The sequence below is a fragment of the Rhodanobacter sp. UC4437_H4 genome (assembly GCF_052978425.1).
Genome location: NZ_CM129673.1, coordinates 895533 through 1009137, shown reverse-complemented (window position 1 = coordinate 1009137; position 113605 = coordinate 895533). Strand labels below are relative to the sequence as shown.

The following is a 113605-nucleotide window of genomic DNA, read 5'->3' as shown; positions in this document are numbered from 1 at the left end:
TAGCCGAAGCCCTTGGGCAGGTCGTTGCGGATGATCCGTTCCATCTCGCTCATTGCCTCGCCCGAGGCGTGCCCGGGCGCCGGCGAGCCGACGACCTCGACCGCCGAGTAGCCGTTGTAGCGGGTCAGCGAGGGCGATGACACGTCCCACGTCGAGTGCACCACGTTGGCCAGCGGGATCATCTGCGCGGTGCCGTCGCCGGCCAGCTTGGAGCTGGGCGTGAAGATGTGCTGCAGCGCATCCGGGCCCATGCGGTAGGGCGCGTCGGCCTGCATGATCACGCGCTTGATGCGCCCGCCATAGGTAAAGTCGTTGACGTACACCGGCGCCAGCATCAGCCCGATCGCGTTGTAGATGTCGCCGATCGACAGGCCCATCGACTGCGCCTGCACGCGATCCACCTGCAGGTGCAGCTGCGGTGCTTCCTCCAGCTCGTTCGGACGCACGCCGGCCAGCTTGCTGTCCTGGTTGGCCTTGCCGATCAGGGTGTTGCGTGCCGCGGTCAGGGCGTCGCGACCGGCGCCGCTGCGGTCCTGCAGGTACATGTCGAAGCCGCCGAACTGGCCCAGCCCCTGCACGGTGGGGATGTTGATCACGAAGATGCGCGCATCGCGGATCTGGTGCAGCTTGCGGTTGGCGCGCTGGATGAACTCGCTGGCGCCGACATCGCGGTCGGCCCAGTCCTTGAGCTTGATGAAGGCCATGCCGGCGTTCTCGCCGGAGCCGATGAAGCTGAAGCCGGTGACCTGCATCACCCCGTCCACCGCGGGGTCCTTGCGCAGGATGTCGCGCATCTGCGTCATGACCTCGGTGGTGCGCTGCTTGGTTGCGCCCGGCGGCAGCTGGATCACCGACATCGCGTAGCCCTGGTCTTCCTCCGGCAGGAAACTGCCGGGCAGGCGCGTGTAGAGGAAGCCGCCGAGCAGCGCGACCACCACGAACGCCAGCATCCACCGCGGCGCGTGGCCGATCGCGACGCCCACGTGGCGGGTATAGGTGTGCGTGGTCCAGTCGAACAGCCGGTTGAACTTGCGATAGACGACGTTCTTCTTCTTCTCGTGCTCCGGCTGCAGGAAGCTGGCGCACAGCGCCGGCGTGAAGCTCAGCGCGAGGAAGGCGGAAAAGCCCATCGACAGCGCGATGGTCAGCGCGAACTGCTTGTAGATGATGCCGGAGGCGCCGGGCTGCAGCGACGAGGGCACGAACACCGCCGCCAGCACCACGGTGATCGCCACCACCGCGCCGGTGATCTGGCCCATCGCCTTGCGCGTGGCATCCTTCGGCGAGAGACCCTCCTCGGTCATGATGCGTTCGACGTTCTCGATCACCACGATCGCGTCGTCGACCACGATGCCGATCGCCAGCACCATGCCGAACAGGGTCAGCTGGTTGATGGTGAAGCCGAGCACCAGCATGCCGAGGAAGGTGCCGAGCAAGGCCACCGGAATCACCAGGGTGGGGATGATGGTGGCGCGGAAGTTCTGCAGGAACAGCAGCATCACCAGGAACACCAGCACGATCGCCTCGATCAGCGTGTGCACCACCTCGTTGATCGAGATGGTCACGAAGGTAGTGCTGTCGTACGGGCTGAACCAGGTCACGCCCGGCGGGAAGCTGGGCGCCAGCTCATCCATCTTGGCGCGCACCGCGGTGGCCACGTTGAGTGCGTTGGCGCCAGGCAGCAGCTGGATCGCGAAGGCGCCGATCGGCTTGCCGTCGTACTGGGTATCGAAACCGTAGTTGCCGGGCCCGAAGCTGATGCGCGCCACGTCGCCCAGGGTGACGGTGGTGCCGTCGGTGTTGGTGCGCAGGATGATCCCGGCGAACTGCTGCGGCGTGGTGAAACGGCCTTCGGTCGACACCGTGGCGCTGAAACCCTGGCCGGGGATGGCCGGGTCCGCGCCCAGCGCGCCGGCGGCGAACTGCACGTTCTGCGAACGCACGGCGGCGAGCACCTGGCTGGCCGACAGATTGTAGCCGTGCAGCTTGTCCGGGTTGAGCCAGATGCGCATGGCGTACTCGGAGCCGAACTGCCGCGTGCTGCCCACGCCCGGCACGCGCGAAATCTGGTCGAGCACCTGCGAGCCGACGATGTCGTTGAGGCGGTCGCGGTCGATGCCCGGGTTGGTCGATTGCAGCGCCACCACCATCAGGAAGCCGGCGTTGGCCTTGGCCACCACCACGCCCTGCTGGGTCACTTCGGAAGGCAGTCGCGGTGTGGCCAGCGCCACCTTGTTCTGCACCTGCACCTGGGCGATGTCGGGGTCGGTACCGCTCTCGAAGGTCAGCGTGATGCTGGCGCGACCGCTGGCGCTGGACGAGGAGCTGAAATACAGCAGGTGGTCGATGCCGGTCAGCTGCTGCTCGATGACCTGGGTGACCGTTTTCTCGGTGGTGTCGGCGCTGGCGCCGGGGTAGCTGGCGCTGACCGTGACCGACGGCGGCGCGATGTCCGGGTAGGATTCCACGCCCAGGTTGAGGATGGCCAGCACGCCACCGAGCGAAATCAGGATGGCGACCACCCAGGCGAAGACAGGGCGGTCGATGAAGAAGTTGGGCATGTCGGCGCTCCGTTACTGGCCGTTCGCGGAAGCGCCGCCCGCCGGCGCCGTGGACGTCGCGCCGGCCGGCGCATCGCGGTGCCAGGGACTCGGCTTGGCCGGCTCGCCTTCCTTCACGTTCTGGATGCCGGAAACCACCACCTTGTCGCCGGCCTTCAGGCCGCCGCTGATTACCCAGTCGCCGTCGCGCATGTCGGCCGTGGTGACGTCCTTGCGCACGACCTTGTTGTCCGCACCCACGGTCATCACGTAGGCGCCGGTGGTGTCGCGCTGCACCGCCTGCTGCGGCAGCACGAACACCTTGTGGCGCTGGCCCAGGTTGGCCTGCAAGGTCACGTACATGCCCGGCAGCAGCTTGTGCTTCGGGTTGGGGATGGTGGCGCGCAAGTCCACCGAGCCGGTCGCCGGGTTGACCGTGGCGGCGGAGAAATCGACCGTGCCCGGCTCGGCGTAGGTGCTGCCGTCGGGCAGGGTGATGCGCACGCTGGCCTTGTTCTGGCCGGCCAGGGTGACGTTGCCCTCGCTCTGCGCCTGGCGCATGTTCTCCAGCGATTCCACGCTGAGCGTGAAGTTCACGTACAGCGGGTCGATCTGCTCGACCGTGGTGAGCAAGGTGGCCGCGCCGCTGCCCACCAGCGCGCCCTCGGTCACCTGCTGCTGCCCGGCGCGGCCGGCGATCGGCGCGGTGACGTTGGCGTAGCCCAGGTTGATGCGCGCGGTCTCCACGTTGGCGCGCGCGGCCTGCACGGCCGCGGCGCTGCTGCGCTCGGCGGCCAGCGCGTTGTCGAGGTCGGCCTTGGACACGTAGCCTTTGGGCGCCAGTTCGCGCACGCGCTGCGCGGTGACCTTGTTGTTGGTCCAGCTGGCCTGGGCCTGCGCCAGCGAAGCCTTGGCCGCGTTCAACTCGGCCTGCAGCGGCGCCGGGTCGATCTGGAACAGCAACTGGCCGCGCGTGACGTCGGTGCCTTCCTCGTAATCGCGCTTGAGCAGCACGCCGGCCACCCGCGCGCGCACGTCGGCGCTGCGATAGGCGGAAAGGCGCCCGACCAGGTCGCGGGTCAGCGGCGAGTTCTGCGGTTGCACCGTGACCACGCCCACTTCGGGCGGCGGCATTTGCGGCGGACCGTTGCCGGTGCTCTTGCCGCAACCGGCCAATACCAGCAGGCACAGGCCCAGCAGCGGCGAGCGCAGTGACGAAGGCTTCATGGGGACTCCGGTTCTCTTTCTTGTTCGGGGTGTGGGGAGGGGCGTCGCATGCGCCGCGCGGGAATCCGTTTCCGCCGCGCACCAGGTGTCGCCGGTGGCGCCCGGAACGACGCCGTGGCGGCGCTTCGGAGATGTCACAACGTACAAACTGGACTGCGCAGTATACATTTTCCGGCGGCGTCGTTTCCAGCGCGGGTCGCGCGCGCAACCTCGCATGGTCGGAGGCAGCGGTCGGTGAATATCCGCCGCCGCGCCACGCGCCGTTCGACACGCCGTTCGACACATTGTTCGACATCCGCGCGGGCCGCGTTGCGCGGCGGATCATCCGCGCCGCGTGCGGCGCCTCGCAGACGTTCGCCCCGCCCCGCGCGCGGGTGGATTCGGGAGGTGCCGCGGCGTATCCTTCCGAGGATTTATCGCGGCCCTTCCCACCTCCGTCCAACTAACAGCAGATGCCATGAATGCGACCCTTGCGGCAAATGACCCCTCCCTCCCGTCCGTAGTGCTCGCCGAGCTGAAAAAGAGCGGCATGTCGCCCCAGCGCCTGACCCAGGCCGAGGTGTTCTGCACCGCCTTCTTCGCACGGGTCGCCGGCAGCGATGTCCAGCTGCACACGCCGGTGCAGTGGGCGGCGCTGGTGGGCAGCCTGCTGGAGTTCATGCAGCAGCGCCCGGCCGGTCGCGCCGCGGTGCGCGTGCTGAGCCCCGCGGACCTCCACGCCGGGCGCAGCCTGCTGCAGGTGGTCACCGACGACATGCCGTTCCTGATCGACACGGTGAGCATGGTGGTGTCGACCAACCTGCAGATCCACGCGGTGATCCACCCGGTGCTGACCGTCTCGCGCGACGCCGCCGGCGCGCTGCAGGAGTTGGGCGGCAAGCAGGGACACGCCGAGTCGGTGATGCATTTCGAGATCGACCGCGCCGCCGATGCCGCCGAGCAGGAACAGCTGAAGACGCAGGTCGAGGCGGCGCTGGAAGACGTGCGCGCCGCGGTCAACGACTGGAGCGCGATGCGCGAGCAGGCGCTGGCGATCGCCGCCGAGCTGCCGCAGCGCAAGATCCCGCTGGACGAGGCCTCGGCGAAGGAAGCGGCTGCCTTCATGCGCTGGCTGGCGGAGGACAACTTCACCTTCCTCGGCTATCGCGAATACGAGGTGGTCGATGCCGACGGCGACCGCGTGCTGCGTTCGCGCGAAGCCTCGGGCCTGGGCATCCTGCGCAAGACCGACCGCTCGCTGGCCCCGCGCTCGTTGCGCACGCTGGCCGCGAGCGAGTTGCCGCAATCCGGCGCCACCGACGCGATCATCCTGACCAAGACCAACGCGCGCTCGCACGTGCATCGTCCGGGCTACATGGACTACATCGGCGTGCTGCAGTTCGGGCCGGACGGCCGCGCGGTCGCGGAGCAGCGCTTCCTGGGCCTGTTCACCTCCAGCGCCTACATGGCGCGCCCGCAGGAGGTGCCGCTGGTGCGGCACAAGGTCGAGGCGGTGCTGGCCCGCTCGGGCCTCAAGCGCGATTCGTACTCCGGCAAGTCGCTGCGCCACATCCTGGAAACGCTGCCGCGCGAGGAGCTGCTGCAGGGCACCGAGGAGGAGCTGTTCAACACCTCGATGGGCATTCTCGAACTGCGCCAGCGCGCACGCACGCGGCTGTTCGTGCGCCGCGACCGCTACGGGCGGTTCTTCACCTGCATGGTGTTCGTGCCGCGCGACCGCTTCAACACTTCGGTGCGCGAACGCATTGAAGCCACGCTGGGCATGGCGCTGCACGCGGTGCAGAGCGATTCCTCGGTGGAGATGGGCGAGTCGGCGCTGGCGCGGCTGACCATCGTGATGCGGCCGAAGATCGGCGACCAGCCTGCCTGCGACGTCGCCGAACTGGAGCACGCCGTGGCCGCGATCGTGCGCAACTGGCACGACGAGGTGCGCGACGCGCTGGTGCGCCTGCGCGGCGAACACGAGGGCGTGGTGCTGGCCAACCGCTACGCCCGCGCGCTGCCGGCCGGCTACGTCGAGGACGTCAGCCCGGCGGTGGCCGCGGAAGACATCCACGAGTTGTCGCAGCTGAGCGGCGAGCACGGCATCCGCATGTCGTTCTACCACCCGCCGCAGAACCCCGAGTCGCTGCGCTTCAAGGTGTACCGCAACGGCAGCGACATCTCGCTGTCCGAGGTCCTGCCGCAGCTGGAGAACCTCGGCTTGCGCGTACTCACCGAGCATGTCTACGAGATCCCCGGCGACACGCCGTTGTCGATCCAGGATTTCGACGTGCAGCCCACCGGCAAGCTCGCCTTCAGCGTGGAGCAGGTCGGCGCGCTGTTCGAGGATGCGTTCGAGCATGTCTGGCGCGGCGCCGCGGAGAACGACGGCTTCAACCGGCTGGTGCTCGGCGCCAAGCTCGATTGGCGCCAGGTGGCGATGCTGCGCGGCTACAGCAAGTATCTGCTGCAGACCGGCGTGACCTTCTCGCAGGCGTACATGGAGGAGACGCTCAACCGCTATCCGGCGATCGCCGGCTTGCTGGTGGAGCTGTTCCTGGCCAAGTTCGACCCGCGTCGCGAGGCGCTCTCGCCCGACGAGCTGAAGATCGCCGGGGCCACCCTGGCGGTGGAGATGCGCACGCTGATCCCGGCCAACGTGCAGGCCGCGCAGCCCGGCCTGATCGACGAGCTGGGCGCCGCGCTGGCGCGTCCGCGCGCCGAGCAGGTCAAGGTCGTGGAAGCTGCCATCGGCGTGCTGCTGGAGAACGTGGCCAGCCTCGACGAGGACCGCATCCTGCGCAGCTTCGTGGGGCTGATCCGTGCCACCTTGCGCACCAGTTTCTTCCAGCAGTGGGAGGGCGCGTACCGCGACTACATCAGCTACAAGATCGACTCGCACCAGGTCGCCGAGCTGCCCAAGCCGGTGCCGTACCGCGAGATCTGGGTGTGCGCCCCGCGCGTGGAAGGCATCCACCTGCGCTTCGGCGCGGTCGCCCGCGGCGGCCTGCGCTGGTCCGACCGCCGCGAGGATTTCCGCACCGAGGTGCTGGGCCTGGTCAAGGCGCAGATGGTCAAGAACACGGTGATCGTGCCGGTCGGCTCCAAGGGCGGCTTCTTCGTCAAGAAGTCCCCCGACGGCGACCGCGACGCGGTGCTGGCCGAGGGCATCGCCTGCTACAAGCTCTTCATCAACGGCCTGCTCGACATCACCGACAACCTGGTCGAGGGCAAGGTGGTGCATCCGCACGACGTGGTGCGCCACGACGCGGACGACCCCTACCTGGTGGTGGCCGCCGACAAGGGCACCGCGAAGTTCTCCGACATCGCCAACGCCATCTCGATCGAGCACAACTACTGGCTGGGCGACGCGTTCGCCTCCGGCGGGTCGCACGGCTATGACCACAAGGGCATGGGCATCACCGCGCGCGGTGCGTGGGAGTCGGTCAAGCGCCACTTCCGCGCACTCGGCCGCGATTGCCAGAACGAGGATTTCACCTGCGTCGGCATCGGCGACATGTCCGGCGACGTGTTCGGCAACGGCATGCTGCTGTCCGAGCACATCCGGCTGCTGGCCGCGTTCGACCATCGCCACGTGTTCCTCGACCCGAACCCCGACGCGGCCCGTTCGTTCGTCGAGCGCAAGCGCATGTTCGACGTGCCGCGCTCGAGCTGGGACGACTACGACAAGTCGCTGATCTCCGCCGGCGGCGGCGTCTACCCGCGCAGCGCCAAGTCGATCCCGATCTCGCCCGAGGTGCGCGTCGCGCTGGGCCTGAAGCCCGACGTGGAGCACCTGGCGCCGAACGATCTGCTCAGCGCGGTGCTCAAGGCGCCGGTCGACCTGCTCTGGAACGGCGGCATCGGTACCTACATCAAGGCCAGCAGCGAAACCCACGCCGACGTGCGCGACCGTGCCAACAACGGCCTGCGCATCGATGGCGCCGAGGTGCGCGCGAAGATCATCGGCGAGGGCGGCAACCTGGGCATGACCCAGAAAGGCCGCATCGAGGCGGCGCAGAAGGGCGTGCTGCTCAACACCGACTTCATCGACAACTCCGCCGGCGTGGACACCTCCGACCACGAGGTCAACATCAAGATCCTGCTCAACGACGCCGTGCAGCGCGGCGAGCTGAGTTTCGATGCCCGCAACGAGCAACTGGCGTCGATGACCGACGAAGTGGCCGAGCTGGTGCTGTGGGACAACTACCGGCAGAACCAGGCGATCACGTTGATGGAGCACCAGTCGATCGGCCGCATCGGTTCGATGGCGCACTTCATCAAGACGCTGGAAAACGAGGGCACGCTGGACCGCCAGGTGGAGAACCTGCCGTCCGAGGCCGAACTGGCCGAGCGCAAGAGCCGCGGCCTGGGCCTGACCCGGCCGGAGCTTGCCGTGCTGCTGTCCTACGACAAGATGCGGCTGTTCCAGCAACTGCTGGACTCCGACGTGCCGGAAGACCCGTACCTGTCCAAGGAGCTGGTGCGCTACTTCCCCGCGCCGCTGCACGAGAAGTACGCCGAGCACATGCAGCGCCATCGCCTGAAGCGCGAGATCATCGCCACCGCGGTGACCAACTCCACGCTCAACCGCATGGGCGCGACGTTCATGATGCGCATGCAGGAGGACACCGGCAAAGGCCCCGAGGCGATCGCCAAGGCGTACACCGCGGCGCGCGAGATCCTCGACGCGCGCCAGTTGTGGGCGCAGATCGAGGCGCTGGACAGCAAGGTGGCCGAGGACACCCAGGTCGACGCGGTCAAGCAGATCTGGTCGCTGCTGCGCCACATGACGCGCTGGCTGCTCAACCGCCCCGGCGGCTCGCTCGACATTGCCGAAAACGTGGCGCGCTATCAGACGGGCGTTTCCGCCCTGCGCCAGGTACTGCCCGAGGTGCTCACGCCCACCGGCAAGGGCGACTTCGCCTGCACCCAGGAGAAATGGGAAGGCCTGGGCATGCCGGCCGAGCTCGGCCAGCGACTGGCCCGCATGCCGGACCTGCGCGCCGCGCTGGACATGGTCGAAGTCGTGCAGCAGAGCGGGCAGCCGATGGAAAAGGTGGCGCGGGTGTTCTTCGAACTGGGCGAAGTGCTTGATCTCGAGTGGCTGCGCGGCCAGATCGAGGCCTTGCCGGTGGAAGGCCACTGGCATGCGCAGGCACGCGGCTCGCTGCTCGACGAACTGAGCCACCAGCATCGCGCGTTGGCGCTGCAGGTGCTCGGCATGGCCGGCGCGACCGGCGATCTCTCGCCGGTGCAGGCCTGGCTGCAACGCGACGACGCCACCCTGCAGCACACCCGCAACATGCTGGCGGAAATCCTCACCCAGAACGCGGACTACCCGATCGCCTCGGTCGCCGTCCGTCGCCTGGCCCAGCTGGCACAGGTGCCGGTGGGTTGAGGGCAGGGAATAGGGAGTAGGGAGTAGGGAGTAGGGAATGGCAAAGGCGGCGGCGAGCAGGCTTGATCTGATGCGCGCGTTGCAGGGATGATCGGAACGGTCGGCTTGCCGGCTCTTCCGATTCCCTATTCCCTATTCCCGGCCTCCCATGCGCATCGCCTTCGTTGCCAGTGACACCAGTGTCGCCCAGCAGGCGAGGCGCAAGCTGGTCGAGCGCTATGGCGACGTGCCGGCAGTCGAGGCGGAGCTGATCGTGGCGCTGGGTGGCGATGGCTTCATGCTGCGCACCCTGCACCTGCACCACGCGCTGGACGTGCCGGTATACGGCATGAAACTGGGGCGGGTCGGCTTCCTGATGAACAAGCACAAGCTCGACGGCCTGCCCGAGCGGGTGGCGCGCGCGCACGCGGCGGAACTGCATCCGCTGGAGATGCTGGTCACCGACGCGGACGGCACCAGCCACCGGGCGCAGGCGTTCAACGAAGTGTCCCTGCTGCGCCAGAGCAACCAGGCCGCGCACCTGGAAGTGAAGCTCAACGAGACGGTCAAGCTGCCCAACCTGGTCTGCGACGGCATCATGGTTGCCACGCCGGCCGGCTCCACCGCCTACAACCTCTCCGCGCACGGGCCGATCCTGCCGCTGGACGCGAACGTGCTTGCGCTCACCCCGATCAGCCCGTTCCGCCCACGCCGCTGGCGTGGCGCGATCCTGCCGCACCGCACCCAGGTCACGCTGCGCATTCTCGATCCGGGCAAGCGTCCGGTCAGCGCCACCGCCGATTTCCATGAAGTGCGCGACGTGCGCGAGGTGGTCGTGCGCCAGGCCGAAGGACGCGGCGTGCGCCTGCTGTTCGACCCGGAGCACAACCTGGAGCAGCGCATCCTGGACGAGCAGTTCGCCGCGGAATGAGAGGTGAGTGGAGAGGAGTGAGAAGTGAGAGAAGGCCGACTCCGCTGTTGCTCGCTCTCGCTCCTCACTCCTCTGCACTCACTCCTCGCCCTTTGCGGTAGATTCGCGGCATGAGCCAGCCAACCGTCCACGATCCCGTATCCACCACCGACAACCGCCTGGTCGTCGCCATCTCCTCGCGCGCGCTGTTCGACCTCGGCGACAGCCACGCGCTGTTCGAGCGCGACGGCCTCGACGCCTACCGCGCGTTCCAGATCGAGCACGAGGAGGACATCCTGCGACCCGGCGTGGCGTTCCCGCTGGTGCAGAAGCTGCTGGGCCTCAACAAGCTGGCCGGCGACGTGCCGCCGGTCGAGGTGATCCTGCTGTCGCGCAACTCGGGCGACACCGGCCTGCGCATTTTCAACGCGATCCAGCATTACGGCCTGGAAATCAGCCGCGCCGCGTTCACCAGCGGCGCGCCCACCTCCGACTACATCGCGCCGTTCAAGGCCGACCTGTTCCTCTCGGCCAACGCCGAGGACGTCGGCCGCGCGCTGGCCGCCGGCGTGGCTGCGGCGACGATCCTGCCCAGCACCGCGCCGCCGCGCATGAGCGAGCAACTGCGCATCGCGTTCGACGGCGACGCCGTGATCTTCGGTGATGAGGGCGAGCGTGTCTCGCGCGAGGAAGGCCTGGAAGCCTTCCATCGCAGCGAAACCGAACACGCCGCCGAACCGTTGTCGGTGGGCCCGTTCCGCGGCTTCCTCACCGCGCTGCATCACCTGCAGACCGCGTTCCCGGCCGAGGACTCGCCGATCCGCACCGCCTTGGTGACCGCCCGTTCCGCGCCCGCGCACAAACGCGTCATCCTCACCTTGCGCAAGTGGGGCGTGCGCATCGATGAGGCGCTGTTCCTCGGTGGCCGCGACAAGGGGCCGTTCCTCGACGCGTTCGGCGCCGACATCTTCTTCGACGACTCGCCGGCGAACGTGGAGTCCGCGCGCAAGCACGTGGCGACCGGGCACGTGCCGCACGGGGTCAGCAACCGCTGAGCGCGGTGCCGGCAGCGAATGGCGCGCCGGCTTACGCGCCGCGCCATCCCTCGAACCCGGTGAACATGGCCGCGGCGATCAGCAAGGCGCCCACGCAACGGGTCGCCAGCATTCCGGCCTTCGGCTTGCCTTGCAGCCATGCGCGGGCGCGGTCGGCCATCAGCGCCAGTCCGCCGTACACGCACAGCTGGTTGAGCGCGATGATCAGCCACAGCACCAGCGCCTGCATCGCGATCGGGCCATGCTCCGGGCGCAGGAACTGCGGAAAGACCGCCAGCATGAACAGGTAGGCCTTGGGGTTGAGCAGGCAGGTCAGCATGCCCTGGCGGAACGTCGCCGCGTGCGAGCGCCGCGAGGCATCCGGCTGCAGGGCCGGCGCGGCGTCGCTGCGCATCAGCGAAAGGCCGATCCAGGCGATGTACAGCGCGCCGGCCAGCAGCAGCGCGTTGAATGCACCAGGGACCAATTCCAGCAGCACGCTGATGCCCAGCGCGGTCATCACGACATGGCACACGCCGCCGGCGACGATGCCGGCCAGCGCAGCGAAGCCGCGGCGGCGGCCGCCTGCCAGCGTGCTGCCCAGCACGAAGGCCATGTCCAGGCCGGGCAGCACCATGATGCCGAAGACCAGTGCGAAGAACAGCCACAGTTGCTCGACGTGGTTCATGGTGAAACCCCGGCGCCCGCGCCGGCAAGCCAGCGCAGGCGCGAGCGTGGGGTCGGGTCCATCACCACGCGTTCCGGCGCGCCGCGCAGGAGGCCACTGGCGGCGAGCGTGCGTTCGGCCGCGGCCAGCCGTGGCGCGAGTCGCTCATCCAGCGTTGCGTTGTCGCGAACCACGCCGAGCCATACGAGGAACGGACCGTCGGTGCGTATCGGCAACTGCGGGAAGTTGTTCGGCACATCCAGCGACACCAGCACGCCGGCCGGGTGCACGCCCTCGATGCGGTAGCCGGCGAACGCGGCCTCGGCCTGTTTCGCGAAGGCCTCCTCGCTGCCTTTCTTCACCGCGAAGATCTGCGCCACCACGATGCCTTGCGCGCCGCGCTCCTCGGTCACCGGGTCGACCGCCGGCAGCACGCTGATGCCGTGTTCCGGATGCAGCGGGCGCAGCAGCATCACGTTGTCGCTGTCCGGCAGGATCGCGTTGACCTTGATCCGGTGTTCCTTCCACAGCGGCCCGTAGTAGAACGCCGCATTGACGATCGGGCGTGCATTGATGTCGTGGAAGCCGCGCAGCCAGGTGAAGCGGTTCGGTTGCCCGCGCTCGGTGAACTGGCCGAACACCATCGCGCCCAGCTGCTCGAAGGCCTCCGGGAAATACGCGTCGAAGTACTTGACGAAGTGCGCCAGCTCGCCGTCTGCGGTGACGTAGCGGCGGAATTCGACGACCTGGTAGTCCTTGAGGTGCTGCACGCTTTCCATCATGGGGGCCTCGTTCGCGGGTTTGCCGTGTGCCGACATGGCTGCACCGAACGCGATGCCCGCGACGATGCCGGGTAACAGTCGCTTGAAGTGGTTCATGGGTATCCCTGGCCTGGACGCCGGGTGGCGCAGGACACACGCTAAAACCCATACAGGGCAAATTGCGCCCTGATTTGTCGCTACCATGGCCGCCATGGCCAAACCCACCACGCGCGTGCTGGCGGTGCTCGACCTGCTGCAGAGCCACGGCCGCATGAGCGGCCCCGAACTGGCGCGCCGGGTCGGCGTCGACGTGCGCACGCTGCGGCGCTACATCGTGATGCTGGAGGACCTCGGCATCCCGCTCACCACCGAGCGCGGCCGCCACGGTGCCTACATGCTGGTCGCCGGCTTCAGGCTGCCGCCGATGATGTTCACCAACGACGAGGCGGTGGCGCTGTCGGTGGGCATGGTGGCGGCGCGCGGACTGGGCCTGGCCGAGGCGGCGCCGGCGGTGGAAAGCGTGCAGGCGAAACTGGCGCGGGTGATGCCCGATGGCCTGAAGCGCCACGTGCGCGCGATCGCCGATACGGTCAAGGTCGATATGCTGCCGGCCACAATCATGCCGACCAGCAACGCCGCGCTGATCACGCTGACCACCGCGGCGCAGGCACAGCAGCGGGTGCGCATGAGTTACGACTCGGCCCAGGGCAGCCACACCGAACGCGAGTTCGATCCGTACGGCCTGGCCTGGCGCGGCGGTGCCTGGTACGCGCTGGGCATGTGCCAACTGCGCCACGGGCTGCGCTCGTTCCGGCTGGACCGGATGGGCCAGGTGACCTTGCTGGACCACCATTTCGAGCGGCCCGACGATTTCGATGCGCTGGAGCATCTGGTGCAGGGCATCGCCGGCATGCCACGCGGCCGCGACATCGAGGTGTTGCTGCATGCGGACCTGCCGACCGCACGGCGCGCGTTCTCGCTGGGCTTTGGCCTGCTGGAGCCACTGGATCGCGGCGTGTTGTTGCGCAGCAGCGCCGATGACCTGGCCTGGTTTGCCCGCCAGCTCGCCGCGGTGCCGTTCGATTTCGAGATCCGCACGCCATCGGCATTGCGTGCCGAGCTGGCGCGCTGCGCCGTGCGCCTGCAGAAGCTGGCTAGATCATCCGTACGCGCTTCCACCAGCGCGTCACCTGCTCCTCGCGCACGAAGGTGAACAGGCCGGCGCCCAGGATGATCGCGATGCCGGTCGCCATGGGCCAGTCCAGCCGGTCATGGAAGACCACGTAGCCGAGCAGCACGGCCCACAGCATCTGGCTGTACTGGGTTGGTGCGACGTGGTTCGCCGGCGCTATTTGCGTGGCCAGCATCAGCAGCACGGAGCCGAGTGCGGCGAGCAGGCCGTAGCCCAGCAGCAGGCCCCACTGGGCGAGGTCCGGCCAGCGGAAGTTGGCCAGCATCAGCAGGCCGGCCACCAGCATCGAGCCGACCATGCCGGCGCCGTACAAGGTGACGCGTTTCTCGTGCGGCCCGGCCATGCGCAGCGCGATCATCGAGACGGCGCCGGAAAGCCCGCACACGATCGCCGCCAGATGCCCGATGCCCAGCACGCGGAAGCCCGGCCGCAGCACCACCAGCACGCCGACGAAACCGGCCACCACCGCCGACCAGCGGCGCCAGCCCACGGCTTCCTTCAGCACCAGCACCGACAGGATGGTGACGAAGATCGGCAGCAGGAAGATCAGCGCGAACGCCTCGGCCATCGGCAGCGCGGTGAACGCCATCACCGCCGCGATGCTGCCCATCGCGCTGGCGAGCGCACGTACCAGCCACAGGCCGGGGCGCTGCGCCCGCACCACGTCGCGCCAGCGGTCGTCGCTTCCCTTGATGAAGGGCAGGGCCGTCAGCCCCAGCGCGGCGCCGAAAAACACGGCCTCGTAGGCCGGCAGCGAGCCGCGCAGCGACTTCACGAACGCGTCGCTGGCGGCGAAGGCGGCAAAAGCCATGAAGCCGAGCAAGACACCTTTGAACATGGATTTTCGGGGGGGCAGATGTGCGGCGGAGAGAGGGGCCGGGACAGGCGCGCTCCATACGCACCCGTCGGGGCCGCCCGGCCTGTGCGGGCGCATGGGTCGCGCTACAATACCGGCTTTTACGCGCCCCCTCTGGAGCTTCCATGGCTGTCCGTCTGAATCCGCTCGATCTGTACGATGTCCGCGCGCTGCTCAGCGACGAGGAGCGCATGGTGCAGGATTCCGTCGGCCGCTTCGTCGACGAGCGCGTGCTGCCGATCATCGGCGACTGCTTCGACCAGGGCCGCTTCCCGAAGGAGCTGATCCCCGAGATCGCCGGTCTGGGCCTGCTCGGCGCGACGATCCCCGAGCAGTACGGCGGCGGCGGCATGAACGGCGTCAGCTACGGCCTGATCTGCCAGGAGCTGGAGCGCGGCGATTCGGGCCTGCGCAGCTTCGCCTCGGTTCAGAGCTCGCTGTGCATGTACCCGATCTTCGCCTACGGCAGCGAGGAGCAGAAGCAGCAGTACCTGCCGCGGATGTCGGCCGGCGAAGTGATCGGCTGCTTCGGCCTGACCGAACCGCATGGCGGCTCCGATCCGGCCAACATGAAGACCAACGCGAAGAAGGACGGCGGCGATTGGGTCATCAACGGCGCCAAGATGTGGATCACCAACGGCAACCTGGCGCACATCGCGATCGTCTGGGCGCAGACCGACGACGGCATCCAGGGCTTCGTGGTGCCGACCGACACGGCCGGCTTCAAGGCGCAGGAAATCCACAAGAAGATGAGCCTGCGCGCCTCGGTCACCAGCGCGCTGTTCTTCGACAACGTGCGCGTGCCGGACAGCGCGCGGCTGCCGAACGTGAAGGGCCTGAAGGGCCCGCTCGGCTGCCTGACCCAGGCGCGCTACGGCATCACCTGGGGTCCGATCGGTGCGGCGCAGGCCTGCCTGAAGGAAGTGCTCGACTACACCGCCGAGCGCATGCTGTTCGGCAAGCCGCTCGCCTCCAACCAGGCGATCCAGCTGAAGATGGCCGACATGGCCAGGCGCATCACCACCGCGCAGCTGCTGTCGCTGCAACTCGGTCGCCTCAAGGATGCCGGCAAGATGCAGCCGACCCAGGTGTCGCTGGCCAAGTGGAACAACTGCCGCATGGCGATCGACATCGCGCGCCAGTGCCGCGACATCCTCGGCGGTGCCGGCATCACCACCGAGCACTCGGCCATCCGCCATGCGCTGAACCTGGAATCGGTAATCACCTACGAGGGCACCGAGACCGTGCACGAGCTGGTGGTCGGCCGCGAGCTGACGGGGATCAACGCGTTCTGAGGCATGGCGCCAGGTGCCTTCCCGGCTCGTCATCCCGGCGAAAGCCGGGAGCCAGTGCCTTTCCCCATGCCGGAAACACTGGATGACCAGCTTCGCTGTGGTGAAGCTTCTCCGGCGTTCGCCGGAGTGACGGCGCCAGGCATCGCCGCTTAGGCCGGAGTGTTGTATGGGTTGGCAAGACATCCGCATTGAAACCGATCGCCTCATCCTCCGCCCGACCCGGCCGGAGGATTTCGAGGGCTGGGCGACGCTGATGGCCGACGCGGAGAACGCACGCCACATCGGTGGCCCGCAGCCACGGGCAGTGGCGTGGCGCGGCTTCCTGTCCATGGCGGGGGCCTGGGCGATGCAGGGCTTCGGCATGTTTTCGGTGATCGAGAAAAGCAGCGGCCGATGGATCGGACGGCTCGGGCCGTGGTGTCCGGAAGGCTGGCCCGGCACCGAAGTGGGCTGGGGCTTGTTGCGCGATGCCTGGGGCAAGGGTTATGCGACGGAAGGTTCGGTGGCGGCGATCGACTGGGCCTTTGCCCAGTTGGGCTGGACCGAGGTGATCCACACCATTGCGCCGGACAACCTTGCATCGCAAAGCGTCGCGCGCCGACTCGGCTCAAGCCTGATCGGTCCCGGCCGCCTGCCCGAACCGTTCCAGGATCTGCCGGTGGAGATCTGGGGGCAGAGTCGCGAAGCCTGGGAACGCCGCCGCGCATGAGCCATCTCTCGCCCGCGCTGTATGCCACCCTGGCCGACGTGGTGCCCGATCTGCACGTGCACTGCGCCGATCCGTGGTGCCTGATCGGCAGCGTCGCGGCGTTGGTGCTTGGTGCCGAGGTCAGCGTGGCCGACGTGGACGTGCTGACCTCGCGCGCCGATGCGGACACGCTGATGCAGGTGTGGGCGCAGCAGCGCGAACCCGCATTCGCGCCACCGGATGGCGACCGCTTCCGCTCGCATTTCGCCCGCTTCCGTTTTCCCGGCGCGCCGGTCGAGGTGATGGGCGGGCTTGAACTCCACCTCGACGGTCGCTGGCAGCCCGTGGCGCCGGGCAAGCTGGTGCTCGCCGGCGTGAACGGCCTCGCCGTGCCGGTACCGTGCATCGACGACCAGATCCGCCTGCTCGAAAGTTTCGGTCGCGAGAAGGACCTGCGGCGCGCCGCCGTGCTGCGCGCGCTGCGGGTACCGGCTTTTCCCTTGCCTGTTGTTTCATCCCGCTGAGCGACTCCGTTGTCGCCGGCCACCACTGACGAATCCGCCATGACCGCCATTCCGTTTGCCATCAGTTCCCGCCACAAGGGCTTCAACCGCGCCGAAGTGGTCGACCAGAACTTCATCGAGTTCGTGCAGCTGTGGCGCGGCGACGTGCATGCCGCACCGCGTGACGGCGAGGCGGTGCTGCCGGGCAGCGCGCTGGATGCGCGCGGGTTCCGCGAGCTGTTCGAATCGCAGCTGATCTCGCGCCACCTCGACCTGATGGCGCGCGTGCTGCGCGTGCAGAACAAGGTGTTCTACACCATCGGTTCGTCCGGCCACGAAGGCAACGCGATGGTGGCGCGGCTGACCCGCCACACCGATCCGGCCTTCCTGCATTACCGCTCCGGCGGTTTCATGGCCGAGCGCTTCCGCAAGATTCCGGGGATGGACCCGGTGATGGATTCGGCGCTGTCCTTCGCCGCCAGCAAGGACGACCCGGCTTCCGGCGGCCGCCACAAGGTGTGGGGCAGCAAGCCGCTGTGGGTGCTGCCGCAGACCTCGACGATCGCTTCGCACCTGCCCAAGGCGCTGGGCACTGCGGTGGCGATCGAGCAGGCGCGGCGGATCGGCCACCAGCTGCCGATTCCCGACGACAGCATCGCGATCTGCTCGTTCGGCGATGCCTCCAGCAACCATGCCACCGCGCAGACCGCGTTCAATACCGCGGCGTGGACGGCGTACCAGAAGCTGCCCGCGCCCGTGCTGTTCGTGTGCGAGGACAACGGCATCGGCATCTCGGTGAAGACGCCGAGCGGCTGGATTGCGGCCAACTACCAGCATCGTGCCAATCTCGACTATTTCTTCGCGAACGGCCTGGACCTCGCCGAAGGCTACGCCCAGGTGCAGCGTGCGGTGGAGCATTGCCGCGGCACGCGCCGGCCGACCTTCCTGCACCTCAAGACCACCCGCGTGATGGGCCACGCCGGCACCGATTTCGAGATCGAGTGGCGCTCGATCGAGGAGCTGTTCGCGGTGGAGGCGACCGACCCGCTGCTGCGCTCGGCCGGCATCGCGCTGGCGTCCGGCCTGTATTCGAAGGATGAATTGCTGAACCTGTACGAGGCCACCCGCAGGCGCTGCTTCGCCGCTGCCGAGGACGCGGATTCGCGCCATCGGCTGACCTCGCTGGAGGACGTGATGGCCCCGCTGGCGCCGTACACGCCGGCCGCGGTGAAGGCCGAGGCCACGCGTGCCGACTACGCGCAGAAGCGCCTGGCCGTATTCGGCGGCGAGGCGAAGCTGCCGGAGAAACTGCCGCCGCGGCACCTGGCGATCCAGATCGGCCAGGCCCTGCACGACTTGCTGGCGAAGTATCCCGAGGCGCTGCTGTTCGGCGAGGACGTGGCGCAGAAGGGCGGCGTGTACACCGTCACCAAGGGCCTCAACAAGACCTTCAAGGGCAGCCGCGTGTTCAACACGCTGCTCGATGAAACGATGATCCTGGGCCTGGCCCAGGGCTACGCGAACATGGGCATGCTGCCGCTGCCGGAGATCCAGTACCTGGCGTACTTCCACAACGCCTGCGACCAGATCCGCGGCGAGGCGGCGTCGCTGCAGTTCTTCTCCAACGGCCAGTACCGCAACCCGATGGTGATGCGGGTCGCGTCGATGGGCTACCAGAAGGGCTTCGGCGGCCACTTCCACAACGACAATTCGATCACCGCGCTGCGCGACATTCCCGGCCTGGTGGTGGGTTGCCCGAGCCGCGGCGACGACGCGGCAATGATGCTGCGCACGCTGATGGCGCTGGCCAAGGTCGACGGTCGCGTGTGCGCCTTCCTCGAGCCGATCGCGCTGTACATGACCAAGGACCTGTACGAGGCCGGCGACGGCCAGTGGCAGTTCGACTATCCGGCGCCGGACCAGGCGATGACGCTGGGCGAGGGCCGCATCTACAACGACGCGGCGAACGACCTGGTGGTGTTCACCTTCGGCAACGGCGTGCCGATGGCGCTGCGCGCCGCGCGCACGATCGAAGCGGAACTGAAGTGGAAGGTACGCGTGGTCGACCTGCGCTGGCTGGCGCCGCTAAACGACGCCTTCATCGCGGCGCAGGCGAAGACCGCCAAACGCATCCTGGTGCTGGACGAAGGCCGCAAGAGCGCCGGCGTGGGCGAGGGCGTGATCACCGCGATCGTCGAAGGCGGCTGCGGCGCCACTCCGATCAAGCGCGTGGTCGGCGCCGACACCTTCACCCCGCTGGCCGGGGCGGCGCTGCTGGTGCTTCCGGGCGAGGCCGACATGGTGGCGGCAGCGCACGCGCTCGTCGGCTAGGCATGCTCTGACCACGTCTTTGCCCGTCGTTCCCGCGAGGCGCGTTTCAACAGTCGAAGGGCTGGTCGAGCTTGTCGCTGTCCGGCATCGTACCGTCACGCCGCTGGGTCAAGTACGGCAGGATCGGTGGCCGTGACCGGGCATCGAAGCCATCGCCTCCCGCAGGAGCCCACTCGCGGGCGATGCCTTTGGGGTCGGGATCGGGATTTGTAAGAGCCAACGCATCGCCCGCGCGCGGGCTCCCGTGACCATCGGCCGCGAGTGGGTCAGGATCGTGACTGGACAAACGCGCGCCTCCGCCGGGGTGACGACTTGTTCAGACCTTCGCTGGCTGGCGCGCCGCGCTTCAGCGATCCTCGCGCCGCGTCTCCACCACGCGCAGGCGCTTTTCGCCGGCGGCGTGCGCGGAGCGGTTGGTGAATTCGTCCATGCACACGCGATTGCGGCCGCGCAGCTTGGCGCGATACATCGCCTGGTCGGCGCGGTCGATCAGCAATTCGAGCGTGTCGCCGCGCTGGCGCATGGCCACGCCGATGCTGACGCTGAGCAGTTGCTGCTCGTCGCGCACCGGAATCTCCAGCCGGTGCACGCGGCGGCAAAGACGGGTGGCCACCTGCATCGCCTCCTGCGCGTCGATGCCGTCGAGCATTGCCACGAACTCCTCGCCGCCGTAGCGGCCGAACAGATCGCCCGGCCGCAGTTCCGCGCTGAGCGTGGTGGCCACCGCCACCAGCGCGCGGTCGCCGGTGTTGTGGCCGTGGTGGTCGTTGAGCTGCTTGAAGTGATCCAGGTCGAGGAACAGCACGGCGATCGAAGGCGCCTGGCTGCTGGCCAGCAGCGCTTCGGCACGCTCGGTCCAGGCACGGCGGTTGAGCAGGCGGGTGAGCGCGTCGTGGTCGGCCAGCACCTGCACCACGTCGCGATCCTGGCGCAGTTGCAGCGCGCGATCGGCCAGGCCCAGCGACAGCACCATCGCCTCGAAGGCGCCGCCGGCGAGGCTGAGATCGTTGAGCCAGTCGATGCGGGGCAGGGCGCCGTTGACCTGGGCGCTGGTCAGCGCGGTCAGCAGCAGCAACGGCGTCCAGCCGGCGAGGAAAAACCAGGCCTGGCGCGAGCCGCGCAGCGCGGCGATTGCCCCGGCCACCAGCAACAGCAGCGCGCCGATCATCAGCAACGGGTTGAGCAGGGCCTGTGCCATCGAGACCAGCAACGGGATGCCGCTGCAGCGCATCAGCACCAGCTGGATCATGCCCACGGCCACGGCGATCACCGGCACCTGCAGCAGCCGGGCATGGCGGCGCAGGTCGCAGAACCGCATCATGAACAGCGAGGCGAACGTCACCGACAAGGCCACCGCCACTGCGCCGACCATGGTGCTGGAGTCGACCAGCCATTGCCAGCGCAGCGGATGGAACACGAAACCGGTCTGCATGCCCTGGATCAGGGCGTAGCAGACGATGTAGCCGGCATACCAGGCGTAGGTGATGTCGCGCAGCATCAGCGAGAAGAACAACGCCATCATCACCATCGCCAGCATCACCGCGAAGCAGATGCTGGCGAACACCAGCCACTGGGTGTCGCGCTGCAGATACTCGTCCCACGACAGGATGCGAAAGCGGATCGGCGCGCTGACGGTTTGCGTCGGTTCCACGCGCAGCAGGATCGGCGTGGATGCGGACAGGTCCGCCGGCACGCGCCATGCCAGCCGGCCGTGGCCGTGGCCGTGGGCGCTGAAATCGTTCATCGCCAATCGATGCACCCGGTCGCCGTGGAACACGCTGATCGCACCCATCGGCGCCGGGTACACGGTGAGCACGCGATCCTCGTTGTTCCACGGCGGCTGCGCCGCGATCACCACCCAGCTGCCCAGCTCGTTGCGCGGAAAGCGTTGCAGCATGGACGGGTCGAAACTCTTCATGCGGCCGGCGTGGTAGGCGTCCATCACGCCCTGTGGCGTGTCACCGGCGACAACTTCCTGCCAGGCCCCATTCAGCGGCATGCCGTCGGCATGGGCTGCGCCGATCCCGAGCAGCAGCAAGCCGAGCCCCAGCATCCATGCGCGGATGCGTTGGCGGTGGCGTGCTGAAAATGTGACCGGCTTCTCCACTCGGCTTTCCCTGTTCTGCGCGACTTGCGGGGGAGCACGCGCGCAGGGCTTTTCTGTGGCCCGTGAGTCGATTTGTCCGTGGATACTGGCCTGCAGGGGTGCAAAGAAGGCCAACCTCCAACGCTGCACGATGTAAAGCCAGGATGTCAAGCACGGGTCATGCCATGTCGTGGCTTGCCGGGAGAGGCGGCCGGCGGCGGCGGGGAGGGCGGGGCGATGCTCTGATGGTCCAGGAGAACGGCCTGCAGGGACCAAAGCGGACGCTTTGGGTCACTCCCGACACCCGGGTCGGCAAGGTGATTCCGGCAGCCCGGTCGTGGCTTCCCTGCCGACGGAGGAGTCTGAGCTTGCCGCGCTCAGCGCGGGCGACGCGCGCCCAGCAGCGCCAGCACGTCCTGTGCGCTGCGGATGCGTTCGCTGGCGCCGGGCAGGTCCAGGATCACCTTCAGCTTGTCCTGGCCATCCAGTTTGTAGACGCGCGGCTGGGTCTGGATCAGCTTGATGATGGCCAGCGGATCGACCTCCGGCTTCTCGCGGAACACGATGCGGCCGCCGTTGGCGCCGAAGTCGAGTTTGCGAATGCCCAGCGGCGTGGCCATCAGTTTCAGGCTGGCCACGGCGAACAACTGCTTCGTCGGTTCGGGCAGCAGGCCGAAGCGGTCGATCATCTCCACCTGCAAGTCGCGCAGGTCATCCTCGCTGCGGGCGCTGGCGATGCGCTTGTACAGGGTCAGGCGCGTGTGCACGTCGCCGAGGTAATCGTCGGGAATCAGCGCGGGCAGGTGCAGTTCGACCTCGGTTTCGTGCTCGGAGCTCAGGTCGAAATCCGGCACTTTGCCCGACTTCAGCGCGCGCACCGCGCGGTCCAGCAATTCGGTGTACAGGCCGAAGCCGATCTCCTGGATCTGGCCGGATTGTTCGTCGCCGAGCAGCTCGCCGGCGCCGCGGATTTCCAGGTCGTGCGTGGCCAGGGTGAAGCCGGCGCCGAGTTCTTCCAGCGAGGCGAGGGCCTCCAGCCGTTTCTGCGCATCGGCGGTGATCGACTTGCGGTCGGGCACCACCAGATAGGCATAGGCGCGATGGTGCGAGCGACCGACGCGGCCGCGCAGCTGGTGCAGCTGGGCCAGGCCGAAGCGGTCGGCGCGGTCGATGATGATGGTGTTGGCGGTGGGGATGTCGATGCCGGTTTCGATGATGGTGGTGCACACCAGCACGTTGAAGCGCTGGCGGTGGAAATCCGCCATCACGCCTTCCAGCTCGCGCTCGGGCATCTGGCCGTGGGCGATGCGGATGCGCGCCTCGGGTACCAGCTCCTCAAGCTCGCGCACGGTGCGCTCGATGCTCTGCACCTCGTTGTGCAGGAAGTACACCTGGCCGCCGCGCGACAGCTCGCGCTGCAGCGCCTCGCGGATCGTCGCCGGGTCCCACGCAGAGATGAAGGTGCGCACGGCGCTGCGGTGCGCCGGCGGGGTGGCGATCAGCGACAGATCGCGCAAACCGGCCATCGCCATGTTCAGCGTGCGCGGGATCGGCGTGGCGGTCATCGTCAGCAGATCCACCTCGGCACGCAGCTTCTTCAGCTGTTCCTTCTGGCGCACGCCGAAACGTTGCTCCTCGTCGACGATGACCAGGCCAAGGTTCTTGAACTTGATGTCCGACTGCAGCAGCTTGTGCGTGCCCACGATCACGTCGATCTGGCCGTCGGCCAGGCGCTTCAGCGCTTCGTTCACTTCCCTGGTGGACTTGAAGCGCGACAGCACATCCACGCGCACCGGCCAGTCGGCGAAGCGGTCGGCGAAGTTGCGGTAGTGCTGCTGGGCGAGCAGGGTGGTCGGCACCAGCACGGCGACCTGCTTGCCGGCGGTGGCGGTGGCGAAGGCGGCGCGCAGCGCGACCTCGGTCTTGCCGAAGCCGACGTCGCCGCAGATCACCCGGTCCATCGCGCGCGGCGCGGCGAGATCGTCCAGCACCGCCTCGATCGCGCTTTCCTGGTCGGGAGTTTCTTCGAACGGGAAGCTGGAGCCGAATTCCTCCACCAGCTGACGGTCGATCGGCAACGACTCGCCGCCGCGCGCCTGTCGCTGCGCGTAGATCGCCAGCAGCTCGGCGGCGACGTCGCGCACCTTCTCCGCCGCCTTGCGGCGCGCGCGCTCCCACGCGTCGCCGCCCAGCGAGTGCAGCGGCGCCAGCTCCGGCGCGGTGCCGGAGTAGCGGCTGACCAGGCCGAGCTGCGAGACCGGTACGTACAATTTGTCGCCCTTGGCGTATTCGATGGTGAGGAACTCGCCGGCCATGCCGCCGACGTCCATCGACAGCAGCCCCTGGTAGCGGCCCACGCCGTGATCCACGTGCACGATCGGCGCGCCGACGGTGAGTTCGGTGAGATCGCGGATGATCGTGTCGGGATCGCGCGCCGTGCCACGCCGGCGTTTGCGCTCGCGCTCGTTGCGCACGCGCTCGCCGTAAAGCTCGCGCTCGGTGAGCACGGTCAACACCGGTTTGGTCAGTGCAAAGCCCTGCTCAAGCGGTGCGATGGTGATGGCGAAGCGCGGGAGGTTTTGTTCGTCATTCCGGCTTTCACCGGGGTGACGAGCGAGAAAGGCCGACCAGTCATCGACGTGCTCGGGTTTCAGCCCCGCGCTTGCCAGCGTATCGACCAGCGCCTCGCGCCGTCCCGCCGAATCCGCCGCGATCAGCACGCGGCCCGGGTAGCCGGCGAGGAAATGCCGCAGCGAGGTGGCCGGCTCCTCGCCCTTGCGATTCAACGGCAGCTCCGGCGCCGGCTGGGTGCCGGTGTCGATGGCGTGCTCGTGGCCGGGCTCGACCACGTCCACGCGCAGGCGCTTGTTGAGCTGCTCGCGCAACTTGTCCGGCGGCAGGTACAGCTCGGCTGGCGGCAGTACCGGGCGCTCGATGTCATGCGCGCGCTGGTCGTAGCGCTCCAGTGTCTGTGCCCAGAACTGGTCGGCGGCTTCCCCGGCACCTTCGCCGAGCACGAACAGCGCGTCGTCGGCGAGGTAGTCGAACAGCGTGGAGGTCTGCCGGAAGAACAAGGGCAGGTAGTACTCGATGCCCCCGGGCGTGACGCCCTCCTTCATGTCCTGGTACAGCGGGCAGCGGCGCACGTCGATCGGGAAGCGCTCGCGCAGATTGGAGCGGAACTCCTTCGCCGCTTCCTCGGTGAGCGGAAACTCGCGGGCGGGCAACAACTCGACGCGTTCCACCTGCTGCTGCGAGCGCTGCGTCTCGGGATCGAAGCTGCGGATCGAGTCGACCTCGTCGTCGAACAACTCGATGCGGTACGGCTCGGCAGTGCCCATCGGAAAGATGTCCAGCAACGCGCCGCGCACCGCGAAGTCGCCCGGCTCGGCCACCTGCGGCACGTGGCGGTAACCGGACGCTTCCAGTCGGCGCTGCTCGGCGGCCAGGTCGAGCTGCTGACCCTTCGACATCACCAGGCCGGAGCCGGTGATGTGGGTACGCGGCGCGATCCGCTGCATCAGCGTGGCCACCGGCACCACCAGCACGCCGCGCTTGACGCCAGGCAGGCGATACAGCGTGGCGATGCGTTGCGAGACGATCTCCGGATGCGGACTGAACGCGTCGTAGGGCAACGTCTCCCAGTCCGGGAACTGCAGCACCGGCAGATCATCGGCAAAGATGCCCAGCTCCGCTTCCAGCGCCTGTGCGCGCTGGGTGTCGCGCGCCACCACCACCAGCAGGCCTTCATGCGTGCGCGCCGCCTCGGCCAGCAGCAAGGCGCGTGCCGAGCCGTGCGGCGGCAACCAGTAGCGGCGCTGCCTGGGTGTGGTGGGGAGGGGAGGATGCTTGATCGGGCTGGGCATAGCCGACAAGTGTAACGCGGCGCTCCAGTCGGGCCGTGCGGGGCGGGCACCGCCCGCCGCTCCCGATCATGGCGCCGTGACGAGTTGTCCTACAGTTTCAAGGTGATCAGCATGGTGCCCGGTTCGTCGGGAATCGCGCGCTGGGTGAAGCCGAGCTCCTTGCACAGTTGCAGCATCGGCCGGTTTTCCTGCAGCACGTAGCCCCACAGTTCGTACAGGCCACGGCGCCGGCAATCGTCGACCAGCCGCTGCATCAGCAGCGCGCCGAGGCCGATGCGGCTCCAGGCATGCTCCACCAGCACGGAGAACTCGGCCGTGTCGGTGGTATCGTCGACGTAGATGCGCCCCACGCCGCGCATCTCGGCCGGGTGGAGGGATTCGTCCATCAGCACGAAGGCGGTTTCGCGCGTCGGGTCGATCCGGCACAGTTGCTGCGCCATCGGCGTGGGCAGCTCGGACATCGCGTGCAGGAAGCGGCGACGGATCTCCTCCGGCGACAGGCGGGCGAAACAGCGCTGCATCGCCGCCACGTCACCCGGTTCGATCGCCCGCAGGGTGAGCTCCCGTTCGTCCTGCGTACGCACCTTCTCGCCGGCCGCCGGCGCGAGGGCCTTGCGGGCAAAGCGCAGGCTGCTTCGCGGTGGCAGCGAGGCATGCGGCGTGGGGGAGACGAAGTCGATCGCGGGAATCATGGGTGCTCCATACTTTTGCGTATTGTGTGCAATGCAGCATGATTATGCAACGGGCAACCGCCGACAGATCATGATGATGAGGTGAGCTTTGGCGTCACTTCCGGTCATTCATGTTGCGCCACAAGATGCGCCGCAGGACAAAGACAGCGCCTGCGCAACACCCCACAATGGATGCGGATTCCCCCGGCGGAGCAGCCTGCATGACCGACCAGCCACCCCACGGCATCACCGTGGCCCAATTGCAGCGGCTGTGCAGCCGCTGGCCCGGCGTAACGCGCGACATCAAGTGGGGCGACAACCTGGTGTTCAGCGTGGGCGACAAGATGTTCGCCATGACCCATGCCGATGGTCGCGAGGGCGGGCGCCTGGCGTTCAAGGTGGCGGACGAGCGATTCCTCGAACTCACCGACCTGCCCGGCATCATTCCGGCCCCGTACCTGGCGCGGATGCGCTGGGTGTCGGTCACCGAACCACGACGTTTCGCCACGGCGGAGCTGCAGGCGCTCATCCTCGACGCGTATACGCTGATCCGCGCCAGGCTCACGAAGAAACTGCAGTCCGGACTGGGCCCGCTGCCCGTGCTCAAGGCAGGCAAGCCATGAAGCAGCATCTCGGCGCACTTGCGCTGCTGGTCGCCGACTACGACGAGGCGATCGCCTGGTACACCCGCGCGCTCGGTTTCGAGCTGATCGAAGACACCGACATGGGCGGCGGCAAGCGCTGGGTGCTGCTGGCGCCGCCCGGTTCCGGCGAAACCCGCTTGCTGCTGGCCAAGGCGAAGGGTGACGAACAGACTTCCCGCATCGGCAACCAGACCGGCGGCCGCGTGTTCCTGCTGTTGCACACCGACGACTTCCAGCGCGACTGGCAGCGCATGCGCGCCGAAGGCGTGCACTTTCGCGAGGAGCCGCGGCATGAGGCCTACGGCACGGTGGCGGTGTTCGATGATCTGTACGGCAACGGCTGGGATCTGCTGGAACCGCGGCGTAACCCGCCGTAACCGTTCTCCGAGGCCACCCCCGTCCCTGCAGGAGCCCGCTGGCGGGCGATGCCTTGAAAGCCGGGATTCGGGATTCGGGATTCGCAAAAGCAACTGCATCGCCCGCGAGCGGGCTCCTACCAGATCAAATCGTCCGGCACCTGGAACTGCTTGTAATAGTCGTCGTCCGCACCATTGCCGCTACCGGCTTCGCTACGCGCGTGATCAAGCACGATCGCTGTCGCATCACGCTCGTATACCTTGTCGGCCGCAGCACGCGGCAGCAATTCATAACCCTGATCATGCCGCACGATCACCAGCGTGCCGCTGGCCAACTGCGCACGCAGCGCCTCGTTCACCAGCACATCCCTGATCGTGCCGCCATCGGTGAACCGATAGGCAATCTCCCCATCGCGCTTCACCTTGTGCGCCTCGACAATCTGGCGCACCTGCGCGTGCGCTTCGTTCTGCCGCAGCTGCGCATTGCGCTCCGCCGCCAGCGCACGATCGCGCTCGGCCTTCTCCGCCTGCAACCGCTCCACCTCCACCTGCTCGGCACTCGGTGCCGCCGGTCCCTTGCCCTTGTGCTTCTTCGCCTGCTCGCGCACGACCTGCGCCGCCTTGGCCTTGTTGACCAGGCCGGCCTTGAGCAGTTGTTCTTGCAGGGGGTTGCGCATGGGAAACGTGGGAAGGTCAGGCAGTGGTGCGGAACGAGATTGTAGCGTGTGACTCTTGTTCGACTGTTGTTTCGGGATTTGATCGCGTGATGGTTGCCGATCTGGACGCTGCCGAGACCAAGGCAAGTTCCCGATTTTGAATGGATTGCGACATCAGTTTTGTACGGTATACTACCGTACACAAGGAGATGCGCCATGACCGCCGCGGCCCGACTCGACCTGCGCCTGAACCCGACCGACAAGGATCGCATTGCCCGCGCTGCCGACCTGCGCGGCGTGCCGCTGTCTGCTTTCGTGCGCGATGCCGTGTTGCGTGAGGCTGAAAGCGTGATGGCAGCGGAGCTTACCGTGATGCTGTCTCCGGCTGAGTCGCGCCGCTTTCTCGCTGCGTTGGACAAGCCGTTCAAGCCGAATGCAAAACTCAAGAAGGCGATGGCCGACGCAGCCAAGCTGATTCGCTGACGTGGCGCTGCGCTTCATGCGGCTGGATCCGCGGCAACACGACCGCGGCAGCTTTTGCTGCGGCGTCGAGGTGCTCGACACCTATCTGCGACAACAGGCCGGCCAACACCAGCGTGAAGGCATCGCCACCACGCACGTTCTGGTCGATGACATCACGCCAGGCAGCATCCTCGGTTACGTGAGTCTTGCCGCCGCCCAGCTTCATCTGCAGGACTTGCAGCCCCCCGATCGCGAACGCCTGCCCGCGTACCCGGTACCCGCCACCCGCGTTGGAAGGTTGGCCGTCTCCAGCCAGCACCGGGGTGAAGGTTACGGCAGGCTGCTGCTGGGTCACGCTGTGAACAGCGGCCTCAGTCTCCGCGAGAAACTTGGTGTGCGTGTGCTGGTGGTGGACGCCAAAGACGAACGCGCCGCCATGTTTTACAAGGCCTTCGGCTTCCAGCCCACGACCGCGACTGCACTGACCTTGTATCTGCCACTGGGCAACGGTTGAACCGAAAAGGCAGGACACGCACAAATGCCGCAGAAATCGAAGAGGCGGTATCGGAACTGGTGCTGCAGTCTTTTGACCGAGCCGGGTTTGCGTATCTGTTGGTGTTCGGCCACCAAGTATTGACATGCGGGTACCAATGTCCGTTTGCGACCCAAAGCAGCCGTTGGCATCTACACTGGATCCCTGTGAAACCGGCAGTAGGCCAGTCGGCCAATAGCATAGGAGAACCAATCATGCGTCTTGCCGCAATTCTCGCTTCGTCGACAGCTCTGCTCCTATCGCTAGCTTGGCTGATCTACAAGCCGGAATTTGACTCGGCTGTTGCGGTGGCGGCGTGCGCTGCCGCCCTATTCTCTTCGTTTTTCCTGAAAGGTGAGCGCAAGGCTAAAGGTCAGACACAGCATGTCTCTGGATCTTCAGTAGGAATCCAGGCAGGCCGTGATGCCAGCGTGCGAGACGTTAAGAATCACTAGCAGCGGGGAATATGGGATGGTTGGAGATAAGCAACAACAAGCGGCTGAGGGCGGATCAACTGCGCTTCAAGCAGGCAGAGACATCAACTACCACGGTTTATCCGTGAGCGAAGTTCGCGAGCTTTGCATCTTGTTTCTGCAAGAGAACTTCCCCCAGCTCAGAGAGGAGGCTCGGCGCACTGCCGAGGAGCACGTCCAAGCATTCAGTGCGACCCTAGGAAGCCGACTGGCTGACGATGCCGCTGCAATCGCATGGGAGAAACTCAGAGAACCTGACGTTCAAGCTGCCATCAATGATGCAGTTCAAGCAAGTGCGCGCAAGGGAAACGCCGCCAATCCGGACATTTTGGCAACACTCATATCGGAACGCATCGCTAAGCAAACGAATGATTACAAAGAGATGGTTCTGTCTGAAGCCGTGCAGGTCGTACCTCGACTTACCGGGCCACAGATTTCCCTTCTGTCATTTGTGCATTTCGCTCGATCGATGGTCTATCAATCGCTGCCAACGGTGGCGGCTTTAGAGCATGTGGGACAGATCACACTGAAATACGTGTCAGCCGGCTTTGGGCTATCTGTGTCTCAGAAGCAGCACCTTCAGTACGCAGGTACTGCGTCGGTTAACAATGTTATCGGCGGCAACATCTTCGAAATTCAGAACGCAGAGTACAAATACTTAGGATTTTCAGGAGCTGAGGATTTTGAGAACGCATTGAGAAGCAGCGCACCTACATACCTACGGCTGCTCGAGCAATACAAAACGGAAAATCTGTACACCATAGAGCTAACCAGCGTCGGACAGGCCATTGCCCTTGCAAACATATCGAAGCACATCGGGCCGCTTGACTACACGATATGGCTCAAATAGCTGCTTCGTAGCTCCCTGCTGGCCTTCTCTTTTGGCCGGATGGCGACCATATTTCGGGTCGCCATACATCTTCAGTGGTGCGTTTAGACTTCGGTCTGCTCCGCAATCTCCAAGGCATCATCCACCTCAATGCCCAGGTAGCGCACCGTGCTCTCCAGCTTGGAGTGGCCAAGTAACAGTTGGACAGCACGCAGGTTCTTTGTGCGTCGATAGATTAGCGAAACCTTCGTTCGGCGCATCGTATGCGTTCCGTAGGCAGCAACATCGAGGCCAATTCCTGCAATCCAGTCGTCCACGATCCTGGCGTACTGCCGAGTAGAGAGATGTGGTGAGCCGTGGATTCGGCTTGGGAACAGGAAGGAATCCGGCCCTAAGCCGGCACACTTGATCCATGCGGTGATCGCTTCGCGAGTCTGTTCCGTAATTTCGAACTGCACCGGCCGCTGCGTCTTTTGCTGCAAAACGATTGCCCGAGCAGAAATGTGGTCCACGTGCGCAATATCACGCAGCCGCAGCTTCACCAAATCACAGGCTCGGAGCTTGCTGTCAATCGCGAGATCGAACAAGGCGAGGTCTCGAACCTTGTGGCTGAGTTGAAGGCGGACACGGATGGCCCAAATGTCTCGCAGTCTAAGTGGTGCCTTCTGCCCGCTCAGCTTTCCCTTGTTCCATGGCTCGCGGCGTCGTGGGGATACTTCTATCATGCTCATGACATGCTCCTACCGTTGTGGGGGAGCCAAGAAGCCTGCGCTCACGTGCGGACGCGCGCTGACCGACCCAAACCGGACAAGGACAGAGATCCCAGAATGTGAGCAATATGCTTTTTTCGCGGCGGCATGCGCAGCAATGCATAGAGCGCCTTAAGGATGTCGTATCGGAGAACGAACTTCGACAATTTGTTGACGCCCTCAACCGCCCCGGCCGCGACCGAATCATTAAGCTTTGGGAGATCGTGGTGCTCGATGCCCTTTCCCGGGTATCACCGATACAGCACGAGCAGCCGTTGTCGGACGGCCAGAGGCCAGATTTTGCATTCCCCCTTCTCGTCGACGGGCAAAGGGTCGATGTCATCGGCGACATCAGATGCATCTCTGACAGCGGACTCGATAACCAAAATCCAATCCAAAGCTTGTCCGACGAGGTCGTTCGTGTTGCCCGCAAGATGCGCGTCAATCCAGACAAGCTTGATATCCGGGTCCAGGGCAAAACCATCGGCCAGTATCGAGATGCGAAGATGACCCTCAACCTTCCTGCGAAAAGCGGCATTGCGGACTTTGTCCGCACAGAAATCACCCCGTTCCTGGGAACCGTAAGGAGCGCTCCGGGAAGGAGTGCCTCGATAGACGTCCAGCGGCCGGATGCCATCCTGACCATGGCCTATGACCCAGACCAGATGTTCTTCCGTATGGGCCATCCCAGCTACGACGTGTCGTATTCCATCGACAGAAACCCGCTTTGGGCAGCCCTTAAGGACAAGGCTGACCAACTTCGTTCGTCTCACTCCGACAGCATCCGGCTCGTCATAGTCTGCGATGGTGACTGTAAGACGCTCAAAGAACAGTCACCAATAGGTGGCCACTTCAGCACGACAGCCATCGTGGAGAATTTCCTGCGTCGGAGCTCGACGGTCGATGCCGTGCTTTTACTCCCTGTGGTCGAGAAGTGGCACATTTTTCAACAAAGTGAAATCTCCCTAGTACCGGAGTTCTACGCTAAGGCAGGAGGGGCGCGTGCTGTGATGACCGAGCGAAACGAAATTGCGCTTAGGGCCCACCTGAATGCCTTCCTCGCCAACATGCCAAAGCCGGGTCTTAGTGCATCAAACGCCGTGAATTGGTGTGACAAGGCGGACTTTCTGACCGGCCTTCATGGCGGCTATTCCATGGCAGGAAACACTGTGAAAATTTCTTCCAGACAGATACTCGAGACTCTCGCCGGCATCCCGTCCCACAGCCATCCACCTCTCGAAAGCCCTCCTGATGCGCCCCTTCCGCCCGCAAACTGGCAGCAGCACTTTCTCGGGTATCTTCAGCGCGGCCAGATGATTTCGAAGGTAACGGTCGTCCCGGGTGGAGATGCCGACGACGACACACTTGAATTCGAGTTCGGGCAGCCCGATCCCGCCATTCATTCCTTCCGGATGCCGAAGGCTTCTTAAGATGTCACCTTAGCTGCGGCGCATTCCTGGCATGGATCAGGCAAGTTAGTGGCCACCTAGAAGTCATCTACGCAGGGCAGGTTACATCCTGCTGATCAATGAACCGTAGGAACTCTCGTGCCCGCTTTCGACACGAAGCGGTCAATCCCAAATGAGGAAGCAGATGAAACCCTCAACGCTAAACACATTGATTGTTGCCAAGTCGATCCTTGGCGAAACTAGGCATTTAGTTCATTCCGGCGATAAGCATGCTTGCACAGCTGGGATAATTTTGCTGCAAGACTTTGTCGAGCTCGTAGTTCTTGCTGCCTTGGATGAGCTTGATGTGGATGAGCAACGGTCGTTAGAGTCAAAATCCTTTGACGAGCTTCTGGGGGAGCTTAAAAAAATCAACGTCCCTGTAATCAAGTCTGGCACCATTAAAGCCCTCAACAAGCAGCGTGTTATTTCAAAGCATTACGGACAACTTTCTGAGCCGGCATCAGTTATCAATTATTTTAACGTAGCGACGCAGTTTGTTGATACCTTGTTGGAGGCGGTCGTTGGTGCGAAGCTGCAAGAAATATTCTTGACGGATATCCTGAAAGATGGCGAGGTGAAAGATTTAGTAAGGGAATCCATCGACAAAAGTAGCAAAGCGAATTTCATGGACGCCCTTATTCTCTTGCGCAAGGCATTCTTTCTTGCATATGAGCGCGAATATTGCGTATACGCATTTAGAGATAAGGATAAGAATGATAATAACTTTTCCGGGATATTTGCTCTTATGGGGCTGGGCGGAACCAAGGCTCACTATTGGACAAGAAACAAGCAGTGGATAGACGAAAATGTAAGAAAGCCCTCTGACTACATCCAGATAAATCACGACCAGCTAAAGACAGACTGCATGGAATTGGGCGTCAGCACTATTGACATTGAAAACTTCAGGAGGCTTACGCCCGATGTGGTGAGAACAGATAACGACGCATGGCATCTCGATTACTCGTCAACGCTTATAGCGAATGAATTAAACAAGGAGAATTTTAACTATTGCCTTGATCTTCTTGTTGATTTCTTGCTTAAGAAGCAAAAAATAGAATCAAGCAGACGGTTTCCCAAAACGGAGAAGTCCATTCCAGCGCCTCCGATATATGTCGGTAAGGCGGTATTTCAAAGCCCAACACAGCAATCTAATTTAGTATGTGTCGTGCAAGAAAATTACTATTACTCAGTGGATCGCATTGTCACCGGGTTCAATTCAGCGGAAAGATATTTATACGTGCACCTTTATCCACAGGGAGATAAGATATCTTTTGAAGATCATGTATGGGGTTATTTGCTGGCTGACTAAATCTACAGAGACAGGAGCCGATCAGGGTTTACTTGCTGCCATTTGAATCGTGTTCGGTCAACCGATCTTCTGTGAGGAACGAGAATGCTTGGATTAGTGCGAGTGACCGCTCTTGGCCGATAGCCGCCATTGACGCAGTCCAGTCGTTACCGATCAATCCGCGTTGTCCGGCTCGAAGAAGCTCCAGCGCACGTCGCCGAACTCGGCCTTCATCGCGGCCTCGACGGTGTTGATGGCTTCGATGAGGTTGGCGGTGGGCTGCATGCGCGCCTTCACCGCCACCATCACGTCGGCGCCCATCTGCAGGGTGATCAGGTTGAGGACTTCGGCGACTTCGGGGCGGTTCCTCAGGAAGCCCATCAGCTCGTCGCGGCGGCGCGGTTCCACGCCTTGGCCGATCAGCAGCGCCTTCACCTCGATCGCCACCAGCACGGCGACGACGATCAGGAGGGTGCCGATGGCGATGGTGCCGGCGGCGTCGAACATCAGGTTGCCGGTGAGCATGGTGGCGCCGATGGCGAGGGCGGCCAGGCAGAGGCCGACGAGGGCGGCCAGGTCTTCGCCGAAGATCACCAGCAGTTCGCTGGAGCGGGTTTGGCGAAACCACGTCCACAGATCCTGGTCACCGCGGGCCTTGTTCACTTCCTGCATGCAGCCGCGCATCGAGATGCCTTCGACCACGATGCCGAACACCAGCACGCCCATCGCCAGCCACGGCCACTTGAGCGGCTCGGGATTCGTGAGCTTGTGCACGCCCTCGTAGATCGAGAACATGCCGCCGACGCTGAACAACAGGATGGCGACGAGGAACGACCAGAAGTACAGCGCACGACCCCAGCCCAGCGGGAATTCGTCGGACGGTGGACGCTTGGCCTGGCGGATGCCGAGCAGCAGCAAGCCCTGGTTGCCGCAGTCGGCCAGCGAGTGCACCGCCTCGGCCATCATCGCGCCGGAGCCGGTAACCACGGCGGCGGCGAGCTTGGCCACGAAGATGGCGAAGTTCGCGCCTAGCGCGAGGAAAATGGCCTTGATCGGGTTTGCGTGGCTGGACATGCGCGGGCTCGGGCGGGAAACGGGCGGCCATTGTAATGGACGCCAGCCGGGCCTCTCCGCGAGATGGCGGCGGACGCCTGCTGCCTCCGCGGCGAGGCCGTGAGGCGGGGTGCCCGCCTCCGGACAGCGACTCAGCGGATGCCGACGCCCACGCCAAGCCCGAAGTGCACGTTGCTGCGACCCTTCTGCATTTCCTCGGCGGTCCAGACGTGGGACTGCGCCACGTCGACCAGCGGGAACAGGTAGTCAGCCTGGCCAACCTGGCCGCCGCGGGTGCCGTTGAGTTTGCCGTCGACGGTCATCAGCGCGCCGGCGGGGTAGTCGAGCGGTTCGACGTAGCCGCGCAGCACGGCGATGAAGCGGCCGTTTCCGCTGTCATTCGCCTTCGGCCGCTGCGAGGAATCCAGCGGGTAGGCCAGCAGCTCGATTTCGCTGTGGTCCTGGAAGTTGCTGACGCGCACGATGCGCCCGCCCCAGATGACTTCGTTGCCGCTGTACTGCTCGGGCGTCTGCGCCACTTGCGCGGGGGTGGCGAGCACCGCGTTGCCGGTGGTCTTGTAGATCGGCGCGGGTGCGCAGGCGGCCAGCACGAGCAAGGCGGCGGGCAGGGCGAGCCGGATCAGCAGCGGGGCGGGGCGGTGGCGCATGGTCGTGGCTCCTGGGCGGACGCGAGAGACGGGGCCAGCTTAGCGACGGTTCGGCCTGGGCGGTAGTCGCGAGGCGGGCAGGGGGCTGGGCGTATTCAGCTGGCTGCCGGCCTCGTCCAGCAGCCAGTCGAGTTTTACCGTGGCCGGACGCTCGCGCGCCAGCAGGCCGGCCAGCACGCGCAGCGGTTCGCGCAGGGCATCGTCCAGTTTCCACGGCGCGTTGAGGATGACCATGCCTGAGCCGTTGAGGCGCAGCGGCGAATCGTCCGGGTGCACCAGCAGCTCGGCGCGCAGGACGCGTTTCACCCCGCTGTGCTGCAGGCGGCGCAGGAACGGCTGCACCTGGCTGCGCAGCTTGATCGGATACCACACCGCGTAGACGCCGGTGGGCCAGCGCTGCAGCGCCGGCTTCAGGGCCTGCTCGATCAGCTTGTACTCGGCGTCCTGCGCCTCGTAAGGCGGGTCGATCAGCACCAGGCCGCGCTTCTCCTGCGGCGGCACCAGCGCCTTCAGCGCCTCGTAGCCGTCGCGCTCGTGCACGTGCACCTGAGGGTTGCCGCGGAACAGGTCGCGCAACTTGCATGCCGCCTCGGTATGCAGTTCGCACAACTGGGCGCTGTCGCCGGGGCGCAGCAGGCGGGCGACCTGCAGCGGCGAGCCGGGGTAGCGCTTCAGGCCTTGCGCGTTGTCGGCGCTGCCCAGGATGCCGTCGCGCCAACGACGCAGCAGCGGCGGCAGTTTCTCCGCCGGGTGCAGGCGCGCGATGCCGTCCTTGAACTCGCCGGTCTTGCCTGCCTCGAAACCGTCCAGCGGATAGTTGCCGCTGCCGGCATGGGTGTCGATGTAGCAAAACGGTGCGGGCTTGGCCTGCAGCGACTCGATCAGTGCCAGCAGCACGACGTGTTTCAGGACGTCGGCAAAATTGCCGGCGTGGTAGGCGTGGCGGTAGTTCATGGCGGTCACGGGAATGGGGACACCCAGTATAGAGGGCCGGTGCCGTGCTCCCCCGGCGCTACGTAACCTTTCCTGCACATGGGCCGGTGCAGGCTCCGCTTGTTGCAGCGTTGCAACCGGCCGGACGCGCGGCTCCGGCCGTCCACCTGCGCGGAGAATCATCATGAAGTTCCTGCCAAGAATCATGGTTTCGACGGCCGCTGTCGGCCTTTGCCTGGCATTCGGCACGGTCAGCGCCCAGGACACCGGAGGCATGGCGCCGGCACCGGCGTCGAGCAGCATGGGCCATATGGGCGGCATGCATCACAAGATGATGCGTCACAACAAGAACGGCAGCATGCATATGATGCCGGCCACGGTGAGGTCGGTGGATGCCAAGACCGGCATCGTCGAGGCGGACGCGGGAGGCATGTCGCTACGCGTGCACTTCCCGCCGGCTTCGGTGGCCAACCTGAAAGTCGGCGACAAGATCACGCTGCACATGGGCTATACCAAGTAGTTCGTCGGGTGACCGACGAACCATTACGGGCGCCGGACAGGGGCCGATGGACCCATGTCCAGAGTTGAGACTGGCCGGTACCAACCCTATGCTGTGCCGATGAATCACCTGCTTCGCCATGCCGCACGCTTGCCGTCCCTCCGGGCGATGGCATGGTTGGCGTGGCTGATTCTCGTGCTGGCACCGGTGCATGGCATGCCGCGCGGGATGGCCGGCGACGCGCTGCGGGGCGCGCCGGCACCGTCCGTCGTGCACGCGGCCGATCATGGTCCGGATGCCATGCCGGTCGCGTCCGGCTGCTGCGCCGACCACGGCCTCGGCCAGCGCGACGCGATGACGTCGGCCCATTGCGCGGCGGCGTGCGGCAGCTTGCTGCAGGTGGCCACCTTGGCTGCTCTGGTGCCGGCGGCGCCGGAACCGCTCCACGTTTCCCCTCCCTTCGCGTCCGCGCCCACCGTCGTGCACGCGCCACCGCTGCGGCCGCCAGCCGGCTGATCCTCGTTCGCTGCGACCGTGCCTGCATGCCCGCCTGGCGGCGAGCGTGGACGGCGGCCCGTGTCGGCACCGGCCATCGGTGCCTTCCCCGAAGGAGACCTGTGTGCATCCATTTCCCCCCTTGCCTGCGACCGACCTGTCGCGGCGACGTTTCGTGCAGGGCCTGGCCCTGGGCGGCGCGGCAGCCGGCCTTGGCCTGCTGCGGCCCGCGAACGCCTGGGCGCTGACCAGCCCGGGACAGCCCACCGTGCTCAGCGGCACCGACTTTGCGCTGGACATCGTCGAGCGCACCGTCAACTTCACCGGCGCGGCGCGGCCGGCGACCACCGTCAACGGAGGCGTGCCCGGTCCGTTGCTGCGCATGCGCGAAGGCACCACGGTGAACCTGCGCGTGAGCAACCGCCTGCGCGTGCCCACCTCGATCCACTGGCACGGCATCGTCCTGCCGTTCCGGATGGACGGCGTGCCCGGCCTCAGCTTCGACGGCATCGCGCCGGGCGAGAGTTTTCTGTACCGGTTCCAGCTGCGCCAGAGCGGCACCTACTGGTACCACTCGCACTCGGGTTTCCAGGAGCAGAACGCGCTGTACGGTCCGCTGGTGATCGAACCGACCGGCCCCGAGCGCTACCCCACGGATCGCGATTATGTGGTGATGCTCAACGACTGGACCGACGAGGACCCCGAGCGCATCTACGCCAAGCTCAAGAAGCAGAGCGACTACTACAACTTCGCGCAGCCCACCGTGCCGGACTTCTTCCGCGATGTGCGCGAGAAGGGGCTGGGCCAGGCGCTGGCGAAGCGCAGGATGTGGAACGAGATGCGCATGAACCCGACCGACCTGGGTGACGTCTCCGGCTACACCTACACCTACCTGATGAACGGCACGACGCCGGCCGGCAACTGGACCGGCATCTTCAGGCCCGGCGAAAAGATCCGGCTGCGTTTCATCAACGGTTCGTCGTCCAGCATCTTCGACGTGCGCATTCCCGGCCTGAAGATGACGGTGATCGCCGCCGACGGCCAGGACGTGCAGCCGGTGCCGGTCGACGAATTCCGCATCTCGGCAGCCGAAACCTGCGACGTCATCGTCGAGCCGCAGGAGGAGCGGGCATATACGCTGTTTGCTCAGTCGATCGACCGCAGCGGCTATGCGCGCGGTACGCTGGCGCCGCGTGCCGGCATGGAAGCCGGGGTGCCGGCGATGGACAAGCGCGTGTGGCTCGGCATGCAGGACATGATGGGCGCGATGTCGCACGCGGAACACGGCGGCGGGCACGCCGCGATGCCCGGCATGGACCACGGCAGCGTGGATCACGCCGGCATGACCACCACGCCCGCCGTGCACCATGCCCGCACCGAATACGGCCCCGGCGTGGACATGCGCGTCGACACGCCGCGCACCAATCTCGACGATCCGGGCATCGGCCTGCGCGACAACGGCCGCCGCGTGCTGACCTATGCCGACCTGCACACCGTCGGCGGTCCGCTCGACGCGCGTGAACCCGGCCGCGAGATCGAACTGCACCTGACCGGCAACATGGAGCGCTTCACGTGGTCGTTCGACGGCATCAAGTTCCCCGACGCCAAGCCCATCCATTTCAACACCGGCGAGCGCCTGCGCATCGTGCTGGTCAACGACACCATGATGAACCACCCGATCCATCTGCATGGCATGTGGAGCGAGCTGGAAAATCCGGATGGCCAGTTCCAGGTGCGCAAGCACACCATCAACGTGCAGCCGGCGCAGCGGATCAGCTACGCGGTGACCGCCGACGCGCCGGGGCGCTGGGCCTACCACTGCCACCTGCTGTACCACATGGAGGCGGGCATGTTCCGCGAGGTGGTGGTGGCATGAGCACGAAGCGCCGCGATACCTCGATCGTTCCGCGCCGCGTGGCGTGGCTGGCCGCACTGCTGCTGGCCATGCCGCTGGCGGCGACGGCGCAGAGCGCGCCAGCCCCGGCCGGCAGCACGGCGCCGGTGGCGATGGACCATGGCCCGATGCACGGGATGGACCACGGCGGCATGCATCACGGCACGCCGCCGCCCGCGCCGGCGACATCCCCCCAGGTCATGCCCGACATGGATCACGCGTCGATGCCCGGCATGAGCCACGGCCAGGCGCATGGCGCGGGCGCGGGCATGCAACCGATGCAGGGCGGCTACGCACCGGCGGACGCACGCAGTGGCGATTATTCCGACGGCATCGCCGCCAGTCCCGCGCACGCCCTGCACATGCACGGCAGCACACCCGCCGGCATGCTGCTGATCGATCAGCTCGAAGCGTTCCACGGCCGCGACGGCAACGGTCAGTCGTGGGAAGCCTCAGGCTGGTACGGCAGCGACACGGACAAGCTGTGGCTGCGCAGCGAGGGCGAGCGCAGCGATGGCCGGATCGGCGATGGCGAGGTCGAGGCGCTATGGGATCACGCCGCGGCCGCGTTCTGGAGCACGCAGCTGGGCGTGCGCCATGACTTCGGCACCGGTCCGCAGCGAAGCTGGGCCGCGTTCGGCGTGCAGGGCCTGGCGCCGTACTGGTTCGAGATCCAGGCCACCGCCTACGTCGGGCCGTCCGGCCGCAGCGCGGCGCGCCTGCGGGCGGACTACGAGCTGCTGTTCACCCAGCGGCTGATCCTGCAGCCGGAGCTGGAGGTCAACCTGCACGGCAAGTCCGACCCGGCGCGCGGCATCGGCAGCGGCCTCACCGATGCCAGGCTGGGCTTGCGCCTGCGCTACGAGATCCGGCGCGAGTTCGCGCCGTATCTTGGCGTAGTCTGGACGCGCCGCTTCGGCACCACGGCCGATTTCGCCCGCGCCGATCATCAGGCAGTCTTCGACCGGCAGTGGGTCGCCGGCCTGCGCATCTGGTTCTGAGGAGAGCCCATGAAACGACTCATCATCACCGTCGTGATTCTCTGCGTCATCGCCGCCGCCGGTGTCGGCGCCTTCGTCTGGTCCGGCGTCTACAACGTCGGCGCCGACGACCACCACACCAGACCCGTCTACGCGCTGATGCAGACGCTGCGCGAGCGCTCGATCGAGCATCACGCAAAAGACATCGTGGTGCCGAATCTCGACGACCCGCAGCTGATCCTCAAGGGCGCCGGCCAGTACGCGGCGATGTGCACCGGTTGCCACCTGGCGCCGGGCATGGCCGAGAACGAGATGCGCCCGGGCCTGTACCCGCTGCCGCCCGAGCTGGCGAAATTCCGGCCCGATCCGCGCGAGGCGTTCTGGGTGATCAAGCATGGCGTCAAGATGAGCGCGATGCCGGCGTGGGGTGCCACCCATGACGACGCCACGATCTGGAGCATGGTGGCGTTCCTGCAGAAACTGCCCGACATGACGCCGGCGCAATATCAGGACATCGTGGCCCGGGCACCGCAGGACCACGACATGGATGAGGCGGGCGGCCACAGCCACAGCCATGGCGGCACCGCTGACGAGGATGCGCATGGCACGGCGGCGATGGAAGGCATGCCGATGGCCGGCGAAGCGGGGCACAGCCATGACGCGGCTGATGGCGATGTTCACGAACACGCCGCCGTGCCGACGGTCGAGGCGCCGCTGTCGATGGAAGGCATGACGCCGGGCGCAGTGCCGGCGGCCGAAACGGTGGCGCGGGCCTTCCAGGCCGCGTTGCAGCGTGGCGACCGCGAAGCCGTACTCGCACTGCTGGCGCCCGGGGTCCGCGTCAGCGAAGGCGGCCACACGCAGACACGCGACGAATACGCCGCCGGCCATCTGGGCGAGGACATCAAGTTCCTGAAGGCCGCGAAGCTCACGCCGGTCTCGTTCGGCTCGATGCCGATGGGCGACACCGCAATGGTCGGCAGCGAAAGCGGCGTCGAGGTCACGATCAAGGGCAGGCCGACCACGCTGCGCAGTCGCGAGATGCTCAAGCTCGGCAAGGACGGCGACAGCTGGAAGATCGTGTCCGTCCAGTGGCAAACCACCCCGACAACCGGAGAATGACGATGAAACGATGGTTTTCCCGCATGGGCATCAGTTTGCTGTTTGCCGTGCTGTTCGCGCCGGCGGCGTTGGCGGCGAATGCGTTCGACGTCTACCGCGACCCGTCCTGCGGCTGCTGCGGCGCCTGGGTCGATTACATGCGCGCGCAGGGCTACACCGTCACCGTGCACCAGGACCAGCCGATGGCGACGGTGAAGGCGCGCTTCGGCGTGCCGCCCGGTGCGGTGTCTTGCCATACCGCGGTGATCGAGGGCTACGTGGTCGAGGGGCACGTGCCGGTGGAGGACATCCGCCGCCTGCTCGCCGAGCGGCCGGACGCCATCGGCATCGCCGCGCCCGGTATGCCGATGGGCTCGCCCGGCATGGAGATGGGCGCGCCCGAGCGTTACGATGTAGTGCTGATCGGCCGCGACGGCTCGACCCGGGTGTATGCGACGCACGGCCTGGCTGCGTGAGCGCAGCTGGTCTCCCGATCGCGATCCGCCGACTTGATCCGCGTCAATGACCTGCCCGCTGCCGACACTACAGTGCCCGTGAGATGAAACCCGCCTTCCGCCTCCGTCCCGTCGCCCGTCGCCGCCTTGCGTGGCTGGTGGTCGTGCTGCTGCTGTGGCAGCAGGTGGCGGTGGCGGCGTATGCCTGCGTCGCGGCACAGGCGGCGCCGGCCGCGGCCGCGCTGGCCGTGGCGGTGCACTCCTCGTCCATGGCAATGGCCGACGGCTGTGCGGACATGACGACACCGGTCGATCCGCTGTGCCGGCAGCATTGCCAGCCCGACCATGCCACCCAGGTCGATGCGCGCACCGCCTCGGTGCCGGCCAGCGCGTTGTCCGCGCTGCCGCCGGTGCTGCTGTCCGTGACGGCGGTGGCGTTGCCGTCCGAGCGGGCGTTGATTCGGCGCGAGCGTCTGCGAGCGCCGCCACCGATTCCCCGCTTGTTGTTCTGTTCGCTCCTGATTTGATCTGACCCGTCGCGGTATCCACCGACGTGGCGTCGTGCCTGCATGGCACGGCGCGAATCGCAGATCGACGGAGTGTTCACCCATGTTCTCCCTTCAATTCGCCCGGCGCCTGATGGCGGCGGGTCTGGCCGTGCTCCTGTGGGGAGCGGCGGCCGCGGCGGCGCATGCCGCCGAACCGCCGCTGACGCTTGATGCCGCCATCCATCAAGCGATCGAGCGCGCACCCCTGCTGGAGGCGCGCCGCGCCCAGTCGGAATCGGCACGACAGGAGGCGGCCCGTGCGGGTGCGCTGCCCGATCCCCAACTCACCGTCGGGGTCGACAATCTGGCCGTGCAGGGGCCGGGCGCATTTACGGTTGGCGGTGACAGCATGACCATGCGCACCGTCGGCATCAGCCAGGCCCTGCCATCGCGCCGCAAGCGTCAGGCCGAACGGGCGATGGGCCATGCCCAGGCGGATTTGGCCGCATCGTCGGAGGTGGCGACCGGCTTGTCGATCCGGCAGCAGGTGGCCGATGCCTGGATCTCCGCCTGGGGTGCGCACCGCGAAGCCATGATGTTGCGATCCATGCGGCAGGCATGGGCGCAGGACGTGGCCGTGGCGAAAGCACGCTTGCGCGGTGGTACCGGTAGCGCGGCAGAGGTGCTCGCCGCCCGCATGGAATCCCTCGACCTGGAAAACCGTCTCGATGAGGCGAATGCCCGCGAGGCACAGGCCCGCGCGGGCCTGGCGCGATGGCTCGGTTCTCCGATCGGGCAGCCGCTGGGGGACGCGCCAGACTTCGCCGTCCTGCCGCACGACGAAGCGTCCTTGCTGGCCAGCCTCGATCGTCAGGGCAACCTGCTCGGGTGGCCGGCCCGCGAACAGGCCGCCGAGGCAGCGCTTGCCGCTGCCCGTGCCGACAAACGCCCTGAATGGAGCGTGGGCTTGAGCTACGGCTCCCGTGTGCGCGGCTTGTCCGACATGGTGTCGCTGCAGGTCGGGGTGAGCCTGCCGCTGTTCACGCGCAACCGGCAGGATCGGGGTATTTCCGCCCGCGCGGCCGACCTCGATGCGGTTCGCGACGAACGCGACGACGCACGCCGTCAGCAGGTCGAGGCCATCCGATCCGCCTGGGCGCAATGGGAATCGCTCGGCCAGCAAGTGCGCCGGCACCGCGATGCCTTGCTCCCACTGGCCAATGACCGCGTGGTCCTGGCGCTCGCCGCGTACCGCGGCGGCGGCGAGATCCAGCCCTTGCTGGATGCCCGTCGCGACGAGATCGCTCACCACACGGATTACGCCCGCATGCAGGCCGAGTACGGCCGCGCCTGGGCGGCACTGGCTTATCTGTTACCCACTTCGGAGACGACGCCATGAAGCGCGCATTGATGATGCTCACCGCCGCGCTGCTGGCGGTCATGCTGCTTCTGATCGGCTACTTCGGCGGCCGCCATCAGGCGCCATCGTCTCCGTCGCAGGCCGGTACTCCCGCCTCCGCAGCGGAAGCCGGCGGTAAAAAAATCCTGTACTGGTACGACACGATGGTGCCGCAGCAACACTTCGACAAGCCGGGTCTGTCGCCGATGGGCATGCAGATGGTGCCCAAATATGCCGATGAGAAGCCGGCCGAAGAAGGGACGGCCAAGCATGTCGTCCGGATCGATCCGACGACGGTGCAGAATCTCGGCGTTCGCACCGCTCCGGTGGAGCGTCGCGTGCTGGCGTCGGCGCTCCGGGTGCCGGGCACGATTACGTGGGATCTGCGCCGAGCCATCACCATCAGCGCCCGCACCGATGCGGTGGTGAGCAAGCTGGACGTACGCGCACCGTACACCGTGGTCAAGGCAGGCGAGCCGCTGGCGGAGCTGTTGGCACCGCAATGGAGCAGCGCGCTGGCCGAATACGCTGCGCTTCAGCATGTGCAGTCGGCTGAAGCAAAAGGCCTTCGCGCGGCCTCGCGGGAGCGCCTGCAGGTGCTGGGCCTTACGCCGGCGGAGATCCAGTCGTCGCGTCGCGGCACGGGCGCGGCGATCACGCTGCACGCCCCGCAGGCGGGCGTCGTCACGACACTGGACGTGCGTGAAGGCCAGCGTGTCACGGCCGGCCAGACCTTGCTGACCGTGAATGGCCTGTCCACCGTGTGGATCGAGGCGGCACTGCCGCAGGCAGCGGCGGGTACGGTGCGCCGTGGCACGCCGGTGGTGGTCACGGTCGATGCCCTGCCGGGTCGGTCGTTCCCCGGCACCGTGGAAACCTTGCTGCCGGATGTGGATGCGATGACGCGCACCCAGCGCGCCCGCGTCGTGCTCGACAATGCCGACGGTGCCTTGAGTCCGGGCATGTTCGCCACCGTGCAACTCAATCCGACGCCGGACGCGGCCGTGCCCGTGGTGCCGGACGACGCGTTGATCGCGACGGGTACCCACACGCGAGTCATTCTTGCCGAGGGAGGTGGGCACTTCCGTGCTGTATCGGTGCGCATCGGACGTGCGGCCGGCGGCTATACGGAAATTCTCGACGGCCTCAGTGGTGGCGAGAAAGTCGTGGTCTCCGGCCAGTTCCTGATCGATTCGGAGGCGAGTCTGTCCGGCGCGCTGGAGCGTCTGAATGACACCACCGCCAAACCGGTACCGGCTGCCAGTGCACCGATGCCGGGCATGCCGATGGGAGACAAACCATGATCGCTGCCCTGGTTCGCGCGGCGATCGCCCATCGGGTGTTCGTGCTGTTGGCAGCACTGGCCCTGGCCCTGATGGGCATGTTCTCGGTGACGCGCACGCCGGTCGACGCGCTGCCCGATCTGTCCGACACCCAGGTGATCATCCGCACCAGCTACCCGGGCCAATCGCCGCAGGTGGTCGAGGATCAGGTCACCTATCCGCTGGCTACCACCATGCTTTCGGTGCCTGGCGCGACGACGGTGCGCGCCTATTCATTCTTCGGCGACTCCTATGTCGACGTGCTGTTCGACGACAGCACCGACCTGTACTGGGCCCGCTCACGGGTGCTGGAGTACCTGAGCCAGGCGCGCGATCGCCTGCCGGCCGGCGTTACGCCAGCGCTCGGTCCCGATGCGACGGGACTCGGCTGGATCTACGAGTACGCGCTGATCGATCCCACCGGCAAGCACGATCTCGGCCAGCTGCGTGCGTTGCAGGACTGGTTCCTGCGCTATCAGCTCAAGACCGTGCCGAATGTCGCCGAGGTGGCGACTCTGGGCGGCATGGAGCGGGCGTGGCAGATCGTGCCCGATCCGCAGGCGCTGGCCGCGCGCGGCATCACCGTGGCGCAACTGGTCGATGCGGTGCGCAGCGCGAACGGCGCCAACGGCGGGTCGGTGATCGAACAGGGTGAAGCGGAGCTGATGGTGCGCAGCGAAGGCTACCTGAAGAGCCGCGAGGCCTTTGAAAACGTGCCGATCACCACCAACGCCAGTGGTGTGCCGGTGCTGCTGCGCGACGTGGCGACGGTGCGGCGTGGCCCGACGTTTCGTCGTGGCATTGCCGAACTGGACGGGCAAGGTGAAGTGGTCGGCGGCGTCATCGTGATGCGCACGGGCAAGAACGCGAAGGCCACCATCGCCGCGGTGAAAGCGCGGCTGGCCGAACTGCAGCGCAGCCTGCCGGCCGGCGTCGAAATCGTGCCCACCTACGACCGCTCGCAGCTGATCGACGCCGCGGTGAGCAATCTGTGGAGCAAGTTGTTCGAAGAATTCCTGGTGGTGACGCTGGTCTGCGTGTTGTTCCTGGGGCACCTGCGCTCGGCGCTGGTGGCCGTGATCACGTTGCCGCTGGGCGTGTTGGTTGCCTTCATTGCGCTGCATCTGCAAGGCGTCACGGCGAACCTGATGTCGCTCGGCGGTATCGCCATCGCGATTGGCGCGATGGTGGATGCGGCGATCGTGATGATCGAGAACGCACACAAGCATTTGGAACATTGGCGTAACGCGAACGATGGACGCGAACCGCAAGGTGCGGAACGGTGGTCGCTGGTTGCCGATGCCGCCGTCGAGGTGGGACCGGCGCTGTTCGTGAGCCTGTTGATCATCGCGTTGTCGTTCGTGCCGGTCTTTGCGTTGCAGGGGCAGGAAGGCAAGCTGTTCAAACCGCTGGCCTTCACCAAGACCTACGCGATGGCGGCAGCGGCCGGGCTGGCGGTGACCCTGGTGCCGGTGCTGATGGGTTATCTGATCCGCGGCCGCATCCGTGCCGAGCGCGACAATCCGCTCAACCGGGCTCTGATCCATGGCTATCGGCCCCTCCTCGAAGCCGTATTGCGCTATCCGAAAGCGGTCCTGGTGCTGGCCGGTGTGCTGCTGCTTACCGCGGTCGTTCCGCTGACCAGGCTCGGCAGCGAGTTCATGCCGGCGATGGACGAAGGCACGCTGCTGTACATGCCCACCGCGTTGCCGGGACTGTCCGCCGGCAAGGCCTCGCAGTTGCTGCAGCTGACCGATCGCATGATCAAGACCGTGCCCGAGGTCGATCATGTGTTCGGCAAGGCGGGGCGCGCCGACACGGCCACCGATCCGGCACCGCTGGAGATGTTCGAAACCACGATCACTTTCAAACCGAAGGATCAGTGGCGGCCCGGCATGACGATGGACAAGATCAAGGCGGAACTGGACAAGGCCGTCCACGTGCCGGGGCTGACCAACCTGTTCGTGCCGCCGATCCGCAACCGCATCGACATGCTCTCCACCGGCATCAAGAGCCCGATCGGCATCAAGGTGCTGGGTACCGACCTGGCTACGCTGCAGGTCGTGGCCGACCGGATCGAGACGGTGGCGAAGACCGTGCCCGGCGTCAGCTCGGCGATCGCCGAGCGCCCGGCCAGCGGTCGCTACGTCGACGTGCACATCCGTCGCGATGCGGCCGCCCGTTACGGGTTGTCCCAACAGCAGCTGCAGCAGTTGATCGCGACGGTAGTTGGCGGCGATCCGGTCGGCCAGACGATCGAGGGACGCGAGCGCTATCCGATCGTGGTGCGTTACCCGCGTGCCGAGCGTGACTCGGTCGGGGCGTTGCGGCAGCTGCCGATCGTCGCTGCCGATGGCGCCCAGCTCACCCTGAGTCAGGTGGCGGACATCGCCGTGGTGGCGGGGCCGTCGATGCTGAAAAGCGAGGGCGGCCAGTTGGCGACCTACGTTTACGTCGACACAGCCAGCAGCAATCTCGGCGGCGTGGTTGCGGATCTGCAACGCGCAGTGGCGCAGCAAGTCAAATTGCCGCCGGGCACGACCTTGGCGTGGTCCGGTCAGTTCGAGTACCTGGCCAGTGCCATGGAAAGACTCAAGCTGGTGGTGCCGATTGCGCTGGTGATCATTTTTCTGTTGATCTATGCCGTTTTCCGCAGGGTGAGCGAAGCCGCGCTGATCATGGCCAGCGTGCCGCTGGCACTGGTCGGCGGCCTGTGGCTGATCTGGCTGCTGGGCCATGCGGTGTCGGTGGCCACGATCATCGGCTTCATCGCGCTGGCTGGCGTCGCTGCCGAATTCGGCGTGGTGATGCTGTTGTATCTGCACCATGCCTGGGAGCACCAGCTTGCGCTCGATCCCCACGCCGGCCCGGAAGCGCTGGACGCAGCGATCCGCGAAGGCGCCGTGCAGCGCGTGCGCCCGAAGGCGATGACCGTCGCGGTGATTCTCGCCGGTCTGTTTCCGATCCTGCTCGGCCACGGTGCCGGTTCGGAAGTGATGCAGCGCATCGCCGCACCGATGATCGGCGGCATGGTCACCGCGCCCTTGCTGTCCATGCTCGTCATACCCGCGGCGTACCGCCTGCTGGTTCGCCACCGGCTGCGTAAAACCGGCAAGACAAACACCACACTTCACCCCAACCCGCAAGGAAACTGACCCATGAAAAAGCCATGCATCACCCTCGCGATCGCCGCTGCACTGATCGCTACTCCGGTGTTTGCCAACCCTCAGCAGATGGATCCCAACATGCCGGGCATGGCTGGGATGCACGAAGCCACACCCGCCGATGTGCAGGGCGTGGGCGTAGTCAAGGCGGTCGATACCGCCAAGAACACCATCACGCTGCAGCACGAGGCGATTGCCGCGATCGGCTGGCCGGCGATGACGATGCCGTTCAAGGTGGCTTCACCGGAGCTACTGAAGCACGTGAAGGTGGGCGACAAGGTGCAGTTCACCTTCCGTCAGGCCAGCACAGGCAGCACGGTGACGGCGATCCGTCCGGCACGTTGACAGACCACGTCGCCGGCTGGCCTTCAACTGTCGAGGGCCAGCCGGCGATCGTGAAGGCAGTACCGCCACGCACGTTATGCGTGCGCGTGGCGGTGTTTGTTGCGGTTGTCATTTTGGAGAACGCCCATGAAATCGTTTGCTGCTTGTCTCAGCCTCCCGCTGCTGCTCGCGGGCCTCACCATGGGTAGCGTCGCGTACGCGGCCGATTCTTACACCGATGGTTGGGTTGGCCATGTGGATGGCCAGCATTTGGACGTCTGTTATCGTGTCACGCCGCTGCCGGCGGTTGGTGCACGACTGGAGGTCCTGCGGACATCCTTCGTGATTCCCAACAAAGGGCCGCCCCGCCAACAGTTCGCGGTGGCGGGGTATGCCACGGTGACGTCGATCATCGACGCGCACTGCGTGCGTGCCGAGCTGACCCAGGGCACGGCGAAGCGAACCGATCACGCGCGACGCGCGGACTGAACGGACGCGACGACAAGGCCGCCAAGGCATGCTCCGCGACGGCCCATGGCGGAGTGACCAGGGCGCGGCTACGACATCCAGCCGATGCACTTCACCGGCGTCATGCCTGTCGCATCCTGCCTGCCGCCATTTCAGCAGGCATGCAACGAGGCGATCAGCGGGCAGGACACGCTGCGCTGACGTGCACCGCACTGTTCGACGAGCGCAGCGAGGGCCGTCTCCATGCGTGTAAGGTCGGCCAGTCGGCTGCGTACATCGGCCAGCCGCAGCGCGGCCAGATCGGCCGCTTCCGTGCAATGGGCACCGTCCTCCAGCCGCAGCAACTGCGCCACCTCATCGAGGCTGAACCCCAACCGCTGCGCGGATTTCACGAACTTCACCCGTGCGACCTCCGCGTTTCCGTAGCGACGAATGCCGCCCGGCGGACGGGTGGGCTCCGCCAACAGGCGCTTGCGCTGGTAGAAGCGGATCGTTTCGACATTGACCCCGGCTGCCTTGGCGAAGGCGCCGATGGAAAACGTATCCTGCGTGGAGGACATGGGCTTGACTCCGTACTTGACTACGGGAATACCTTAGATCATCGGCATTCCACGCTAAAGGAGAACCTCCATGCCCCTGCTCACCCGGTTGGCCGACAAGGCCGGACTGATCGGCAGTGTCGTCTCGGCAGCGGCCTGCGTGAATTGCTTTCCCGCCCTGGCCAGCCTCGGTGCGGCGATCGGGCTGGGCGTACTGAGCCCGTACGAAGGCCTGTTCATCCGCATCCTGCTGCCGGCGTTTGCGGGCATCGCGCTGCTCGCCAATGCGCTGGGCTGGCGCAGTCACCGGCGGTGGCCGCGGGCCGCGCTCGGTATGCTCGGCCCGCTGCTGGTGCTGCTGGCGGTATTCGTGATGCGGGCCAGTGGCCATCGCACCGGATGGCTGCTCTATCCGGGTCTGCTGCTGATGGTGGCGGTGTCCCTCCGCGATCTGCTGGCGCCGGCTCCCAGCGCATCCTGTCGCACAGCCAGCGATACGGCGGGTGCCCGCTGAACCGACACAATTGACAGGGGCATAGCGAAGACTATGCCAACACTTCACTCTCATTTCTCCGGCGAAACACTTGACGACCGAACTCATCCTGCAGAGCACGCTGACCTGCCCGCATTGCGGCCACCAGGCCACTGAAACCATGCCGACCGATGCCTGCCAGTTCTTCTACGACTGCCCCGGCTGCGGCAAATTGTTGCAGCCCAAACCCGGCGACTGTTGCGTGTTCTGTTCCTGGGGCAGTGTGCCGTGCCCGCCGATCCAGCAACAGAAGTCGTGCTGCGGGTAGACCATCTTCATAGGGGTCGGCTGGCGCCGGTAGGGGCTGTCTGAATTCATCACGACCGGCGCCCAAGTGAAATTGTCTAACAGCGCAGCTGTCGTATAGGATCGAAGAATGTATCGGTCTGCGCCATTACTGCTGACTCGCCTGCGCCGCCACCGCGGATTGTGGGTGTTGGCCGTGGCCGTGTTGCTGATCAAGCTGATCAGCGGATCGATCTGCGTGGCCGATGGGCCTAGTGCGCGATTCGCTTCGGCGACTGCTGCTGCCCCGACCACCCTGTTGGCGGATACCGCCGTCAGTACGGTATCGGCTGACGATGCGAATCTCTGTCTTCTGGGTGAAGGGCGCAGTTGCCATTGTGCCTGTGCGCATTCGGTGACGCTGCCGGCCAGCACGCCGCTTCCCCTCGCCATGATGGAAGCACGCTTCGCACCGCTCACCCTCCATTCGGGATTCACGCCGGCCACGACCGGCTCGCTGCTGCGCCCTCCGATCGCCTGAAACCGCTCCGTTTCGCGACACCGCCGCTTGTGCGGTGCATCGCTTCGTGACCGTTTTCAGGAGATCGCTTCATGTCTGTTTTTCGTTCGGTGCCGATCGGCGCCGTGTGTCTGTTGTACGCGGCGATGCTCAGTGCCGCCCCCGTATCCCATCCTTCCCCACCGGTAGTTCCCCTACCGACCTCGTTGGCGTCTTCTCCTTTGCAGGAGGCGGTGCGCCGTATCTGGCAAGCCAGTCCCGAGGTACAGGCCGCGCGGGCAGACCTTGATGCTGCCCAAGCTCGTGCGCGTGCCGCTGCACAGCCGCTGTACAACCCTTCGCTGTCGCTCGATGCGGAGGACGCCGACGTCAATCGACGCACGGCCGGCATCAGCCTGGCGCTGGATTTGTCCGGCAAGCGTCGTGCCCGGGCCACCCAGGGAGAGGCTGATCTGCTGGCTGCCGAGGCGGCCTATGACCGGGTGCGTCGCGACGTGGCAACCCGCTGGCTGAAGGCCTGGTCGACGGCCGCACTCGCGACCAGACAGAGCGAGCTGGGTCAGCGTCGCCTGGCGCTGATGCAGCGCTTCGATGACTTGGCCGCGCAGCGGCTGAAGGTGGGCGACATCAGCAGTCCGGAACGCGATCTGGCCGGTTTGGCCTTGGGCGAGGCGCAGGTGCAACAAGCCACACTCGTAGGCAACGAAGCGGCGGCCCGCGCGGCGTTGCTGGCCATCAGCGGCGATCAGCTGACTGCGCTGCCACCGTTGCCCGAGGGCCTGTCACCGGCACTCGACAATGTCACGCCGTTGCCCGTCGACGAGCTGCCGGAACTGCGTCAGGCCCGCGCCCAGCAAGCGAGTGCCGAGGCCGGCGTGCAAGTCGCCCGCAGGGCGCGCATTCCCGACCCCACGCTCAGCCTGACCGGCGGCCAAGTGCACAGCGGGCCGCGCACCGATCAGGTGATCGGTCTGAGCGTATCCATACCGTTGCCGGTGCTCAACAGCGGACGCGCCGAAGTGGATGCTGCCCTGGCGGAGGCCGACGCCGCGGCGGCTGCCGTGCGCTCGCGCGAGTTTGTGTTGCGCGCGGGACTGCGGGAAGCACAGGCCCGTTACGCAGCCTTGCGCAGCGCGACCGAAGCCTTTCGCAGCGGCCGTGCCGCCGCGTTCGAGGATCGCACCGCGTTGCTGGAGAAGCTCTGGCGTGCCGGTGAAATCAGCACGTCCGATTACCTCGTACAGCTCAAACAGAGCCTGGACACCGCGTTGTCCGGCCAGGAACTGGAAAGCCAGACCTGGCAGACCTGGTTCGACTACCTCACCGCTGCGGGCCGTCTCACCGACTGGCTCGATGGCCGCACTCAGGACGGTCCGACTCAGGACGGCCTCAATCAGGATATCCCCCGATGAATTGCTCTCTTTTGAAACGCAGCCTGCTGGGCATGACGCTGCTCGCGGCGCTGGCCGGCCCCGTCATGGCACAGGAACTGGCTCCCGCCAATCCGCTGGCGCTCGATGCCAAGGCGATCAAGGACGCCGGCATTGTCCTCGACAAGGCCGCTCCGCGCACCTTGACCGATGAACTGAAAGCGCCCGGCGAAGTAAAGGCCGATGCCTATTCCACCGTGCTGGTATCGCCACGCGTGGAATCCCAAGTACTGGCTCGCAAGGCCACGCTTGGCGACGTCGTCAAAGCCGGCGCGCCGTTGGTGGTGCTCTCCAGTGTGCAGGTCGCCGAGACGCAGGGCGCGTTGATCGTGGCCGAGCAGGACTGGCAGCGCATCGCGGCGCTCGGACCGCAGGCCGTCTCGGCACGGCGCTACAACGAAGCGAAGGTGCAGCGCGATCAGGCACGCGCCAAGTTGCGTGCCTACGGATTGTCCGACGGTCAGATCGGTGGCCTGCTGCGCAAGGGTTCGGCCGGTGCCGATGGCAGCTTCGAACTGCTCGCGCCAGCGGCCGGTCGCGTCACCACCGACGAGTTTCTGGTCGGTGAGCGGGTGGAACCGGGCCGCACGCTGTTCACCCTGGTCAAGGAAGATTCGGTATGGGTCGTGGCCCAGATGTCTCCGGCCGATGCCGAACGGGTCAAGCCCGATGCCGATGCCCGCATCCTCGTGCACGACACCGCGATACCCGGCAAGGTCGTGCAGCGCTCGCACCAGACCGATGAGCGTACGCGCACCGTGCCAGTACGCATCGAAGTCGACAACCGCAAGGATCTTTTGCATCCCGGTGAACTGGTCGAGGCACGCATCGTCACCGGGAGTGCCGTGCGGAAGCTGGCCGTTCCCGCCGAAGCGATCGTGTTGCTGCAGAACCAGCCGACTGTATTCCTCGCCAAAGGCAACGGCCAGTTCGAACCGGCACCGGTCATGGTCGGCGACACGCGGGATGGCTGGACGGCGGTCACCCAAGGCCTCAAGGCCGGCGACACCTACGTGCGCAAGGGCGCCTTCGCGTTGAAGGCCCGCTTGCTGCGCTCGCAGCTGGGAGAAGAATGATGCTGGAACGTCTGGTTGAATTCTCCCTGCGCTACAAGGTGCTGGTGCTGATCGCCTTCGTGGTGATCGGCTTCCTGGGTTTCCAGGCCGTACGCCAGCTTCCCATCGACGCCTTCCCCGACGTCACGCCGGTGCAGGTGAACGTCTATACCGAGGCCTCCGGCCTGGCCGCCGAGGATGTGGAGCAACTGCTCACTACGCCGGTGGAGTCGGCACTGGCCGGCCTGCCCAAGGTGGAACAGATCCGCTCGGTCAGCCTGTTCGGCTTGTCCTACGTGTCGGTGTACTTCGACGACAGCATGGACATCTACTTTGCCCGCCAGCTCGTCAACGAGCGGCTGCAGCAGGTGGGCGACCGCCTGCCGGCCGGCTACGGCAAGCCGGAGATGGGTCCGAACACCTCCGGCTTGGGCCAGGTGTTCTGGTACACCGTCGAACGGGCCGACGCCAAGCTCAAGGACGCCGCCAGCACCGGGGCACCCAGCGACATGGACTTGCGCACGCTGCAGGATTGGACGATCCGCCTGATCCTGCGCACCGCACCGGGTGTGGACGATGTCACCTCCTGGGGCGGCCAGGAAAAGCAGTACCAGGTGCGCATCGACCCGCTGAAGCTGATCGCGCACAAGCTCGGCTTCAAGGACGTGATCGAGGCCCTGCAGGCGAACAACGCGCAGGTCGGCGGCAACTTCATCGACGTCGGTCGCGAACAGTACCTCGTGCGTGGCTTGGGTCTGGTGCAGGACGCCAAGGACATCGGCAGCATCGTCCTGAAGACCGAGGATGGCATACCGGTCTACGTGCGCGATGTGGCCACCATCGTCGAAGCCGGTGCACCGCGCACAGGCGCGGTCACCCGCGACGGCAAGGAGGTGGTACTGGGCATGGCACTCGCTCGCATCGGTGAGAACGCCAAGAGCGTGGTCGATGCGGTCAAGGCCAAGCTCGGCACGGTCGAACAGGCGTTGCCACCGGGCGTGGTGGTCAAGCCGGTGTACGAACGCACCGAGCTGGTCAATGCAGCCGTGGAAACCGCCGTGCGTGCCTTGATCGAGGGTTCGATCCTGGTTGCGATCATCCTGTTCCTGTTCCTGGGCGAGTTCCGCAGCGCCATCGTGGTGGTAGTGGCGCTCCCGCTGGCCATGCTGATCGCCTTCATCTGCATGAATCAGGTCGGCCTCTCGGCCAACCTGATGTCGCTGGCGGGGCTGGCGATTGGCATCGGCATGATGGTGGATGGCGCGGTGGTGATGGTGGAGAACGCCTATCGCATCATGGCCGAGCGCAAGGCGCACGGGCTCCCGGTGGATCGCACCGCCGCGGTGCTGGCGGCCGCCCGCGAGGTGGCCAACCCGGTGGCGTTCGCCATCCTCATCATCATCGTGGTGTTCCTGCCGCTGTTCAGCCTGCAAGGGTTGGAAGGCAAGATGTTCAAGCCGATGGCGTTCAACATCAGCTTCGCGATGGCGGGCTCGCTGGTCCTCGCGCTGACGCTGATCCCGGTGCTGGCCGCGCTGGTGTTGAAACCGAAGGAAGAGAAGGACACCTGGCTGGTCGCGTTCCTGAAACGCCACTACGCCACGGTGCTGGCGTGGGCGCTCGCCCGCCGCAAGCTCGTGCTGGGCATCGCTGCCGGGGCCTTGATCGGCAGCCTGGCGCTGTTCCCGTTCCTCGGCAAGGAGTTCATGCCGAACCTGAAAGAAGGCGCCATCATGTGGCGCATCACCTCGATTCCGTCGGCATCGCTGGACGAATCCATCGCCATCTCCAAACAAGTGTCGACGCTGGTCAAACAGAAGTTTCCGGAAGTGGAGACCACGCTGGCAATGATCGGCCGTGCCGAGAAAGGCGAGACGGCGGACGTGAACTACATGGAGATGTACACACCGCTGAAGCCCAAGGATCAATGGCGCAAGGGCGAGACGCTGGAAAGCATCGAGGAAGCGATGCAGAAGGAGTTGTCGGCAGTATTGCCGACCGCGGTGGTGAGCTATACCCAGCCGATCCAGATGCGCATCGAGGAACTGATCTCGGGTGTGCGCGCCACGCTGGCACTGAAGATCTACGGCGATGACCTGGGCGAGCTGGATCGGTTGAGCGGCCGCATCAAGGACGTCCTGGCCGGGGTGCCCGGCGTGGCGGATCTGGCTCTGGAGGCGAACATCGGCAAACCGCAAATCCGTATCAAGGTCGATCGTGATGCGCTGGCCCGTTACGGCTTGAACGCCGACGACGTGCTCACTGTGGTGAAGAACGGCATCGGTGGTGAGCCGGTGACCACGCTACTCGATGGCGTGAAGCGTTTTGACATTGCCGTGCGGCTGGACGATGCGGACAAGGCCTCGTTGCCAGCCATACAGCGCATTCCGATCCGCACGCCCAGCGGTGCGCTGGTGCAGCTGTCGCAGGTGGCCGAGGTCAGCGATGCGGAAGGCTACTCGTTCATCCGCCGCGAGCAGTTGCAGCGCTATGCGGTGATCCAGATGGACGTGCGCGGCCGTGACATCGACGGCTTCGTCAAGGACGCCAATGCCGCCATCGCGCAACAGGTGAAATTGCCGACGGGCTACTACAGCGAATGGGGCGGCGCGTTCGAGAACCAGCAACGGGCGTTGAAGCGGCTGTCGCTGATCGTGCCAGCCACAATCTTCTTCATCTTCGTGCTGCTCTACACCGCCTTCAACTCGGTGAAGTACGCCGCGCTGATCCTGGCCAACGTGCCGTTCGCCACCATCGGCGGCATCGTCGGCCTGGCGATCACCGGGCAATACCTGTCGGTGCCCTCGGCGATCGGCTTCATCGCGGTGTTCGGCGTGGCGATGTTGAACGGCATCGTGCTGGTGAGCTTCTTGAACGAGCAACGCGAGAAAGGCTTGCCCGTGCGTGACGCGGTGATCCGCGGCACGGCGCTGCGCATGCGGCCGGTGATGATGACGGCGAGCGTGGCGATCCTGGGCCTGGTGCCGATGCTGCTCTCCAGCGGCGTCGGTGCGGAAACCCAGCGGCCGCTCGCCACCGTGGTGGTCGGCGGTCTGATCACCTCGACTCTGCTGACGCTGGTGCTGTTGCCGGTGCTCTACGACTGGATCGAAGAACGCGCCGCCCGGCGCCTCGCCAAGGAGAACACTCCATGAAAGAAGTCAAAGCGTTTATCCATCGCGGCCGCGTCGTTGACGTCATCCATGCCTTGGCGGATGCGGGGTTCCGTTACCTGTCGGTGAGCGACGTAAAGGGCCTGCTGACCGCGCTCAGTGAGCAAGAGCAAAGCTACTCGATCGAAATGGGCGAACGGGTCATCAAGCAGGTCAAGCTGCTGGTGTTTTGCGAGGACGATCAGGCCGAACGAGCGGTGCAGTTGATCCGCCTGCACGGGCGCACCGGCCAGAGTGTGGCGGGCTGGGTCTACCAGAGCACGGTGGATCAGGCATGGCCGATCGATGGGCGTGTGGACAACGACTGATCGTGGCGGCGGGAGCACTCCCGCCGCCGTATCGGTGTCATTTCATAACACGGCGGCGGCCGCGTAGAGTGGCCGCCGCCATGAGAGATTCCAATGCCTGAAGCATGCATCCAAGCCATCGGATTACCGGCTCATGACTGATACGTGTTGTGCCACCACCATCGATATTGCCGCGTTGCAGGCGCGGCAGCGTCGGGTGTTGATGATCGTTCTGGCGACCAACCTCGCCACCTTCGTGATGATGCTGTCCGCGGCGATCTACAGCGGTTCGTCGTCGCTGCTGTCCGGCGGACTGGACAACCTGGGCGATGCGCTCACCTACCTCTTGAGCCTTGCGGTTATTGGTGCCAGTGATCGCGCGAAAGCCCGGGTGGCATTATTCAAGGGCGCACTGATTCTTGGTGCGGCGCTTGCAGTCGCCATCCAGATTGGCTGGCGTCTCCTGCATCCGGGCGTGCCGATCTTCGAGGCGATCGGTATCGCCGCCTTGCTGAACCTGGTCGCCAATGCCGCATGTCTGCGCCTGCTGCTGCCTTACCGCAAAGGCGACGTCAACATGGCCTCGGCCTGGGAATGCTCACGCAATGACGTATTCGAAGGTATTGCCGTGCTGGCAGCGGCCGCCGGCGTCGGCATCTTCGGCGCAGGCTGGCCCGATCTGCTGATTGCATCGGCATTGTTGCTGATGTTTATACGCTCGGCATGGCGGGTGTTCCGCATGGCGTGGTGCAGCTACACGAACGGAGACAAATGATGAGTGCCGGACACGATCATGTGGGTACAGAGATCAAGCACGAGACGCCGCTGTGGTGGGCACTCGGCCTGACCAGTACGTTTCTTGTCGTCGAGATCATCGGCGGTTTGCTTACCAACAGCTTGGCCTTGTTGTCGGATGCGGCACACATGGCCACCGATGTGATCGCGCTGACGATCTCGCTGACCGCCGTGCGCCTGGCTCGACGTCCGCCCGACGCGAAACGCACCTATGGTTACGCGCGCATGGAAGCCATCGGCGCACTCGTCAACGGTGGCTTGCTGTTCCTCGTCGCCGGTTACATCTTGTGGGAGGCGGCGCGGCGCTTCAGCGAACCGCCTTCGGTGGCCTCCACTGGCATGCTGGTGATCGCGGTACTGGGGCTGGTGATCAACCTCATCTCGATGCGATTGCTCAAGGCCGGCAGCGGTGAAAGCCTCAACGTGAAAGGTGCCTATCTGGAAGTTTGGGCCGACATGCTTGGTTCAGTAGGCGTCATCATCGGCGCGTTGATCATCAAGTTCACCGGCTTCTACCTTGCCGATCCCATTATCGCCGTGTTGATTGGTTTGTGGGTATTGCCGCGGACATTGATCCTGCTGCGAGAGGCAGGGAATGTCCTGATGGAGGGGGCGCCTCGTGGCGTCGATACTGGAGAGGTTCGCAACGAAATGTTGGCGACTCCAGGCGTGGCTGCACTGCACGATGTGCACGTATGGGCGCTGAGCAGCACGCGTTCGGCGATGGCGGCGCATGTGATCATGGATGGCGACGCATCAGACGCGGAAGCGCTGCGGCTCCGGTTGGCGCAGATGCTGGAAGCGCGCTTTGGCATTCATCACGTGACACTGCAGGTCGAAACAACGTCGTGTGGGCATGGGTGCGAGGAGCCACAAAAGGTTTGACCTCCACAGCCGCTTCGCCAAACTGCCCGCCGGTGCCGCTTCCGCGCGATGACTCTCCGTCGGCGTGGCTGCAACAGGAACCGCGCCGTCTTGTCCAAACCAGCGAGCTCATTGCGCGTGCGATGCCGGTGGACCTGAGCGATCGCGTGTGCCGCGGGCAGACGCTAGCCACGGTGGAAAGCAACGACAGCATGTGCGGCTGCATGGTCACCGCCGCTGGACGGGTGGGGTGCTGGCACGCAACCACAACCAACCACTCAGCATGGCCAGCCCGCCCATCGCGAGGGCTCCCAGCATATCGCCGGGATAATGCACGCCCAGGTAGATGCGCGCCCATGCCATGGGCAGACTGAACAGTGCGATCCCGGTGCCCCATGCTCGGGTGCGTCGATCCAGCAACAGCATGCCGGCGACGACCCACTGCGCGGTCAGATGGTCGCTGGGAAAGCTGCCTGTCGCCGCATGCGAAACCCAGGCTTGGCCGACACCGGCCACGAAGGGGCGTGCTCGATCCCAGAAGAGGCCGATGGCCAGGTTCGCGAGCAGTGCCATGGCAGCAGCACCTGCTGCTTTAAGAGCTGGCACTCGCATTGCCCATCGGGGAAACACCAGCATCGCCGCAAGGAGGACGACAGTCAGCATCAACGGCCCATTGGCCAGACCGCGTGCCAGATGAAGCATCGTGGGCGATGGCCGTGTGGACGGATGGATGGCGTGGAACAGTCGCAGGTCAACGGCATACACCACCGGACCAAGCCCTGACACCGGAGAGGTCATGGCTTGACGGTCGATTCGCTGGCCGCAACTCGCGCTTCCTTTGCTTCGCGCAGAATGCCTAGAGCCTCTTTGAGCACGTAGCAGGCGATGGCCGCACCGATGACCAGGTCGGGCAACGCACTGTGCAGGACTAGCACCAGCACACCGGAGATGATCACTGCCAGGTTGGCGATGACGTCGACCCGCGTGAACAGCCACGTGGCGCGCAGATGCACTTCGCCGTGACGGAACCGTTCCAATAGCCTCAACACGGTGGCATTCACGATCAAGGCGATGAGGGCAATGCCCATCATCCAACCACCCTCGGGATGACTGCCCGCAACGAGTCGCCACACCACACCCGCGACGACACCGGCGCCCAAGATCAGCAGCAACGTGCCGCTCACGGAAGCGGCCGATGCTTTGAAGCTTGTACTGCGCTGCCAGGCGACGAGCGCGATGCCGTACGCACTCGCGTCGGCGAGCATGTCCAGCGAATCGGCGATCAGCCCCATCGATTGCGCGATCAGACCCGCGACAATGCCGACCACAAACATCGTGGCATTCAGAACCAGCGCGAGGTGGAGGATGCGTCGCTCCGCTTCATTGCTGGCTTCAGTGTGACAACCACATTCAGTCATGCCCTATTGCCTTCATTCTGCATCGGGGAGAACTTCCCTGGTCGTGGTGGCTGACGCGGAGGATTGGCGGCCGCGACGGATATTGAACGCGAATCCGACCGCCAGCAGCACCAGAATCGTCAACTGGGCCAGCAAGGATTGCCACGTCGGATAAATGCCCAGCAGTTCGATATGCGGCACCGGCGCGACGCTTACTGTGACCCAGCCGGCCTCCTGCAGGGCGGCGATCCCCTTGCCGGTCAGCACGATGGCGAGCAAGGCGATCAGCGCCGAACTGGCGGAGAAGAATGTGCCGATCGGCAGCCGCCGGCTGGTGCGCAGCAGCACCCAGGCGATCAGCCCCAGCACGGCCGCGCCGGCCGCGATACCGCCGAGCAGCCATACTTCCTGGCCGTCGTTCCACAGCGCGGCGTAGAACAGGATGCTCTCGAACACCTCGCGGTACACCGAGATGAAGGCCAGCCCGAAAAGGAACCACGCAGAACGCCGGTTGAGCGCAGCCGCCATCTTTTCCTTCAGGTACGCCTGCCAGCGACCGCCGATACTTTTCTGGTGCATCCACAGACCCACTCCGAGCAACACGAACGCCGCAAACAGCGACGACAGTCCTTCGGTCAATTCACGGCCGGCACCACTGATGGAAATCGCATAGCTGGCGATCGCCCAAGTGATCCCGCCGGCGACGAGCGCAAGCATCCAGCCCGCATGAACATAGCGCAGCGCTTCGGGTCGCGCGGCCTTGCGCAGAAAAGCGAGCAGCGCGACCACGACCAGCAGGGCTTCCAGGCCCTCGCGAACCAGGATGGTGAAGGCCCCCAGAAAGATAGCGGCAACGTCGCCCGCCGCATCGGTAGTGACCTCCTGCGCGCGTACCAATAGATCATCGACAGCGTCTGCCTGTTTCACCACCGACGCCATGGAAGCGCTGCTCGACAGCGCAGTGCGATAGGCGCCCATGGCTGTTTCGAGCTGAGCGCGCAGTGCACTGTCGTGTGCGTTAAGTTGCGGTTCGACCGGTTCCACACCATCGAGGTAGGCGGACAGTGCCAGTTGGGTGGCTTGCGTTTCCGCGCCGGCACGGTAAGCCGCCAGACTCGCCGCCAGTCGCGCTCGCGCTAGAGGAATGCCAGTCAAGGCTTCTTGCTGGATGACGTCCGGGTGAGCCCGCAGATAACCCACGATCGTCCGAGCACGCTCCGCGCCGAGCGTGGGCGTCAACTGCGCCACGCGCGCACGCGACAGCTCCTTCAGATCGGCGATCTGTGCCCGTGCGGCGGTGTCGTGTTGCCAAGTGTCGGCGCCAGTGACTGCCTCCTTGGTATAAGCCAGCGAGCCCACGTAGTATGCCAGTGCCCAACGGTCGTCTGAGGACAGTTGCTGCGCGTAGCTCGCCATCGGCGTGCCTTCCACGCCTTGGCTTATCACCTCATATAACGACAGCGCGCTGCGCTGATCGGCCCGCGTCTGATCGGTGAAGTTCACCGGCCGGGGCGACAGCTGCAGGCCAGCGGGCCCATCACCGTGTCCGGTGGCTCCATGACAGGCAGCGCACTGGGTTTGATAGAGCGTTGTCCCGCGGGTCAGATCGGGCGCGTGTTCTGGTGCGGTCGGCACCGGGTACGCCTGGAGTAGCGCATCGGCCAGCGCATGCGCCTGCGTAGCTACCTGAGCGGGTGTCGCCTTGGCATCGACCGAGGCCACCAGCGCATCCGCCTGTTGCAAGAGTGCCGGTGTGGCGACGGTCGGTGGTAACGCGGTGATGCGCGATCGCGCCGTTGCCGTGAACTCCCGCATCTCGGCGTACTCGGATGTGCTGATGACAGCGCCACTCTTCACCGCGCCTGCGTAATCGGTCGCTAGGTAATCAAGCATCTGCCAAGTCTGTGGAACCGAGGTCATCGCGTCCTGAGCTGTGACCGGGAAGGCCGTCATGCCGAACAGCAGAAGTATCGCCGTGAAAAGGCTGCGCAAAATATTGCGAATACGATTCATTGTCATTCAAGGATGGTACTCGTCCTTGAGCAATTCGCCAGCACATCACCTCAGCCTGAGCGTCTGCCGATTCAGCACCAGCAACCGTGCTGCGGCATGCCCAGTCACAAGTTAAGGTCATCCAGCAGATTTGTGCGGCTCGGCGGGACGCAATTGAAGTCGCCGTCGAATCCCTCGGTGATCAGGGCGTCGGATCCACACCGCGTGGCCGCGCAGTTCTCAGGAATGCCGGTGGCGATGATGGATGTCCGGATAATGCGGATGGCTGTGCACCAGCGGTTCGTGCAGGTGCGGATGGGTATGAGGTTCCTTGCCGTCCCACGGGAAGTCGTGGGCGTGCTGGTGATGCTCGTCGTGGTAATGGCGGTGGTTGTGCGCCAGTGCCTCATGCGCGTGCTCGTGCGCATGCCGCTCGCTGACGTGCAGCCACACGCCGAGCGCCATCAGCGCGCCGGCCAGCCAGAACGCGAGCGGCGGATGTTCGGCGATCAGCAGCAGCGACAGGCCGGCGCCGACGAACGGCGCGGTGGAGAAGTACGCGCCGGTGCGCGCCGTGCCCAGGCCGCGCAGGGCGAGCACGAACAGCACCAGGCTCAGGCCGTAGCCGACGAAGCCGAGCGCTCCGGTGGCGAGCAGGGGCAGGATGGCCGGGAAGCGATAGCCCATCACCAGCGCGAGGGTGAGTGTGATGATTCCGGCCACGCCGCCCTTGATCGCGGCTATCTGCACTGGGTCGCCGCCGGCGACGGGGCGTGTCAGGTTGTTGTCGATCGCCCAGCACAGGCATGCGCCGGCGATCGCCAGCGCGCCCCACGGAACCTCGCTGCCGGCCTGGCGCTGCCAGGACAGCAGCACGCTGCCGGCAACGATCGCCAGCATGCCCAGGAACACGCGCCGATCCACATTCTCGCGAAACACCACCCAGGCGAGCACGGCGGTCAGCACGCTTTCCAGGTTGAGCAACAGCGAGGCCGTGGACGCGGGCGTCTGCGCCAGCCCCAGCATCAGCAGGATCGGACCGAGCACGCCGCCGAACAGCACCGCGCCGGCGAGCCATGGCGCGTCCCGTCGCGTCAGTGGTGCCTCAGCGGCGCGCTGGCGGCGCAGCTTGCGCAGCAGCAGCCATAGCGACAGGCCCAGCCCCGAGCCGGCGTACAGCAGCCCGGCCAGCAGCAGCGGCGGCGTCGTGTCCAGCAGCAGCTTGGCCAGCGGCGTGCCGAGGCCGAACAAGGCTGCCGCGGCCAATGCCTGCAAGATGCCGCGGTGGTGCTGGTGGTTGGCGGTCGTCATGTGTTCGCCCCGATGAATCAACGCTGGCGCGCCGTGGCAGCGTAGTGCGCGAGGTTCGCTCAGTCGACCATGCTGTGGCTTTCGGTGGTGCCAAGCAGCTCCGGCTGGGTGGTGACGCGCTGCTTGCGATGCAGCAGCGGATGCACGAACACTGCAGCGAGGATCACCGCCACGCCGAGATAGAACCAGTGATCGAGTTCGTGCTGCTCGCCGAGCAGCACGATCGCCAGCACGATCGCGTAGACCGGTTCCAGGTTGGTCACCATCTGGGTGCCGAACGCCGTCATGTGGCGCAATGCCACCAGCGCCAGCGTGAACGGCAGCAGGGTGCAGCCGAACGCCAGCGCCAGCAGCAGCAGCGCGTCGTGCAGGTTCGGCAGCACGAACAGCGCGCCCTGGTGCGGCAGCAGCGGCGCCAGCAGGGTGAGGAACGCGGTACCGGTGCCCAGCTCGATGAAGGTCACCGTCAGCGGATCGCCCGATTCGACCATGCGCTTGTTGAGCGAGCCGAACAGCGCCACGAACAGCGCCGACAGCACGCCCACCGCGATGCCGATGCGCATGTCCACCGGCACGCCGCCGACCACCATCACCACGCCCGGCACTACCGCCACGCCGATCAGCAATTCGCGCGGATCGAATTTGCGCTTGGCGAGCCACGGCTCGATGAAGGCCAGGAACACCGGCCCCAGCGCGATGCAGGTGGCGCCCACCGAGGCATTGGACAGCTTGATCGCGGCATAGAAGGTCAGCCAGTGCAGCGACACCAGTACGCCGATGCCGGCATATGCGCCGATCAGCCGCCATGACATCGCCCGCAACTGGCGCCGCACCCGCGGCACCATCAGCAGCGCACCGGTTACCAGCAGCATGCGCCACCACACCAGCGGCAGCGCCTGCAAGGTGATCAGCTTGCCCAGGATCGCGGTAAAGCCCCACAGCAACACGCAGAAATGAATCTGCAGACGAGCCTGATTGACGGGGTGCATGGGCGTACGCGCAAGGGAAGTCGCGGCATTCTAGCGCCATGCCTGGCACGACTCGCGTGCCCGTGCAGGAGCGCACCCTGTGCGCGATGCCTTTGGGTGTCGGGACGAAGCGCGGGGCACCGCGGTACGGTGCGCTCGCGCTTCGACGCCACGTGGTTTGAGTTTGTCTGCCGCTGTGGCAGATTGACCCGACCTGACTGCCTTGGGGAATCGCATGTCCAGCTTCCGCTCTGTCTGCATGGCGCTGTTGCTGCTGGGTGTGCTGCAGGCGATCTGCGGGTGCTCGAAGAAGCAGGAGGTCTCGCCAGCACCGGTCAGCGGAGAGCAGTCGAAGTCCGGGGCGATGCTGGCTTATGAGCACACGCTCCGGATCAAACTGCCGGAAGCGAAAATTGCCGATCGCCTGGCGGCGGCCCGGCAGGCTTGCGAGTCGGATCGATTCGGTGCCTGCAACGTTCTGCGCATCCGGCAGGATGAGCACTCGGCATCGCTGGTCGTGCGAATCGTGCCAGATGGCGTTGAGCCGATGGCGAAGCTGGCATCTCAAGACGGCACGGTCGGATACCGGCAGACCCGGGCCGAGGATCTCGCCGATGTGGTCACCGACAACCGGCGTCAGCGCGACTTGCTGGAAAAGCAAGCCCAACATCTGGCGGACCTCGCCGCGCGCAAGGACATGGCCGTTGCCGATCTGATCGCGCTCAGCCACGAGCAGGCCTCGGTGGAAAGCCAACTGCAATCGCTGCAGGCCGCTGGGGCAAATCAGCAGCGCCGGCTGGATACCAATCGGCTCGAACTGGATTTCGACAGTAGCGATGCCCGCAGCGGGCGTATCGGTATCGGCTTTTCCGGCTTGCCCGACGAGGTGGCGGCCGGCGTGGTCGATGCGTTGGGGCTGCTCGGCTACGGCTTGCCCTTTCTGATTCTGGCCTTCCCGCTGGCGATGCTGTGGCGCCGGTTATGGCGCCGGTTCACCCGCTCCGGACGGCAGCTGCACTGAACGTTGCCGGTTGGCGGACGGTACGGTCGTGCGGTGAAACCGCCGACAGATGGTCATTTCCCGCTTGATTGAGTCTTCTGGCCCGAGCCACGTAGTTGCATCAGCACCGCGCGGCAGGTGTTCTCGCCGCTGTCCTCGTTTTCGTGGCTGGGCGCGATCAACGCGATCAGTGCGGCCGCCGGTGCGGCGACGGCGCCCAGGGCTAAGGCGCCGGCGCCGCGCAGCAGCAGCGGCCCCTTCTGCACGCCGACGTCGGGGTGCTTGAGCGTGCCGCGAACATACAGCGGCGAGCGCAGGGAGAGGATGCGCAGGCCCTTGGTGTGCGGTTTCACGTCGAGGTCGAGTTTCTCGCTGGCGAGATTCACCGTGCCATCCACCTTGATCAGCGCGTCGTCGGTGTCGAACACGAACAGGCGCATGTCGAACAGGCCGTGCTTCGCGACCATGTCGGTGGCGGCGCAGTTGATCTCCACCGTCTTGTCGCCGAACAGCTTGCCGATGATGATGTTGCCCACGTTGAGGCCGGCGGTTTCCAGCAGCGTCTTGCTGATCGCGCCGTCGTTCATCAGCAGCTTCAGCTCGCCGTCGGCGCTGCCGAGCAGGGCGGCGATGGAATTGCCTTCGGCGGTGAGGTTGGCGTCGCCGTTGATCTCGCCGAAGCTGGTGCGCATCGGCGAGAACTGCGGGAACAACTGTTTCAGCTTCAGGTGGCGCGCATGCAGCTCCAGCACGCCGGGCATCGGCGCGCGGCTGCCGTCGAGGGTGATGTTGCTGCGCACGGTGCCGCCGGCCACGCCGAAGGTCAGCAGGTCGAGGTAGAGCGCGCCGTTGCTCAGCACGAGGTGCGTGTGCAGCGAGTCGATCGGCAGTGCCTTGCCGTGCTCGATGCGGGTGGCACTGAAGTCCACGTCGGCGTCCATGGTTTGCCAGCGCCCGGTGCGGAACGGCGCTACCGGCAGCAGCTTGTCGGTCGGCTGCGAGCTGTCGGGACGGTCGACCGTGGCGGTGTCGGAGTCCGCGCCGATCAGTGGAGCCAGGTCGGCGAAGCGCAGCAGGTTCGAGTGCAGCTTGCCGCTCAGTTTCGGTCGTTCGCCGCCAGTGACGAACAACAGGTCGCCGGCGAGGTCGCTGCCACCGACGTGGCCGCGGAAGTCCTGGTAGTGATAGCGGCCGGAGCCCTCGCCCAGCCTGGCGCTCAGGTGGCCCTCGGTGGCGTAGGGCGGCGTATCGGGCAGGGTGATGCCGGTCAGCGGGTACAGCTTGGCCATGCTGCTGCCGGAGAACCACAGGCGCAGGTCGAGCGCGCCCAGTTGCAGCGGATCGGTCAGCGTGCCGACCAGGGCGATGTGGCTGTCGCCGATGTGCACGTCGGCCTGCACCGGAAAGGGCCGGCTGGCGTCCTGCAACGCCAGCACGGCACCGGTCTTGCCTTCGCCGGTGAGCGCACCGCCCTGGTACGTGCCGCTGGCTTGCCAGGCGAACTGGTAGCTGGTCGCGCTGGCCGATTTGTCCCTGGGCACTTCCGGCGCCTTGGCGGCGGCCTTGCCGGTGGTCTTCTGCGCCTGCTTGCGGGCGTCGGCGCTCTGTTGCGCCACGATGTCGTCGTAGGGAATCGCCGCCTGCAACGGTTTCACGGCGACCTTGAGCCTGGTCTGCGTGACCGCGTCATCCAGCCGGATCACGCCGTGGTCGAAACCGACCGAGCCCACGTCCAGATGCCATGCCGACGGCCCGGATTTCTTCGGTGGATTGAAGCGCCAGGTGGCGCGACCGTCCTTGTCGCGCTCCAGGTCGATGCTGGGGTTCACCAGTTGCACGCTGGGTACCTCGATGCGATGCACCAGCAGCGCCCACGGCGAGAGCCGGAAGCGCAGCGCATCCAGCTGTGCGAATGGCGTTTGCGCGGCCCAGTCGGGATTGGCGATGCGGATGTCACGCGCGGTGAACTCGGGCCACGGCACCCAGGCGGCGGGGCCGCTGCGGCTGCGGTCCCGGCGCCAGTCCAGCGTGAGGTCGCCGTTGATGGAAAAGGGCCGGCCGATCGCCTGGCTGACCTTGTCGCCGATGAACGGCCGCAGCCGGTTCCAGTCGAACGTGGCGATCACGATCAGTGCCACCACGAGCAACGCCAGCACGACGCTGCCGATCACCACCAGTGACTGGGTGCCACGCTTCATGGGTTCGCTCCGCGGTCCGCGACCTGCGCACCGGGTTGGCGCACGCGCAGGTCATTCCACGGAAGTCATAACCAGGTCGATGACAAGGTTATGTGCTCGACCGTCGTTGCCGTTCAGCTTTTACCCGCCGGGGTGATAGCTGCGTTCGGTGTGGCCCTTCAATTGTTCCGGCCAGAAGTACACGGTGCGCAGGTTGCCGGTGGTGTAGCGCTCCGCCTCGTCGTTGAAGTGCGGAGAATCGGGGTGCCCGCTTTCGCCGCCGGCGGTGATCGCCCGCGCATGCACCTTCGGCCCGAATTCGACGGCAGCCACGAAGCTGTTGCCGCCGGTGCCGTAGTAGCGCTTGGTACCCGGCCAGCGATGCGCGCCGAACGAGGCCAGCGAACCCCAGCGCGAGGAGGTGAACGGCACCGGGATGCTGGGCTTGGCGTCGTCGAATTTCTGCACGATGTCGCCGTTGATGCGCTGGAAGCGGTTGATCTCGCCCCACGGCACGCCCCAGCTGCCGAAGTCCTGGGTCAGCCGGTCGGAGGCTTCGACCAGCGCATGGAGGCGCGCCTTGGCGCCGGCCTTGGCGGCCATCCGGTCGTAGATCGACAGGCCTTCGGCGGTGTCGGCCTTGCTCACTTCGTCCCACAGCGTATCGCCCCAGAACACCGCCAGCGAGGTCGGCATCGAGGCGATGCCCCAGCGGTAGTCCCAGTCGCGCAGCAACTGGATCGGCCCGGCGAGTTTCGCGCGCAGGGGATCGTCGGCGGGCAGCGCGTCGTAGTCGGCGATCAGGATCGGCAACTGGCGCGCGAACGCGGGCAGGTAGGAGTCGAACGCGGCGGTGATCAGCGAGGGCAGGGTGGCCTGCCTGATGCCGGTGAGCAGGCGGATGGCATGCAGGCCGCGCGGGTTCTCGCCGAAAGTATCCATGTAGCGCGGGTAGTCGGCCTGCTTCGGGCTGTACGCGCCGGCGGCGGAGTACGGCCAGTTGTTGGTGTTGAAGGTCCAGCCGTTGGGCGGGTTCACTACCTGCGGCAGCTGGTCCAGCGGCGTCAGGCCCTGCCAGTCGGTGGCCGGATCGCTGCCGTCCACGGGTTTGGTGTAGTCGAAGCGGTTGTCGCGCCTGGGCACGAATTGCGGCAGCAGGAAGGCGATCTCGCCCTTGTCGTCGGCAAACAAGGTGTTGTTGGACGAGTTCGCCTTCAGCTCGGCGACCTTCATGTAGCTGGCGAGATCATGCGTCCTGGTGCGCAGCCAGCTCTGCTCCAGCGCGGGGATCGGCTTGTTCATCAGTGCTTCGGCGATCCACTTGCCGTCCGCCTCGCGCACGATCGGGCCGTGATGGGTGAAGTGCGCGGTGAACGTGCGCTGCGCCAGCGCGCCGCTCTTGTCGCGATACGACAAGGTGATCTGGCGTGACGTCACCGGCCGCAGTTCCTTGCCGTAGCGGTAGAACAGCTTGCCGTCCCGGTGCACGATGGTCTCGGCGAACTCGTCGACCACGTCGACGCCGGTCGAGGTATGCATCCAGCCCACGTGCGGGTTGAAGCCCTGGTAGATGAAGAACTGGCCCCAGGTCACCGCGCCGTAGGCATTCAGCCCCTCGTCGCTGGACATCTGCAGTTCGGAGCGGAAGAAGAACGAGGTGTGCGGGTTGATCAGCAGCAGCGCGTGGCCGTCGGCGGTGAGCTTGGGCGCGATCGCGATGCCGTTGGAGCCGGTAGGTTCGATCCAGCTGGGCTGCGTGTGCACCTGCGCCAGCGGCGCGTCGTCGGGACTGCCGTAGAACGCCTTCAGCGGTGCCAGCTCCACCCGCTCGATGTCGCCGCCGATGCTGCCTTCGGTGAACGACAGCGCCATCCACGGCTCGAAACGGGTGAGCACGCGCGGGTGCACGTCGGGATGAGTGGCGAGGTAGTAGTTGAGCCCGTCGGCCCAGCTGTCCATCAGCTGGCGCAGCCAACGCGGGCTTTGCGCGTACAGCTTCTTCAACTCGGCCGGATCGATGAACAGGCGCTGGCGCAGGTCCTGCCACAGCGCAGAGTCGTCGGCGTCCTTCGCCTCGGCCAGCCGGCCCAGCGCGATCAGGTAGTTGGTCTCGACCCGGTTGAAGTCGTCCTCGGCCTGGGCGTAGGCCATGCCGAACACCGCGTCCGCATCGGTCTTGCCGTGCACGTGGGCGATGCCCCAGTCGTCGCGGGTGATCGTCGCCGCCTGCGCCTGGCGCTCCCAGCGCGACTGCTCCGGGGTAGCCGCGGTGGCGGTTTGCAGCAGGCTCCATGCCAGCAGTGCGGCGATGACCAGCACGGTCGACGCCCTGTGCGCCCGCGCGATGCCGCCGAGGATGCGTGTATTCATCTGTTGCCCCTTGATGACCGACCGGTCTGCCCAGCGTAGCCCATTCCGCCCGCACCGCGCTGTCGCCCGCTCAGCCGCCGAAACGCTCGCGCAAGGCAGCACGGTGGCGTCGGCTGCAGGGGATGGTGGCACCGTCACGCATGGTCAGGCGGGCGTCGCCGGTATCCAAGGGCTCGATCTGGGCGAGGTAGTCGAGGTTGACGAAATAGCCGCGGTGCACGCGCACGAAACGCGCCGGGTCCAGCCGCTCCTCGATCGCCGCCATGGTGCTGCGCAGCGGGTAGTCGCGACCGTGCACATGCAGGTTCACGTAATTGCCCGAGGCCTGCAGCCATTCGACCTCGCTGGCATTGAGCAGGAATTCCCGCCCCAGCTTGCGCACCAGGAAGCGTTCGGGCCGCTCGACCGGTTCGGCCGGCTGTCCCTCGTCGGGGGCGGCCAGCAAGCGCGCCTCGCCCTGCCAGCGGATCAGCCACAGGCGCGACAGGCACAGCAGCGCGATGATGACGAAATAGGTGCGGATGTCCTTCAGATACTCGTAGCCGTAGTGCGCGCCGAACTGGTCGTGGGAACCGACCAGCGCGTAACAGAGCCGACGCAGCGCCACCATGCCGGTGACATGGATGAGGCTGAACGGGACCGTGGCCAGCAGGTGGCGCGGCAGGCTGTGCCGCCAGGTATCGACGCGGAACGGCCAACGGCGTTCCAGCGCGATCACGAACGGGATCAGCGCCAGGATCAGGAGGGCGCTGCTGAACTCCCACACCCAGGGTTTCCACGTGTCCACGTCGGGATGGTCGGTCAGCGCAACCAGCGCATTGAATCCGGCGTTGAGGATGACCAGGGCCACCCAGAAGCCGACTTCGATGGGTCGCCGCCAGCGCTGGAAATCGTCGAAGCTGAGGCCGGGGCGTTCGTTCATCCGGCGATTCTACGCAAAGCCCCGCGACCCGTCCCCGCAGCCCTGCCGTCCGTCCCCGTGACGGGTCGATCCGTCACCTGGCGGGCGACAGCGCGGCCGGAGGCGCTGCAAGATGGAGCCCTCGACCCCACCATCGGAACGCCCATGAACCGCCGCGATCTGCTCAAGGCCGCTGTCGCCGCATCGCTCCTGCCCTTGGCGCTGTCGCCGGTCGCCCGGGCGCTGGCCGGTACCCGCAACCATCTTTCCCGATTGCTGCGCCGGGTGCGGCCGGGCGATCCGGCGTGGCCCGACGCCGACGCCTGGGAAACGCTGAGACAGCAGGTCGGCGGACGCCTGCTGAAACTGCAATCGCCATTCGCGCCGGGGGCGACTGCCGCTGCCCGGGCCGAGGCGCTGGCGCAGATCAAGAATCCGTTCTACGTCGGCGACAACCCCGCGCTGACCCAGACCAGCGGCTGGCTGGATGCCTGGGCCTCGCAGCCCAGCACGTACGCCGTGGCCGCCGAGAGCACGGCCGACGTGGTCGCCGCGGTGAACTTTGCCCGTCGGCATCATCTGCGGCTCGTCGTGAAAGGCGGCGGCCACAGCTACCAGGGCACCTCGAACGCGCCCGACTCCCTGCTGGTGTGGACGCGGCACATGCACGACGTGACCCTGCACGATGCCTTCGTCGGCCACGGCTGCGCGGGCAAGCAGGCCGCACAGCCGGCGGTGAGCATCGGCGCCGGCGCGATGTGGATCGACGCCTACGACGCGGTAACCACCAGGGGCGGCCGCTACGTGCAGGGCGGCGGCTGCACCACGGTGGGCGTGGCCGGGCTGGTGCAGAGCGGCGGCTTCGGCAGCTTCTCCAAGCATTACGGCACCGCGGCGGCGGGCCTGCTGGAAGCCGAAGTCGTCACCGCCGACGGCCAGGTGCGCATCGCCAACGCCTGCACGAATCCGGATCTGTACTGGGGCCTCAAGGGTGGCGGCGGCGGCAGCCTTGGCGTGGTCACGCGCCTGACCCTGCGCACGCGCGAGCTGCCGGCGTTCTTCGGTGGCGTGTTCGGCACGATCGAGGCCACCACCGATGCCGCCTATCGCGCGCTGATCGCGCGGGCGATCGCGTTCTATCGCAGCGACCTGTTCAATCCGCACTGGGGCGAGCAGATGGGCTTCAGCGGCCGCAAGCTGGAACTGAGCATGCTGTGCCACGGGCTGGATCAGGCGCAGATGGAAAAGGTCTGGGCGCCGTTTCTCGACTGGGTGAAGGCGCGCGCGGAATATCGCTACGCCGATCCGATGAAGATCTTCGCGATGCCGGCGCAGCACATGTGGGACGTGGATTTCATGCGCCAGAATGCGCCCGGCGTGATGGTGACGGACAACCGGCCCGGCGCGCCGAAGCACCATGCCTACTGGGCGACCAATGTGGGGGAGGCGGCCTGGTTCCTGCACGCCTACCAGTCGGCGTGGTTGCCGGCCACGCTGCTGCACGAGGATCGCCAGGGTGCACTGGTCGATGCGCTGTTCGACGCCGCGCGCGAATGGAGCGTGGGCCTGCATTTCAACAAGGGACTGGCCGGCGCGCCCGCGACGGAAATCGCCGCAGCGAGAGACACCGCGACCAACCCGCAGGTGCTCGATGCGTTTGCGCTGGCGATCATCGCCGGGGGCGGTGCACCGGCCTTTCCGGGCATGCCGAAACCGGATCTGGCGAAGGCGCAGCGCGCCGCCGCCAGCATCGGCACGGCGATGGCCGCCCTGCGCAAGGTCGCGCCGAACGCGGGTGCCTACGTCTCCGAGAGCGATTACTTCCAGCGCGACTGGCAGGCCGCGTTCTGGGGCACCCACTACCCGAAGCTGCTCGCCGTGAAGCGCCGCTACGATCCCGACGGCCTGTTCTTCGTCCACCACGGCGTGGGCAGCGAGGGTTGGAGCGGCGAGGGGTTCGTCCCGCCAGCGTGATCGGGTCGTGCCATGGCGTGTGAACGGACAAGCGGCGATGGGGTTTGACTCTAGACCTTGATCCAAGGTCTAGACTATGCCCATGAACACGCAAGCCTCCTCCCTGACCATCGGTGCCGTCGCCAGGCGCGTCGGCGTGGCGATCGACACGATCCGTTATTACGAGCGCGAAGGGTTGTTGCCCGAGCCGCAGCGGCGTGCCTCCGGCTATCGCAGTTACGGCGAGGGCACGATCACGCAGCTGCGTTTCATCCGCCGTGCCAAGGATCTGGGCTTCACGCTGGAAGAGATCCGCGAACTGCTCGCGCTGTCGGCAGATCGCCAGCGCGGGGTGAAAGCGGTGAAACAGCGCGCGCAGAAGCGGCTGGCGGCGATCGAGCAGCGCATCGTCGAGCTGCAGCGTGTGCGCGACGGCCTGGCGGAGCTGGTGGCGTCGTGCCCGGGGCACGGCAAGCCGGAGCAATGCCCGATCCTGCGCGCGCTCAGCGGTGAGGAGGTGTCGCCATGAACGCGCATGCCTGCTGCCACGGCGGCGACGACATGCCTTCGGCGGTGATTGACCCGGTTTGCGGCATGACGGTCGATCCGGCCACGTCGAAACATCAGTCGATGCACGACGGGCAGGCCTTCCATTTCTGCTGCGGCGGCTGCAAGGCCAGGTTCGAGGCGGAACCGGCGCGTTACTTGGCCCAGCCTGCGGCGCACCATCATGACCACGCCTCACACGGGGCTGCGCATGGCGCACACCTGGCGAAGGACCCGGTCTGCGGCATGAGCGTGGACCCGCACACCGCGAAGCACCGCGCCGACCACGACGGCCATCCGTATCACTTCTGCTCCGCGCGCTGCCGCGAGAAGTTCGTGGCCGACCCGGCCGCGTACCTGGGCGAACGCAAACCCGCGCCGGCCGCGCCTGCGGGCGCGATCTACACCTGCCCGATGCACCCGGAAGTGCAGCAGGTCGGCCCCGGCTCTTGCCCGAAATGCGGCATGGCGCTGGAGCCGATGATGCCCTCGCTGGACGAGGACGACGGCGGCGAGCTGCTGGCGATGACGCGGCGTTTCCGGTGGCTGGTGGCGCTGACCCTCCCGGTGTTTGCGCTGGCGATGGGGCCGCATCTGTTTGGCTGGCATCTGCCCGCGCCGTGGGATCGCGTGGCCGCGTGGGTCGAGGCGGTGCTGGCCAGCGTCGTGGTGCTGTGGGGCGGCGCGCCGTTCTTCGCGCGCGGCTGGCGCTCGCTGAAACCGTGGTCGCCGAACATGTACACGCTGATCGCGTTGGGCACCGGCGTGGCATGGTTGTACAGCGCGGTGGCGTTCCTGCTGCCGGGGATTTTCCCGGCGGGGTTCCGCGATGCGCATGGTCGTGTTGCGGTGTATTTCGAATCGGCGGCGGTGATCGTCACCCTCGTCACGCTGGGCGATTTCCTGGAGCTGCGCGCGCGGCGGCGCACCGGCGCGGCGCTCAAGGCGCTGCTGGGGCTGGCGCCGAAAACCGCGCGGCGGATTGCCGCCGATGGCAGCGAGGCCGACGTCCCGCTGGAGCAAGTGCAGGCCGGCGACGTGCTGCGCGTGCGCCCCGGCGAGAAGGTGCCGGTCGATGGCGTGGTGATCGAGGGCGAGAGCCATGTCGACGAATCGATGCTCACCGGCGAGCCGATGCCGCTGGCCAAGGCGAAGGATGATGCGCTCACCGGCGGCACCGTGAACCAGGATGGCGCGCTGACCATGCGCGCGCAGAAGGTCGGCGGCGAGACGATGCTGGCGCAGATCGTGGCTCTCGTGGCGGCCGCCCAGCGCAGCCGCGCGCCGCTGCAGCGCGTGGCCGACAAGGTGGCGGCGTGGTTCGTGCCGGCGGTGGTCGTGGTGGCCGTGCTGGCGTTCGCCGCGTGGGCGATGGTGGGGCCGGACCCGCGCCTCACGCATGCACTGATCGCGGCGGTGTCGGTGCTGATCATCGCCTGTCCGTGCGCGTTGGGCCTGGCCACGCCGATCTCGATCATGGTCGCCAGCGGGCGCGGTGCGCAGCACGGCGTGCTGTTCAGGGACGCCGGCGCGATCGAAACCCTGCGCGGCATCGACACCCTGGTGGTGGACAAGACCGGCACGCTGACCGAAGGCAAGCCGGCACTGACCGAACTGGTGGTCCTCGGCAACCAGCCGCGCGAACACCTGCTGGCGCTGGCCGCCGCACTGGAGCGGCCGAGCGAGCATCCGCTGGCCCGCGCGATCGTCACTGCCGCCGAGGCCGAAGGCGTGGCGGCACCGGCGGCCACGGAGTTCCGCTCGCTGACCGGCCGCGGCGTCAGCGCGACGGTGGATGGCCGCAGGGTGGCGCTGGGCAATGCCAGGCTGATGGACGAGTCGCGCGCCGCCATCAGCGCCGACGCCAATGCCCGCGCGGAACGACTGCGTCAGCACGGCGCCACGGTAATGTTCCTTGCCGTCGACGGCACCCTCGCCGCGTTGCTGGCGGTAGCCGACCGCATCAAGCCTGACACCCCCGCTGCCATCCACGCGCTGCACGCGGCCGGGCTGCGCATCGTGATGCTCACCGGCGACAACGCCACCACCGCGCAGTCGGTGGCGCGCACGCTGGGCATCGACGAGGTGCATGCCGACGTTTCGCCCGCCGACAAGGCCGCCGTGGTCAACGCGTTGCACGCCGAAGGCCGTCGCGTGGCGATGGCCGGCGACGGCATCAACGACGCACCGGCACTGGCCGCGTCCGATGTCGGCATCGCGATGGGCAGCGGCACCGACGTGGCGATGGAGAGCGCGCAGATAACGCTGGTGAAGGGCGAACTCGGCGCCATCGTGCGCGCGCGCCGGCTGTCGCAAGCCACCGTGCGCAACATCCACCAGAACCTGTTCTTCGCCTTCGTCTACAACACCGTCGGCGTGCCGTTGGCGGCCGGCGTGCTGTATCCGTGGTTCGGCATCACCTTGTCGCCGATGATCGCCGCGCTGGCGATGAGCCTGAGTTCGGTGTCGGTGGTGAGCAACGCGCTGCGGTTGCGTGGCGCGGGATTGTGAGGGCAGTGCCGGCTGTCTGATCGGTGCGTTCCTGCGCCGGGTTCGGCGACAATGGGCGACCCCTTCGCCTGTTCATCGAGTAACCCGTTCATGCCCCGCACCCTCGCCGAGTGGTTGAGCTATCAGGATCGCGTCAACCTGCACACCATCGAACTGGGGCTCGATCGCGTGCGCGAGGTATGGCAGCGCATGGGCGCGCCACGGCCGGCGCCGCGGGTGATCACCGTGGCCGGCACCAACGGCAAGGGTTCGACCGTGGCGCTGCTGGAGGCGATGCTGAAGGCTGCCGGTTGGCACGTCGGCGCCTTCACCTCGCCGCATCTGCTGGCCTACAACGAGCGCATCGGCATCGACGGCGTGCCGGTCACCGATGCCGCGCTGATCGAGTCGTTCGAACGCATCGAGGCGGCGCGCGCGGAGATTCCGCTGACCTATTTCGAGTTCGGCGCGCTGGCGGCGGTGGACTTGTTCGCCCGCGCCGGTGTCGACGTGGCGGTGCTCGAGGTGGGGCTGGGCGGCCGGCTCGACGCGGTCAACATCATCGATGCGGACGTGGCCGTGATCACCACCGTGGATCTGGACCACATGGAGTGGCTGGGCCCCGACCGCGACAGCATCGGCCGCGAGAAGGCCGGCATCGCGCGCCGCGGTCGGCCGGCGATCGTGGGCCAGCTCGATCCGCCCGATGGCCTGCTTGCAGCGCTGGCCGAACGTGGCGCGCAGGTCGAGCGCGCCGGCATCGATTTCAGCGTGGAGCGCCACGAGGACGGCTGGCGCTGGCGCCATCGCGACGGCAGTGCGATGGAGTTGCCCGATCCCTATCTCGCCGCGCCGGTGCAGCACGCCAACGCCGCCGCCGCGATCGCTGCGTTGCATGCGTTGGGCGACGAGGCGTTCTCGCCCAGCACCCTGTTCGCCGCGGCCAGCGCCGGCCTGCACGACGTGCGGATCGCGGCGCGACTGCAGGCGCTGGGCGGCGAGCCGCCGGTGTTCGTCGACGTGGGCCACAATCCGCAGGCCGCGCGGGCGCTGGCCGAGTGGCTGGACGCATCGGCGCACGGCGCAGTGCATGCCGTCTATGGTGCGCTGGCCGACAAGGACGTGGCCGGGGTGATCGGCGCGCTGGGTGCGCGCATCGCGCACTGGCATCTGGCCGGGCTGGAGCAGGTTTCGCCGCGTGGCATGGACGTGGCGGCGCTGTCCGAGAAGCTGAAAGCCACCTTGCCGCAAGCATCGTTCGACGCCCATCCCGACGTGGCTGCCGCACTGGCTGCGGCACGCCAGGCCACGCAGCCGGGCGACTGCATCCTGGCGTTCGGCTCGTTTTTCGTCGCCAGCGCGGTGATGGCTGAACATGCGCCGTGAGCCGCCGCATGGCGCCGGGCGCCGGCAGGTATAATCGCCATATTGCGCATCGCGTTCGCCGCCTGGGAGCGAAAACTTGAAAACACGCCTGCTGGGAGCTGCCGTCCTGATAGCGTTGGCGGTCATCTTTGTGCCGATGTTCTTCACCGACAGCCCGCCCACCCCCGGCGGTGACCGCTCGGTGAGCCTGGCCATTCCGCCTGCGCCCGACCGCGACCTGCAAACCAGGACGATGAGCCTCGACCCGTCCGCCGCCGCCAGCGTGCCGGCCGGCGCGGCGCCCGCCGCGGCGTCGGGCGACCGCATCGCCACGGTCACCATCGACTCGAACCGCCCGCGCGACGTGGAACTCGACCCCCAGGCAGGCCGGACGCCCGCGCCGACCACGGTGACGACTGGCAGCGGCACCTCGCCGGCGCAACCGGTGATCCCGCAGCGCGACACGGGTGCCGCGCCGATGCCGAAAGCCACGGTCGCAGCGAAACCCGCGCCGGCCAGCGAGCCGACCCGGCCGGCGGCCAAACCGGCCGAGCCGACGCCCGCACCCGCGCTGGCACCGGTCGCGGCGGCTGCGGCACACGGCAGCTACACGATCAACCTCAGCGCCTACGCCAGCGCCAGTGGCGCGGCAAAGTTGCAGAGCCGGGTGCGCGCATTGGGCTACCCGGTATCGGGCCGCGTGATCACGCGGGCCGGGCAGTCGCGCACGCTGGTCACCGCCGGTCCATTCGAAACGCGCACGGCCGCCGAGGCGGCGCGCCTGAAGATCACCCAGGCGATTCCCGGCGTGCCGGCCAAGGTGGAGCAGGACGGCGATGCCGCGGGGACGTCCACGAGCACCACGCCGACGGCCACCCATGCCGCCAGGGCCGGCGGCTGGGCGGTGCAACTGGCGGCGGTGAGCAGCCAGGCCGACGCGACCGCCTTGCGCGACAAGTTGCGCGCGGCCGGCTTCGACGGTTTCGTCGACTCGGTGCAGTCCGGTGGCCGTACCCTGTGGCGCGTGCGCGCCGGCCCGCAGACCCAGCGTGCCGATGCCCAGCGCGTGCACGACCAGATCAAGGCCAAGCTGGGCATCGACGGCAATGTCGTTTCGGTGCCCTGAACGACACCGCGGCCGCGGTGATGAAGGTACGCCGGCGACGCAGTCATATGCCGGGCGCGGCGTCCGCGCGAGCCGGTTGAACGGATGAACTGGCTCGACGGAATCATTCTGGCCATCCTTGCGCTGTCGGTGCTGATCGGCCTGATGCGCGGACTGGTGGCGGAGGTGTTGTCGCTGGCCACCTGGATCGCCGCCTTCTGGATGGCGGCGGTGTTCGGGCCGGATGTGGCGGCCTTGTTCCAGAATTCGATCTCGCTGCCCATGGCGCGGATCGGACTCGGCTACGCGATCTGCTTCTTCGGCATCCTGTTGCTGGGCATGCTCGTGCGCTTTGCCGCCCGACGGCTGATCTGGAGCACCGGCCTGAGCGGTATCGATCGACTGCTGGGCGTGTTGTTCGGTTTCGTGCGTGGCGCACTGGTGGTCACCATCCTGGTTTTCCTGGTGGGGCTTACTGCGGTGACGCGCGAATCGTGGTGGCAACAATCGGTGCTGCTGCCGCAGTTCCAGGGCGCCGCAGCGTGGCTGGGGCAGAACATCCCGGCCAGCGTGGGCGATCACCTGCATCCCGATGCAGTGCTGGACAAGCTCAAGTCGGCGCCGGTGCTGCCGCACGGGCCGGCCGGCTCGTCGACGGCGCCGAACCTGCTCGATCGTGTGGCGCCAGCCGAGCTGCTCAACCAGGTGGACGGCTTGAGCGAGCGGCTGCACGCCCCCATTTCCGGACGGCAAGGCGCTCCCGCTGCGCCGGCCAGCGCCGCCAGCACGCCGCCGCCCGCGCGGCAACCATAGAATCAGCATTCCCGAAACAGGCCATCCATCATGTGCGGAATCATCGGCATCGTCGGTACCACGGAAGTGGCGTCGGCGCTTTATGACGGCTTGACGGTGCTGCAGCATCGCGGCCAGGACGCGGCCGGCATCGCCACGGTCGAGGGCTCGCGCCTGCGCCTGCACAAGGGCAACGGCCTGGTGCGCGACGTGTTCGGCCAGCGGGCGATGGGCGAGTTGCGCGGGCGCATCGGCATCGGCCATTGCCGCTATCCCACGGCCGGTTCGGAAGGTTCGGCCGAGGCGCAGCCGCTGTACGTCAATTCGCCGTATGGCATCGCCTTCGCGCACAACGGCAACCTGGTCAATACCGACGCACTGCGGCGCGAGATGTTCGAAGGCGACCGTCGCCACATCAACACCGATTCCGATTCCGAGGTGCTGCTCAACGTGCTCGCGCACGAGCTGCAGATCCAGGACCGCATGGAGCTGACTCCCGACCACATCTTCAAGGCCGTGGCCGGCGTGCATGCGCGCGCCCGCGGCGGCTACGCCTGCATCGCGCTGCTGCTGGGTTACGGCCTGGTGGCGTTCCGCGACCCGCACGGCATCCGCCCGCTGGTGCTGGGCGAGCGCGTTACCGCCGAAGGGCACGAGTACGCCGTGGCCTCCGAATCGGTGGCGCTGGACGTGCTGGGTTTCAAGCGGTTGCGCGACGTGATGCCGGGCGAGGCGGTGATCATCACCGACCAGGGCCAGTTGCACAGCCGCCGGTGCGCCGAGGGCGCGGTGCACACGCCGTGCATTTTCGAGTACGTCTACCTGGCGCGGCCGGACTCGATGATCGAGGACGTCTCGGTATACAAGGCGCGTCTGCGCATGGGCGAGAAGCTGGCCGCGAAGATCCTGCGCGAGCGCCCCGACCACGGCATCGATGCGGTAATCCCCATCCCCGACACCGCGCGCACCGCCGCCAGCGCGCTGGCCGGCGTGCTCGGCGTGCCGTTCCGCGAGGGCTTCGTCAAGAACCGCTACATCGGCCGCACCTTCATCATGCCGGGGCAGGGCGAGCGGGTGAAGTCGGTGCGCCGCAAGCTCAACGCGATCGACCTGGAGTTCAACAAGAAGAATGTGCTGCTGGTGGATGATTCCATCGTGCGCGGCACCACTTCGAAGCAGATCATCCAGATGGCGCGCGATGCCGGGGCGAAGAACGTCTACTTCGCCTCCGCCGCTCCGCCGGTGCGCTACCCGAACGTGTACGGCATCGACATGCCCTCGACCAGCGAGCTGGTCGCTGCCGGTCGCACCGAGCAGGAAGTGGAGAAGCTGCTCGGCGCCGACTGGCTGATCTACCAGGACCTCAAGGATCTCGAGTGGTCGGTGCGCGACGGCAACGCGAACCTCGAGCACTTCGATACCTCGTGTTTCTCCGGCGAATACGTCACCGGCCTGGACGACCAGTACCTGGAACAGATCCAGATGCTGCGCTCCGACGACGCCAAGGCTGCGCGGCGCGCCGTGTAAACCGCAGGAGCGCACTTGTGCGCGATGCTTTTCTGCCGGGATTCGGGAAAAGCGTCGCGCACAGGGTGCGCTCCTGCAGGGAAACCCATGTCCGATCTGCATGCCGCCGCCAAAGCCTGCCTTGACGCCAGCGAGCCCGACGAGAAGTTGCGTCTGACGCGTGAGACGTGGCGCGCCTTCGAGCGCGGCGAATTGCAGGCCGATGCGTCATCGCCCGCGCCCGAACCGATCGCTCCGCCGGGTCGCCCCGAGCGGCCGCGGCTGGTCAATGCGCGCCAGCTGCCGCAGCGCGGGCTGGGCAGTGCCGAAGGCCGCATTGCCCTGGTGCATGCGGTGGCGCACATCGAGTTCAACGCGATCAACCTCGCCTGGGACGCGGTCTACCGCTTCCGCGGCAAGCCGCACGACTATTACCGCGACTGGGCCAGCTGCGCCCACGACGAAGCGCGTCACTTCGCGATGCTGTCCGCGCGGCTGGGCGAGCTGGGCCACGCCTACGGCGATTTCGACGCCCACGACGGCCTGTGGCAAATGGCCGAGAAAACCGCCGACAACGACACCGCGCGCATGGCACTGGTGCCGCGCGTGCTCGAAGCGCGCGGGCTGGATGTGACGCCGGGCATGATCGAGCGCCTGCGCCAGCTGGGCGACGAAGCCACGGTGGCCATTCTCGAAGTGATCCTGCGCGAAGAAGTCGCCCACGTCGCCGCCGGCACGCGCTGGTATCTGCATTGCTGCGAGCGCGACGGCATCGACCCGGTGGAAACCTTCTTCGGCCTGATCCGCGAGTACATGGGTGTCGACCTGCGCGGGCCGTTCAATCGCCCGGCACGTATCGAGGCAGGCTTCACGGCGCAAGAACTGGACAGGCTCGCCAGTCTCGCGGCGGGAGCACACGAACATCGCGAACCGGTCGATCGGTCAGCAACGCGCAACCAGGCGTAACGGGCTCAACGTCCGATTGCTTGCGGAACCGGGGACACGGGGACAGCCTGTGCTTGTGCCGACACGCTTCGGCATGCCGCCTGTTGGTTCGCCTGCGTCCAGGCGACGCTGCTGTCCATGATCGACGTGTGTACCGCGTCGGCGGTTTGCACGTGGGCCATTCGCGCAGGCAATCCGTTCTGCAGCACGAACGCACGCTCACCGTCTTCGCACAGTACCACTTGGTCGATGCGACCCAGGCCTTGGCGGCGCGCGGCGACAACGATGGCGGCGGCAAGATTCTCGCTGCGCGTGTCAGAGTGTCGGCCGAGCTGCGCATCGATCCTGTGCACGCCTGCCAGTGCCTGCTGGTACAGCGCGTGATCCGGGTGGCGCAGATCGTCTAGCCACGTGGTGGCGACGCGATCCTTTTGTCGCAAGGCCAGATCAAGCGCGTGTTGCGTTCGCGGGCCGACCTTGCCGTCGACTGCCAAGTGATGTTCGCGCTGGAAAGCCACGACCGCAGAATGGGTGTTCGAGCCAAAGTCGCCGTCGGATTTCAGTGAGCGACCGTGAGCATCGCAGTAACCCAAGGCGGCCAGTGTGCTCTGCAAGGTTCGCACGGCATCACCGTGATTGCCTTGGCGTCGCAGGTGGTTCGACGGTGATTCGTCATCGGAGGACGAGCGCTGGTGATCGCTGGCGGTGACGTGCTTCCACGCTTCGGACGGCGAGAAGCCGCAGGCGATGTCGGCCTGATACGTGGTCCGCATCTGGTTCAGGGCGCTTGCCGATTGCGCCAGGGTGATACTGGCGTGGTTGGCGCCGCCATAATGGCTGGCGCCGCCTTGATCCGGATCACCGAAACTGGCCCATTCCGCCGCCAGACTTCGCTGGGCGGCCTCCAAAGTGATTCCCGGTTGGCCGGTGACATATCCGTGAATGGCTGGCCGTTTGTCGACGATCAAATACTCCGAGAAGATTCGATCCTGCAGGGCCGTCGAGAACGGTAGATCGCGATCCAGGTTCAGCTTGGTGATCGCGCCGTCCATGGTGGAGGGAATCACCTGATACCTGCCGACCGCGAACACCCGGTGAGGGTCGTCGCCTCGAAGATGTTGCAGATCATGTACCTGGCCCACGGTCAGGCTGGAAAAGTCGATTGCGCCGCTTGGACCGCGAATATGCTTGCCGCCATGCAGATCGACGTAAGTGCCGCGGTTGTAGGCGTTGTAGCCAGCGGCACCGGACTCACCACGGACGATCAGATCCAACAACGGATTGCTCATTGAAATCTCCCTGAGAGGTTTCTTCGTGCCCAAGCTCGACAGGAGCGGCTTGCTTCTGCGTCGCTAGTCGATCAATGCAACGCCGTCGACGACACAGTCCAGCCCGTCACACCCAGTTGTGAATCCACGCCATGAACGTTTCGATCACCGAGGTCGCCGTATGTACTCACGTCAAGCTGGCGATGGGTCGCTGCATCCTGAAAGTGCATCAGGCAGACCGCATCGCCACTGCAGGCGCCCAGTTCGGGCAACTCGTCACAGGCTTTGCACGAGTCCAAACCTTTTGCGCAAAGCTCCTTGTAGGCACCACCCACCACATTGGCCTTGCATTTCAGGTCCACTACCGGTCGCCAGCCATCGACGAGCAGGGCGGTGCGGAAGTCGGCGTACGCCATGCCCTTGTGCACGTTGTCGAGGGATGCCTCTGCATCAGATTTTGCGGACGCAGTGGCTCGTCCAGGCGCGGCTGTTGCGCCAGTAGTGGCTTGCTGCGAAGAATGGCAAGCGGACGCTGCGACACAGAAAATGAGCAGGGACAGGGAGCGCAAGGGCTTCATGGTTGTCGGATCCTCAAAGGTCAATCACAAGTGGAGACGCTTGTTGTGCTCTACGGCACGGTGCCCCACTGGGCGATGATGGCGTTCAGGATGGCGGCGTTGGTGGCGACGTTGGCGCCGGGGCAGGTCATCAGGTATTGACGCCGCAACTGGGAAGTTGCCGGCGCGTCGAAGTACGGATCGAATACCACCAGGCTGAAGAAGAACGCAGTAGCTGGTGCGCAGGCCGCACCACCCGTGGCACCTTCACCGGACATGCCTGCCATGCAGGTGTAGACCGCGCATGGGTCGACGCTTTGAGCGCGGGCGGGAGCAATAGTGAAGGCGGTAGTGACGCCGATCATCAAGGCGGCGAGAGAGATGGGCAACTTCATGGCATACCTCCGCTGTATGGGACTGGTATTGAGAGCATGCGTTTCTGAACATCAATTGCCAGGCTGCATTCGCTGTAGTAGACGTGGCAGCCGCGGATTTTGTCATTTGCACACATGTCCATGCCGGATTGAATGGCTTCATTCGAAGTTGCGTCTATGGTTACGGCATACCATCCATAGCCAGTCACTATCGCAGCGCAGGCGTCCGTGTATGAACGGATTATTTCGCAGTTTGAGCCGCCATTTCCCCTGCAGTCCATGATTGCGGTGCTCTCGGCGATGGCTTGATTATCCATGGAGCCGACTGTTCCAAAGATTCCTTTTTCCGAATCCAGGGCAATGGCTCCCGAGAGGTGAATCCAGCGGGGCGGCGGCGGACGCGGCGCTTGCTGTTGGTATTCGTAGTTCTGGATTGGTCTGCAAGCGACTGGAGCCTGCGGACTGGGTGCCGCCCCGGAGGGTTGGAAACCTGGCGGACAGCCGCCCTCGCCATGGACAGCGCCGGCCATCAAAAGCAACAACACGATCAGTAGCCATCGGAACGAAATCGATATCATTACGAGCTTCTCCCGATCGGCTGATGCTTGACGGTGTCAGTTGCGCCTGAACTCGTTGAGAGGGTGCCGCGGATACTGCCATTGGCACTATTGAGCGGGCTGCCGGCAGGTCGCTGACCAAGGCTTTCTTGCCCGAAAGTCGGCGATGACGCTCCGTGTCCATAACTTCCCGGTGGCTGCCCCTGCGGTCCCAGTCGACTTGAGGCGCCCGTGCCGAACGCTGAGTAGGTCAGAAAATTGCCCAGCGTTCCTTGGAAGAACATCGCTGCCATCGGGGGCACGGAGATGATCAGCACGGTCAACAGCAGGCCGAGGCCACCTTGTTCCAAGGCTTGGGTGGAGAACCCCTCGGCGCCCTGGCCGGTGATCGTGTTGATGATGTTGGCGCTCCACAGCGCCGCGGCGACCCGCAAGGACAACTGCAGTACGAGTGAGCTCACGAAGGCGAGCACAGCCATGGAAAAAACGGTGCCGATGCCGTAGAGCAGCCAGCGTTGGAACAGTGATTTTGTCTGCTCGAAGACCAGGCACAGGATGAACAACGGCCCCAGGCCGATGAACAGGGCGAGCGCGAACTTGTACAGCAACAGCATGGCGGCAGCAGCCATCGGCGGACTGGCGGTGCCAAGGCCGGCGATCAGCAGTGCGTGATTCTTCTGATTGATGGTTTCGGTGTCGCCAGGGGCAACTTGCACGGTATCGATGGCACCCATCGCCAGTTGGGTCCACGCAAGGTTTTCATCGATGGTTTGCGCAGCCGTGCTGTTGTCACCGGTGAACATCTGGTTGATGCCGGTACTCAGTTCGGTGGTGAAGAACGAGAGCAGATTGGTGCCAAAAATGCTCATGGTGGTGGCGACGGTCACGATGATCGCCACTCGAGTCATGCTCATGACCAGGGCCATCATCGACTCACGCGACTGGCCGGTGATCATGCGATAGCCCTGGATCATGATCCACAACGTGACAAGCACCAGTGCGACGGCGCTGGCCCACGTCATGAACGTAGCCATCAGATTCATCCCGAAGGTATCGATCCGATCGCTCAACCATTTGTAGATCAGTGCGAAATATACGAAGCCCATCGCGGCCGTTCCCTGTCAATGTGAAGAGGTGGGTTCAGGCCCCGAGTGCCGACATCCCACGCGCGGCTCAGTGGAAAGCCGCGGCGAAGGTAGAGGCTTGGATAACATTACCCAGAACGGTGCTGTTGCCGTTCAATGCAACGTGCCCAAGGATGGACTGCTGGTTCTGCAGCGTTTCAATGATGGCATCGTCGGCCTTCATCTGCGCTTGCCAGTTCCCCATTTCCGTGGTGACCGCACTGCTGTACTTCTCCACCTGTGTAGCAGCTCGTCCGGTATCAGCGACGGTGCTTATCGACTTGACGATGCTTTCCACCTGATGGAACTGACTGCTGTAGTTATTGAGTTTGTTGAGCATGTCGACCGTCGTGTTGTACTTGTGGATCTGCGTGGCGACGATCTGGCCACAGATCATCCGCTGAGTCTGGGTGATGGACTGGGTCATCAACGAAGACATGCTGTTCATGACACCGCTGACCAGGCCCGCCGGGCTGGAAGTGTTTGAACACTTGCCTTGGATCAGTGAGTCGGTGTTGGTGACGCGTTGCAGCTTGTTGGGAGCAAGTGATAAGCCGTTGCTGAGGCCCTGGATGCTGGACAGCAACTGCTGATATTGCTGAAGCTGGGTTTCATACTGCTGGATCTGTTTCGCGTACTGCTCGATCGTCTTGGCGAGCTGGGCTGCGAAACTCTGTTCGTTCGCCGCGATGCTTCCGGGATCGACGACGACGACCTGGGCGCTGACGCTTCCCGCGAGCAGGGCGCAGCCGATGGCTGTTGCCAACATCAGCCGATGCCCGAACCGATTCTTGAGCGAAGGCGATTTGGTGGACAGTGTGTTGTGCATGGGGTGGTTCTCCACGTTCAGCGAACGGCGGCGCGTGGTGTGCGCGGGGTTGGTTGGTTGGGCTTTTGCTTTCCGCTGCCCCTGCGGTTTTCGTAGAAGCGCTCGAGCCACTGTTCGGGGCGCAGTTCGTCAACGGTGACGCCTTCGGCGGCAGCACATTCACGCAGCACCTCGTGCATGATTTCGATGTTGTCGGTGGAGGCCGAGATCACGGCGAGAGCGTCGTCCATGCCGCGCAGGTTCAGCTGGCACACCGCGCTGGCGTGGCCCTGCTTGACCAGGAAGCAACGTGAACGCTCGTCCAGGCTCACCACGACCTGGTATTCGGCGTCGGTCAGTTTCAGGCCGTCGACGTAATCCTCGCGGCTGGCGTTCGGGTTGGGCAGCAGGATCATCGTGGCGGTCTGCTCGATCAGCGCCGCGGCGATGTCGCTGGCCAGCGCGTCCTCGGGGCTTTGCGTGGCGAAGATGCCCAGGCCGTTCTGCTTGCGGATCGTCTTCTGTTTGTTCTTGGCGAATTCCTTGAGCCCACCCTTGCCGTCGAGGATCTTCCAGAACTCGTCCATCACGTAGATGAGCGGGCGGCCGTCGATCAGCGCCTCCAGCCTGTGCAGCAGATAGTTGATGACCGGCACTCGCGCTTCGGGATTGTCGATCAGCTCGGTGTAGTCGAAGCCGATGATGTTGGCTTTCTCAAGGTCGATGGTGTCGACCGGGTTGTCGAATACCCAACCCAGCGAATTGCCTGCCGTCCACTTGCGCATGCGGATGAACAGGCCGTCGTCGCCCATGTTGGGCAGGCTCTTCTGGAAGTTGGTCAACGTGCGAAGATGCATGGGCGTATCGAGCATGTTCTCGACGGCGCGGAAGATGTCCTCTTCCTCGCGCGAGCTGTAGACGCTCTTGCCGGCCATCACCTTTACCAGATCGGCCAGGAACTGCACGTTGGTTTCGTTGCGTTCGCAGTGGAAAGGGTTGAAGCCGGTGGGCTTGCCGTTTTCCAGTGCGAGGTAGTTGCCGCCGCAGGCGCGAACGAAGATCTCGGCACCGCGATCCTTGTCGAAGAAGAAAATCGTGGGCGAAGGCTGCAATTTCTGCACTTGGCTCAGCAGGAAGTTGATCAACGCGGTCTTGCCCGTGCCGGACTTGCCGATGACCATGGTGTTGGCGATGGCCTTCTCGCCGAGCGAGTTCTCCGCCGGATGGGTGGCGTGGAAATTGAAGTGATACGCCTGCCCGTTGGTGGTCTGCAGGGTGGTGACGCAGTCGCCCCAGGGGTTGTTCTCCTTCTTGCCGGTGGCGAAGTTGTGCAGCGGCGACAAGCCGAGGAAATTGAGTGAGCTGACGTTGGCCAGGCGCGTGCGGTATTTCCAGTTGCCCGGGAACTGGGCGTAGAACGCCGCGGTGACGGCCAGATCCTCCTTGACCGAGACGAATCCCGCGTTCGACAACTCGGCACGGGTGCTGGCGATCTGCTGCGACAGCGCTTCCTGGCTGGCGGCATAGATGGCCATGGAGAAGTGGTACTCGCCCAGCACGAAATTGCCGGAGGCGAGCTGATCCATGGCGTGGTCGAGCTCGGCGATCTGGCTGAAGGCCTTGTCGCCGGAGGAGATCATCATGCCCTTGGTGCGATCCAGCGCCTTGAGTGCATCCTGCCGGCCCATGGGGCTGAAGGAATGGGTGATGACGTATTCGAAATCGAGGTACTTCAGGCTGTTGAGGATGCCCGGGTAGGTCCCGTCGGTGTATTCCTTGATGTTGAGGATGGCGCCGAAGTGATTGATGCCGTCGGGCGTGGTGATCACGTAGTCGCCGGTTTTGGCCGAGAAGCGCTGCTTGCTGACCGGCAGGTAGTCGAACACGGGGGCGCTGAGCACGGGCACCGGTTCGTCGATGCGGTTGAGCAGGTAGCCGTACAACTCCAGCGCCTCGGAGAACACGACGCCGTTGGCCGCTTCGTACATGCCCAGTCGGCTGGGTGCGTAATCCTTCAGCACGGCTTCCAGGTTTCCGGCCAGTTCGAGCACGGTGTTCACCGCGTCGCGCTGTTCGGACTCCAGGCGGGCGAGATCGGCCGACTTCTCCACGAAGCGCCTGCCGCTGACGATGGGGCGGTACATCAGAGTCAGATACAGCTCGTTCTGCATCAGCTTTTGCGCGGACAAGCCCTTGTAATAGGTATCGGACAGATCCTGGTTGAAGGGCTGCACGAAGCGGCTACAGTCATCCAGGCGCCGGCGCCGGCGCACGTCGTGGACCCAGAACGCCACGTTGACGAAGTCGGGCGCGCGCAGGGTTTGCAGCAGCCGATTGAAGGTGTTGTGGCGGTGCTCGATCTCCCATTCCTCGCGCCCCACGAAGGGCAGCCCGCCCAGGCGCCACACCAGCAGGAAATCGCCGCCCGTGCTCTTGAGCACGGTCGGTGACACGTGCGTCGACAGGGGCAGGAACTCGGCGATGGGCGTGTCCGGCATGAATACGGGTTTTGGCTTGGGCATGAGTCCTGGTCCGGCGAACTCCGCGGCACGACGGCGGCGGCGTTCGCGTCACATCACTGTTTGTCGTTGTGTTGGCCGCGATGGTGGTTGGGGGTGAACACCCACATGCCATCGTTGCCGCCGATGTTCCTCATCCGGGCACGGAACTGCAGGCGCAGCCCCAGCAGACGAAAAATCATTTCGTCGCGCCGTGCCATCTGGCGCATCACGAAGATGATCAGCGGCAGCAGCAACAGGTAGAGGAAGTTGGTGTACACCGCCACGAGAAAGCACCCGCCCGCCGCCATGAAGAACGGCACGTAAGGCACGCCCATGAACATGGGCGGGCGGGTGCAACCGCGAAACAGCGCGTTTTTATGCATAGAAGTGGAGCGCGTGGACGAGCACGCTGGCGGTGCACTGCGTGGCGCCGGCGTCGGTCGTGCTGCCGGCGAGGAACATCTTGGCGATCTGGCCCGCCGCGCCGATCAGCACCGCACCGATAAGCACCGGGGCGACATCGCCGATGCGCTTGTGGGCAAAGGCGATCTGGTAACCGGAGAACACGATGGCGATCGTCACCACCACGACCGAGATCGCGTTGAGGATCATGTTGATGTTGGTGGCGAACTTGCAGGTGGTATCAATCGTGCCGGTGGCATCCTGCGCGAGCGCGAGGTTGGGCAGGACCAACGCCAGCAGCATGGCCACAGAGAGGAACGTGAACCAGCGCGTGCGCGAGGAGGTGAGGATGCTTTCGTTGCCGAGGGAGGTGTTGGCCATCACGGGGTTCCTTGTCGGGAGTTGCGGTGGAATGCGGTCATCGCGGGATGACTGCCGGGAGCTGGCCGCGGGATGCGGCCGGAAGAGTTGTGCGGTGGTGTTGGTGATGCGAAAGGGGGCGATGCGCCGTCGCCATTGCGGCGGGGCATGGTGTTAATGGCACGACTCGCTGCGGTGCTGCGCCTGCGGATGGCATCAGAAGACAAAGGCGGCATCGCGCTGCTCCATGCGCAAGTCGGCGCGGTCGTGCCGTGGGGCGGATGTGCCTGCAGCCGGCACGGCTGACGCCACAGCCGGGTCACCGGGGCCGCGCACCTGCGGTTCGAACACGCCGCCGGTGGTCGTGCCGGCGAGCCCGGGCGGGGCAGGCTGGCGGGCAGGGGCGGTCGAGGGTGAAGAGGGCGCAACGCTGTGCTGCGGCAGGACGGCAGGGTCTGCGTTGGCGCCGGACAAGCCCGCCGTGGAGACTGCCGCAGCGGACGCAGCTTCGCCGCCGATATCGCGTGGCGTGAACGGGTTCGGCCGTGATGCAGGTTCCTTCGCGACGGCTGCCATCGGCACGCTGCGCAGTGCGATCCGATAGTTGGCGTTGTCACCGGAATAGACCACCAGCGGCGGTACGGCGCTTCTGCCGGCGACGATTTCTGCGGGGGGTGGCGCGCGTGTCGGCGCAATGGCCGCGACTTCGGGAACGGATGTCGTGGTCGCCAGTCGGGCTTCGGCCACGCGGTTCATCGAGGCGTATACCTTCTGCACGTAGCCGTCGCGGAAGCCGGTGGTGAAGTTGCCGGAGTAGTAACAGCTGAAGGCCTTGCCCCAGTCGCCATGGGCGCTGTCGTGGCAGCGGGCGAGGATCTGCGCGCCCGCGGCCAGGTTGTCGCACGCGCTGAAGGCCTTGCGGTAGGAATCCAGTCCGTAGTGGCCCAGGTTGGCGCGGTTGACCTGGGCAATGCCAACGGAGAAGTTGTAGCCACGGCTCTCCAGCATGCGTGCGGTGGCCAGGGCCTCTTCCATGCTGTGCGGCTGGCGCGCGAGCTTGCCGCCGACGACGCCGATCGCATAGGGATTGGCGCCGGATTCGACCTGCACGATGTGCTGCATCACCTGAGGCGACACGGCCAGGTTGGGGCAGGCCAGCATTTCCATCCCGGGCAGCATCAGGATTCCGCCGCTTCACGTTGCGGGTTGAAGTCGATGCCGGTGATGTGGCGGCTGCCGGCGTGCGCGCTGATGTGCACCACGATGTCGATGGTCATCTTCAGCAGGCGCTTGATGGTGTTGAACTCGAGACCCGCGCCTTCGGTGGATGCCTTGACCATCAGCGCGAGCTGATCCCAGGTTTGCCGGGTGCTGCCGGCGTGGCAGCTGGTGATCGAGCCGGGATGGCCGGAGGCGCAGTTGCGGATGAAGTAGAACGACTCGTCGCCACGCAGCTCGGCCAGGATGATGCGGTCGGGCTTCATGCGCAGGCATGCTTCCATGCAGCTCTTGGCGGTGACGTGGCTGGTGCTCTGGCCGCCCTTGGAGTACAGCAGGTGCACCACGTTGGGCTGGTCGATGAACAGCTCGCGCGCGTCCTCGATCGTGACCAGGCGCTCGTCGTCGGGGATGTGGTTGACCAGCGATTTCATGAACGTGGTCTTGCCGCTGCCGGTGGCGCCGGCGACGACGATGTTCTTCTTGTTCAGCACGGCCTTGCGGAAGAACTCCGCATAGTTGCGCGCGCTGCGCAGTTCCAGCAGTTCGCTGTCCAGCTCGCTGAGGCCGTGGTCCACTTCCACGACCTTGTCGAAGAAGCCGTCGCTTTCGTATTGCGCCAGGGTCCGGCGCTGCCGCGAGGGAAGGCGGATGGTGATCGAGACGCGGTCGGCCTCGCATGCGGGGGGTATCACGAGCTGTGCGCGCTGCCCGGTGGGAAAGGTCAGCGAGACGACCGGGTCGATGTCGGTGATGCGCTGGCCGGTGTTGCTCTCGTTGATCACCGCCGTGCAGAACTGCCGCGCGCGCTCGAACGTCAGCGAGGGCACCTCGATGCGCTGCCAGCCCTGGCGGTTTTCGACGTAGATCTCGCCGGGCCGGTTGATGCAGATCTCGGTGACCTCGGCGCTGGCCATGTGCTCACGCACACCCAGCACCTCGTACTGGTAGTCGAGGAAATCGCTGGAAACCTGTGCGTTCACGTCGTCCATGGCGTCGGTAGTCGTTGGATCAGGACATTCAGAAGCGGGCAACCACGCCGCTGAAATCCACGTCCTTGGCGACGTAGACGTAGATGACGGTGCCCTGGTTGATGGTGACCGTGGGGCGACGGTTGGCCGCTTCACGCACGGCCTGGTCGGCCAGTTGCTGCACGGTTTGCGCGGTATTGCTTTCGAATGGGGTCTGGGTGACGAAGCCGTTGCCGATGGTGCTGTTGCGCGGACCATGTTCGGCGGCTTCGTATTTGAACGCGTCGCTGAGCAGGCTGATCAGCAGCGCCGAGCTGACACGCTGGCCCCAGTGGGCGTCGTAATGGCCGGGCAGGCCGGCGCCGCCCAGGTTGTCCATGCCGGGGCTCGCCATGTTCACGTCGATCCCGGTGGGCGTGATGATGCGATCCCACACCACTTCCATGCGGTTGCCGGTCGGCTTGTGGCTGTAGGCACCGAGCAGCTTCGACCCCTTGGGCAGCAGCAGCGTGTGACCATTGAATGAGTACACCGGCTCCGTGACCAGGCAGGTGGAGAAGCCGGGCACGTCGGAGACGATGCGCGTTTCGAGAACGCAGCGGATATAGGTGCCGCGCTGCATCAGAGTGTCGGCGTGCGGCAGGGCTTGGGCGCTGGTCGGGCCGGTCTGCTCGCCGGTGGGCAGCCGCGCATCGACGCCATCGGGCATGCGTTGCGTGGCGGATGGGTCCGGGATCTCCGCGCCGCTGGCGGCGATGCGCCGTTGCAGCAGGGTGGGGTCATGCGCCCTTGCTGGCTGCACGGTCGTGGTGGGAAGCGGCGGCGCCGGGCTGGCGGGCAGTACCGGAATGGGTGGCGTCGGCGGCTGGCTGTGCACTGTGGGGGAAGGCGGCAACTGGGGCACCCGCAGCGTGCTCGGGGCCTCGGCGACCGTGACTTTCTCTTCGCGCGGTTTCGGTTGCTCGCGGCGGCTGCCTGCGCTGGTGAACATCCAGTAGGCGACGAACATCAGCAGCAGCACCACCGCGCCCAACAGCAGCAAGGCCCGCCGGTTCATCCGGCGCAGCTCGATCGCGCGCAGTTGCGGCGCGTTGGCATCGAGGTCAGGCTCGTGGCCGCGCTGGATGTGGCTGGCGTAGGGATTGCCGGCGAGCGGCTCGCGGCTCTCGTGCGTGCCGCCCGCGTGCTCGCCGTCGGCGCGCTCGTCGCCGGGATGCTGGTGGTTGTTCACTGGGGCGTGTTCCTGCGCAGGCCCACGACGTCGTTGCCGTGGCGAATGACCAGATAGTTGTAGGTGCCGTGGACGATGATGGTGTTGCCCTCGACGGTGGTATTCACCAGCGAGTCCTCCCCGTGTGCCTGCTCGCGCATGTAGACGGCGGGGAAATCGCCGCTGGGGAACTGTTTGAGGTCGCTCATCTTGAGATAGGTGAAGCGGCCGTCGTCATAGGCGTTGACCGGCACCAGCCACGGTGCGGCCTTGCTCCTGGTGGCGTAGTCGTAGTCGAAGTTGTAGCTGCGGTCGGGCAGCATGTTGCTGTCCTGCGCGGGGGCCTGCAGCTGCCGCTTTTTCTCGTGGGAGAAACTGGTGTCGGCCGGGTAGGTGAAAGTGACCTTGTACTGCACGCCGTCGCGCCGCGCCTCGGCGAGGGTTTTCCAGTCCGTTGCCACCACCTTCAGTTCGAAGATGTACGAATGCGTGGCAGTGCGCACCATCATGTTGGTGTCCACGTCCACGTTCCGCGGTTTCAGGTAGAACACGTTCTCCCGACGCGTGAGGTCCCAGCCGCTGCTGAAGCCGGTGCTGTAGTCGAGGATCTTCTCGCTCGGGCTCAACTCGATCTGGGTGGTGATGCCCAGGCCGGTGCGCACCGGATAGATTGCGTCGGCGGCGTACTCGTAATGGGTCAGCACCTGCTCCGCGCCTTGCGAGTGGGCGGCAGCAGCGGTGGTGCACAGGGCGGCGCCGAGCCACCAGATGCTTGTTCGGTTCATCGGGAACCTGCTCCAGGGAGAGTGTCGGTGGCAGCGGCAGCCGGTGGTGTCGGTGCAGGCGCGGGCGTGGCGGCCATGGCCGGTGCCGGCTGCGTCATCACCGGCGGTACGGACACCTCCGGCGGCGGCGCGGTGGCGTAGTCGTCGTCCACCCGGTAGCTGGTGACCCAGAAGCCCAGCGGGTTCTCGACCCGGCTCTGATCGTCCATCTCCAGGTTCTGCTTGTAGGTGAAGGCGATGGTGGCGATCTTGTTGTCCAGCGGACGGGTCGCCCCGTTCTGCTTGTTGTAGAGGCTGCGCTGGAACCGCACGGTGGCGCCGCGCGGCGTCTTGCCGGGGCCGCCGCCGACCAGCTGGATGCTCAGCAGCTTGATGCGGATCGCCTGGTCCTTGCCGAACTGCTTGATGAGGCTGTCGGGATTGCTGTTGGCGAACAGCTGCACGTAGGGCGCCTTGACGCCGGCTGCTGCCATCGTCTGCACCGTCTTCCAGTCGCGCAGGTTGACCAGCTCCAGGTCGTACGACTCGCGCGCCAGCACGAAATGCGCCACGTTGCTGCGGTTGACCGCTTCGCGCGTGGTGATCCCGCGCATGGCGAAGTCGCCGTCCAGCCGCGCTACCGTGGCGGTGCCGGTGTAGGCATCGGCCATTACCAGATAGGGAACTTTCTGCTTGAGCGGCAGCATGAAGTAGTAGCCGCCGGAGAGGACCAGCACCAGCGCAACGGCTGTCCAGGCCACCCACCACGCTCGACGCTCGCTGCGTTGCGCCAGCTCGGAAATGGTCAGTTCGAACCGGGTCGATTGCGCCACACTGCGTTCGATCGCGGTGCCGGATGTCTTCTTCCCTGCCATCAGCAAGGAACCCCATGCGGGGCGAGGGCGGGATGCCTGGGATTCATGGCAGGGCGTTTCCGGTCTTGGAGTTGTCGTTCGATGCTGTCGGCACGGAAGGCGACGGGCGGTTGGTCGAGCGCACCACGATCTCGTCCGGCCCGATGCTGACCTGGACGCCCTGCGCGGCGTAGATGCCGCTGAGCCTGGAGACGGCGGCTTCCAGGTCGGCGGTGCGAATCGTCGCCACGGGCGTGTACAACGTGACGTCGTAGTTCAGCTCGTAGCGCAGCGTGCGGTTCGTGTCGGTCGCCCAGCGCGTGAGCATCGCCTTCAGCGTGCCGTCGATGGGCGCGGCGAAAAAGGTGTACTGCGGATGCAACGGTATCTCGGTGGGCTCGGAGCGATACCGGTTGACCGGGCGCCACGAGCCGCTGAAGTCCTTCGCAGGCGGGGTGCCACAGGCAGCGAGGAGCGTGGTGGCGAGCAGCAGCCCGCCGAGCGCCGTTCGGTTGGAAATCTTTTCTTTCACTTCAACCCCGGAGATCAGTGCGGACGCTGGCCGGACATGGCCAGCGAGGTGTCGCCGATGTTTCGACGGGCAAGCCGGCGCCAGGCCCGGACCGTTGCCGGTCTGCGCGTTCAGTCGTCTTGAATCCGGAAAGGGATTGCTCCCGGTTCCCCTGCAAACCATGTCGAGTACACCAACAGTCCAATGTCGTGAGTAAGTTGCGTACCCGGTCCGATGCCGGGTACGCAACACTTGTACTTCTCGGGTGCCAGGCGTGGATCGCGGCTGCGTGAAGCAGCTGCGCGCCTGGCGAGATCTCGATTTCCCTGATCGAACGGTCGCCATGATCGAGAGCAAGCCGCGAGTCGTCAACCGAATCCGCCTAGGAAAATTTCCTGCCTCATGTGATCTGACTCGCACTTGTTCCGACGTAGTCACTCTCACTTTCACATCGATCGCGCCGTGGTGAACAGACATATTCTGCGTTGTGGAAAAGTGCTTGAAACCCCATGATTCATGTTGTTTCCTGCGCCTCTCCGATCAACCTGATGCGGCAAGCCGGCAATGCCCGTGCACTGGTTTGCGGCACCGGGAGCGGCGGCAGGACTCCTACGACGCGAGAGGTTCTTGCCGGTCTCGATTTCGGAATGCGCCTACACCCCGCTGTGGCGCGCGGACAGTCGAAGAGCTGCGGCGCCGCTTCGCGACGGGCGGCTTGAGAAAGTTGTTGGCGGTACGCAGACGGACGGCCAAATGATGTGTGCCGTGACGATCTGCACCGACGCGGGTGAACATCAGCGGCCTTGACACCTTTGCCGCATGACGTCGAAGATCGTCGACCTCACGTATCCAGGGAAGGAGGGGGAGATGGGTGTCTTGCGAACCAGGGTTGCGGGAGTCGTCGCGCTGCTGCTGTTGGCGCTGACCGTTGGACTCTATCTCGGCGGCCTGCTCACGCTGTGGCTGCTCCGGCAGCCGGCGCCGCTGCATTTCACCACCTATGTCGAATACTGGCAGGCACTCGGCCAGCCGGACTGGCAACCGTTTGCCGGCAAGATCCGGTTGGCCGGTGGTCTCGGTTTCGGTTTGCCGTTGCTGTCGTGGGCGATCGTTGCGGTGTTGATCCTCAAGCCCCGCGCCAGGGCCTTCCATGGCGATGCGCGCTTTGCCAGTCGCGGCGACCTGGCTCGCGCCGGCCTGCTCAAGCCGTCGCCCGAAGGCGTCATCATAGGCAAGGCAGGCGGTGATTACCTTTATCTCGGCGGCACGCGGCACATCGTCATGACGGCGCCGACGCGCACCGGCAAGACCACCTCCATCGCGATTCCGGTGCTGCTGACTTACCGGCATTCCATCGTCTGCATGGATCTCAAGGGCGAGTTGTTCCAGCACACCAGCGGATACCGCGCCGGCATCGGGCAAACCATCTATCGCTTCGCGCCGTATGCCGAGGACGGCCGTACACATCGCTTCAATCCGCTGATGGCGATGTCCTCCGATCCGCGCGTGCGCGTGGGCGAACTGCAGACGCTCGGCGCGATCCTGTATCCGGATGAGCCTGGTCAGGACCCGTTCTGGACGTCGCAATCGCGCACTGCCTTCGTGGCATTTGGCTCGTACCTGTTCGAGGCATGGGACGACAAGGTTCGCCAGAATCTTCACGGTTCCGACGGCCGTCCCATCGACCCCAACACGCACGACGCCTTCCCCAGCTTCGAGCGTATCTATCGCTTTTCCGCCGGCGACGACGGCGAGCTAAAGGCGTTCCTGCAGGCGCGGCTCAAGGAACCGTTCGTCAGCACGACCACCCGAGCCGCCCTCACCAGCCTGACCGGCATGGCCGAACAGACCTTCGCCTCGGTGATCGCCACCACCCAGGCGCCGCTGCAACAGTTCCTCAGCCCGATCCTGGCCGCAGCCACCAATGCCTGCGATTTCGACGTGGACGTCCTGCGTCGACGCCCCGTTACCATCTATGTGGTGATTCCGCCGCAGAAGCTGGGCGAGGCGCGCCGGCTGCTCAACATCTTTTTCTCCACCGTGATCGGACAGAACCTGCGGCAAACTCCGCAGGATGATCCCGCGCTGAAATACCAGATGCTGCTGCTGATGGACGAGTTCACCGCGATGGGGCGGGTCAATGTGTTGTCCGAGCGGATCTCGCTCACCGCCGGTTACGGCATTCGTGACCTGTCGATCATCCAGAGCCTGTCGCAGCTGGACGCGACCTACGGTGCGGACGAGGCACGCACCTACATCACCAACCACGCCGCCAGCATCGTGTTCACTCCGCGCGAGCAGCGCGATGCCGAGGAGTACTCCAAGATGCTTGGTGACACCACGGTCAAGCGACGCACCCGCAGCACCGGCAAGCAAGGCACCAGCTACAGCCACACGGAAGAGCGACGCCCACTGATGCTGCCGCAGGAGTTGAAGGAGCTGCCAAACGACGAGGAGATCATCTTTCTCGAGGGTTGTCGCCCCATCAAGTGCCGCAAGAACTGGTACTTCAAGGATCGACGACTGAAGCAACGTATCGTTCCGCCCGTGGCCGTGCGGCCGATCTCCGCGGCTGGAGAACATCCCATGCCCGGCAAGACCCGGCAGGCCATTGCGGCTGCCGTCAGCTTGGCGTTGGCGGCGTGCGCTTCGCCATCCATTTCCAACGCCGCCGCTGCGGAAAGCAGCGCGGCGGTTCAGGCGGTCCCCGCCATCGGCGTCAAGGCGCAGCACGGGCCAAGTACCCTTTCGAACGGCTGCCGACCTTGATCGGCCAGAGCCGGGGCATGGCCGACATGACGCCGGAACGTATCGGCAAGGTGTTCGGAGAGCGCCTGCGTCGTTGCGGGTCAGGCAACGTCGGGCGTGGCGAGGACATTTCCGGGGCCCGGCCGTGGAACATGGACCGTCGGGATGCGGTGGGCGGCAATCCGTTGCAGTGGGTTTCGGGCTCTTGCCCCGATCCAGGCGTTTCGTCGCCGGTGGTGATCCGGCGGAGCGTATGACGATCAGGGAAAGACAGACGCGATTCGGCTGCCGCTGGCCAAGCTGGGGCTGGTGGATCGTCTGTTCGACCGCGACGACGTGATGTTCCTCTCCGCCCATGAACTCGGGCACGGCCCGAACTGCCAAGGAACGTCGGGATACTCGTGCGAACTTCGCTCGCGGTGTGCGCGACAGCCCGCAAGGTGTGCTTCCTGCCGGCCAGGTGCGGCCGCGGGGCTGAGCTGGCCGGCGGGGCTGCCCGGTGGCGCTGAGGCGAGCGGAGCCGTCGACCGAGAATGGCGCCTGGTCCGGCGCAATAATGACGCAGCCTTCGATGCGCCACGGCCACGAAAAAGACCGCCCTGAGGCGGCCTTGATCGTTGTTCTTGGTCGGGGAGACAGGATTTGAACCTGCGACTTCTACGTCCCGAACGTAGCGCTCTACCAGGCTGAGCTACACCCCGTGGGAAGCCGCGTATCTTAATCGCCGGCCGAGGGCTTGGCAACTGGTCGGCTGGTCGCGGGGCGGTCGGGCAGCAGGCTGGCGAGGCGCGGGTGCAGCAGGTCGTGGCGCCAGCCGTCGAGGGATTCGGGCCATTCGGCGGTGACCACGTATTCCTCCAGCACCTTGCGCGGGCACAGCAGGCCGGGCGGCAGGTCGAGTTCGGTGGCGAGCGTGTCGACCGACTGCTTCATCGCCGCCAGCGCCTGCTTGGCGGCGCCCTGCGGATGGCCGGGGATACGGGCGGTGGCGTCGATCTCCGCCGGGGTGACGGCGGGCGCGAGCACCTCGAACAGCTCGCTGCGCTGGGCCGAGCGCAGTGCGCGCTGGCCACGGGCGCGTTGCTCCAGTTCGGCCAGCGTGGCAGGCGGTTGCTGCGCCAGGCTGAGGGCGAGCGTGTCGTCCAGCAGCCACGGGCGCGGTACGTCGAGGCGGCGGGCGCAGCTGTCGCGCCACAGCAGCAGCCGGCGCAGGCGGGCCTGCGCTTCCGGGCGCCAGTCGGCCGCCGCGCGCAGGGCGCGCTGGGGTTGCGGATCGCTCTCGCGGTGCACGCGGCGTTTCAGCCGCTCGCAATCCTGCGCGTGCCAGTCGCTGCGCCCGCGCTGCTGCAGACGCTCGGCGAGTTGTTCGTGGATGGCCTTGAGATACACCACGTCCAGGGCGGCGTAGCTGCATTGCGAGGCGGTCAGCGGGCGACGCATCCAGTCCGAGCGGGTTTCGCCCTTGTTCAGGTCCACGCCGACCAGCTCGGCCACCAGCGCGCGATAGCTGACGCCCAGGCCCATGCCCACGAAGGCGGCCGCGATCTGCGTGTCGAACAGTTGCTGCGGGCCAGCCGGCAGCAGCGGCGCCAGCACTTCGAGATCCTCGCTGGCGCTGTGCATCACGGTCACCGCTTTGCCCGCACCCAGCAGCGGTTGCAGTGCAGCGCCGATCGGAAAGGCCAGCGGGTCGACCAGCGCGTGACGGCCGTTCCAGCCCAATTGCAGCAGGGCCAGCTGCGGATGAAACGTGTCGCGACGCATGAATTCGGTGTCGAGGCCGACGGCCGCGTCCGCGGGCAGGGCAGCAAGCCAGGATTGCAATGCGTCGGCCTGGTCGATCCAGTCGGCAGCGGCGGTTTGGGACAGCGACATCGGGACTCCTTCGGGGACGCCGGCGCGGATTGCCCTGCCGGCGGTTTGTGCCTATGGTGAACGCAGAGCCTGGGCGGGACGGGTCATCCGGCGACGAGGTGCGGCTTGCGGCGCGCGCTTCTGCCGGCATATCGGCGAGAATGGATGCACGCGTCGAACGTCGGTCGGCCGCGTACGATCTCCGCCGCCAAGGTTTTCATTGTTCATACTCCTTGGCACGATAACAGGCCGCAACCGGGACGCCCATCCATGCCACGCAATGCCATCCTGCGCCGTCAGCGTTTCTTCGGTGGGGCGCTGGGCATGATCGTGCTGGGCGTCGCGCTGACGTATCACTTTTTTCCGCAGTGGTTCCACGTGGCGCCGGGGCAGATGCCGCAGCGGGCGATGAGCCTGGGTGACGTGTCGCCCACCGGCAACCTGCCGCCGCAACGCGTGGCGGCGATCAACGAACTGAACGCCGGTCCGCCGCTGACGCTGGCCCCGACCGCGGTGATCGTGGCGCGCAACCGCAACAACGCCAGCCTGCCCGAGCAGAAATCGGCCGAGTCGCCGCAGGTGAAGGAGCTGCTGGCGCGCGCCCTCAAGGCGTTCCATGCCGGCCAACTGGCTGGCGATCCGGAGAGTGCCGCCGCGTTGTTCATGCAGGCGCTGAAGGAAAAGCCGGACAGTCGTCGCGCCGTGCAAGGCCTGTTCGACGTGCGCGCCCGGCTGGTGGCGGAGATCGACCAGGACATCGCCGTCGGCGACGTCGACGCGGCGAAGGAATTGCTCGATGCCCTGCGCACCCTGCCCAATGCGGAGCAGGAAGTCGCGCAACTGGAGGAGAACCTGAAGACGCTGGCCACGGTGCGCCCGATGCTGGCCGCGGCGGCGGCGCTGCTGCAGCAAGGCAAGGCCGACCAGCCCAAGGGCGACAACGCGCTGGAGTTGTACCACCAGGTGCAACAGCTCGATCCGCAGAATGCGGTAGCCGAGCAAGGGATTTTCCAGGTGCAGCGTGCGGTGCTCGATCGCGCCCTGGCGGCGGTCGCGCAGAACGATTTCGCCGGCGCCGAGAAGCAGCTGGCCCGCGCGCAGGCGATCCGTCCGGGCTCGCAGCAGATGCACGACGTGCAACTGCGCATCGACGACATGCGCCGCCAGCGCGCCGCGGGTGTGCTGGCGCAGGCGCGGCTGGCGCTGGATGGCGGCAACCTCGAGCTGGCGACCAAACTGGTCGCGCAGGCACGCGCGACCGATGCCGACCTGCCCGAGCTGGCGCAGGTGGACGAGCAACTGACCAACGCGCGCCTGTACGCGAACTACAAGCCCGGTCAGGTGTTCACCGATCGCTACGTCGACCTGCCCGGCAAGGGGCCGGCGATGGTGGTGGTGCCCACCGGCTCGTTCCTGATGGGGGCGGCGGCGGACAACGAGGATCGCACCGACGCCCAGTTGCCGCAGCACCGGGTCACCCTGGCCAGGGGCTTCGCCATCGCGCGCACGGAAATCAGCGTGGGCGAGTTCCGCGAGTTCGTCCGCGCCAGCGGCTACGTACCCGATTCGACCCGGCTCGGCGGCGCCAGCGTGTACGACGAGCGCAGCGGCGCCCTGCGCGACGATGCCAACGCCAGCTGGCAGGACGACTACGCCGGCCGCAAGGCCGGCGACAACCTGCCGGTGGTCAACATCTCGTGGAACGATGCGGTGGCCTACGCCAAGTGGCTGAGCGAGCGCACCGGCAAGCAGTATCGGCTGCCCAGCGAGGCGGAGTTCGAGTACGCGCTGCGCGGCGGCGCCACCAGCCGCTACTGGTGGGGCGACGCCGCACCCGACCAGAAGGTGGAGAACCTGACCGGCTCCGGCGACCGCTCGCGCAGCGGGCGTCGCTGGAGCAACGCCTTTCGCGGCTACCGCGACGGCTACTGGGGCCCGGCGCCGGTGATGAGCTTCGCCGCCAACCCGTTCGGCCTGTACGACATGGACGGCAACGTCTCCGAATGGGTCGCCGACTGCTGGCACGACAACTACATCCGCGCCCCCGACGACGGCAGCGCCTGGATCAACCCCGGCTGCCGTGTGCACGTATTGCGCGGCGGCTCATGGGGCAGCTCCCCCGACCAGGTGACCTCCGCCTACCGCCAGGGCGCCGACGGCGACGTGCGCAGCGGCCGCGTGGGCTTCCGCGTGGTGCGCGAGTTGTAGCAGCCCGTGCGCGCCCTGCAGACGTGAAAAACCCCGCGTGAAGCGGGGTTTTTCGCTACCTGGTACCGGTGAGAGGACTCGAACCTCCACTGTGTCACCACAAGCGGATTTTGAGTCCGCCGCGTCTACCATTCCGCCACACCGGCATGCGTGAGCGGGGAATTATGCCGGGTTCAGTGCACGCGGTCGAGACCCAGCTGGCGCACGTCGCGGCCGTACCAGCGGTCTTCGGGCAGTGGCTGGAATACCGAGCAGCGAACCATCGGGCCGGAGTAGACGTGCAGGCTCACGGTGACGGCGTCGTCGCTGGGGTTGCGGATGCTGTGGTATTCGTGCGGCGGGATCAGGCTGCCGGCGGAGCCGGTGCCGGCCTGGATCGAGCCGACTGCCTGGAAGCAGTAGCGTTGCGCATCGTGTTCCAGCAGTTCGTACTGCACGATCTCCAGCGCGCCGTTCCAGACGCCCTCGACGCACCACATGCCGTCGTGGTCGTGGATCGGCGTGCCCTGGCCCGGCCCCCAGGTCATCGCCACCACGCAGTAGCCGTGGTCTTCGCTGCGGTACAGCTCGCGGCGCGCGTAGTGCTCCGGGTTGGCCTCGAACACGCATTCGGGCAGGCGCACTGCCTGCTCGCGGATCAGCCGGCACAGGCTCTGGCGCAGGCTGTCGGTGAGTTCGTGGGTGGTGGGTTTGGCCACGGCGGCGTCGATCGCGTCGATCAGGGTGCGGCTGCCGGGGAAATCCAGGGTGAGCATGGCGGTCTCGGATGGGCGAGTGGCGGCCAGAGTCTACCAGCGCGGCGATGGCGCGGCCGCCAGGCGGTTCAGGAATCCGCCGATGGCGGGGCTGTAGTGCTCGATGTCGACCAGGAAGGCATCGTGGCCCTGGGGCGAATCCAGCGCCACGAATTCCACCCTGGCGCCGGCAGCCTGCAGACCTTCGGCGATCTGCTCCTGCTGCTGCAGCGGAAACAGGATGTCGGTGCTCACGCCGATCACCATGGCCTGTTCGATGCAGATGCGCTTGAGCCCGTCGTGCACGCTGCCGTGGCCGTACTCGGCGATGTCGAACCAGTCGCTGGCGCGCGACAGGTACAGGTAGCAGTTCGGATCGAAGGTACGCACGAAACGCCTGGCGTGGCCTTCGAGATAGGACTCCACCTGGAACTCGCGGCCGAACGGCTCGTCCTCGCGCTGCTCCGGATCGAGCCGGATGCGCGCGAAGCGGCCGTTCCATTCCATCGCGGAGCGGTAGGTGATCACGCCCAGCTTGCGCGCGATGCTCATGCCGATGTCGGGGTAGTTGGCGTCGTCGTAAACGCCTTCGTTCCAGTGCCGGTCGAGGCGGATGGCCTCGCGCTGCAGGGAGCGGATCGCGATGGCGAACGGCTGCGCCTGCGGCGCGGTATCCACGCTGATGTGCGCGCGCACGCTGCCCGGGTGCAGCAGCATGTAGGCCAGCGCGCTCATGCCGCCCATCGAGCAGCCGATCAGGCAGGCCAGCTGCGTGATGCCGAGGCTGGCGACCACGGCGTGCGCGGCATTGGCCACGTCTTCCAGCGCCAGCTCGGGAAAGCTCAGCCGATAGGGCTCGCCCGTGGCAGGGTCGAGCGACGCCGGACAGGTGGAGCCCTTGTCGCTGCCCAGCGAGTTCACGCAGATCGCGAACCAGCGATCCGTGTCGATCGCCTTGCCGGGGCCGGCCATGTCCTGCCACCAGCCGGGCGACGGGTCTTCATCGCACGAGGTCATGTGTGCACTGGGCGACAACCCGGTGAGCACCAGCACTGCGTTGTCGCGCGCTGCATTCAGCGTGCCCCAGGTTTCGTAGGCGACACGCCCGCCGTGCAGCTCGCCGCCGCGCTTCATCGGAAACGGCGAGGGCAGGTCGAGATACCGGCGGGCGTCGCCCATGGTCAGTGCACCTTGTCGATCGTGATGGCGACCGGCGTCTTGCGCGCGACGTCGACCACGCCGGCATCGCCTTCGAGGTCGCCGGGCGCGGCGGTGGGCTGGCCGTCGTGGCTGATCCGCGCGCCGACGAAAACCCGTGCCACCGACGACAGCTTGAACGCGGGCGTCATCGCCATGGCGTCGTTGAGAGTGACCGTGGCGGGCAGCTTGACCGGCTCGATCCGGGCCACCGCCAGCGGCATCGGCGGGCCATCCGGCGCGCGCGCGTAGACATAGAGCACGTCGCCCTTGGCCAGCTTGCCCTGCAGCGACGGCGCCAGGGTGACGGTGACCCGCAACGAAGCACCTGCCGGCACAGCCGCTGCGGCGCTGCCGGAGGCACCGGCCGGTGCGCCGCCGGCGCGGGCGTCGGCGATGGCGATCTGTTCGGCGACGGACTTCGCCACGCTGGAGCCGGGTTCGAGCTGCGGTTGCAGCAGGCGCCAGGTGGCGGCAGCGTTGCGGTAGTCGCCGCGCTGGAAGTCGCTGATGCCGAGCAGCCACAGCCCGCGCTGGTTGTCCGGGTGCTGCTTCACCGCACGCTGCAGCAGCTCGCGGGCGCGGCCTTCGATCTGGTGGTCGGCGCGCAGCATCGAATCGCTTTCGGCCCAGCCCACCATCGCCTCGGCGTTGTTGGCATCGAGCTTCAGCACGTGGTCCCACGCATCGCGCGCGTCGCCTGGCTGGCGCATCATCGCGCTGGTCTGTGCCAGCAGCATCCAGCCTTGCTGATCGTCGGGCTGCTGCGCCAGGTGCTCGCGCAGCTGGGCGATCGCCTGCGGCAGGCTGATCGGCGTCTGCGCCTGCGCAGAGACCCCGTTGAGTGCCGCCGGCGTGCCGACCTTCAGGTAGAGCACGCCGGCACCCAGCGGCAGCAGCAGGGCGATGCACAGGCTGAGCACGAACACGCTGCGAGCGCGGCCGGAGCGGCGTCCCTCGCGCACCAGGGGCACGAGCAGGACAGCCAGCGCCAGCGCGACCATCAGCGCGGCCACCACGATAAAGGCGATTTTCACCAATCTTCCCCGTTGTCGGCGCTGTCGCCGACGGTCTTTGTGTCAACGCCTTCGCGCCTGCGTTTGCGGATCGCCACCAGCACCACGCCGGCGCCGGCCAGCAGAATCGCCAGCGGCCCGAACCAGAGCAGCACGGTGCCCGGCTTCAGCGGCGGGTCGTACAGGATGTAATTCGAATAGCGCGCGACCAGGTACTGCTTGATCTCGTCGTCGCTCTTGCCTTGTTGCATCAGCTTGAAGATCTGGTTGCGCAGGTCGCGGGCGATCGGCGCATTGGAATCGGCCAGCGTCTCGTTCTGGCACATCGGGCAACGCAGCTGGTGGGTGAGATGCTGGAAACGCAGTTCCTGCGCGTGATCCGTGAACGGCATCGGCTCGATCGCCTGCGCGTGGGCGATGCCCGCGCACGTCAGCAGCGCGATGAAGAACGCGAACAGCAACCCGCGGGCTGGCGATGCCCGATTCCCGATGCCCGGTTTCACGGCGTCTCCTTCAGCATCGCGGCGATCGCCGGCTTGACCTTGGTCGCCAGCACGTCCGGGGTGATCGGCCCGATGTGCTTGAAGCGGATCACGCCCTTCGCGTCGACCAGGAAGCTTTCCGGCGCGCCGTAGACGCCGAAGTCGATCGCGGTCTGGCCGGACTCGTCGGCGATCAGCAACGCGTATGGGCTGCCGTGCGCCGCCAGCCAGGCCTTGGCGTCGGCCGGCGCATCCTTGTAGTTGTAGCCGACCAGCTTCACCCCAAGGCTCGGCGCTGCGGCGGTCAGCACGGGGTGTTCCACGCCGCACTCGATGCACCAGCTGGCGAACACGTTGAGCAGGTAGGGCTGGCCGAGCAGGTCGGCCTTGCTCACCGTCTGCGTCGGCTCGTACAGCTTGGGCAGGTTGAACGCGGGCGCGGGCTTGTTCAGCAGCGGCGTGGGGATCGCGTTCGGATCGTGGCGCGTGTTCCACCAGATGCCGAACCCGAACAGGCCCACCAGCAGCATGAAACCGATGAACGGCAGCAGGCGATTCATGCGCGGGTTTCCTGTGGCTGCAGGTCCAGCGAAGCGGTGGCATCAGCCGTGCGCTTGAGACGGAAGCGCTTGTCTGCGGCGCAGACGAAGCCACCCAGCATCATCAGCAAGCCGCCACCCCAGATCCAGCGCACGAATGGCTTGTAGTAGAGGCGCAGCGCCCACGCGCCTTCGATGTTGCCGGCGTCCATCGGCTCGCCCAGCGCCACGTACAGGTCGCGGAACACGCCGGCGTCGACCGCCGACTCAGTCTGCACCTGACCGCGCGGGTAGGTGCGCTTCTGCGGGTGCATGACCGCAATCTGCTTGTCGTCGCGGGTCACCGTGATCACGCCCTGGTCGGCTTTCCAGTTCGGGCCGGTGGTGCGGTGCACGCCATCGAAGCGGAAATCGTAACCGCTGATGTGCTGCGTTTCGCCCGGCGCCATGCGCACGTCGCGGGTCACGCTGAGCGATTCGGTCAGCAGCACGCCGGCGACGAACACCCCCACGCCAAGATGCGCCAGCAGCATGCCGGCCATCTCGCCCGGATAACGGCGGCCGCGCGGCACGTCGCGCCAGCGCTTGTAGGCATACAGCAGCACGCCCACGCCCAGCCACACCAGCGCCGCGACGCCGACGATCGCCTTGAGCTTGCCGTCGACGAAGAACGCCGCCACGATCGCGCAGGCCGCCGCGGCAACGCCGACGCGCAGCAGGATCTGCTTCAGCAGCGGCGATTCGCCCTTGCCCCAGCGCAGGAACGGCCCGAACGGCATCAGCAGCACGACCGGCAACATCAGCAGCGGGAACAGGAAGCCGAAATACGGCGGGCCGACCGAGATCCGGCCCAGGTTCAGCGCGTCGCCGATCAGCGGGAACAGCGTGCCCAGCAACACCATCGCCGCAGCCACCGCGAACATCAGGTTGCCGATCAACAACACGGTTTCGCGCGACAGCAGCTGGAACGCCTTGCCGCCGGCCACCTTGGGCGCTCGCAACGCGTACAGCAACAGCGAGCCGCCGACCACGATGGTGAGGAAGATCAGGATGAACACGCCGCGGCGCGGATCGGAGGCGAACGCGTGCACCGAGGTCAGCACGCCCGAGCGCACCAGGAAGGTGCCCAGCAGGGACAGCGAGAACGCGAAGATCGAGAGCAGGATCGTCCACGCGCGCAGCGAGCCGCGCTTCTCGGTCACCGCCTGCGCATGGATCAATGCCGCGCCGACCAGCCACGGCATGAAGCTGGCGTTTTCCACCGGGTCCCAGAACCACCAGCCGCCCCAGCCCAGCTCCGCATACGCCCACCAGCTGCCGGCGACGATGCCCAGGGTGAGGAAGGCCCAGGCCACGTTGGTCCACGGTCGCGCCCAGCGCACCCACGCCTGTTCCAGCTCGCCGCCGAGCAGGCCGGCGATGGCAAACGCGAAGGCCACGGAGAAGCCGACGTAGCCGGTGTAGAGCACCGGCGGGTGGAAGGCCATGCCGGGGTCCTGCAGCACCGGGTTGAGATCCGCGCCGTCGCCGGGCATCGGCAGCAGCCGGCCGAACGGGTCGGAGGTAAACACGATGAAGGCGAGAAAGCCCACCGCGATCAATCCCATCACCGCGAGCACGCGCGAGGCGAACACTTCGGGCAGCTTGTAACTGAACGCGGCCAGCGCCACCGTCCACACGTTGAGGATGAAGATCCACAACAGCAGCGAACCCTCGTGCGCGCCCCACACCGCGGCGATGCGGTAGTACCACGGCAGCTCCAGGTTGGAGTTGTCGGCCACGTACTGCACCGAGAAATCGAAATGCAGGAACGCCCACACCAGGATGCCGAAGGCGAACGCCACGAACACCGCCTGGCCCGCCGCCGCCGGCCGCGCCACCGCCATCAGCGCGCGATTGCCGCGCCACGCGCCGATCAGCGGCAGGACGCCCTGTGCCAGGGCGAGCAGCAGGGCGAGAATCAGTGCAAGTTGGCCGAGTTCGGGGGTCATGGGTTTGAGCCGGGAATAGGGAATAGGGAGTGGGGAATAGGTGAAAGCGAGGCACCACGCAGTTTCGGCGCGCTTCGGTGCAGCAATTGACAGCAGGGAATGGTGTGCACGGCTTTTCCGATTCCCTATTCTCGATTCCCTATTCCCGGCTTCTCGGCATGCGCCTTCGCCATCGCGTCCTTCAGTTCCTTGGGCATGTAGGTTTCGTCGTGCTTGGCCAGCACTTCGGTGGCGACGAAGCGGGCGCCGGCCATGTGGCCGGTGGCAATCACCGACTGGTTGTCGCGGAACAGGTCCGGGAGGATGCCGGTGTACTCCACCGGCATCGCGCCGCCGGCGTCGACCACGGTGAAGGTGACCTTGAGCGAATCGCTGGAGCGCTGGATCGAGCCGGCCTTGACCATGCCGCCGAGGCGAAAGGTCTTGTAGCCGCTGGCCTGGCCGGACTGCACCTGGCTCGGCGTGAGCAGGTAGTTCATGTTGTTCTGCAGCGCCACCACCACCAGCACGGTGGCTAGCGTGGCCGCGGCGAGGATCAGCAAGACGATGATGAGGCGGCGCTTGCGGGTGGGGTTCATGGGCATGGCAGGTCTGTGCCGGTCAGGCGGACGGCGTGGAAGGAGGCGAATGACGTTGCTGACGGGCACTCTGACGGGCCAGTCGCGCGCGAAGTTCCCGCAGCACGCGGTGGCGGCGCAGTCCCGGCGCGAGGCTGTCCGCAACGAGCACGATGAAGAACACCGCGTAGGCTGGCCACACGTAGGCGGCGTAGCCGCCCATCCTGAAGAAGGCGGCGGCCTCGCCGCCCGCGGCGAAAAATTGCTGCAGCGCGCTCATCGGTCGGCCTCGTCTTCGGCAATCTTGCGTACCCAGTCCTTGCCGCCTTCCATGTCCAGCAGGTCGGTGCGCGCACGGCGGAACAGGCTGCCGGCGTAGTAGAACTTGGTCGCCAGGGTCATCGTCAGCAGCGGCCACAGCATGTCCCACGCCATCTTCGACTGGCCGAACACGTTGACCGTGCTGCCCTGGTGCAAGGTGTTCCACCAGTTAACCGAGAAGTGCACGATCGGCACGTTGATGACGCCGATGATGGCCAGGAAGCCGGCGGCGCGCGCGCCCTGGCGGCGATCCTCGAACGCGTGGTACAGGCCGATGACGCCGAGATACAGGAACAGCAGCACCAGCTCGGAGGTCAGCCGCGCGTCCCAGGTCCACCAGGTGCCCCACATCGGCTTGCCCCACAACGAGCCGGTGACCAGGGTGATGAAGGTGAACGCCGCGCCGATCGGCGCCGATTGCATCGCCACCACCTCGGCCAGCTTGATCCGCCACACCAGCGCGACGAACGAGGCCACGCCCATCACCGCGTAGATGAACATGCTCATCCACGCACTGGGCACGTGGATGAAGATGATCCGGTAGGCGTCGCCCTGCTGGTAGTCGGCCGGCGCCAGCACCAGGCCGCCGTACAGCGCGACCGCGCCCAGCAGCAGCGCCAGCGCCATCGCCCACGGCTGCAGCGCGCCGGCGAAGCGGTAGAACGTCGGCGGCGAGCCGAGCTTGTGCAACCAGAGCGGAATCCAGTCAGACATCATGCGTCCAGGGCAATGCGAAGGGCGGCCGCGCAGGCCAGCGGCGCCAGCACCACGGCGAGCACCAGGGCGGCAGCCAGCCAGGCGATCGGTGCCAGCCACGGCAGCCCCTGTTGGGCGGCAGCCACCGCGCCGGCGGCGAAGATCACGGCCGGCACGCACAAAGGCAGCAGCATCAAGGCGAGCAGCATACCAGAGCGCCGCGTGCCGGCCGTCAGCGCCACCAGCACGGCACCGAGCAGGCTGAGCAGCGGCGTGGCCAGCAGCAGCGCCAGCAGCAGTACCGGAATCACCGCGCCGGGCAGGTGCAGCATCGCCGCCAGCAGCGGCGCGATCACGATCAGCGGCAGCGCGGTGGCCAGCCAGTGGGCGAGGATCTTCATGCCCAGCAGCAGCGCCAGCGGCTGCGGCGACAGCACCAGTTGTTCCAGCGAACCGTCCTCGATGTCGCTGGCGAACATCGCATCCAGCGCCAGCAGCATCGCCAGCAACACGGTGACCAGCACCACCCCGCCGGCAATCCGCTGCAGCAGGGTGTCTTCCGGGCCCAGCGCGAACGGAAACAGCGTGGCCACGATCACCGCGTACAGCACCGGCATGGCGATGTCGCCGCGGCGACGCCAGGCGAGCGCGAGGTCGCGCCGCAGCATCGCGGCGCAGGCGGTGCCGAGGCCCGGCCGGTTCATCGTCGTGCTCCTCCCTCTGCTTGTCCCAAAGGGATTTCCTTCGCTCGCAGGGGAGCGAGTTCACGCATGGGGTTCCCGGCCTCAATCATGCATGCGAATCCGTCGCGGTTCGCCGCCGTGGAAACTCACGGTGCCGTGGCTGGTGACCATCGCCGCGCCACCGGCGTCGGTGTGGCCTTCCAGCAACTCGTTGACCAGCGCGATGCCGATGCGGTCGAGGTTGGCGTAGGGCTCGTCGAGCAGCCACAGCGTGGCCGGCAGCAGCAGCAGGCGCGCCAGCGCGGCGCGCTTCTTCTGGCCGGCGGACAAGCGCCGCACCGGCTCGTCCTCGTAGCCGCGCAGGCCGATCCGGGCCAGCACGGAGGCAGCGTTGGCGCCCTCGCGGCAGCCATGCAGGCTGGCCGCCACGCGCAGGTTCTCGCGCGGGCTGAAGTCCGCCTTCAATCCCAGCTGGTGGCCGAGGAACAGGATGTCGCCGGCGGTGGCGTCGCGCTGCAGCGGCGCGCCGCGCCAGCGCAGTTCCCCTTCGCCGACATGCAGCAGGCCGGCCAGCATGCGCAGCAAGGTGGTCTTGCCGCTGCCGTTGTCGCCCTCGATCAGGGCCAGCTCGCCCGCGTGCAACCGGAAATCCAGCGGTGCGAACACCGGTTCGTCCTGGCGACGAAAACTCAAGCCCCGTGCTTCGAGCAGGGGCGCGGCGGCGGGCGTGGCGGTCATCTCCGTGATTGTCCGCAATGGCGATGGCGCTTGTCCATGCGGCGCACTGCCGCTGTCGCGCGAGTGCCGCAGGCGCGCGTACACCGGGCCGTACCCCGGGTCATGCCGGCGCATGTGCTGCCCGGCCCGGCGGCCCGGAGCGTCGGGCACGCCGGTAGCCGGATCGTGCCGGGCAGGCAGCGGCCCGCGTTCGTGAGCGCCCATGCCGGCCGCCGGTCGATGCCGGAACCCGCAAGCCGCATCTGCATCCAAATAGCCATGCAAGGGTCCTCATCTTCGTCCGCGGATGTCACGCGGATCGACTACGCCGCGCTGAACGACGCCGCGCTGGTCCTGCTTGTGACGCATGGCGACCATGAAGCGTTCCGGTACATCATGCAGCGCTTCGGCCCGCACTTGTACCGGATCGCGCGCGGCGTGCTCAAGGAGGAGACCGAAGCCGAGGACATCGTGCAGGAAGCTTTCACCAGGGCCTATGACAAATTCGACACGTTCCGCGGCGATGCGCCCCTGCGAACCTGGCTGATCAGCATCCTGCTCAACGAGGCGCGCAGCCGCTTGCGCAGGCGGCGCGCGACGGTCGGGCTTGAGCACGTCGACATGTCGTCGCCGGATCCTTTCTGGGTCAGCCGATCCGGGCTTGGGCGCCATGGTGGCGATCCGGTATCGTTCGCTGCCCGCGCAGAGATCCGTCTCCTGCTGCGGGATGCGATCGACGAGCTGCCCGAGCCCTATCGCACCGTCTTCAGGTTGCGCGAGATCGAAGCGTGCAGCGTCGAGGAAACCGCTGCTCGACTGGCCATCAAGCCGCAGACCGTGAAGACCCGGCTGCACCGCGCGCGCCGGCTGCTGCGCAAGTCGCTGGGCACCACGCTCGGCAACATGCTGGCCGACAGTTTTCCGTTTCTCGGCGTGCGCTGCGCGTGCATGACCGCCGTCGTGATGGCGTGGCTCTCGGCGGAACCAGCTTCCGGCGAGGGCGATTAGCTCCCCCGTGGCCCGGTTGCCGTTGCTTGGTCGCCAGATGTCGGTGCGATCCGCCATCGGCATCACGCCGGTGCAGGGCGCCGACGGGTCACCGCCGGCTTGCCTTGCCCGAATGGCGATCGGGATTGCCTGAAGCGGGCATCCCCCGGCGGCGTCGGGGGATGTCCTCGGGTATCTGGCCAAACCGCGCCGCGGAGCCGGCTTGAACTGCCGGGTCGCGCCCTGCGGATCGTGTCGCATTCGTCCGGTCGGGCGCTCCCGCACGAGCTACAGCGACTTCACGTACTGCGCGACGTCGGCTACCTCCGCGCTGCTCAGGCCGAGCGCCTGCTTCGCGTTGTATTTCGCCACGACGTCGTCGAGCGTGGCCGCCGAGCCGTTGTGGAAGTACGGTGGATGCTGCCAGACACCCTTCAGCGGTGCCGTGCGGTACTGCTTGGTCGCCGTGCGCGATGCGTAGCTCGGCACTCCGGGGGCCTCGGGTTCGCTTGCCACGTCGCTTGCCGGGTGCAGGCGTTCGTTGGCGTCGGTGAACTCGGGGCCGCTGTGGCAGGTGATGCATCCTGCCTTGCCCTCGAAAAGGACCTTGCCGCGCGCTGCGGCCGCGGCGTCGAAGCTGCCGGCCGGTGCGGGTGGCGCCGCGATCGACAGCTGATATGCCTGCAGCGCGGGCAGCTTGGCGGTGACCAGGTCGTCGGTACCGTTGGTGATGTTGATGCCCGTGCCGACGCGCGCATCGGTGAAGTTGCCGTGCCCGCCCATCTGCGTGACGGCGACATACCGGTTCCAGTAAGCCAGATCGTCGCCATCGCCGGTCGCGATGATCTTGTGGATGCCCTGCAGGCCGAAGGCCGGCGAGATCACCTGCGGACCGTTGATGCCATCGATGTTGTAGCGGGGGTCGTACATGCCCGGCCCCCACGAACTGTAGACGGCCTTTTGCGCCTGGGTCAGCGCCGGCGACAGCGAGATGATCAGCCCGGGATTGAGGTCGCGATTGGGCCAGCCATCCAGGCGCTTGCCGATACCCGGCGCAAACGAGTTGTCGACCGTGGAATGGCACAACGCACAGGTGATTCCGACGCGGGTCAGCGTGCTCTTGCCGTTGACGGTTTCCACGGTGCCCTTGATGCCCACCACCGCATCGAGGCTGATCAGCGCAAGCGTGGTGTCGGGACTGGTCAGGCTGATGCTGCCGTCCTGGATGCCTGCCACGACGGACGAAGGAAGCGCCTCCGCGTCCACTTTCAGGCCGACGGCCAACGCCGTCTTCGGATCGACGGCTGCAGCGATGACATCGTTCATGTGCAGTGTGTCGGTCCACGTCGTCTCGTCGCCGAACGTGTCGAAGCGGAAGATCTGCTTGCCCTGGTCCAGGAACGCCGTGTCGGTCACGGTCGAGAATGTCCACACGTAATTCGTCGCCAACGCGGCGCCGTTGGTGCCCTTGACGCCGGTCGTGATGGTCGCGGTGCAGGTGACGTTCGCCGCCATGGGTTCGGCCACCTCGGACTGCGGCGGGTTGGTCGGCGATTCGGTGATGCGCACGAACGTGGCTTTCCTCGTCGCCGCATCGTAGGTGACGGACCCGAAGGCAGCCGCGCCGGCCGGGCAGTTCACGTTGAAGGTGGCGTTCTTCAGCGTCGCCGGGTCGATCGCCTGGTCGAACGTGGCGCTGACTTCCGCCGTATTCAGCACGCCCGTCGCGGCATTGGCCGGGGTGGTGGACACCACGGTCGGGGCCGGGACCGGAGGCGGCGTGGCCGCCTGGCCGTGGGGACTGGAGCCGCCGCATCCGGTGAGGCCGACGACAAGTGCGACAGGCAGCGCCGTCGGCAACCATTTCTTGTGCATGAATCTGCTCATCTGCATTCCCTCTTCATTGGATGCACCCAGTCAGGACAAAAACACTCCGCGTAGCGGTTTCCAGCGGCCGCAGCAACCCATGCCGACCGCATCGGCCGGCACCATGGAACTGTCTCTGCGTATCGACGAATCCGCGCAGATCCATCGCTGCGCGGTACCCGCATTGCATCGCGTCGACGCCGGGGAACCAGTCCCCGCTCACCAACCGACGCAGCGGCACGAATAAGGTTCCCGTCGACGCACGGGACGACGAAAGAGGCATTGCGATCGGCGAACGGGTTTGCCTGCCGCACCGACGATGCGCATGCGCGTCATGCGGAACCTGCGGGCCGCTGCTTGCATCACAACGGAGACTTCAGTGCATCTTCGGGCCGATGTGCCCGCCGAACGCGTCGCGCCTGTGCTGGAGCCGTCTTGCCTTGCCGCCGTGCGCACGCGCAGTGCGGCCGGACATCCGAGCCGCAAGCTCTCTGCACATCCGAGGTGGCGCCACCATGCCGATACGTGTTTCGTCCCAACGCGGTTTCACCCTGCTTGAACTGATGGTGGTCGTGGTGATCCTCGGCATCCTCGCTGCGCTGGTCGTGCCGAAGGTGATG

At 66.2% G+C, this 113605-nt stretch carries 101 protein-coding genes and 2 tRNA genes (2 of these 103 only partly in view); 51 read left to right on the top strand and 52 right to left on the bottom strand.

All coding sequences use genetic code 11. From position 1 onward, the window contains the following. Together ACVCL3_RS04915 and ACVCL3_RS04910 are read right to left on the bottom strand one after the other, a co-directional pair. Positions 1-2561: the 5' portion of a multidrug efflux RND transporter permease subunit gene (locus tag ACVCL3_RS04915; RefSeq protein ID WP_447100581.1), read on the bottom strand. It extends 607 nt beyond the left edge of the window; only the first 2561 of its 3168 coding nucleotides appear in the window; it begins with the start codon at positions 2559-2561; its stop codon lies off the left edge, out of view. A 12-nt stretch (positions 2562-2573) separates the two neighbouring features. After that, positions 2574-3767: an efflux RND transporter periplasmic adaptor subunit gene (locus ACVCL3_RS04910; protein ID WP_447100580.1), complete on the bottom strand. Its 1194-nt coding sequence runs from the start codon at positions 3765-3767 to the stop codon at positions 2574-2576. Positions 3768-4224: 457 nt separating this feature from the next. Between ACVCL3_RS04910 and ACVCL3_RS04905 the strand changes: the two genes are divergently transcribed. The 3 genes from ACVCL3_RS04905 (at position 4225) to ACVCL3_RS04895 (ending at position 11094) form a co-directional block, all read left to right on the top strand. Continuing rightward, complete coding sequence (locus tag ACVCL3_RS04905) at positions 4225-9150, top strand: NAD-glutamate dehydrogenase (RefSeq protein WP_447100579.1); 4926 nt, start codon at positions 4225-4227, stop codon at positions 9148-9150. Positions 9151-9298: 148 nt separating this feature from the next. Further along, positions 9299-10060, top strand: coding sequence for an NAD kinase (locus ACVCL3_RS04900; RefSeq protein ID WP_447100578.1), 762 nt, complete (start codon positions 9299-9301; stop codon positions 10058-10060). 110 nt (positions 10061-10170) lie between these two features. Continuing rightward, positions 10171-11094, top strand: coding sequence for a 5'-nucleotidase (locus ACVCL3_RS04895; protein ID WP_395117561.1), 924 nt, complete (start codon positions 10171-10173; stop codon positions 11092-11094). Between the two features lie 31 nt (positions 11095-11125). Here ACVCL3_RS04895 and ACVCL3_RS04890 read toward each other — a convergent pair whose 3' ends face one another. Both ACVCL3_RS04890 and ACVCL3_RS04885 read right to left on the bottom strand, forming a co-directional pair. After that, positions 11126-11761, bottom strand: a complete 636-nt coding sequence (locus tag ACVCL3_RS04890; RefSeq protein ID WP_395117563.1) for a LysE family translocator — start codon at positions 11759-11761, stop codon at positions 11126-11128. After that, positions 11758-12618 (bottom strand): NIPSNAP family protein, encoded by an 861-nt coding sequence (locus ACVCL3_RS04885; RefSeq protein WP_447100577.1) that lies wholly within the window; start codon positions 12616-12618, stop codon positions 11758-11760. Before ACVCL3_RS04885 ends, ACVCL3_RS04890 begins: the two co-directional genes overlap by 4 nt. A 94-nt stretch (positions 12619-12712) precedes the next feature. Here ACVCL3_RS04885 and ACVCL3_RS04880 point away from each other — a divergent pair, with 94 nt between their 5' ends. Next, positions 12713-13714, top strand: a complete 1002-nt coding sequence (locus tag ACVCL3_RS04880; protein ID WP_447100576.1) for a helix-turn-helix transcriptional regulator — start codon at positions 12713-12715, stop codon at positions 13712-13714. Here ACVCL3_RS04880 and ACVCL3_RS04875 read toward each other — a convergent pair. Further along, positions 13656-14531 carry a DMT family transporter gene (locus ACVCL3_RS04875; protein ID WP_395117569.1) on the bottom strand — a complete coding sequence of 292 codons (876 nt, stop codon included), beginning with the start codon at positions 14529-14531 and terminating at the stop codon, positions 13656-13658. The genes ACVCL3_RS04880 and ACVCL3_RS04875 overlap by 59 nt on opposite strands. A gap of 143 nt (positions 14532-14674) precedes the next feature. Here ACVCL3_RS04875 and ACVCL3_RS04870 point away from each other — a divergent pair, with 143 nt between their 5' ends. From ACVCL3_RS04870 to ACVCL3_RS04855, 4 genes are all read left to right on the top strand, one after another. Continuing rightward, complete coding sequence (locus ACVCL3_RS04870) at positions 14675-15844, top strand: acyl-CoA dehydrogenase family protein (protein WP_395117571.1); 1170 nt, start codon at positions 14675-14677, stop codon at positions 15842-15844. Positions 15845-16010: 166 nt separating this feature from the next. Then, positions 16011-16553, top strand: a complete 543-nt coding sequence (locus ACVCL3_RS04865; protein ID WP_395117573.1) for a GNAT family N-acetyltransferase — start codon at positions 16011-16013, stop codon at positions 16551-16553. Then, on the top strand, positions 16550-17056 hold the full coding sequence (locus tag ACVCL3_RS04860) for a hypothetical protein (protein WP_447100575.1): 507 nt from the start codon (positions 16550-16552) through the stop codon (positions 17054-17056). Before ACVCL3_RS04865 ends, ACVCL3_RS04860 begins: the two co-directional genes overlap by 4 nt. A 39-nt stretch (positions 17057-17095) precedes the next feature. Continuing rightward, complete coding sequence (locus ACVCL3_RS04855) at positions 17096-19366, top strand: thiamine pyrophosphate-dependent enzyme (RefSeq protein WP_447100574.1); 2271 nt, start codon at positions 17096-17098, stop codon at positions 19364-19366. Positions 19367-19712: 346 nt separating this feature from the next. Here the strand turns inward: ACVCL3_RS04855 and ACVCL3_RS04850 are convergent, their stop codons facing one another. The 3 genes from ACVCL3_RS04850 to ACVCL3_RS04840 all read right to left on the bottom strand — a co-directional run bounded on the left by ACVCL3_RS04850 (position 19713) and on the right by ACVCL3_RS04840 (position 26010). Then, positions 19713-21473 carry a GGDEF domain-containing protein gene (locus tag ACVCL3_RS04850; RefSeq protein ID WP_395117579.1) on the bottom strand — a complete coding sequence of 587 codons (1761 nt, stop codon included), beginning with the start codon at positions 21471-21473 and terminating at the stop codon, positions 19713-19715. Positions 21474-21829: 356 nt separating this feature from the next. Beyond that, a complete protein-coding gene (gene mfd / locus ACVCL3_RS04845) occupies positions 21830-25318 on the bottom strand; it encodes a transcription-repair coupling factor (protein WP_447101565.1) in 3489 nt (1162 codons plus the stop codon). Positions 25319-25407: 89 nt separating this feature from the next. Beyond that, entirely contained in the window at positions 25408-26010 is a 603-nt protein-coding gene (locus ACVCL3_RS04840; protein ID WP_395117581.1) for a GNAT family N-acetyltransferase, read from the bottom strand. A gap of 200 nt (positions 26011-26210) precedes the next feature. On the opposite strand from ACVCL3_RS04840, the gene ACVCL3_RS04835 reads away from it, so the two are divergent. Beyond that, a complete protein-coding gene (locus tag ACVCL3_RS04835) occupies positions 26211-26612 on the top strand; it encodes an MmcQ/YjbR family DNA-binding protein (protein WP_447100573.1) in 402 nt (133 codons plus the stop codon). After that, the gene (locus ACVCL3_RS04830) at positions 26609-27010 is read left to right on the top strand and encodes a VOC family protein (RefSeq protein WP_447099210.1); all 402 of its coding nucleotides are present in this window, start codon (positions 26609-26611) and stop codon (positions 27008-27010) included. Before ACVCL3_RS04835 ends, ACVCL3_RS04830 begins: the two co-directional genes overlap by 4 nt. A 116-nt stretch (positions 27011-27126) precedes the next feature. On the opposite strand, the gene ACVCL3_RS04825 is transcribed toward ACVCL3_RS04830, so the two are convergent. Further along, positions 27127-27666: a DUF2058 domain-containing protein gene (locus ACVCL3_RS04825; RefSeq protein WP_447100572.1), complete on the bottom strand. Its 540-nt coding sequence runs from the start codon at positions 27664-27666 to the stop codon at positions 27127-27129. A 195-nt stretch (positions 27667-27861) separates the two neighbouring features. Between ACVCL3_RS04825 and ACVCL3_RS04820 the strand changes: the two genes are divergently transcribed. The 3 genes from ACVCL3_RS04820 (at position 27862) to ACVCL3_RS04810 (ending at position 29962) form a co-directional block, all read left to right on the top strand. Beyond that, complete coding sequence (locus ACVCL3_RS04820) at positions 27862-28128, top strand: type II toxin-antitoxin system TacA family antitoxin (RefSeq protein WP_395117589.1); 267 nt, start codon at positions 27862-27864, stop codon at positions 28126-28128. 1 nt (position 28129) lies between these two features. Further along, positions 28130-28621, top strand: coding sequence for a GNAT family N-acetyltransferase (locus ACVCL3_RS04815; RefSeq protein ID WP_447100571.1), 492 nt, complete (start codon positions 28130-28132; stop codon positions 28619-28621). 489 nt (positions 28622-29110) lie between these two features. Further along, positions 29111-29962, top strand: coding sequence for an LPO_1073/Vpar_1526 family protein (locus tag ACVCL3_RS04810; RefSeq protein WP_447100570.1), 852 nt, complete (start codon positions 29111-29113; stop codon positions 29960-29962). 83 nt (positions 29963-30045) lie between these two features. Here ACVCL3_RS04810 and ACVCL3_RS04805 read toward each other — a convergent pair whose 3' ends face one another. Next, complete coding sequence (locus tag ACVCL3_RS04805) at positions 30046-30672, bottom strand: tyrosine-type recombinase/integrase (RefSeq protein WP_447100569.1); 627 nt, start codon at positions 30670-30672, stop codon at positions 30046-30048. Between the two features lie 98 nt (positions 30673-30770). On the opposite strand from ACVCL3_RS04805, the gene ACVCL3_RS04800 reads away from it, so the two are divergent. Further along, positions 30771-32120, top strand: a complete 1350-nt coding sequence (locus ACVCL3_RS04800; protein WP_447100568.1) for a hypothetical protein — start codon at positions 30771-30773, stop codon at positions 32118-32120. 163 nt (positions 32121-32283) lie between these two features. Then, complete coding sequence (locus ACVCL3_RS04795; protein WP_447100567.1) at positions 32284-33450, top strand: hypothetical protein; 1167 nt, start codon at positions 32284-32286, stop codon at positions 33448-33450. A 153-nt stretch (positions 33451-33603) separates the two neighbouring features. Here ACVCL3_RS04795 and ACVCL3_RS04790 read toward each other — a convergent pair whose 3' ends face one another. The 3 genes from ACVCL3_RS04790 to ACVCL3_RS04780 form a co-directional block, all read right to left on the bottom strand. Continuing rightward, a complete protein-coding gene (locus ACVCL3_RS04790) occupies positions 33604-34503 on the bottom strand; it encodes a cation diffusion facilitator family transporter (protein WP_447100566.1) in 900 nt (299 codons plus the stop codon). A gap of 131 nt (positions 34504-34634) precedes the next feature. After that, complete coding sequence (locus ACVCL3_RS04785) at positions 34635-35150, bottom strand: Slp family lipoprotein (RefSeq protein ID WP_395117605.1); 516 nt, start codon at positions 35148-35150, stop codon at positions 34635-34637. 39 nt (positions 35151-35189) lie between these two features. Beyond that, a complete protein-coding gene (locus ACVCL3_RS04780) occupies positions 35190-36104 on the bottom strand; it encodes a 23S rRNA (adenine(2030)-N(6))-methyltransferase RlmJ (RefSeq protein WP_395117607.1) in 915 nt (304 codons plus the stop codon). 163 nt (positions 36105-36267) lie between these two features. Here ACVCL3_RS04780 and ACVCL3_RS04775 point away from each other — a divergent pair, with 163 nt between their 5' ends. From ACVCL3_RS04775 to ACVCL3_RS04720, 12 genes are all read left to right on the top strand, one after another. Continuing rightward, complete coding sequence (locus ACVCL3_RS04775) at positions 36268-36603, top strand: hypothetical protein (RefSeq protein WP_395117609.1); 336 nt, start codon at positions 36268-36270, stop codon at positions 36601-36603. A 99-nt stretch (positions 36604-36702) separates the two neighbouring features. Continuing rightward, positions 36703-37098 carry a hypothetical protein gene (locus ACVCL3_RS04770; protein WP_447100565.1) on the top strand — a complete coding sequence of 132 codons (396 nt, stop codon included), beginning with the start codon at positions 36703-36705 and terminating at the stop codon, positions 37096-37098. Positions 37099-37201: 103 nt separating this feature from the next. Next, positions 37202-38953: a copper resistance system multicopper oxidase gene (locus ACVCL3_RS04765; protein WP_447100564.1), complete on the top strand. Its 1752-nt coding sequence runs from the start codon at positions 37202-37204 to the stop codon at positions 38951-38953. Further along, positions 38950-39972 carry a copper resistance protein B gene (locus ACVCL3_RS04760; protein ID WP_395117613.1) on the top strand — a complete coding sequence of 341 codons (1023 nt, stop codon included), beginning with the start codon at positions 38950-38952 and terminating at the stop codon, positions 39970-39972. The genes ACVCL3_RS04765 and ACVCL3_RS04760 overlap by 4 nt, the downstream gene beginning before the upstream one ends. Before the next feature lie 9 nt (positions 39973-39981). Further along, positions 39982-41073 carry a c-type cytochrome gene (locus ACVCL3_RS04755; RefSeq protein WP_395117615.1) on the top strand — a complete coding sequence of 364 codons (1092 nt, stop codon included), beginning with the start codon at positions 39982-39984 and terminating at the stop codon, positions 41071-41073. A gap of 2 nt (positions 41074-41075) precedes the next feature. Further along, positions 41076-41528 (top strand): DUF411 domain-containing protein, encoded by a 453-nt coding sequence (locus ACVCL3_RS04750; protein ID WP_395117617.1) that lies wholly within the window; start codon positions 41076-41078, stop codon positions 41526-41528. A gap of 137 nt (positions 41529-41665) precedes the next feature. Next, entirely contained in the window at positions 41666-42034 is a 369-nt protein-coding gene (locus ACVCL3_RS04745; RefSeq protein WP_447099201.1) for a hypothetical protein, read from the top strand. 82 nt (positions 42035-42116) lie between these two features. Next, positions 42117-43394 (top strand): TolC family protein, encoded by a 1278-nt coding sequence (locus tag ACVCL3_RS04740; RefSeq protein ID WP_395117621.1) that lies wholly within the window; start codon positions 42117-42119, stop codon positions 43392-43394. Next, complete coding sequence (locus ACVCL3_RS04735; RefSeq protein ID WP_447100563.1) at positions 43391-44698, top strand: efflux RND transporter periplasmic adaptor subunit; 1308 nt, start codon at positions 43391-43393, stop codon at positions 44696-44698. Before ACVCL3_RS04740 ends, ACVCL3_RS04735 begins: the two co-directional genes overlap by 4 nt. After that, positions 44695-47871, top strand: a complete 3177-nt coding sequence (locus ACVCL3_RS04730; protein ID WP_447100562.1) for an efflux RND transporter permease subunit — start codon at positions 44695-44697, stop codon at positions 47869-47871. Before ACVCL3_RS04735 ends, ACVCL3_RS04730 begins: the two co-directional genes overlap by 4 nt. 3 nt (positions 47872-47874) lie before the next feature. Beyond that, positions 47875-48225, top strand: a complete 351-nt coding sequence (locus tag ACVCL3_RS04725; RefSeq protein WP_447099197.1) for a copper-binding protein — start codon at positions 47875-47877, stop codon at positions 48223-48225. A 126-nt stretch (positions 48226-48351) separates the two neighbouring features. Next, positions 48352-48693, top strand: a complete 342-nt coding sequence (locus ACVCL3_RS04720) for a hypothetical protein (protein WP_447099196.1) — start codon at positions 48352-48354, stop codon at positions 48691-48693. Between the two features lie 131 nt (positions 48694-48824). On the opposite strand, the gene merR is transcribed toward ACVCL3_RS04720, so the two are convergent. Beyond that, positions 48825-49232 (bottom strand): Hg(II)-responsive transcriptional regulator, encoded by a 408-nt coding sequence (merR, locus tag ACVCL3_RS04715; RefSeq protein WP_447099195.1) that lies wholly within the window; start codon positions 49230-49232, stop codon positions 48825-48827. 70 nt (positions 49233-49302) lie between these two features. On the opposite strand from merR, the gene merC reads away from it, so the two are divergent. From merC to ACVCL3_RS04670, 9 genes are all read left to right on the top strand, one after another. Continuing rightward, complete coding sequence (merC, locus tag ACVCL3_RS04710; protein ID WP_447099194.1) at positions 49303-49725, top strand: organomercurial transporter MerC; 423 nt, start codon at positions 49303-49305, stop codon at positions 49723-49725. Between the two features lie 70 nt (positions 49726-49795). Then, positions 49796-50011, top strand: a complete 216-nt coding sequence (locus ACVCL3_RS04705; RefSeq protein ID WP_447099193.1) for a GDCCVxC domain-containing (seleno)protein — start codon at positions 49796-49798, stop codon at positions 50009-50011. A gap of 174 nt (positions 50012-50185) precedes the next feature. Then, entirely contained in the window at positions 50186-50509 is a 324-nt protein-coding gene (locus ACVCL3_RS04700) for a hypothetical protein (RefSeq protein ID WP_447099192.1), read from the top strand. Between the two features lie 212 nt (positions 50510-50721). Continuing rightward, on the top strand, positions 50722-51900 hold the full coding sequence (locus tag ACVCL3_RS04695) for a TolC family protein (protein ID WP_447099469.1): 1179 nt from the start codon (positions 50722-50724) through the stop codon (positions 51898-51900). Then, positions 51897-52994, top strand: a complete 1098-nt coding sequence (locus tag ACVCL3_RS04690; protein WP_447099191.1) for an efflux RND transporter periplasmic adaptor subunit — start codon at positions 51897-51899, stop codon at positions 52992-52994. The genes ACVCL3_RS04695 and ACVCL3_RS04690 overlap by 4 nt, the downstream gene beginning before the upstream one ends. After that, positions 52994-56128: an efflux RND transporter permease subunit gene (locus ACVCL3_RS04685; RefSeq protein ID WP_447099468.1), complete on the top strand. Its 3135-nt coding sequence runs from the start codon at positions 52994-52996 to the stop codon at positions 56126-56128. Before ACVCL3_RS04690 ends, ACVCL3_RS04685 begins: the two co-directional genes overlap by 1 nt. Further along, positions 56125-56454, top strand: a complete 330-nt coding sequence (locus tag ACVCL3_RS04680; RefSeq protein WP_447099190.1) for a P-II family nitrogen regulator — start codon at positions 56125-56127, stop codon at positions 56452-56454. The genes ACVCL3_RS04685 and ACVCL3_RS04680 overlap by 4 nt, the downstream gene beginning before the upstream one ends. 133 nt (positions 56455-56587) lie before the next feature. Then, positions 56588-57208, top strand: coding sequence for a cation transporter (locus ACVCL3_RS04675; RefSeq protein WP_447099189.1), 621 nt, complete (start codon positions 56588-56590; stop codon positions 57206-57208). Beyond that, a complete protein-coding gene (locus ACVCL3_RS04670; RefSeq protein WP_447099188.1) occupies positions 57208-58113 on the top strand; it encodes a cation diffusion facilitator family transporter in 906 nt (301 codons plus the stop codon). The genes ACVCL3_RS04675 and ACVCL3_RS04670 overlap by 1 nt, the downstream gene beginning before the upstream one ends. 207 nt (positions 58114-58320) lie before the next feature. On the opposite strand, the gene ACVCL3_RS04665 is transcribed toward ACVCL3_RS04670, so the two are convergent. The 5 genes from ACVCL3_RS04665 to ACVCL3_RS04645 form a co-directional block, all read right to left on the bottom strand. Then, a complete protein-coding gene (locus tag ACVCL3_RS04665; protein ID WP_447099187.1) occupies positions 58321-58890 on the bottom strand; it encodes a phosphatase PAP2 family protein in 570 nt (189 codons plus the stop codon). Further along, positions 58887-59510, bottom strand: coding sequence for a cation transporter (locus ACVCL3_RS04660; RefSeq protein WP_447099186.1), 624 nt, complete (start codon positions 59508-59510; stop codon positions 58887-58889). Before ACVCL3_RS04660 ends, ACVCL3_RS04665 begins: the two co-directional genes overlap by 4 nt. A 12-nt stretch (positions 59511-59522) precedes the next feature. Beyond that, complete coding sequence (locus ACVCL3_RS04655; protein WP_447099185.1) at positions 59523-61502, bottom strand: FTR1 family protein; 1980 nt, start codon at positions 61500-61502, stop codon at positions 59523-59525. 219 nt (positions 61503-61721) lie between these two features. Continuing rightward, positions 61722-62792, bottom strand: coding sequence for an EamA family transporter (locus ACVCL3_RS04650; RefSeq protein ID WP_447099184.1), 1071 nt, complete (start codon positions 62790-62792; stop codon positions 61722-61724). Positions 62793-62851: 59 nt separating this feature from the next. Then, the gene (locus ACVCL3_RS04645; protein ID WP_447100561.1) at positions 62852-63781 is read right to left on the bottom strand and encodes a DMT family transporter; all 930 of its coding nucleotides are present in this window, start codon (positions 63779-63781) and stop codon (positions 62852-62854) included. Positions 63782-63995: 214 nt separating this feature from the next. Here ACVCL3_RS04645 and ACVCL3_RS04640 point away from each other — a divergent pair, with 214 nt between their 5' ends. Then, positions 63996-64781: a DUF4349 domain-containing protein gene (locus ACVCL3_RS04640; protein ID WP_447100560.1), complete on the top strand. Its 786-nt coding sequence runs from the start codon at positions 63996-63998 to the stop codon at positions 64779-64781. 53 nt (positions 64782-64834) lie between these two features. Here ACVCL3_RS04640 and ACVCL3_RS04635 read toward each other — a convergent pair whose 3' ends face one another. The 3 genes from ACVCL3_RS04635 to ACVCL3_RS04625 all read right to left on the bottom strand — a co-directional run bounded on the left by ACVCL3_RS04635 (position 64835) and on the right by ACVCL3_RS04625 (position 70229). Beyond that, positions 64835-66958 (bottom strand): AsmA family protein, encoded by a 2124-nt coding sequence (locus ACVCL3_RS04635; protein ID WP_447100559.1) that lies wholly within the window; start codon positions 66956-66958, stop codon positions 64835-64837. A 120-nt stretch (positions 66959-67078) separates the two neighbouring features. Continuing rightward, positions 67079-69307: a penicillin acylase family protein gene (locus tag ACVCL3_RS04630; protein ID WP_447100558.1), complete on the bottom strand. Its 2229-nt coding sequence runs from the start codon at positions 69305-69307 to the stop codon at positions 67079-67081. 70 nt (positions 69308-69377) lie between these two features. Continuing rightward, the gene (locus ACVCL3_RS04625) at positions 69378-70229 is read right to left on the bottom strand and encodes a LytTR family DNA-binding domain-containing protein (RefSeq protein ID WP_395117649.1); all 852 of its coding nucleotides are present in this window, start codon (positions 70227-70229) and stop codon (positions 69378-69380) included. Positions 70230-70373: 144 nt separating this feature from the next. On the opposite strand from ACVCL3_RS04625, the gene ACVCL3_RS04620 reads away from it, so the two are divergent. The 8 genes from ACVCL3_RS04620 to ACVCL3_RS04585 all read left to right on the top strand — a co-directional run bounded on the left by ACVCL3_RS04620 (position 70374) and on the right by ACVCL3_RS04585 (position 80931). Continuing rightward, the gene (locus ACVCL3_RS04620) at positions 70374-72182 is read left to right on the top strand and encodes an FAD-binding protein (protein ID WP_447100557.1); all 1809 of its coding nucleotides are present in this window, start codon (positions 70374-70376) and stop codon (positions 72180-72182) included. Between the two features lie 82 nt (positions 72183-72264). Then, complete coding sequence (locus ACVCL3_RS04615; protein ID WP_447100556.1) at positions 72265-72690, top strand: heavy metal-responsive transcriptional regulator; 426 nt, start codon at positions 72265-72267, stop codon at positions 72688-72690. Continuing rightward, the gene (locus ACVCL3_RS04610; protein WP_447100555.1) at positions 72687-75218 is read left to right on the top strand and encodes a heavy metal translocating P-type ATPase; all 2532 of its coding nucleotides are present in this window, start codon (positions 72687-72689) and stop codon (positions 75216-75218) included. Before ACVCL3_RS04615 ends, ACVCL3_RS04610 begins: the two co-directional genes overlap by 4 nt. Before the next feature lie 90 nt (positions 75219-75308). Further along, entirely contained in the window at positions 75309-76583 is a 1275-nt protein-coding gene (folC, locus tag ACVCL3_RS04605) for a bifunctional tetrahydrofolate synthase/dihydrofolate synthase (RefSeq protein WP_447100554.1), read from the top strand. Between the two features lie 76 nt (positions 76584-76659). Beyond that, positions 76660-77688, top strand: coding sequence for an SPOR domain-containing protein (locus tag ACVCL3_RS04600; RefSeq protein WP_447100553.1), 1029 nt, complete (start codon positions 76660-76662; stop codon positions 77686-77688). 84 nt (positions 77689-77772) lie between these two features. Beyond that, positions 77773-78480 carry a CvpA family protein gene (locus ACVCL3_RS04595; protein WP_447100552.1) on the top strand — a complete coding sequence of 236 codons (708 nt, stop codon included), beginning with the start codon at positions 77773-77775 and terminating at the stop codon, positions 78478-78480. Between the two features lie 30 nt (positions 78481-78510). Beyond that, the gene (gene purF / locus ACVCL3_RS04590) at positions 78511-79986 is read left to right on the top strand and encodes an amidophosphoribosyltransferase (protein ID WP_395117665.1); all 1476 of its coding nucleotides are present in this window, start codon (positions 78511-78513) and stop codon (positions 79984-79986) included. 87 nt (positions 79987-80073) lie between these two features. Continuing rightward, positions 80074-80931 carry a ferritin-like domain-containing protein gene (locus tag ACVCL3_RS04585; RefSeq protein WP_447100551.1) on the top strand — a complete coding sequence of 286 codons (858 nt, stop codon included), beginning with the start codon at positions 80074-80076 and terminating at the stop codon, positions 80929-80931. 5 nt (positions 80932-80936) lie between these two features. On the opposite strand, the gene ACVCL3_RS04580 is transcribed toward ACVCL3_RS04585, so the two are convergent. The 15 genes from ACVCL3_RS04580 to ACVCL3_RS04510 all read right to left on the bottom strand — a co-directional run bounded on the left by ACVCL3_RS04580 (position 80937) and on the right by ACVCL3_RS04510 (position 94410). Further along, the gene (locus ACVCL3_RS04580) at positions 80937-82199 is read right to left on the bottom strand and encodes an XVIPCD domain-containing protein (RefSeq protein ID WP_447099170.1); all 1263 of its coding nucleotides are present in this window, start codon (positions 82197-82199) and stop codon (positions 80937-80939) included. A 71-nt stretch (positions 82200-82270) separates the two neighbouring features. Continuing rightward, the gene (locus tag ACVCL3_RS04575) at positions 82271-82756 is read right to left on the bottom strand and encodes a hypothetical protein (protein ID WP_447099169.1); all 486 of its coding nucleotides are present in this window, start codon (positions 82754-82756) and stop codon (positions 82271-82273) included. Positions 82757-82806: 50 nt separating this feature from the next. Next, on the bottom strand, positions 82807-83130 hold the full coding sequence (locus tag ACVCL3_RS04570; protein ID WP_447099168.1) for a hypothetical protein: 324 nt from the start codon (positions 83128-83130) through the stop codon (positions 82807-82809). Further along, entirely contained in the window at positions 83127-83687 is a 561-nt protein-coding gene (locus tag ACVCL3_RS04565) for a DUF4189 domain-containing protein (protein WP_447099167.1), read from the bottom strand. Before ACVCL3_RS04565 ends, ACVCL3_RS04570 begins: the two co-directional genes overlap by 4 nt. Beyond that, positions 83687-84772 (bottom strand): type IV secretion system protein, encoded by a 1086-nt coding sequence (locus ACVCL3_RS04560; protein ID WP_447100550.1) that lies wholly within the window; start codon positions 84770-84772, stop codon positions 83687-83689. Before ACVCL3_RS04560 ends, ACVCL3_RS04565 begins: the two co-directional genes overlap by 1 nt. A gap of 67 nt (positions 84773-84839) precedes the next feature. After that, a complete protein-coding gene (locus tag ACVCL3_RS04555; protein ID WP_447100549.1) occupies positions 84840-85619 on the bottom strand; it encodes a hypothetical protein in 780 nt (259 codons plus the stop codon). A gap of 17 nt (positions 85620-85636) precedes the next feature. Next, positions 85637-88120 (bottom strand): VirB4 family type IV secretion/conjugal transfer ATPase, encoded by a 2484-nt coding sequence (locus tag ACVCL3_RS04550; RefSeq protein ID WP_447099164.1) that lies wholly within the window; start codon positions 88118-88120, stop codon positions 85637-85639. A gap of 53 nt (positions 88121-88173) precedes the next feature. Next, positions 88174-88482, bottom strand: coding sequence for a type IV secretion system protein VirB3 (locus ACVCL3_RS04545; RefSeq protein WP_395117701.1), 309 nt, complete (start codon positions 88480-88482; stop codon positions 88174-88176). Beyond that, on the bottom strand, positions 88475-88882 hold the full coding sequence (locus tag ACVCL3_RS04540; protein WP_395121368.1) for a TrbC/VirB2 family protein: 408 nt from the start codon (positions 88880-88882) through the stop codon (positions 88475-88477). Before ACVCL3_RS04540 ends, ACVCL3_RS04545 begins: the two co-directional genes overlap by 8 nt. Before the next feature lie 195 nt (positions 88883-89077). Beyond that, positions 89078-90040: a transglycosylase SLT domain-containing protein gene (locus ACVCL3_RS04535; RefSeq protein WP_447100548.1), complete on the bottom strand. Its 963-nt coding sequence runs from the start codon at positions 90038-90040 to the stop codon at positions 89078-89080. Next, positions 90040-91071 (bottom strand): P-type DNA transfer ATPase VirB11, encoded by a 1032-nt coding sequence (gene virB11 / locus ACVCL3_RS04530; RefSeq protein ID WP_447099162.1) that lies wholly within the window; start codon positions 91069-91071, stop codon positions 90040-90042. The genes ACVCL3_RS04535 and virB11 overlap by 1 nt, the downstream gene beginning before the upstream one ends. 28 nt (positions 91072-91099) lie before the next feature. Further along, entirely contained in the window at positions 91100-92281 is a 1182-nt protein-coding gene (locus tag ACVCL3_RS04525) for a TrbI/VirB10 family protein (protein ID WP_447100547.1), read from the bottom strand. Then, on the bottom strand, positions 92278-93045 hold the full coding sequence (locus ACVCL3_RS04520) for a TrbG/VirB9 family P-type conjugative transfer protein (protein WP_447100546.1): 768 nt from the start codon (positions 93043-93045) through the stop codon (positions 92278-92280). Before ACVCL3_RS04520 ends, ACVCL3_RS04525 begins: the two co-directional genes overlap by 4 nt. Next, positions 93042-93899, bottom strand: a complete 858-nt coding sequence (locus ACVCL3_RS04515; RefSeq protein WP_447099161.1) for a virB8 family protein — start codon at positions 93897-93899, stop codon at positions 93042-93044. Before ACVCL3_RS04515 ends, ACVCL3_RS04520 begins: the two co-directional genes overlap by 4 nt. Positions 93900-93942: 43 nt before the next feature. Beyond that, positions 93943-94410 (bottom strand): hypothetical protein, encoded by a 468-nt coding sequence (locus tag ACVCL3_RS04510; protein WP_447100545.1) that lies wholly within the window; start codon positions 94408-94410, stop codon positions 93943-93945. Positions 94411-95208: 798 nt separating this feature from the next. Here ACVCL3_RS04510 and ACVCL3_RS04505 point away from each other — a divergent pair. Beyond that, positions 95209-97158, top strand: a complete 1950-nt coding sequence (locus ACVCL3_RS04505; RefSeq protein ID WP_447100544.1) for a type IV secretory system conjugative DNA transfer family protein — start codon at positions 95209-95211, stop codon at positions 97156-97158. 17 nt (positions 97159-97175) lie between these two features. Next, positions 97176-97394 (top strand): hypothetical protein, encoded by a 219-nt coding sequence (locus ACVCL3_RS04500; protein WP_447099158.1) that lies wholly within the window; start codon positions 97176-97178, stop codon positions 97392-97394. Positions 97395-97761: 367 nt separating this feature from the next. Here the strand turns inward: ACVCL3_RS04500 and ACVCL3_RS04495 are convergent. Both ACVCL3_RS04495 and rnd read right to left on the bottom strand, forming a co-directional pair. Beyond that, positions 97762-97838, bottom strand: a tRNA-Pro gene (locus ACVCL3_RS04495). A gap of 16 nt (positions 97839-97854) precedes the next feature. Continuing rightward, positions 97855-99012 carry a ribonuclease D gene (gene rnd, locus ACVCL3_RS04490; protein ID WP_447100543.1) on the bottom strand — a complete coding sequence of 386 codons (1158 nt, stop codon included), beginning with the start codon at positions 99010-99012 and terminating at the stop codon, positions 97855-97857. Between the two features lie 249 nt (positions 99013-99261). Here rnd and ACVCL3_RS04485 point away from each other — a divergent pair, with 249 nt between their 5' ends. Next, positions 99262-101199, top strand: coding sequence for a formylglycine-generating enzyme family protein (locus ACVCL3_RS04485; protein ID WP_395117766.1), 1938 nt, complete (start codon positions 99262-99264; stop codon positions 101197-101199). A gap of 60 nt (positions 101200-101259) precedes the next feature. Here ACVCL3_RS04485 and ACVCL3_RS04480 read toward each other — a convergent pair. From ACVCL3_RS04480 to ccmA, 12 genes are all read right to left on the bottom strand, one after another. Next, positions 101260-101345: transfer RNA gene (locus tag ACVCL3_RS04480), tRNA-Leu, on the bottom strand. Positions 101346-101372: 27 nt separating this feature from the next. Continuing rightward, positions 101373-101954, bottom strand: a complete 582-nt coding sequence (locus ACVCL3_RS04475) for a cysteine dioxygenase family protein (RefSeq protein WP_395117880.1) — start codon at positions 101952-101954, stop codon at positions 101373-101375. Between the two features lie 33 nt (positions 101955-101987). Next, positions 101988-103112 carry a homoserine O-acetyltransferase MetX gene (gene metX / locus ACVCL3_RS04470; RefSeq protein WP_447100542.1) on the bottom strand — a complete coding sequence of 375 codons (1125 nt, stop codon included), beginning with the start codon at positions 103110-103112 and terminating at the stop codon, positions 101988-101990. A 2-nt stretch (positions 103113-103114) separates the two neighbouring features. Continuing rightward, entirely contained in the window at positions 103115-104167 is a 1053-nt protein-coding gene (locus ACVCL3_RS04465) for a tetratricopeptide repeat protein (RefSeq protein ID WP_447100541.1), read from the bottom strand. Then, positions 104164-104589 carry a cytochrome c-type biogenesis protein gene (locus ACVCL3_RS04460; RefSeq protein ID WP_395121372.1) on the bottom strand — a complete coding sequence of 142 codons (426 nt, stop codon included), beginning with the start codon at positions 104587-104589 and terminating at the stop codon, positions 104164-104166. Before ACVCL3_RS04460 ends, ACVCL3_RS04465 begins: the two co-directional genes overlap by 4 nt. Positions 104590-104645: 56 nt before the next feature. Then, the gene (locus tag ACVCL3_RS04455; protein ID WP_447099145.1) at positions 104646-105188 is read right to left on the bottom strand and encodes a DsbE family thiol:disulfide interchange protein; all 543 of its coding nucleotides are present in this window, start codon (positions 105186-105188) and stop codon (positions 104646-104648) included. Further along, complete coding sequence (locus ACVCL3_RS04450) at positions 105185-107158, bottom strand: heme lyase CcmF/NrfE family subunit (RefSeq protein WP_447099144.1); 1974 nt, start codon at positions 107156-107158, stop codon at positions 105185-105187. The genes ACVCL3_RS04455 and ACVCL3_RS04450 overlap by 4 nt, the downstream gene beginning before the upstream one ends. Before the next feature lie 125 nt (positions 107159-107283). After that, entirely contained in the window at positions 107284-107736 is a 453-nt protein-coding gene (gene ccmE, locus ACVCL3_RS04445) for a cytochrome c maturation protein CcmE (RefSeq protein WP_447099466.1), read from the bottom strand. Positions 107737-107758: 22 nt separating this feature from the next. After that, a complete protein-coding gene (gene ccmD, locus ACVCL3_RS04440; protein ID WP_395117890.1) occupies positions 107759-107995 on the bottom strand; it encodes a heme exporter protein CcmD in 237 nt (78 codons plus the stop codon). Next, positions 107992-108750 (bottom strand): heme ABC transporter permease, encoded by a 759-nt coding sequence (locus ACVCL3_RS04435; RefSeq protein ID WP_395117892.1) that lies wholly within the window; start codon positions 108748-108750, stop codon positions 107992-107994. Before ACVCL3_RS04435 ends, ccmD begins: the two co-directional genes overlap by 4 nt. Continuing rightward, a complete protein-coding gene (gene ccmB, locus ACVCL3_RS04430; RefSeq protein WP_447099142.1) occupies positions 108750-109436 on the bottom strand; it encodes a heme exporter protein CcmB in 687 nt (228 codons plus the stop codon). Before ccmB ends, ACVCL3_RS04435 begins: the two co-directional genes overlap by 1 nt. Before the next feature lie 81 nt (positions 109437-109517). Further along, entirely contained in the window at positions 109518-110153 is a 636-nt protein-coding gene (ccmA, locus tag ACVCL3_RS04425; protein WP_447099141.1) for a cytochrome c biogenesis heme-transporting ATPase CcmA, read from the bottom strand. A 36-nt stretch (positions 110154-110189) separates the two neighbouring features. Here ccmA and ACVCL3_RS04420 point away from each other — a divergent pair, with 36 nt between their 5' ends. Next, positions 110190-111140 (top strand): RNA polymerase sigma factor, encoded by a 951-nt coding sequence (locus tag ACVCL3_RS04420; protein WP_447100540.1) that lies wholly within the window; start codon positions 110190-110192, stop codon positions 111138-111140. Between the two features lie 267 nt (positions 111141-111407). On the opposite strand, the gene ACVCL3_RS04415 is transcribed toward ACVCL3_RS04420, so the two are convergent. Continuing rightward, positions 111408-112994, bottom strand: a complete 1587-nt coding sequence (locus tag ACVCL3_RS04415; RefSeq protein WP_447100539.1) for an Ig-like domain-containing protein — start codon at positions 112992-112994, stop codon at positions 111408-111410. Between ACVCL3_RS04415 and ACVCL3_RS04410 the strand changes: the two genes are divergently transcribed. Both ACVCL3_RS04410 and gspG read left to right on the top strand, forming a co-directional pair. Then, positions 112993-113232 carry a hypothetical protein gene (locus tag ACVCL3_RS04410; RefSeq protein ID WP_395117902.1) on the top strand — a complete coding sequence of 80 codons (240 nt, stop codon included), beginning with the start codon at positions 112993-112995 and terminating at the stop codon, positions 113230-113232. The two genes, ACVCL3_RS04415 and ACVCL3_RS04410, sit on opposite strands and share 2 nt — an antisense overlap. A gap of 268 nt (positions 113233-113500) precedes the next feature. Continuing rightward, positions 113501-113605, top strand: partial view of a type II secretion system major pseudopilin GspG gene (gene gspG, locus ACVCL3_RS04405; protein WP_447100538.1) — the beginning only. 330 nt of this gene lie beyond the right edge of the window; only the first 105 of its 435 coding nucleotides appear in the window; its start codon is at positions 113501-113503; its stop codon lies beyond the right edge, outside the window.

What these genes read in the sequence shown, in the direction of transcription:
- ACVCL3_RS04805 (WP_447100569.1), bottom strand. Translation starts at nt 30,672, where the DNA reads ATGAGCATGATAGAAGTATCCCCACGACGCCGCGAGCCATGGAACAAG.
- ACVCL3_RS04835 (WP_447100573.1), top strand. Translation starts at nt 26,211, where the DNA reads ATGACCGACCAGCCACCCCACGGCATCACCGTGGCCCAATTGCAGCGG.
- ACVCL3_RS04910 (WP_447100580.1), bottom strand. Translation starts at nt 3,767, where the DNA reads ATGAAGCCTTCGTCACTGCGCTCGCCGCTGCTGGGCCTGTGCCTGCTG.
- ACVCL3_RS04855 (WP_447100574.1), top strand. Translation starts at nt 17,096, where the DNA reads ATGACCGCCATTCCGTTTGCCATCAGTTCCCGCCACAAGGGCTTCAAC.
- ACVCL3_RS04750 (WP_395117617.1), top strand. Translation starts at nt 41,076, where the DNA reads ATGAAACGATGGTTTTCCCGCATGGGCATCAGTTTGCTGTTTGCCGTG.
- ACVCL3_RS04690 (WP_447099191.1), top strand. Translation starts at nt 51,897, where the DNA reads ATGAATTGCTCTCTTTTGAAACGCAGCCTGCTGGGCATGACGCTGCTC.
- ACVCL3_RS04475 (WP_395117880.1), bottom strand. Translation starts at nt 101,954, where the DNA reads ATGCTCACCCTGGATTTCCCCGGCAGCCGCACCCTGATCGACGCGATC.
- ACVCL3_RS04880 (WP_447100576.1), top strand. Translation starts at nt 12,713, where the DNA reads ATGGCCAAACCCACCACGCGCGTGCTGGCGGTGCTCGACCTGCTGCAG.
- ACVCL3_RS04550 (WP_447099164.1), bottom strand. Translation starts at nt 88,120, where the DNA reads ATGCCCAAGCCAAAACCCGTATTCATGCCGGACACGCCCATCGCCGAG.
- virB11 (WP_447099162.1), bottom strand. Translation starts at nt 91,071, where the DNA reads ATGGACGACGTGAACGCACAGGTTTCCAGCGATTTCCTCGACTACCAG.
- ACVCL3_RS04565 (WP_447099167.1), bottom strand. Translation starts at nt 83,687, where the DNA reads ATGATATCGATTTCGTTCCGATGGCTACTGATCGTGTTGTTGCTTTTG.
- ACVCL3_RS04650 (WP_447099184.1), bottom strand. Translation starts at nt 62,792, where the DNA reads ATGACGACCGCCAACCACCAGCACCACCGCGGCATCTTGCAGGCATTG.
- ACVCL3_RS04820 (WP_395117589.1), top strand. Translation starts at nt 27,862, where the DNA reads ATGACCGCCGCGGCCCGACTCGACCTGCGCCTGAACCCGACCGACAAG.
- ACVCL3_RS04725 (WP_447099197.1), top strand. Translation starts at nt 47,875, where the DNA reads ATGAAAAAGCCATGCATCACCCTCGCGATCGCCGCTGCACTGATCGCT.
- ACVCL3_RS04830 (WP_447099210.1), top strand. Translation starts at nt 26,609, where the DNA reads ATGAAGCAGCATCTCGGCGCACTTGCGCTGCTGGTCGCCGACTACGAC.
- ACVCL3_RS04455 (WP_447099145.1), bottom strand. Translation starts at nt 105,188, where the DNA reads ATGAATCGCCTGCTGCCGTTCATCGGTTTCATGCTGCTGGTGGGCCTG.
- ACVCL3_RS04435 (WP_395117892.1), bottom strand. Translation starts at nt 108,750, where the DNA reads ATGTCTGACTGGATTCCGCTCTGGTTGCACAAGCTCGGCTCGCCGCCG.
- ACVCL3_RS04630 (WP_447100558.1), bottom strand. Translation starts at nt 69,307, where the DNA reads ATGAATACACGCATCCTCGGCGGCATCGCGCGGGCGCACAGGGCGTCG.
- ACVCL3_RS04720 (WP_447099196.1), top strand. Translation starts at nt 48,352, where the DNA reads ATGAAATCGTTTGCTGCTTGTCTCAGCCTCCCGCTGCTGCTCGCGGGC.
- ACVCL3_RS04665 (WP_447099187.1), bottom strand. Translation starts at nt 58,890, where the DNA reads ATGACCTCTCCGGTGTCAGGGCTTGGTCCGGTGGTGTATGCCGTTGAC.
- purF (WP_395117665.1), top strand. Translation starts at nt 78,511, where the DNA reads ATGTGCGGAATCATCGGCATCGTCGGTACCACGGAAGTGGCGTCGGCG.
- ACVCL3_RS04415 (WP_447100539.1), bottom strand. Translation starts at nt 112,994, where the DNA reads ATGCACAAGAAATGGTTGCCGACGGCGCTGCCTGTCGCACTTGTCGTC.
- ACVCL3_RS04505 (WP_447100544.1), top strand. Translation starts at nt 95,209, where the DNA reads ATGACGTCGAAGATCGTCGACCTCACGTATCCAGGGAAGGAGGGGGAG.
- ccmD (WP_395117890.1), bottom strand. Translation starts at nt 107,995, where the DNA reads ATGAGCGCGCTGCAGCAATTTTTCGCCGCGGGCGGCGAGGCCGCCGCC.
- ACVCL3_RS04595 (WP_447100552.1), top strand. Translation starts at nt 77,773, where the DNA reads ATGAACTGGCTCGACGGAATCATTCTGGCCATCCTTGCGCTGTCGGTG.
- ACVCL3_RS04625 (WP_395117649.1), bottom strand. Translation starts at nt 70,229, where the DNA reads ATGAACGAACGCCCCGGCCTCAGCTTCGACGATTTCCAGCGCTGGCGG.
- metX (WP_447100542.1), bottom strand. Translation starts at nt 103,112, where the DNA reads ATGGGCGACGCCCGCCGGTATCTCGACCTGCCCTCGCCGTTTCCGATG.
- ACVCL3_RS04875 (WP_395117569.1), bottom strand. Translation starts at nt 14,531, where the DNA reads ATGTTCAAAGGTGTCTTGCTCGGCTTCATGGCTTTTGCCGCCTTCGCC.
- ACVCL3_RS04410 (WP_395117902.1), top strand. Translation starts at nt 112,993, where the DNA reads ATGAATCTGCTCATCTGCATTCCCTCTTCATTGGATGCACCCAGTCAG.
- ACVCL3_RS04670 (WP_447099188.1), top strand. Translation starts at nt 57,208, where the DNA reads ATGAGTGCCGGACACGATCATGTGGGTACAGAGATCAAGCACGAGACG.
- ACVCL3_RS04655 (WP_447099185.1), bottom strand. Translation starts at nt 61,502, where the DNA reads ATGAATCGTATTCGCAATATTTTGCGCAGCCTTTTCACGGCGATACTT.
- ACVCL3_RS04825 (WP_447100572.1), bottom strand. Translation starts at nt 27,666, where the DNA reads ATGCGCAACCCCCTGCAAGAACAACTGCTCAAGGCCGGCCTGGTCAAC.
- ACVCL3_RS04520 (WP_447100546.1), bottom strand. Translation starts at nt 93,045, where the DNA reads ATGAACCGAACAAGCATCTGGTGGCTCGGCGCCGCCCTGTGCACCACC.
- ACVCL3_RS04795 (WP_447100567.1), top strand. Translation starts at nt 32,284, where the DNA reads ATGAAACCCTCAACGCTAAACACATTGATTGTTGCCAAGTCGATCCTT.
- ACVCL3_RS04775 (WP_395117609.1), top strand. Translation starts at nt 36,268, where the DNA reads ATGAAGTTCCTGCCAAGAATCATGGTTTCGACGGCCGCTGTCGGCCTT.
- ACVCL3_RS04740 (WP_395117621.1), top strand. Translation starts at nt 42,117, where the DNA reads ATGTTCTCCCTTCAATTCGCCCGGCGCCTGATGGCGGCGGGTCTGGCC.
- ACVCL3_RS04660 (WP_447099186.1), bottom strand. Translation starts at nt 59,510, where the DNA reads ATGACTGAATGTGGTTGTCACACTGAAGCCAGCAATGAAGCGGAGCGA.
- ACVCL3_RS04755 (WP_395117615.1), top strand. Translation starts at nt 39,982, where the DNA reads ATGAAACGACTCATCATCACCGTCGTGATTCTCTGCGTCATCGCCGCC.
- ACVCL3_RS04640 (WP_447100560.1), top strand. Translation starts at nt 63,996, where the DNA reads ATGTCCAGCTTCCGCTCTGTCTGCATGGCGCTGTTGCTGCTGGGTGTG.
- ACVCL3_RS04535 (WP_447100548.1), bottom strand. Translation starts at nt 90,040, where the DNA reads ATGCTGCCCGGGATGGAAATGCTGGCCTGCCCCAACCTGGCCGTGTCG.
- ACVCL3_RS04680 (WP_447099190.1), top strand. Translation starts at nt 56,125, where the DNA reads ATGAAAGAAGTCAAAGCGTTTATCCATCGCGGCCGCGTCGTTGACGTC.
- merC (WP_447099194.1), top strand. Translation starts at nt 49,303, where the DNA reads ATGCCCCTGCTCACCCGGTTGGCCGACAAGGCCGGACTGATCGGCAGT.
- ACVCL3_RS04485 (WP_395117766.1), top strand. Translation starts at nt 99,262, where the DNA reads ATGCCACGCAATGCCATCCTGCGCCGTCAGCGTTTCTTCGGTGGGGCG.
- ACVCL3_RS04450 (WP_447099144.1), bottom strand. Translation starts at nt 107,158, where the DNA reads ATGACCCCCGAACTCGGCCAACTTGCACTGATTCTCGCCCTGCTGCTC.
- ACVCL3_RS04645 (WP_447100561.1), bottom strand. Translation starts at nt 63,781, where the DNA reads ATGCACCCCGTCAATCAGGCTCGTCTGCAGATTCATTTCTGCGTGTTG.
- ACVCL3_RS04610 (WP_447100555.1), top strand. Translation starts at nt 72,687, where the DNA reads ATGAACGCGCATGCCTGCTGCCACGGCGGCGACGACATGCCTTCGGCG.
- ACVCL3_RS04895 (WP_395117561.1), top strand. Translation starts at nt 10,171, where the DNA reads ATGAGCCAGCCAACCGTCCACGATCCCGTATCCACCACCGACAACCGC.
- ACVCL3_RS04585 (WP_447100551.1), top strand. Translation starts at nt 80,074, where the DNA reads ATGTCCGATCTGCATGCCGCCGCCAAAGCCTGCCTTGACGCCAGCGAG.
- ACVCL3_RS04905 (WP_447100579.1), top strand. Translation starts at nt 4,225, where the DNA reads ATGAATGCGACCCTTGCGGCAAATGACCCCTCCCTCCCGTCCGTAGTG.
- ccmE (WP_447099466.1), bottom strand. Translation starts at nt 107,736, where the DNA reads ATGAACCCCACCCGCAAGCGCCGCCTCATCATCGTCTTGCTGATCCTC.
- ACVCL3_RS04840 (WP_395117581.1), bottom strand. Translation starts at nt 26,010, where the DNA reads ATGATTCCCGCGATCGACTTCGTCTCCCCCACGCCGCATGCCTCGCTG.
- ccmB (WP_447099142.1), bottom strand. Translation starts at nt 109,436, where the DNA reads ATGAACCGGCCGGGCCTCGGCACCGCCTGCGCCGCGATGCTGCGGCGC.
- ACVCL3_RS04555 (WP_447100549.1), bottom strand. Translation starts at nt 85,619, where the DNA reads ATGCACAACACACTGTCCACCAAATCGCCTTCGCTCAAGAATCGGTTC.
- ACVCL3_RS04500 (WP_447099158.1), top strand. Translation starts at nt 97,176, where the DNA reads ATGGCCGACATGACGCCGGAACGTATCGGCAAGGTGTTCGGAGAGCGC.
- ACVCL3_RS04675 (WP_447099189.1), top strand. Translation starts at nt 56,588, where the DNA reads ATGACTGATACGTGTTGTGCCACCACCATCGATATTGCCGCGTTGCAG.
- ACVCL3_RS04615 (WP_447100556.1), top strand. Translation starts at nt 72,265, where the DNA reads ATGAACACGCAAGCCTCCTCCCTGACCATCGGTGCCGTCGCCAGGCGC.
- ACVCL3_RS04810 (WP_447100570.1), top strand. Translation starts at nt 29,111, where the DNA reads ATGGTTGGAGATAAGCAACAACAAGCGGCTGAGGGCGGATCAACTGCG.
- folC (WP_447100554.1), top strand. Translation starts at nt 75,309, where the DNA reads ATGCCCCGCACCCTCGCCGAGTGGTTGAGCTATCAGGATCGCGTCAAC.
- ACVCL3_RS04635 (WP_447100559.1), bottom strand. Translation starts at nt 66,958, where the DNA reads ATGAAGCGTGGCACCCAGTCACTGGTGGTGATCGGCAGCGTCGTGCTG.
- ACVCL3_RS04730 (WP_447100562.1), top strand. Translation starts at nt 44,695, where the DNA reads ATGATCGCTGCCCTGGTTCGCGCGGCGATCGCCCATCGGGTGTTCGTG.
- ACVCL3_RS04560 (WP_447100550.1), bottom strand. Translation starts at nt 84,772, where the DNA reads ATGGGCTTCGTATATTTCGCACTGATCTACAAATGGTTGAGCGATCGG.
- ACVCL3_RS04570 (WP_447099168.1), bottom strand. Translation starts at nt 83,130, where the DNA reads ATGAAGTTGCCCATCTCTCTCGCCGCCTTGATGATCGGCGTCACTACC.
- ACVCL3_RS04770 (WP_447100565.1), top strand. Translation starts at nt 36,703, where the DNA reads ATGAATCACCTGCTTCGCCATGCCGCACGCTTGCCGTCCCTCCGGGCG.
- ACVCL3_RS04885 (WP_447100577.1), bottom strand. Translation starts at nt 12,618, where the DNA reads ATGAACCACTTCAAGCGACTGTTACCCGGCATCGTCGCGGGCATCGCG.
- merR (WP_447099195.1), bottom strand. Translation starts at nt 49,232, where the DNA reads ATGTCCTCCACGCAGGATACGTTTTCCATCGGCGCCTTCGCCAAGGCA.
- ccmA (WP_447099141.1), bottom strand. Translation starts at nt 110,153, where the DNA reads ATGACCGCCACGCCCGCCGCCGCGCCCCTGCTCGAAGCACGGGGCTTG.
- ACVCL3_RS04790 (WP_447100566.1), bottom strand. Translation starts at nt 34,503, where the DNA reads ATGTCCAGCCACGCAAACCCGATCAAGGCCATTTTCCTCGCGCTAGGC.
- ACVCL3_RS04545 (WP_395117701.1), bottom strand. Translation starts at nt 88,482, where the DNA reads ATGCATAAAAACGCGCTGTTTCGCGGTTGCACCCGCCCGCCCATGTTC.
- ACVCL3_RS04735 (WP_447100563.1), top strand. Translation starts at nt 43,391, where the DNA reads ATGAAGCGCGCATTGATGATGCTCACCGCCGCGCTGCTGGCGGTCATG.
- ACVCL3_RS04870 (WP_395117571.1), top strand. Translation starts at nt 14,675, where the DNA reads ATGGCTGTCCGTCTGAATCCGCTCGATCTGTACGATGTCCGCGCGCTG.
- mfd (WP_447101565.1), bottom strand. Translation starts at nt 25,318, where the DNA reads ATGCCCAGCCCGATCAAGCATCCTCCCCTCCCCACCACACCCAGGCAG.
- ACVCL3_RS04785 (WP_395117605.1), bottom strand. Translation starts at nt 35,150, where the DNA reads ATGCGCCACCGCCCCGCCCCGCTGCTGATCCGGCTCGCCCTGCCCGCC.
- ACVCL3_RS04780 (WP_395117607.1), bottom strand. Translation starts at nt 36,104, where the DNA reads ATGAACTACCGCCACGCCTACCACGCCGGCAATTTTGCCGACGTCCTG.
- ACVCL3_RS04620 (WP_447100557.1), top strand. Translation starts at nt 70,374, where the DNA reads ATGAACCGCCGCGATCTGCTCAAGGCCGCTGTCGCCGCATCGCTCCTG.
- ACVCL3_RS04540 (WP_395121368.1), bottom strand. Translation starts at nt 88,882, where the DNA reads ATGGCCAACACCTCCCTCGGCAACGAAAGCATCCTCACCTCCTCGCGC.
- ACVCL3_RS04575 (WP_447099169.1), bottom strand. Translation starts at nt 82,756, where the DNA reads ATGAAGCCCTTGCGCTCCCTGTCCCTGCTCATTTTCTGTGTCGCAGCG.
- ACVCL3_RS04685 (WP_447099468.1), top strand. Translation starts at nt 52,994, where the DNA reads ATGCTGGAACGTCTGGTTGAATTCTCCCTGCGCTACAAGGTGCTGGTG.
- ACVCL3_RS04515 (WP_447099161.1), bottom strand. Translation starts at nt 93,899, where the DNA reads ATGGCAGGGAAGAAGACATCCGGCACCGCGATCGAACGCAGTGTGGCG.
- ACVCL3_RS04890 (WP_395117563.1), bottom strand. Translation starts at nt 11,761, where the DNA reads ATGAACCACGTCGAGCAACTGTGGCTGTTCTTCGCACTGGTCTTCGGC.
- ACVCL3_RS04865 (WP_395117573.1), top strand. Translation starts at nt 16,011, where the DNA reads ATGGGTTGGCAAGACATCCGCATTGAAACCGATCGCCTCATCCTCCGC.
- rnd (WP_447100543.1), bottom strand. Translation starts at nt 99,012, where the DNA reads ATGTCGCTGTCCCAAACCGCCGCTGCCGACTGGATCGACCAGGCCGAC.
- ACVCL3_RS04860 (WP_447100575.1), top strand. Translation starts at nt 16,550, where the DNA reads ATGAGCCATCTCTCGCCCGCGCTGTATGCCACCCTGGCCGACGTGGTG.
- ACVCL3_RS04580 (WP_447099170.1), bottom strand. Translation starts at nt 82,199, where the DNA reads ATGAGCAATCCGTTGTTGGATCTGATCGTCCGTGGTGAGTCCGGTGCC.
- ACVCL3_RS04420 (WP_447100540.1), top strand. Translation starts at nt 110,190, where the DNA reads ATGCGGCGCACTGCCGCTGTCGCGCGAGTGCCGCAGGCGCGCGTACAC.
- ACVCL3_RS04760 (WP_395117613.1), top strand. Translation starts at nt 38,950, where the DNA reads ATGAGCACGAAGCGCCGCGATACCTCGATCGTTCCGCGCCGCGTGGCG.
- ACVCL3_RS04900 (WP_447100578.1), top strand. Translation starts at nt 9,299, where the DNA reads ATGCGCATCGCCTTCGTTGCCAGTGACACCAGTGTCGCCCAGCAGGCG.